At 36.4% G+C, this 115343-nt stretch carries 102 protein-coding genes, 1 tRNA gene and 1 pseudogene (1 of these 104 running past the window's edge); 14 read left to right on the forward strand and 90 right to left on the reverse strand.

Features of this window, described 5'->3' with window-relative positions; translation table 11 throughout:
* Positions 1-198: 198 nt before the first annotated feature.
* The 13 genes from C1724_RS21105 to C1724_RS21170 form a co-directional block, all read right to left on the reverse strand.
* Entirely contained in the window at positions 199-1092 is an 894-nt protein-coding gene (locus tag C1724_RS21105) for an acyl-ACP desaturase (protein ID WP_102348770.1), read from the reverse strand.
* Between the two features lie 1999 nt (positions 1093-3091).
* Positions 3092-4063 (reverse strand): formylglycine-generating enzyme family protein, encoded by a 972-nt coding sequence (locus tag C1724_RS21115; protein WP_102348772.1) that lies wholly within the window; start codon positions 4061-4063, stop codon positions 3092-3094.
* Between the two features lie 274 nt (positions 4064-4337).
* Positions 4338-4541, reverse strand: a complete 204-nt coding sequence (locus C1724_RS21120) for a hypothetical protein (protein WP_102348773.1) — start codon at positions 4539-4541, stop codon at positions 4338-4340.
* A gap of 36 nt (positions 4542-4577) precedes the next feature.
* Positions 4578-5690, reverse strand: a complete 1113-nt coding sequence (locus C1724_RS21125; protein ID WP_102348774.1) for a GerAB/ArcD/ProY family transporter — start codon at positions 5688-5690, stop codon at positions 4578-4580.
* 18 nt (positions 5691-5708) lie between these two features.
* On the reverse strand, positions 5709-6800 hold the full coding sequence (locus tag C1724_RS21130; RefSeq protein ID WP_102348775.1) for a Ger(x)C family spore germination protein: 1092 nt from the start codon (positions 6798-6800) through the stop codon (positions 5709-5711).
* A 27-nt stretch (positions 6801-6827) separates the two neighbouring features.
* Positions 6828-8351, reverse strand: a complete 1524-nt coding sequence (locus C1724_RS21135; protein WP_102348776.1) for a spore germination protein — start codon at positions 8349-8351, stop codon at positions 6828-6830.
* Positions 8352-8816: 465 nt separating this feature from the next.
* On the reverse strand, positions 8817-9122 hold the full coding sequence (locus tag C1724_RS21140; protein ID WP_102348777.1) for a BC1872 family protein: 306 nt from the start codon (positions 9120-9122) through the stop codon (positions 8817-8819).
* 249 nt (positions 9123-9371) lie between these two features.
* Positions 9372-11624 carry a sulfatase-like hydrolase/transferase gene (locus tag C1724_RS21145; protein WP_180994391.1) on the reverse strand — a complete coding sequence of 751 codons (2253 nt, stop codon included), beginning with the start codon at positions 11622-11624 and terminating at the stop codon, positions 9372-9374.
* 269 nt (positions 11625-11893) lie between these two features.
* Positions 11894-13411, reverse strand: a complete 1518-nt coding sequence (locus tag C1724_RS21150; RefSeq protein WP_102348779.1) for a tripartite tricarboxylate transporter permease — start codon at positions 13409-13411, stop codon at positions 11894-11896.
* Positions 13412-13429: 18 nt separating this feature from the next.
* Positions 13430-13903, reverse strand: a complete 474-nt coding sequence (locus tag C1724_RS21155; protein ID WP_102348780.1) for a tripartite tricarboxylate transporter TctB family protein — start codon at positions 13901-13903, stop codon at positions 13430-13432.
* Between the two features lie 137 nt (positions 13904-14040).
* Positions 14041-15057: a Bug family tripartite tricarboxylate transporter substrate binding protein gene (locus tag C1724_RS21160; RefSeq protein WP_180994392.1), complete on the reverse strand. Its 1017-nt coding sequence runs from the start codon at positions 15055-15057 to the stop codon at positions 14041-14043.
* A 32-nt stretch (positions 15058-15089) separates the two neighbouring features.
* Positions 15090-15938, reverse strand: a complete 849-nt coding sequence (locus tag C1724_RS21165) for an MBL fold metallo-hydrolase (protein WP_102348782.1) — start codon at positions 15936-15938, stop codon at positions 15090-15092.
* A gap of 272 nt (positions 15939-16210) precedes the next feature.
* A complete protein-coding gene (locus C1724_RS21170) occupies positions 16211-17383 on the reverse strand; it encodes an ROK family transcriptional regulator (RefSeq protein ID WP_102348783.1) in 1173 nt (390 codons plus the stop codon).
* A 377-nt stretch (positions 17384-17760) separates the two neighbouring features.
* Here C1724_RS21170 and C1724_RS21175 point away from each other — a divergent pair, with 377 nt between their 5' ends.
* Complete coding sequence (locus C1724_RS21175) at positions 17761-18609, forward strand: GGDEF domain-containing protein (RefSeq protein ID WP_102348784.1); 849 nt, start codon at positions 17761-17763, stop codon at positions 18607-18609.
* A 157-nt stretch (positions 18610-18766) separates the two neighbouring features.
* On the opposite strand, the gene C1724_RS21180 is transcribed toward C1724_RS21175, so the two are convergent.
* The 3 genes from C1724_RS21180 to C1724_RS21190 form a co-directional block, all read right to left on the reverse strand.
* Entirely contained in the window at positions 18767-19054 is a 288-nt protein-coding gene (locus C1724_RS21180; RefSeq protein ID WP_102348785.1) for a hypothetical protein, read from the reverse strand.
* Positions 19055-19753: 699 nt separating this feature from the next.
* Complete coding sequence (locus C1724_RS21185; RefSeq protein WP_102348786.1) at positions 19754-19966, reverse strand: DUF1540 domain-containing protein; 213 nt, start codon at positions 19964-19966, stop codon at positions 19754-19756.
* A 154-nt stretch (positions 19967-20120) separates the two neighbouring features.
* Positions 20121-20771, reverse strand: a complete 651-nt coding sequence (locus tag C1724_RS21190) for a hypothetical protein (RefSeq protein ID WP_102348787.1) — start codon at positions 20769-20771, stop codon at positions 20121-20123.
* A gap of 653 nt (positions 20772-21424) precedes the next feature.
* Here C1724_RS21190 and C1724_RS21195 point away from each other — a divergent pair.
* Positions 21425-21862, forward strand: a complete 438-nt coding sequence (locus C1724_RS21195; protein WP_102348788.1) for a cell wall hydrolase — start codon at positions 21425-21427, stop codon at positions 21860-21862.
* 131 nt (positions 21863-21993) lie between these two features.
* On the opposite strand, the gene C1724_RS25805 is transcribed toward C1724_RS21195, so the two are convergent.
* The 17 genes and pseudogenes from C1724_RS25805 to C1724_RS21280 all read right to left on the reverse strand — a co-directional run bounded on the left by C1724_RS25805 (position 21994) and on the right by C1724_RS21280 (position 39688).
* On the reverse strand, positions 21994-22152 hold the full coding sequence (locus C1724_RS25805; RefSeq protein ID WP_180994394.1) for a hypothetical protein: 159 nt from the start codon (positions 22150-22152) through the stop codon (positions 21994-21996).
* Entirely contained in the window at positions 22127-22855 is a 729-nt protein-coding gene (locus C1724_RS21200; RefSeq protein WP_102348789.1) for an MOSC domain-containing protein, read from the reverse strand. The genes C1724_RS25805 and C1724_RS21200 overlap by 26 nt, the downstream gene beginning before the upstream one ends.
* A gap of 459 nt (positions 22856-23314) precedes the next feature.
* A complete protein-coding gene (locus C1724_RS21205) occupies positions 23315-24337 on the reverse strand; it encodes a DUF3231 family protein (protein WP_102348790.1) in 1023 nt (340 codons plus the stop codon).
* A gap of 653 nt (positions 24338-24990) precedes the next feature.
* Complete coding sequence (locus tag C1724_RS26215) at positions 24991-26142, reverse strand: DnaD domain-containing protein (RefSeq protein WP_258000487.1); 1152 nt, start codon at positions 26140-26142, stop codon at positions 24991-24993.
* A gap of 370 nt (positions 26143-26512) precedes the next feature.
* Positions 26513-26593, reverse strand: a tRNA-Leu gene (locus tag C1724_RS21215).
* A 300-nt stretch (positions 26594-26893) separates the two neighbouring features.
* Positions 26894-27694 (reverse strand): hypothetical protein, encoded by an 801-nt coding sequence (locus C1724_RS21220; RefSeq protein ID WP_102348791.1) that lies wholly within the window; start codon positions 27692-27694, stop codon positions 26894-26896.
* Complete coding sequence (locus tag C1724_RS21225) at positions 27687-30140, reverse strand: FtsX-like permease family protein (RefSeq protein ID WP_258000488.1); 2454 nt, start codon at positions 30138-30140, stop codon at positions 27687-27689. Before C1724_RS21225 ends, C1724_RS21220 begins: the two co-directional genes overlap by 8 nt.
* Positions 30141-30144: 4 nt before the next feature.
* On the reverse strand, positions 30145-30861 hold the full coding sequence (locus tag C1724_RS21230; protein ID WP_102348793.1) for an ABC transporter ATP-binding protein: 717 nt from the start codon (positions 30859-30861) through the stop codon (positions 30145-30147).
* Positions 30862-31044: 183 nt separating this feature from the next.
* Positions 31045-32010, reverse strand: a complete 966-nt coding sequence (locus C1724_RS21235; RefSeq protein ID WP_180994395.1) for an alpha/beta fold hydrolase — start codon at positions 32008-32010, stop codon at positions 31045-31047.
* Between the two features lie 263 nt (positions 32011-32273).
* On the reverse strand, positions 32274-32924 hold the full coding sequence (locus C1724_RS21240) for a response regulator transcription factor (RefSeq protein WP_102348795.1): 651 nt from the start codon (positions 32922-32924) through the stop codon (positions 32274-32276).
* On the reverse strand, positions 32924-34366 hold the full coding sequence (locus C1724_RS21245) for a sensor histidine kinase (protein ID WP_102348796.1): 1443 nt from the start codon (positions 34364-34366) through the stop codon (positions 32924-32926). Before C1724_RS21245 ends, C1724_RS21240 begins: the two co-directional genes overlap by 1 nt.
* Positions 34367-34417: 51 nt before the next feature.
* The gene (locus C1724_RS21250) at positions 34418-35896 is read right to left on the reverse strand and encodes a PAS domain-containing sensor histidine kinase (protein ID WP_102348797.1); all 1479 of its coding nucleotides are present in this window, start codon (positions 35894-35896) and stop codon (positions 34418-34420) included.
* Positions 35897-36124: 228 nt separating this feature from the next.
* Entirely contained in the window at positions 36125-37603 is a 1479-nt protein-coding gene (locus C1724_RS21260; RefSeq protein ID WP_258000489.1) for a PAS domain-containing sensor histidine kinase, read from the reverse strand.
* Between the two features lie 538 nt (positions 37604-38141).
* Positions 38142-38348: pseudogene (locus C1724_RS26475) on the reverse strand (EAL domain-containing protein); the annotation flags it as partial.
* Positions 38344-38625: an EAL domain-containing protein gene (locus C1724_RS26480; RefSeq protein WP_102348800.1), complete on the reverse strand. Its 282-nt coding sequence runs from the start codon at positions 38623-38625 to the stop codon at positions 38344-38346. The pseudogene C1724_RS26475 and the gene C1724_RS26480, both read right to left, overlap by 5 nt.
* Positions 38568-38882, reverse strand: coding sequence for a diguanylate cyclase domain-containing protein (locus C1724_RS21275; RefSeq protein ID WP_219723287.1), 315 nt, complete (start codon positions 38880-38882; stop codon positions 38568-38570). Before C1724_RS21275 ends, C1724_RS26480 begins: the two co-directional genes overlap by 58 nt.
* A 131-nt stretch (positions 38883-39013) precedes the next feature.
* Entirely contained in the window at positions 39014-39688 is a 675-nt protein-coding gene (locus C1724_RS21280) for a metal-dependent hydrolase (protein ID WP_102348802.1), read from the reverse strand.
* Between the two features lie 267 nt (positions 39689-39955).
* Between C1724_RS21280 and C1724_RS26220 the strand changes: the two genes are divergently transcribed.
* Together C1724_RS26220 and C1724_RS21290 are read left to right on the forward strand one after the other, a co-directional pair.
* Entirely contained in the window at positions 39956-40102 is a 147-nt protein-coding gene (locus C1724_RS26220; protein WP_258000490.1) for a DUF6518 family protein, read from the forward strand.
* Between the two features lie 350 nt (positions 40103-40452).
* Complete coding sequence (locus C1724_RS21290; RefSeq protein WP_102348803.1) at positions 40453-40785, forward strand: MmcQ/YjbR family DNA-binding protein; 333 nt, start codon at positions 40453-40455, stop codon at positions 40783-40785.
* 108 nt (positions 40786-40893) lie between these two features.
* Here C1724_RS21290 and C1724_RS21295 read toward each other — a convergent pair whose 3' ends face one another.
* The 5 genes from C1724_RS21295 to C1724_RS21310 all read right to left on the reverse strand — a co-directional run bounded on the left by C1724_RS21295 (position 40894) and on the right by C1724_RS21310 (position 45749).
* Positions 40894-41340 carry a CBO0543 family protein gene (locus C1724_RS21295; RefSeq protein WP_102348804.1) on the reverse strand — a complete coding sequence of 149 codons (447 nt, stop codon included), beginning with the start codon at positions 41338-41340 and terminating at the stop codon, positions 40894-40896.
* 183 nt (positions 41341-41523) lie between these two features.
* Positions 41524-42501 (reverse strand): DUF3231 family protein, encoded by a 978-nt coding sequence (locus tag C1724_RS21300; protein WP_180994396.1) that lies wholly within the window; start codon positions 42499-42501, stop codon positions 41524-41526.
* 101 nt (positions 42502-42602) lie between these two features.
* Entirely contained in the window at positions 42603-42761 is a 159-nt protein-coding gene (locus C1724_RS25815) for a hypothetical protein (protein ID WP_180994397.1), read from the reverse strand.
* Positions 42762-43003: 242 nt separating this feature from the next.
* Complete coding sequence (locus tag C1724_RS21305) at positions 43004-45088, reverse strand: HAMP domain-containing sensor histidine kinase (RefSeq protein WP_102348806.1); 2085 nt, start codon at positions 45086-45088, stop codon at positions 43004-43006.
* Positions 45063-45749, reverse strand: coding sequence for a response regulator transcription factor (locus tag C1724_RS21310; RefSeq protein WP_102348807.1), 687 nt, complete (start codon positions 45747-45749; stop codon positions 45063-45065). Before C1724_RS21310 ends, C1724_RS21305 begins: the two co-directional genes overlap by 26 nt.
* Positions 45750-46106: 357 nt before the next feature.
* On the opposite strand from C1724_RS21310, the gene C1724_RS21315 reads away from it, so the two are divergent.
* The gene (locus C1724_RS21315; protein ID WP_102348808.1) at positions 46107-46808 is read left to right on the forward strand and encodes a sporulation protein; all 702 of its coding nucleotides are present in this window, start codon (positions 46107-46109) and stop codon (positions 46806-46808) included.
* A gap of 191 nt (positions 46809-46999) precedes the next feature.
* On the forward strand, positions 47000-48088 hold the full coding sequence (locus C1724_RS21320) for a GerAB/ArcD/ProY family transporter (protein WP_102348809.1): 1089 nt from the start codon (positions 47000-47002) through the stop codon (positions 48086-48088).
* A gap of 78 nt (positions 48089-48166) precedes the next feature.
* On the opposite strand, the gene C1724_RS21325 is transcribed toward C1724_RS21320, so the two are convergent.
* The 13 genes from C1724_RS21325 to tcuA form a co-directional block, all read right to left on the reverse strand.
* Entirely contained in the window at positions 48167-48634 is a 468-nt protein-coding gene (locus C1724_RS21325; RefSeq protein ID WP_142386581.1) for a hypothetical protein, read from the reverse strand.
* Between the two features lie 54 nt (positions 48635-48688).
* On the reverse strand, positions 48689-49003 hold the full coding sequence (locus C1724_RS21330; RefSeq protein WP_102348811.1) for a DUF962 domain-containing protein: 315 nt from the start codon (positions 49001-49003) through the stop codon (positions 48689-48691).
* Between the two features lie 135 nt (positions 49004-49138).
* Positions 49139-49318: a hypothetical protein gene (locus C1724_RS21335; protein ID WP_142386582.1), complete on the reverse strand. Its 180-nt coding sequence runs from the start codon at positions 49316-49318 to the stop codon at positions 49139-49141.
* A gap of 107 nt (positions 49319-49425) precedes the next feature.
* Positions 49426-52587: an efflux RND transporter permease subunit gene (locus C1724_RS21340; RefSeq protein WP_102348813.1), complete on the reverse strand. Its 3162-nt coding sequence runs from the start codon at positions 52585-52587 to the stop codon at positions 49426-49428.
* Between the two features lie 63 nt (positions 52588-52650).
* Positions 52651-54060, reverse strand: coding sequence for an MFS transporter (locus tag C1724_RS21345; RefSeq protein WP_180994398.1), 1410 nt, complete (start codon positions 54058-54060; stop codon positions 52651-52653).
* Positions 54061-54266: 206 nt separating this feature from the next.
* Entirely contained in the window at positions 54267-55409 is a 1143-nt protein-coding gene (locus C1724_RS21350) for an aminopeptidase P family N-terminal domain-containing protein (protein ID WP_102348815.1), read from the reverse strand.
* 70 nt (positions 55410-55479) lie between these two features.
* Entirely contained in the window at positions 55480-56595 is a 1116-nt protein-coding gene (locus tag C1724_RS21355) for a M24 family metallopeptidase (protein WP_102348816.1), read from the reverse strand.
* A gap of 36 nt (positions 56596-56631) precedes the next feature.
* Positions 56632-57906: a 3-isopropylmalate dehydratase large subunit gene (locus C1724_RS21360; RefSeq protein ID WP_102348817.1), complete on the reverse strand. Its 1275-nt coding sequence runs from the start codon at positions 57904-57906 to the stop codon at positions 56632-56634.
* 27 nt (positions 57907-57933) lie between these two features.
* Positions 57934-58434, reverse strand: coding sequence for a LeuD/DmdB family oxidoreductase small subunit (locus C1724_RS21365; RefSeq protein WP_102348818.1), 501 nt, complete (start codon positions 58432-58434; stop codon positions 57934-57936).
* Positions 58435-58549: 115 nt separating this feature from the next.
* Positions 58550-59665, reverse strand: a complete 1116-nt coding sequence (locus tag C1724_RS21370) for a tripartite tricarboxylate transporter substrate-binding protein (RefSeq protein WP_102348819.1) — start codon at positions 59663-59665, stop codon at positions 58550-58552.
* Between the two features lie 49 nt (positions 59666-59714).
* On the reverse strand, positions 59715-61112 hold the full coding sequence (locus C1724_RS21375) for an MmgE/PrpD family protein (RefSeq protein WP_180994399.1): 1398 nt from the start codon (positions 61110-61112) through the stop codon (positions 59715-59717).
* 36 nt (positions 61113-61148) lie between these two features.
* The gene (locus C1724_RS21380; RefSeq protein WP_102348821.1) at positions 61149-63185 is read right to left on the reverse strand and encodes a tripartite tricarboxylate transporter permease; all 2037 of its coding nucleotides are present in this window, start codon (positions 63183-63185) and stop codon (positions 61149-61151) included.
* A gap of 39 nt (positions 63186-63224) precedes the next feature.
* Entirely contained in the window at positions 63225-64691 is a 1467-nt protein-coding gene (gene tcuA / locus C1724_RS21385; protein WP_180994400.1) for an FAD-dependent tricarballylate dehydrogenase TcuA, read from the reverse strand.
* Between the two features lie 190 nt (positions 64692-64881).
* Here tcuA and C1724_RS21390 point away from each other — a divergent pair, with 190 nt between their 5' ends.
* Positions 64882-65757 carry a LysR family transcriptional regulator gene (locus C1724_RS21390; protein WP_102348823.1) on the forward strand — a complete coding sequence of 292 codons (876 nt, stop codon included), beginning with the start codon at positions 64882-64884 and terminating at the stop codon, positions 65755-65757.
* A 140-nt stretch (positions 65758-65897) separates the two neighbouring features.
* Here C1724_RS21390 and C1724_RS21395 read toward each other — a convergent pair whose 3' ends face one another.
* The 8 genes from C1724_RS21395 to C1724_RS25825 form a co-directional block, all read right to left on the reverse strand.
* Entirely contained in the window at positions 65898-67211 is a 1314-nt protein-coding gene (locus C1724_RS21395) for a TRAP transporter large permease (RefSeq protein WP_102348824.1), read from the reverse strand.
* A complete protein-coding gene (locus C1724_RS21400; RefSeq protein ID WP_102348825.1) occupies positions 67211-67726 on the reverse strand; it encodes a TRAP transporter small permease subunit in 516 nt (171 codons plus the stop codon). Before C1724_RS21400 ends, C1724_RS21395 begins: the two co-directional genes overlap by 1 nt.
* Before the next feature lie 122 nt (positions 67727-67848).
* The gene (locus C1724_RS21405; RefSeq protein WP_102348826.1) at positions 67849-68922 is read right to left on the reverse strand and encodes a TRAP transporter substrate-binding protein; all 1074 of its coding nucleotides are present in this window, start codon (positions 68920-68922) and stop codon (positions 67849-67851) included.
* Positions 68923-69143: 221 nt separating this feature from the next.
* Positions 69144-70250 (reverse strand): amidohydrolase family protein, encoded by a 1107-nt coding sequence (locus C1724_RS21410; RefSeq protein WP_102349017.1) that lies wholly within the window; start codon positions 70248-70250, stop codon positions 69144-69146.
* 33 nt (positions 70251-70283) lie between these two features.
* Positions 70284-70637, reverse strand: a complete 354-nt coding sequence (locus C1724_RS21415; RefSeq protein WP_102348827.1) for a Rieske (2Fe-2S) protein — start codon at positions 70635-70637, stop codon at positions 70284-70286.
* On the reverse strand, positions 70634-71728 hold the full coding sequence (locus C1724_RS21420; RefSeq protein WP_374703479.1) for an amidohydrolase family protein: 1095 nt from the start codon (positions 71726-71728) through the stop codon (positions 70634-70636). The genes C1724_RS21415 and C1724_RS21420 overlap by 4 nt, the downstream gene beginning before the upstream one ends.
* Positions 71729-71867: 139 nt before the next feature.
* Positions 71868-72509: a dihydroxyacetone kinase subunit DhaL gene (dhaL, locus tag C1724_RS25820; RefSeq protein ID WP_180994401.1), complete on the reverse strand. Its 642-nt coding sequence runs from the start codon at positions 72507-72509 to the stop codon at positions 71868-71870.
* 12 nt (positions 72510-72521) lie between these two features.
* Positions 72522-73520 (reverse strand): dihydroxyacetone kinase subunit DhaK, encoded by a 999-nt coding sequence (locus C1724_RS25825; protein WP_180994402.1) that lies wholly within the window; start codon positions 73518-73520, stop codon positions 72522-72524.
* A gap of 264 nt (positions 73521-73784) precedes the next feature.
* Between C1724_RS25825 and C1724_RS21430 the strand changes: the two genes are divergently transcribed.
* Both C1724_RS21430 and C1724_RS21435 read left to right on the forward strand, forming a co-directional pair.
* Positions 73785-74711: a LysR family transcriptional regulator gene (locus tag C1724_RS21430; protein ID WP_102348829.1), complete on the forward strand. Its 927-nt coding sequence runs from the start codon at positions 73785-73787 to the stop codon at positions 74709-74711.
* Positions 74712-74888: 177 nt separating this feature from the next.
* The gene (locus C1724_RS21435; RefSeq protein ID WP_102348830.1) at positions 74889-75776 is read left to right on the forward strand and encodes a LysR family transcriptional regulator; all 888 of its coding nucleotides are present in this window, start codon (positions 74889-74891) and stop codon (positions 75774-75776) included.
* Between the two features lie 88 nt (positions 75777-75864).
* On the opposite strand, the gene C1724_RS21440 is transcribed toward C1724_RS21435, so the two are convergent.
* From C1724_RS21440 to C1724_RS21470, 7 genes are all read right to left on the reverse strand, one after another.
* Complete coding sequence (locus tag C1724_RS21440; protein ID WP_102348831.1) at positions 75865-76527, reverse strand: flavin reductase family protein; 663 nt, start codon at positions 76525-76527, stop codon at positions 75865-75867.
* A 38-nt stretch (positions 76528-76565) separates the two neighbouring features.
* A complete protein-coding gene (locus C1724_RS21445) occupies positions 76566-77891 on the reverse strand; it encodes a TRAP transporter large permease (RefSeq protein WP_102348832.1) in 1326 nt (441 codons plus the stop codon).
* On the reverse strand, positions 77882-78379 hold the full coding sequence (locus C1724_RS21450; protein WP_102348833.1) for a TRAP transporter small permease: 498 nt from the start codon (positions 78377-78379) through the stop codon (positions 77882-77884). Before C1724_RS21450 ends, C1724_RS21445 begins: the two co-directional genes overlap by 10 nt.
* Positions 78380-78488: 109 nt before the next feature.
* On the reverse strand, positions 78489-79565 hold the full coding sequence (locus C1724_RS21455) for a TRAP transporter substrate-binding protein (RefSeq protein WP_102348834.1): 1077 nt from the start codon (positions 79563-79565) through the stop codon (positions 78489-78491).
* Positions 79566-79650: 85 nt separating this feature from the next.
* A complete protein-coding gene (locus C1724_RS21460; RefSeq protein WP_102348835.1) occupies positions 79651-80088 on the reverse strand; it encodes an aconitase X swivel domain-containing protein in 438 nt (145 codons plus the stop codon).
* Positions 80088-81365 carry an aconitase X gene (locus tag C1724_RS21465; protein WP_102348836.1) on the reverse strand — a complete coding sequence of 426 codons (1278 nt, stop codon included), beginning with the start codon at positions 81363-81365 and terminating at the stop codon, positions 80088-80090. Before C1724_RS21465 ends, C1724_RS21460 begins: the two co-directional genes overlap by 1 nt.
* 97 nt (positions 81366-81462) lie before the next feature.
* A complete protein-coding gene (locus C1724_RS21470; RefSeq protein ID WP_102348837.1) occupies positions 81463-82794 on the reverse strand; it encodes an FAD-dependent oxidoreductase in 1332 nt (443 codons plus the stop codon).
* Positions 82795-83247: 453 nt separating this feature from the next.
* Here C1724_RS21470 and C1724_RS21475 point away from each other — a divergent pair, with 453 nt between their 5' ends.
* Positions 83248-84459, forward strand: a complete 1212-nt coding sequence (locus tag C1724_RS21475; protein ID WP_102348838.1) for an MFS transporter — start codon at positions 83248-83250, stop codon at positions 84457-84459.
* 385 nt (positions 84460-84844) lie between these two features.
* On the opposite strand, the gene C1724_RS21480 is transcribed toward C1724_RS21475, so the two are convergent.
* The 14 genes from C1724_RS21480 to C1724_RS21545 form a co-directional block, all read right to left on the reverse strand.
* Positions 84845-86242, reverse strand: coding sequence for a sodium/glutamate symporter (locus C1724_RS21480; protein ID WP_102348839.1), 1398 nt, complete (start codon positions 86240-86242; stop codon positions 84845-84847).
* A 179-nt stretch (positions 86243-86421) separates the two neighbouring features.
* Positions 86422-86742 (reverse strand): pyrimidine/purine nucleoside phosphorylase, encoded by a 321-nt coding sequence (gene ppnP / locus C1724_RS21485; protein ID WP_102348840.1) that lies wholly within the window; start codon positions 86740-86742, stop codon positions 86422-86424.
* 112 nt (positions 86743-86854) lie between these two features.
* The gene (locus C1724_RS21490) at positions 86855-87547 is read right to left on the reverse strand and encodes a Crp/Fnr family transcriptional regulator (RefSeq protein WP_102348841.1); all 693 of its coding nucleotides are present in this window, start codon (positions 87545-87547) and stop codon (positions 86855-86857) included.
* A gap of 350 nt (positions 87548-87897) precedes the next feature.
* Complete coding sequence (locus tag C1724_RS21495) at positions 87898-88452, reverse strand: hypothetical protein (RefSeq protein ID WP_102348842.1); 555 nt, start codon at positions 88450-88452, stop codon at positions 87898-87900.
* Positions 88453-88637: 185 nt separating this feature from the next.
* Positions 88638-89735, reverse strand: a complete 1098-nt coding sequence (locus C1724_RS21500) for a GerAB/ArcD/ProY family transporter (RefSeq protein ID WP_180994403.1) — start codon at positions 89733-89735, stop codon at positions 88638-88640.
* Positions 89736-89854: 119 nt separating this feature from the next.
* Complete coding sequence (gene araD / locus C1724_RS21505) at positions 89855-90550, reverse strand: L-ribulose-5-phosphate 4-epimerase (protein WP_102348844.1); 696 nt, start codon at positions 90548-90550, stop codon at positions 89855-89857.
* 52 nt (positions 90551-90602) lie between these two features.
* Positions 90603-92288, reverse strand: a complete 1686-nt coding sequence (locus C1724_RS21510) for a ribulokinase (RefSeq protein WP_102349018.1) — start codon at positions 92286-92288, stop codon at positions 90603-90605.
* 33 nt (positions 92289-92321) lie between these two features.
* Positions 92322-93197, reverse strand: coding sequence for a phosphogluconate dehydrogenase C-terminal domain-containing protein (locus C1724_RS21515; RefSeq protein ID WP_258000491.1), 876 nt, complete (start codon positions 93195-93197; stop codon positions 92322-92324).
* Entirely contained in the window at positions 93197-94006 is an 810-nt protein-coding gene (locus C1724_RS21520) for a sugar phosphate isomerase/epimerase family protein (protein WP_102348846.1), read from the reverse strand. Before C1724_RS21520 ends, C1724_RS21515 begins: the two co-directional genes overlap by 1 nt.
* 234 nt (positions 94007-94240) lie before the next feature.
* On the reverse strand, positions 94241-94924 hold the full coding sequence (locus C1724_RS21525) for a DctP family TRAP transporter solute-binding subunit (protein WP_102348847.1): 684 nt from the start codon (positions 94922-94924) through the stop codon (positions 94241-94243).
* The gene (locus C1724_RS21530) at positions 94893-95300 is read right to left on the reverse strand and encodes a hypothetical protein (protein WP_102348848.1); all 408 of its coding nucleotides are present in this window, start codon (positions 95298-95300) and stop codon (positions 94893-94895) included. The genes C1724_RS21525 and C1724_RS21530 overlap by 32 nt, the downstream gene beginning before the upstream one ends.
* A 97-nt stretch (positions 95301-95397) precedes the next feature.
* The gene (locus C1724_RS21535) at positions 95398-96423 is read right to left on the reverse strand and encodes a LacI family DNA-binding transcriptional regulator (RefSeq protein ID WP_102348849.1); all 1026 of its coding nucleotides are present in this window, start codon (positions 96421-96423) and stop codon (positions 95398-95400) included.
* Between the two features lie 507 nt (positions 96424-96930).
* Positions 96931-98148 carry an amidohydrolase family protein gene (locus C1724_RS21540; protein ID WP_102348850.1) on the reverse strand — a complete coding sequence of 406 codons (1218 nt, stop codon included), beginning with the start codon at positions 98146-98148 and terminating at the stop codon, positions 96931-96933.
* 3 nt (positions 98149-98151) lie between these two features.
* Entirely contained in the window at positions 98152-99246 is a 1095-nt protein-coding gene (locus C1724_RS21545) for a hypothetical protein (protein ID WP_258000492.1), read from the reverse strand.
* A gap of 302 nt (positions 99247-99548) precedes the next feature.
* On the opposite strand from C1724_RS21545, the gene C1724_RS21550 reads away from it, so the two are divergent.
* Positions 99549-100004: a CBS domain-containing protein gene (locus tag C1724_RS21550; RefSeq protein ID WP_102348851.1), complete on the forward strand. Its 456-nt coding sequence runs from the start codon at positions 99549-99551 to the stop codon at positions 100002-100004.
* Positions 100005-100154: 150 nt separating this feature from the next.
* Here the strand turns inward: C1724_RS21550 and C1724_RS21555 are convergent, their stop codons facing one another.
* From C1724_RS21555 to C1724_RS21600, 10 genes are all read right to left on the reverse strand, one after another.
* Complete coding sequence (locus C1724_RS21555) at positions 100155-101498, reverse strand: MmgE/PrpD family protein (protein ID WP_102348852.1); 1344 nt, start codon at positions 101496-101498, stop codon at positions 100155-100157.
* 56 nt (positions 101499-101554) lie between these two features.
* Positions 101555-102712: an aminopeptidase P family N-terminal domain-containing protein gene (locus C1724_RS21560; protein ID WP_102348853.1), complete on the reverse strand. Its 1158-nt coding sequence runs from the start codon at positions 102710-102712 to the stop codon at positions 101555-101557.
* A gap of 18 nt (positions 102713-102730) precedes the next feature.
* A complete protein-coding gene (locus C1724_RS21565) occupies positions 102731-103504 on the reverse strand; it encodes an ABC transporter permease (protein ID WP_102348854.1) in 774 nt (257 codons plus the stop codon).
* Positions 103501-104331, reverse strand: a complete 831-nt coding sequence (locus tag C1724_RS21570) for an ABC transporter permease (protein WP_102348855.1) — start codon at positions 104329-104331, stop codon at positions 103501-103503. Before C1724_RS21570 ends, C1724_RS21565 begins: the two co-directional genes overlap by 4 nt.
* 12 nt (positions 104332-104343) lie before the next feature.
* Positions 104344-105129 (reverse strand): ABC transporter ATP-binding protein, encoded by a 786-nt coding sequence (locus tag C1724_RS21575; RefSeq protein ID WP_102348856.1) that lies wholly within the window; start codon positions 105127-105129, stop codon positions 104344-104346.
* A 109-nt stretch (positions 105130-105238) separates the two neighbouring features.
* Positions 105239-106324, reverse strand: coding sequence for an ABC transporter substrate-binding protein (locus C1724_RS21580; RefSeq protein WP_142386583.1), 1086 nt, complete (start codon positions 106322-106324; stop codon positions 105239-105241).
* Positions 106325-106449: 125 nt separating this feature from the next.
* Positions 106450-107238: a nitroreductase family protein gene (locus tag C1724_RS21585; protein WP_102348858.1), complete on the reverse strand. Its 789-nt coding sequence runs from the start codon at positions 107236-107238 to the stop codon at positions 106450-106452.
* Positions 107239-107347: 109 nt separating this feature from the next.
* Positions 107348-108493 carry a M24 family metallopeptidase gene (locus tag C1724_RS21590; protein WP_102348859.1) on the reverse strand — a complete coding sequence of 382 codons (1146 nt, stop codon included), beginning with the start codon at positions 108491-108493 and terminating at the stop codon, positions 107348-107350.
* Position 108494: 1 nt separating this feature from the next.
* The gene (locus C1724_RS21595) at positions 108495-110255 is read right to left on the reverse strand and encodes a hydantoinase B/oxoprolinase family protein (protein WP_102348860.1); all 1761 of its coding nucleotides are present in this window, start codon (positions 110253-110255) and stop codon (positions 108495-108497) included.
* Between the two features lies 1 nt (position 110256).
* Positions 110257-112308, reverse strand: a complete 2052-nt coding sequence (locus C1724_RS21600) for a hydantoinase/oxoprolinase family protein (RefSeq protein WP_180994404.1) — start codon at positions 112306-112308, stop codon at positions 110257-110259.
* Between the two features lie 207 nt (positions 112309-112515).
* Here C1724_RS21600 and C1724_RS21605 point away from each other — a divergent pair, with 207 nt between their 5' ends.
* From C1724_RS21605 to C1724_RS21615, 3 genes are all read left to right on the forward strand, one after another.
* Positions 112516-113424 (forward strand): LysR family transcriptional regulator, encoded by a 909-nt coding sequence (locus C1724_RS21605; RefSeq protein WP_102348862.1) that lies wholly within the window; start codon positions 112516-112518, stop codon positions 113422-113424.
* 350 nt (positions 113425-113774) lie between these two features.
* A complete protein-coding gene (locus tag C1724_RS21610; protein ID WP_102348863.1) occupies positions 113775-115049 on the forward strand; it encodes a sulfurtransferase TusA family protein in 1275 nt (424 codons plus the stop codon).
* A 99-nt stretch (positions 115050-115148) separates the two neighbouring features.
* Positions 115149-115343, forward strand: partial view of an acyl-CoA dehydrogenase family protein gene (locus tag C1724_RS21615; protein ID WP_180994405.1) — the 5' end (the start) only. Its footprint extends 948 nt past the window's final position; 195 of the gene's 1143 nt are visible here — the first part of the coding sequence; its start codon is at positions 115149-115151; its stop codon lies off the right edge, out of view.

Genomic DNA, 115343 nt, shown 5'->3' on the forward strand with positions numbered 1-115343 from the left:
GGAACAACCAAATCATAAATTTGCATATATGGACTTAAATTCATCATCTCTTGTTTTTGTATCATCCAATCCACCCACTTGAAATTGATACTATAATTATACAAGAAAAAAGGTATAATTCCTCAAATATATGAGAATTATACCTTTTTAAAATTTTAAGGACTTTTTCAGTGCCCTCGAGGTTGTCCGCTGATTTTTTTAAGATTTAACTTTATTGTAACGGTCTCTAATACGTTTCAAACGAGCGTGATAATTTAAAATATCCAATCGTGCTTTTTCAGCTTCAGGAGCGATTGGTCTTAACTTTTCTAGTTCCCAATAATCAACAATGACATCTAGCACTTGATCAAAATACTCTAACGGACCATAGTTAGCCTCTTTAGCAATGATAGACATGCGGTCCTCAAAATCAGGCATAACTGTACCAGGCATTTGAAAGTTCTTAATTACATGGCCTAAATAGTAACAATAATTCGGCTCTAATTGTAAATGAAACTTAATAACATCACGATAAAAGGCATAATGCAATGTTTCGTCTTTTGCTAAACGACGAAGTAAAGTGGATAAATCCTTATCGTGTGCACCTGCTACTTTAGCAACATTATTATAAAACACCATCGTTGCCAATTCCTGCAGAGATGTATACACCATTGTTTCAAAAGGTGTATGGAAGTCCGGACTCCAACCACCCTCAACTGTCATTTTTCTCAGCTGATGTAGTCTCATCGGATCTACATTACGTGTTATTAATAAATAGGTCTCAAGCAAATTTGAATGTTGATCTTCTTCAGCTGTCCATGTGTATACAAAATCTTTTACAATCGATAACGAGCCCTTAAAGGTTTGCTCTAAATGCGAGGTAAACCAAGGAAGGTTAACCTCAGTTAGCAACGCCGTTTCTACAGCAGTAATAACAGCTGGTGGAAGTGTAATTTGACTTTCATCCCAAGGAACACGTCGAAAATCCTCCGCTTTATCCCATGGTAAAAATTCATGATAGCCCCAATCAATCTTGGCAGCACGCTTTTTATGCTCTTCATATATTTCTGTAAGTTTCGGTTCTAGTCTAAAATCCAAATCATTTGTTAGCAAAATACCCCTCCATTAACCATAAAAAATACTTTTAATTTATCCAATACCGATTAGCTTTCGGTCTCAATTATAAAATTCGAGCTAATGGTACTATTTGTGGTTTGAGTTAAATAAACTTTTTTCAACTTATCTTGTATCAAGTATTATGACCTGTTACTAATTTGTAGTATAACATATAAAAGATGTTTAAAGAATTGAAATTTTTTAAACTTATGCTAGAAATAAATGTAACCTATTAATTTGTGCATATCATTGAAAGCTTTAATTTTATATATATTCGAAAGTTTTTAAGTGGGGTTACTGCCTAGCTGAAGATACTCTTTTATTTATAATAATCACCCGTTTTCAGTATTTATAAACTCTAATTGTATTAATTTGGTTTATGTAATTTTACTTACTATTGAGCTGTTTTTGATTAATAGCACTCTATTAACATTTATTCTTTAGAAACATTTTAGCTGAATACGAATATGTCCTTCATCACATTGAAGAAGGGCATTCATTTCCTGAATTTGATCGCCTTTCATCTTCATCGGCCAGATGAAGAGGTTTCCTTGCTTGAATTTGATCGCCTTTCCTCTTCATCGGCTCGATGAAGGGGTTTCCTTGTCTGAATTTGATTCACTTTCCTCTTCATCGGCCAGATGAAGAGGTTTCCTTGCTTGAATTTGATCCACTTTCCTCTTCATTGGCCAGATGAAGAGGTTTTCTTGCCTGAATTTGATTCACTTTCCTCTTCATCGGCCAGATGAAGAGGTTTCCTTGCTTGAATTTGATCGCCTTTCCTCTTCATTGGCCAGATGAAGAGGTTTCCTTGCCTGAATTTGATTCACTTTCCTCTTCATCGGCCCGATGAAGAGGTTTTCTTGCCTGAATTTGATTCACTTTCCTCTTCATTGGCCAGATGAAGAGGTTTCCTTGCCTGAATTTGATTCACTTTCCTCTTCATCGGCTCGATGAAGAGGTTTCCTTACCTGAATTTGATTCACTTTCCTCTTCATCGGCTCGATGAAGGGGTTTCCTTGCCTGAATTTGATTCACTTTCCTCTTCATCGGCTCGATGAAGAGGTTTCCTTGCTTGAATTTGATCGCCTTTCCTCTTCATCGGCCAGATGAAGAGGTTTCCTTGCCTGAATTTGATTCACTTTCCTCTTCATCGGCCAGATGAAGAGGTTTTCTTGCTTGAATTTGATCGCCTTTCCTCTTCATCGGCCAGATGAAGAGGTTTCCTTACCTGAATTTGATTCACTTTCCTCTTCATCGGCCAGATGAAGAGGTTTCCTTGTCTGAATTTGATTCACTTTCCTCTTCATCGGCCCGATGAAGAGGTTTCCTTACCTGAATTTGATCGCCTTTCCTCTTCATCGGCCAGATGAAGAGGTTTCCTTACCTGAATTTGATCGCCTTTCCTCTTCATCGGCCAGATGAAGAGGTTTCTATGCTAGAATCCCAACAACTTTCTTTTCATCAGCATAATGAAAAGCTTTCTATGCTAGAATCCCAACAACTTTCTTTTCATCAGCATAATGAAGAGCTTTCTATGCTAGAATCCCAACAACTTCCCTCTTCATCATGCCCGAAGCAAAGTTCCATCTCCTATACTAGAAAAGAGCACAACAAGCTACTAAACTAGATTCTATAGATAACTCCCCTAGCATTTCCAAATGCAACAATCCCTCGATATCCTTACCTTAGGAGTTAACGGAAAATCAACTCATTAAATTTGAATAAACATTACATATCCACCTAAGTTTTCGCCAAATACTACAAGTACCCAACATCTTTTGACACTTGTTCTTTATGATTTTGAAGAAAAATTGTTTATAAAAAACAAAAATAAACCTATATGTGTTTGGATTAGAAACACACATAGGTTATTTATTAAATTTATAGCCATATCCCGACGGCATAGCGAGCATCCCATCTAAAGGCAGCACACCATACTATTCGGCTCTATATCGTGCAGCATAAATATTAAATAATACATTAACGAATCCTACTAATCCTTCACACATCTAAATCCAATATTACCAGAAGCACTATCTGGTGTATTTTTACTTCTTGCAGCTACTCTATAACGATTACAGTATGATTTATGACAAAGATATGATCCGCCACGCATAACCTTCATAGACCCACCATCAGGTCCACCAGGGTTGTTTCGTGGACCATTGATATGAAAATTTGGGCTAAACCAGTCTGCACACCATTCCCAAACATTTCCCGATACATTATACAATCCGTACCCGTTAGGTTGATATGCTGTGACCGGTGCAGTACCTGCATATCCGTCAAGCGCTGTATTTACTTGTGGAAACTTTCCTTGCCATACATTACAGAGATGCTCGCCGTTTGGAGTTAATTCATCTCCCCATGGAAACTGTTTTTGTACTAATCCGCCGCGGGCCGCGTATTCCCATTCCGCCTCAGTTGGCAGTCTTTTCCCAGCCCAATTGCAGTAGGCTATCGCATCATTCCAAGAAATATGTACAACAGGATGATCCATACGGTCTTCAATATTACTTCCTTTACCTTCTGGTTGAAACCAGTAAGCCTCTTTAACAGGTAACCACCATGGCGTTTGCGGAACACTACCATTAATCAATTCTGCTTTTTGTGAATCAACAAAATGATGGAATACAAAAGACCAACCAAATAGTTCAGATTCAGTTTTATATCCAGTATTTTTTGTAAATTCAAGAAACTGCTGATTTGTAACTGCACATGTATCTATATAAAAAGGATCAATAGTAACCTCTCTAACAGGCCCCTCCCCATCTTCAGGAAATCCGAGCCCATCATCCGTTCCCATTAAGAACGGTCCACCTTCTAGATAAACCATTCCATCATAAGAACTTTTGTTTTTCAAAGGAATGCTTATCGCATCATGTAGTTCTTGTTTTGCTTTTGTTTCTATAATTAAAGGATTAGAATTCCGCCGAGCTGCACAACACGCTTTCTCATTTGTCATTACTAACTTCCCCTCTCCCAACTTTCGTGTTAAAAATCCCCAAGATCAGCTGTCTAAAATAGAATTCGAAAGCGTTTCCTATTCTATCAAACACTTTCTCTGCCATAGCTAATGCTGTTTACTTACTAAAAATTTCGTATTTTAATAATAAAAATTATAACAAATGTAATATCATTTACAAGAATAATAGATTAATAGATCAAGATTAATGCTATTGTAAAAATTTAACAAAAGCAATATGATAGGGACGGCTAAATGCTTGTCCCCTTCATACCTAAACTTTAAATTTTCTTTCTTTATAAGTGTTAATAAGATAAATCGCGATAAAATAAATTGGAAAAAGAATAATACCTATAAAAGATACTAGTAACAAAATGGCTAATTTAGATGCATCCATAATTTCATCATAATTGGAAAAACCATAAAAAATATAAATAACCCAAATTATGATCAATACAATGCCTATTTTATATGCCATATGCAATCACCTCTTCCTCACTTCTGTAAAAACATATCACCCTTTGTCATGACTTCTTATTTTTTTGATCTTATTCCTAACAACAGAAATCAAAAAGAGTAATGGGATATAGCAAAAGAGAAAGATTAGTCCACTATTATTTACAATTTTAGCCAAAATATGTGAAAATTCTATATCGATAAACTGGCTATTCACAAAATGAAAAGCAGTGACTAAACAAATTAATATATATGTTGGTTGTGCCTTAGGGATCGTTAATTTAATCGACCTAATTGCCGACCACAAAAGGATGCAAATCACAGGCATAACCACTAATAGCCATGTAAAAATAAAAATAAACTCAAATCGCTCTAAAAATGGAAACTGAATAATCTTAATCATGGTCAAAGTAGGCCATGTTAAATGTTGCAGCTTTCCTTGCGTAAAAAACACAAATGTAATGATCGTAATAATAGTATATAAAATAGTTGTACATAGTAATGCTAAGTGCCCCCATTTGGATGCCTTTTCTCTATCTTTAATAAATGGAAAAATAACGAGTACAGTTTCAAATCCTAGATAGATAGGTGCGGCTTCTTTTGCAGAGACAAAATAGTCTTTCGCTCCATGTTGAAATAATGGGAAGAGATAGGAAAGATCAACATAATTAAATAAATATAATAGCGAAAGCAGCAAGAAACTAGGAATAACGACACCCCAGAAAGCAATTGCCGTTACAATCCTAAATCCTCCCGCAACAATGTAAAAAATAAGAACAGAAAAGAGCAATGAAAATTCCCAGCTAGCTATTCCATCAAACACCCAAATCTGGAGAATATCGATATAGGTATGTAGCGTGAATAGACTAACTATCGAAAAATAGCATGCTACGATGATATTTAAAATCCCACCAAAAACCTTTCCAAATACATCCCTGTGGAAGGAGAGGATATCTCCAGCGCTTGAATGTTTCAAGATATGTAGCATCATTAAAAACATAACATGCATCATTAAGCCTATTGCTAAGACAGGGAGCCATGCTTCATGGCCTGCTCCCCTAATGATATGTGATTGAAAGGATAAAACAACTACCCCTGTTTGCGCGGAATGCATTAGAAAGAATAAAAAGTAAGGCGATACCATTTTATTTTCTTTCACCATCGAGTTCATATTAATCCACCCTAAAAATTAGCCTTCAAGGCCAGAATGTATGATTTCTAAATTAATGTTTACATGAATGGGTAAGGTAGGATATTGCTCATAAAAGGATTCTTCCTCCCAGTTCCTATCCTTTGAACGCACGATATTTCCAATTCCAAGTGGATCTACTTCACTTTCTTTAAAGGTTGCCAATAAGTCACTAATCTCTTTTTCTAAATTTTTGACAATTATTGTTTTTATCTCATTTATATCTTCCGCCTTCTCAACATCAAATCGATCTGGATACTGAGTTAGGGTCGTTTGTAGTTGTAACCTAAGATTTAATTGTTCCTTTTTCTGATCCCAATACCATTTACTTTTACTTTTGAAGGCCCTAGCAGTTATAATTTCTCTTCGATCTTTGTCATCAAGATCTATTTTATACGTTGCTTGTGTGCGTTCATCTTCAATAAATGATAATAAGATGGTTTGTTCAGGGTTTAAAGTGAGCTCTAATTTGTCATCCTTAAAAATCCCAATCCCTTCCACCTGAACCTGATCTTTTTCGTCTATAGTAACCAAAGGAACATAAGCATCCATTCCTTCTCCATAAAAGTGATTTAAAAATGTATGAAGATTCATTCTAGGCAGCATTTGTCCGACCATATTATGTTCTAACCGTTCCGCTAAGGTAAGTGATTTTTCCTTTTTGAATGTATTCAACGTTTCTCTAGCAGAATGAGTAGATACAGCAATTTGTATATGTGTCCCGATCTGAGGGTTAATAATAAATCGATCTACCATATCTTGAATGCCTGTTTCAGCATAATTCTTCCCAAATAACAAAACTCTAATCTTGGCCAGTTCTACTGGCGTACTAGTATGTTTCGCCATCTTAGGTACAAATAAAGCACCAGTTGGTGCTTGCTCTTCTAAATATTGAATTTGGTCACCGTCTTTGCTCATGGTGTAATCAGGGATTAACACTGTTCCTATTAAGTCACCATTATCTGCTTGATCAAACCCAAAAACATGAACAATACTAATTTTGTCGATGATTCTCGTTCTTGCGCAGCCTAAAAGACCAACGATACATATCAATAGTAAGAATAAAACGTGATACTTTCGCCATTTTCCCATTTTTTATCCAGCCTTTATAGAAAAAAATTATTCAGTATTCAAACCATCATCCGGGTCTTTATTAGGAACCGGAGAATACCTTTTTAAACTTAAAGGTCTTAAATACCAAGGACGCTTATCGTATTTTAAATAATTGGGCCTTACAAAGGAACTAGCAACTCCACCTTTTCGATAAGGATAAAGCGGGAGTAGAAATGGGACTCCCAATGATTTTAGTCGAGCTAAATGGGTAATTAACAGAATTAGTCCTATATAAATACCTAGTCCTCCCCATATTGCTGCGAGTAGGATAAAAGGGTAGCGTAATAACCGTACCGCATTAGACATTTTATAGATGGGTGTTGTAAAGGAAGACAGCGCTGCAAGTGCTACAAAAATTAGCAAAATGTTACTTGTAAGAGCCGCTTCAACAGTTGCCTGTCCAATAACAATTCCCCCAACAATCCCAAGGGTTTGACCAATTTTTGTTGGCAACCTGGATCCCGCTTCTCTCAATAGGTCAATGGTAATTTCTAAAAATAAAACCTCAATTACAGGCGGAAACGGGACATTCGCCCGTGAAAAGATAATAGGACCTAATAAATCCTTCGGCACAACTTCAAAATGAAAGGTTAGTATTGCAACATAAAAGGAAGTAGCAAAAATGGAAAACAACATCCCGAATATCCGAATTAATTTAAAAAACGATGCAATAATGGATGGAAGGTAAAAATCTTCCGGGTTGGAAAAAAAATCCATTAATGTTACTGGTCCGATTAAAGCATAGGAGGATTTATCACTTATCAAAACAACCTGACCTTGCAAAAGTGCTCCGATAGTCCTGTCAATACGTTCTGTTGTTATATATAAAGGAAAAGGTGTTGAAGTATGGTCCGAAATCAATTGTTCAAGATGTGTATTATCGTACGAGACATCGATATCAAGTTCTATAAGTCGCTGTTTTACCGTGTTTACATATTCTGGATAGGTAACCCCATCTATGTATGCGAGCGCTACCTTTGTCTTTGCTCTTGAACCAACCATAATCTCTTCAAAAATGAGATCCGAGGTATTCAGGTGATCTCTTATTAAATGAAGATTAGTGGAAAGATCCTCAATAAAACCCACTTTAGGTCCAATCACACTAAATTCATTTTGTGTATCATTTGTTTCACGTTGACCCAATCTTGGATAACTAATATCAAGGAGTGCGTATTCCTCTATTTTGTCTTTAAAATAAATAACAATAGCTCCATCGTGTAGGGCTTTTTCAACCTCTATGGGATCTTTTATGATTTTAATACTATCTATTGGAACAATATTCTTTAAATCAGAAAGTTCTTTTATTGCAGAGGCCTTTTCCTTTAAATAAGGCAAAATCGACTTTTGAAGAATGTCTGGATCAATCAATGTTTTATAAAAACTGATTAATAACGAATCAGGGCTTTCTAATGGTGAGATGGTCGAAAAATCGCTTGACTTATTTGCCTTTTCAAATACTTCACTTAACGTTTTTTCTACAGTTTCATAACTTCTATTAGATTGTTGTTGTACTCTTTTCTTCCTAAACATTTCCCACCTAACCCTGTACAAAAATTCAAATAGTAAGTGTAGTATTTATCAACAGAATTGGAATTATGTTCAAAAAATTATAGAAATCAAATATAAGTTTTGTTTTGTTTGTAATCATTGCGGATTTATACATTGGTTTAGTGTGTGGAATAACTGATTTACTAGTGAGTTTTTGAACAACAAAAGCAGTCAATGTGGATTCCTGTTGTTATTCTTAAACTTTTTAGAAGATAGTTGTGGAAAAAATCGTAATAAAGGAACTCTCCAAACGAACGGACAATAGGTTCTTATTTAATAGATAACTAACTAATTCGCGGTAATGGTTAACATATAAAGGATTATATGTCCGGAAAACTCCCAGACATTAGATATAACGCATCCTGAGTCCGCTTGTAAATCACTCATAAAAAAAACAAAACCCACAACTCCTTCTTCAGTTGTTGTGGGTTACAGAATTGCTTTATCCTATAGCCATTCATCTGCAATTGAACTATTGTCTGCAATGAGGTAGGCTGCATTCGTAATAGCCTCTTCGAGCGTGTCACCCGTGGCATATACATCATTAAAGCAAACTTCATTTGTTTCTTTTTTCGTACATGTAAAGCCAAGTTTCTCTAATCTCTCAACAATTAGTTTCGCATGATCAAGATTTTGCTCAGGTTGAAATTCAGAAACATATATAAAAATCCCCTTTTCAGGATCATACCATTTATCCCAACTACTTAATTTCCAGCCTAGTATTCTACGTGCTATTATTTCTACCTTATTCAATTGCCTATATCCCCCTATCCTCTAGATTTTTATATTTTATCATTTCAGTCTGTCCGTTTCTATTTAAAATCCTATGAAATAACCCCTATATTATAAATTGTATTTATAGATGGAATTTCACAAAAAAAGCAAATGCCAAAACAGCATTTACTTTTCCTTCATTTATTCAAAGCAGTACCCCCTGCTTTAATCATTAGCCAACCCACTATTTTCAAAAACATTTGCATCGTAGTTTACTAGCACTAAAAATTATTCAGAGAATAATTCTTCTCGAACATGTGCCTCAAGGTCTTCTTCATAGCCACCAAGAGTATACGTTACTTTTTTTACGTTTCCCTCAAACTCAAATGGTGACTCGAATTCCGGACTCATAGAACCACCCTCTAGCTTACCAATACAAAATAAGCTTTTCGAAAAACCAAGGACAGATATATAAGAAAGAGTTCCTTCTCCTATTATTTCACCGTTGACAACTAATTTTCCAAACCCTTGGTCTTCGATGGTTTTAATCAATAAAAATTCAATTGTAATAGGTCCGCTTGGTAGTTCTTTTTCAGATTTAATCGTCATTTGCACAACATTGGACATATTGTAGTGGAAGATTAAATAATTATCCTTTATAAAAAGTGAATAACCACCTGATTTGTCACCATGAGCGACAATGACACCATTTTCTTTTAATGTACGATCAAGTTCAGCTTGAATTTTAAATGACTTATCGCGTAAATCAGGAGCAGTTAAACTATTAAATAAAGCAGATTCCGCATAGTACGTACGGTGTATGGGTCCGTTCTGACTCGGTTTTCTTTCTAATTTTTCAGCTATACTTCGACCATCAAGTGGAAATACATCATATTTCTCTGCTTCTTGCCACCAAAGGCTTACAAGCTCTTTTAACTTTTCAGGATACGTTTCTGCTAAATTGTTAATCTCTGAGAAATCATTTTGAGCATCGTATAACTCCCATACATCTTCATCGAAGGATGTTCCTTTTACATGGCGTGCAACCGCCTTCCAACCATCCATCCAAATCCCGCGATTCCCGACAATCTCATAATGCTGCACTTTCTTTCGAGTAGGAGCATCCGTTTCTTCTAGGGTATACAATAGACTTGTTCCATATATCGGTTTTTGCGGAACTCCCTTATATACTTCAGGGGCTTTCGCATCAATTAACTCTAGTATAGTAGGAACAATATCAGTAATATGGTGATATTGTGTACGAATACCACCTTTATCTTTTATCAATTTGGGATAGCTAATAATTAGCGGACATCTAACACCCCCTGCATGGGTAAATGTTTTATACCATCTAAGAGGTGTATTCCCAGCTTGTGCCCAACCTGCAGGGTAATGACTTTTTGCATTGGGTCCGCCAATTTCCTCAAGTCGAGCTAATTTACTTTCAAACGTTTCTGGTATGGCATTGGTTGTTGGGGTCCAATTGTTTAGCATGCCTTCTCCACCACCCATACCACATGCACCATTATCAGACAAGAAAATAACCAAAGTGTTATCGATCTGTCCTAATTCTTCCAAACATTGAATAAATCTTCCAATATGATAGTCAGTATGTTCTAAAAAACCTGCAAACGCTTCCTGCATTCGGGCAAATAACTGTTTTTCATCTTCTTCTAGCTCCGCCCAAGGTTTAACTCCAGGATTACTAGGAGGTAATACTGCGTTTTGTGGAATAATCCCGAGTTCCTTTTGTCTCAAGAACCATTCCTCTCTCACTTGATCCCAGCCTTTATCAAATTTCCCTTTATATTTTTCGATATATTCCTGTGGCGCTTGATGTGGAGCATGCGGTGCTGCATAGGATAAATAACAGAAAAACGGTTTATCAGGCTCTTCCGATTTTTGCATTTTAATATATTCAATAGCCTTATCCGTTAAATCTTCTGTTAAATGATAGCCTTCTTCAGGGCTCTTAGGCTGAGGAACTCGCTTATTTCCTTCTACTAATTCTGGATAAAATTGATCGGTTGCTCCTCGCATAAATCCGTAGTAATGTTCAAATCCCCGGCCTAATGGCCAGCCATCAAAAGGTCCTGTAAATTTTTGTTCTTTTGCAGGAGCAAGATGCCATTTACCAACAGCAAATGTATTATAGCCTTCCTCCAATAGCATTTCACTAATTAACGCTGTGTCTTTTCGAACTTTTCCACGACCATTCGGAAAACCATTATCTACTTCAGTCACAAAAGAAACACCCGCTGAGTGGGGATTGCGACCAGTTAATAAAGAAGCACGTGATGGGGAACACATGGCTGTAGTGTGAAAATTATTATAACGAAGACCCTCTTCGGCTAATTTATCAATATTCGGTGTGTCAACAGTTGAACCATAACACCCTAGTTGTCCAAAACCTAAATCATCTAACATAATAAGTACTACATTTGGTGCATCTTTTCTTTTATTGTCCTCAACTGGCCACCAAGGTATTGAATCGTCGACAGTCTCAGCAATTACTCCTTGAAATTCACTTTTTTCACTCATTTTATTCATCCTTTCTAGTAATATTTCTCAAATAAGGATTGAAGGTTTAATAGAATGATTGTGCCATCTACAACTAAGCACAAAGCATATTGTTTTAGATCAAAATAATTTATTTTACCTACAAATATTTACCTTAATATTCTGATATTTATAAGTTGAGCCTCACCTACTTTTAACCAATTTAGTCAAAAGTTAGCGCTTTTTCCCAACATTAATAAAGTTAAGAGCTATCAAAGTGATCAATATTATTTTCGTTTATCAAAAAATGACTAAATTACTTTTGAATTTTGCATATCATTAATATCGTTGTTTTTTTTCTTATCCTTCCAAGATTTAAAAATTGGTACTATGAAGGATAACGCAGCAAGTATAAGGAATATGATTGAAATTGGTCTTTCAAAGAATATCATTAAACTTCCTTCTGATAATACTAGTGATTGTCGATATGCCCCCTCAGCCATGGGCCCAAGAATGATTGCAATTAATAAAGGAACGACCGGGTAACCAAATTTCGGTAAAATGTAACCTAATAGACCGAAGATGATTGCCACCCATACAGAATATAAAGAGTTATCAAAGGCATATGAACCTACTAAACAAAATACTAATATAATCGGAAATAAAATAGATGATGGAATTAGCGTTATTTTTTCAAACCAACGTATTGCAAGTTTCGCAACAATAAACATGATAATATTCACAACAATAAACCCGACCATTACGGTATAGACAAGATCACCATGGGTTTCGAATAACTGTGGTCCTGGTTGAAGTCCCTGGATTAATAACGAACTAAGAAGTACGGCAGTTACAACGTCACCTGGGACACCTAATGTCATCATAGGAATAAGCGTTGCCCCGGTTGTACCATTATTACCAGACTCCGAAGCTGCAACTCCATCCAAACTTCCTTGACCAAAACTTTCTTTATCTTTTGATACTCGACGAGCTTCATTATAGCTTATAAACGCAGCAATACTACCGCCTGTTCCAGGTATTGCGCCAATGATACTACCAATTAAACTCGATTTTATGATTGTTTTCCGATATGGTTTTAAACTTTTCCATCCAAACTTTTCTTTTTTTACTTCTGTATTAACTGATATCCTCTTCATCCTTTTTTCAACTTGATTCAATATCTCGGAAATAGCAAAAAGACCGATTAAAGCAGGTAATAAATTGATGCCAGATAGTAGGTAGCTGTTTCCAAAGGTAAACCTTTGACTACCATTTATTGGATCCATCCCAATAGTTGCTACCAGCATGCCAATGGCTGCCATCACAACACCTTTCCTTAATGATTTTCCACTTACACCCGCAATTATTGATAATCCGAAAAATGCAAGTGCAAAATATTCAGGAGGACCAAATCTTAAAGCAAATTCCGCAATTTGTGGCGCTGCAAAAAGCAGAATAATACCACTTATTAATCCACCGGCTACTGAAGCGTACAAAGACATATTTAATGCCTGTGATGCCTTCCCTTTTTTGGCTAAAGCAAAACCGTCAGCTGCTGTTGCCGCAGATGCAGGGGTACCTGGAGTACTCAATAAGACAGCGCCGATCGAACCACCATATGTTCCCGCACAATAAACACCAATCAACATCAGAATTCCTGTCTCAGGTGGAAGACCAAACGTATAGGGCAGCATTAGTGCTACCGCTAAGGTGACACTTAAGCCAGGAAGACCGCCAACCACCATTCCGACTAAAACCCCGATAAGCATGAATATTAGGTTTTGCCATGCTAAAGCTTGTGTTAAACCAAATAATAATTCATTCCCCATAGGTACCTCCTTAAAATTTTATAAAAATAAACCTTCTGGAAGATAGATTTTTATTACGAAGCGATTTAGACTGTATAAAATAACTGTGAACACAAGCGATACAAAAATAATATTCGACTTCTTTTTGCTACCTATAAGAACCATTAAAGTGACCATTAAGAAAAATGTTGAGATGATAAAGCCTAGTGACTCTAATAATAACGCCCATAATCCTAAGGATAGTACTATTAAAACAACACTCTTAAAATTCCTCTTATTCTTGAACTCACCACTTTTAACATTGCTAACTTGAGTACGATTTTTAATAAATTCGGAGATAACTATGCTTCCGCTACAAATTGTAATCAAAATGGCTAAAACATATGGAAAAAAGCGCGGCCCCGCATTTGTATCGGTAACTTCACTTATTTGAAATGGTATAATTAATAAAATAAGCATTCCAAAAATAGTCATAAGAACATGCGGAAGAGTGCGTTTTAACAATAAAGACATTATTTATACCCCCTTTATCGAAATACCGCCGGATAAGGATTTTTCCTTATCCGACAGTTACTAGCCATTAAATTTATGTTAGAAAATGTGTTGAACATTTGATTTGAAAGGTTTTATCATCCTTATAATCACTTAATCTATTTCCCCATACCAGCCGCTTCAATTACCTTGCCAACAAGCTCATATTCCTTATTTAATAGCTCCACTATTTTATAAGGTCCTTCATAATCAGGCTCTACTCCTAATTTTTCAAAAGCCGTGATGAGCTCTTCATCCTGTAATGCATTTTTAAATCCTTGATCTAATGTATCTCGAATTTCTACCGGTAAATCTTTAGGACCTATGAAAAGGAACATAACAGACATATTCAAATCGTAACCCTTTTCTTTGGCAGTCGGAACATTAGGTGCCTCTTCAAACTTTTTCTCACCAAAATTTAATAAAACTCTTAATTCTCCACTTTCAACATAAGGAATAATATCAGAATCTGTAGCTATCATCGCATCAACATGTCCACCTAATAAGGCTGTTCTAGTTGGTGCATTCCCTTTAAAAGGAACAGCTTTAATATCAAAATTCTCTTCCATCTTTAATGCTTCCATCGCAATTTCTGGTGTACTACCTGCACCTGGATTTCCATATGAATATTTCCCTGAGTTTTCCTTAACATCAGTTAACCATTCATCAAAAGTTTGCCAAGGTGCGTCTGCTCTAACAGCTAGTAAGAAATCACTTTGAATAGCACGTGAAATGGGCGTACTATCATTATATTCATAAGAGGTTTGACCATAGTGCGGCTGTATGGTTAAAGGACCCGTTGGTACAAATCCGATCGTATATCCATCAGGCTTAGAATTAATAACCTCAGTGGTTCCTACAACAGCAGCTGCTCCCGGTTTATTTACAGACACAATGTCTACTTCTTTAGGTAAATGTTTTCCCAAAACATCTGCAACAGTACGTGCCACTGTATCTGTCACTCCTCCTGCTTCAAAAGGAACTATAATATTGATAGGTTTCTTTGGATAATCTAGTTTTGGGGCTGCATTGTCACCAGCACTTGCTGGCTCCTGAGAATTACCACATCCTGCTGCGGTAATAAGTAGTAATAACGAAAATAAAACCACTGAAAAGCGTTTAAAAGTTAATTGCATATACATCCTCCTAGAAATATATTTTGACTTCACTAAATTTTCAGTCTTTTCTTTACAGGGATTACCTGTAAATCCTCTGGGACAATAACTGAACCACTATACACTTCAGAAACTTCTTGATAAGCTAATTCCAAATCAATCTTTGGCAGAAAATGTGTTAAAACTAATTGCTTAGCCCCAGCTTTAAAAGCGATTTCTCCAGCTTGAGCTGGGGTACAATGTTCTTTCTGCAAGTTATCCCACATTTTTTGTCGTTCTGGTGATAATGGCGGCTTGTAAGCTGCATTCTTTGCAAGAGCAGCATCATGGATTAAAATATCCGCATCCCTTGATAATTCTATGATTCTTTCATTTGGCGCTGTATCTCCTGAAAATACGACAACTGTCTCTTCTATTTCAAAACGATACGCAAATGTAGGAACGTTATGAATCATTTGGTCTGCTGTGACTTTTACAGGTAAATCAGTTGGGACTTCACCTGCTTCCTCCACTTCAATAATATTGACATCTAAAAGTCCTTCTGGCGATCTTCCTAAAGAAGTGCGGTATACGATATCTTCCTCAAACAAATTCATGATCGTTTCGTGGAAATTTTTTGTACCTTTAGGTCCTACTACTGTAAGCTTGCTACGCCCTGCCGTCCAGCCGCCAAGTAAAAATTGTAAATATCCCATAACATGGTCTGAATGAAGATGTGTGAACCAAAGATGTTCAACTGTTTCAGGAGGTATCCCCACCTTCATTAGTTGTCGTGTAGTTCCTTCACCGCAATCAACCAAAATAGGCAATGCATCAATTAATAATACTTGTGCAGATCCCCCGCGCTCAATATCTGGTCGAGGACTTCCCGTACCAAGCATAATTATCTTCACATCACTCATTATACACACACCCTTTTATGTATTCGCTTTCATTTTGTTTTTGATTAAACTTTTAACTTTTTTGGTTAAAAGTAATCGAATAATTATAATTGGCAATACTAGAGTTAATCTCAAAGGTTTTTGAAAGTAAATAGCACCTCCTGAATTCAAATTCTCCCCTTTTTTCCTATCTGAGATTTATAATATCACACTTTTAACTTTTTTGGTTAGAAGTTTTCAAAAAAATTTTGAATTTTTTTAATTTTATTTAAATTGATTCGATCTTTATACAATTAAAAATATGAGTCGTACACGATTGATCCCGCTCCCAAATCGGGTGCCTCCTCCTTCAAAGTTCCTTGGCTAAAAGAAACAGATCTCTCTTGGTTTAAATTGGCATTAATTGCATTTTTTACGGTTTCGTAATAGTTTGGATAATTATAAACAAGCGGACCACTAATAAAAACAACTTCCGAACCTAATAAATTGACCATATTTGCAATTCCAATTCCGAGATCCTCTGCGGATTCAAGAATAATCTTTGATGTTATTACAAAGTGATTTGTTAATAATTTTATTACTTCCTGGGTTGAAAGTTCTTTCCAATTAATGTCGTTAAACAAATCGGTATTTTCTTTTAACGAATGAATAACCGAAAATATAGATGTGTACGTATTTAAGCAACCTCTTTTTCCACAAGAACATGGTCTGCCCTCTTTATCGATGACCATATGGCCAAATCCGCCAGTTTCACCGATTTTTGAGTTTACCTCACCATTTGTAATGACACCACAACCTAATCCCCAGCTATTGATAATATAGAGTAAATTTTTATCTGTAAGTGAAACATGTTTAAATTCCCCTACTAATGCAGTGTTTGCAGCATTCTCTAGAATGATTCTTACAGGAAACGCTTCCTCTAGCATTCTAACAATTTCCACATTTACCCAACCTGAAGAGAAAAATGCATCCGGATTAAGAATAATACCTTGATCTTTATTTAACGGGCCAATTGTACTAATACCAATTCCTAAAAGCTGGTCAAAATGGATTCGGTATTTTTCAATAAATCTTTTAATAATCTGAATTACCAAGCTAATTACAATCTCTGGCGTATGATTTGGAGTCATATTAAAAGACTCATCTTCTACTTTATTAAGCAGCAAATCATATAATACGACTTTTGTTTGCGCTCGAATAATATGTACAGCAAAAATATAACCGGCATCTGGCACAATACTATATAGCACAGGCCGTCTACCCCCCTCTGACTCACCTAGGCCACTTTCCTTGATAAATCCCCTCTTTTGTAACTCTATAATGATTCGAGCTAAGGGTGTTTGTTTTATTTTAAGTTTCTCCAATAATTGAGACTTTGAAATCGGGCCAAAATTCCTGACATATTGAAAGACTTCTTTTTGAATTTGATTTTTTTTTGAATTATCTAGGAAAAAGTTCTTTATCATCAGATCACACCTATAATGTAATAGATATACTTAGGTAGGTCCTAAAACCTACCACATTTTTAAGTTACTATATTTTATCATACTATTCTTAGTTAACACTACTCGAAAAACGTATATTTAAGTAGCTAAAGATTGTAACTACCCATTTACAGCCGCTTAGCGTATTAAATGATACTATTATATTATCAGTTGCGTAGTAAATCCATTTTATGGTTTCTAATATTTATAACATTTCTATATTAAAAAGTGGTATCTCACAGACATGTTTTTGTGTATACTTTAGCTAAGAAAATAACAATTAATTTATACAAAAAACAACCTACCCAGATCAGTTTATTGCATGACTGCTATTCTGATGAAAGGAGAACTAGAAGGAATTGAAACAAAAAAGCATTTACTGGTCTGTTCTTATTCTATTCACTGCTTTCCCTATTCTACTAGATGCAGTTTGGATTGAGGAAATGGGCATAACTCACCAATTTATTTGGAGCCTATTTCTAATCCCAAGTATACTAATTATGAATTTATATCCTAATTGGAAAGTAATCATTGGATCTGCCATATTCTATACCGCATTAAAATTTGCAACAGAATTTTCTCATGACCTACATATTGATGTAGCTAGTATGACGCCCCTTATTTTAAGTTCGCTCGTTAATTGGTCCATTCATTTAACGATCGGTTACTTCATTAATAAATCTTATAAACTTTTATTACAGGTAGAAGAACTAACCATAACAGATTCATTAACTGGAATTTATAACCGCAGATATTTTGATTTATTTTTAGAAAAAGCAGTTCAAATAAATCAAAGGTCAAAATCGCCCTTAATCATTATGGCATTGGATATCGACCATTTTAAAAAACTGAATGACACTTACGGGCATCTTTGTGGGGATGAAGCACTTAAGCATATCGCTACTATAATCAAAAGAAATGTAAGAGGATCAGACGCATATGTTCGATTTGGTGGTGAGGAATTCGCTATCATTTTACCGAATACTACGGTTGAAGAAGGTAAAATCATTGCTGAACGAATTCGAAAAATAATTGAAAATACAACATTCAGCTATAATAAAAAGGACATTGTAATTACTATAAGTATCGGAATCGCTGTATACAACGGCGAAAAGATTGAGAAGTTTATAGATATGGCTGACAAAGCCCTCTACAAAGCCAAAGCTAACGGCCGAAATCAGGTAGCAGTTTACGATGTACATCTATAAAAATTTATAGTTGTGCTGTTGAAATTTGTCGCGAAGGAATTAAGATGGCCCCTGATACTTATGAAGGCGTACACCCTCCATTAGCCTTTCTAGTTAAGGTTATTACTTCAAAAAATACAAATTAAGAGCTTGAAATCCAAGCTCTTAATTAACTTTCCTACTTGTATCTTCCTCTGTTTCTCACAAATTCAAGAACAAAAAAATTACTCCATGTAACTACTGGGATTGCCAAAATCAAAACATATATATCTGAATGTGCAAAGCCAAACAATCTGGATTCATCGTCTAGGTAATAATACAACAATGTTGCTAGAATTAAGATGAATACATTTACTCCTAATGCCCAAATCAAACTTATCCATTTATTACCTTTCTTCTTAAATGTCCAAACGGACGTATAGGTAGATACTAAAAAAGAAAACAGCACTATAAGATAATTATTCAAAGACTTGATCTCCTAAATTACGAAAAATGAGGATTCATCTAATTATATTCAAAATTTTTAAATAGTTCAAAGCATTATCTTTAGTTTTTTACCGGTCATTTTCCCCTATTTGAAGGGTTAAAACGTGAAAAAAATTAATGCATTTCTGTACTAATGTATGGTACTTTATTAAACTACCTAGAATGGTATACTTTTGCGGACATTTGGTGCGCTATTCCATAGTTTATTGGCGATTTCCCAAGTTTACCGGACATCTGGTTCGTTATTCATCCTAAAAACCACTATATGACAATAAAATCTAATCAATAAGGGATTATTTGTCCGCTAAGCCTTGGGAATACCCCATTTTTAATAATATAACGCATTGTATGTCCGCTATCGAAAGAGTTAATTTACAAATTGCTCCCTAAGTAACGTTACAAAGGGGTTTAAAGAGCCTACTACCTAGTCTGTTTTACTTTTGCGGACATCTGGTTCGTTATTCAGCCTAAAAACCACTATATGACTTGAAAATCCGAGAAATAAGGGATTATTTGTCCACAAAACCTTGGGAATACCCCATTTTTAATAATATAACGCATTGTATGTCCGCTATCAAAACTCATATGAATTAAAAAAAACACTAAGCAATATGTAACAGCAGCTAAAGTAACCCACCCACCGTATATCAGAAATTAACACGGTGGGTTAGAAAATAACTTATTTCTTTTTTGGTTTAAACGTTTTACAGCATGTTTCTGCTGATTGCGATGCTTCGTCTATATGATTTTTTTCACCTAATTCGGAAGACATTTCAGTATCATATCTTGCATGATTATCTAGTTCAACCATTATTTTTTCAGCTGTACACACATTGCCTTCGCCATAAAATGAACAGTTTGAAATAGCACAAGAAACTTCTACTTTTGGCATTACTTCAACCTCCCTAATGTTAGATGCTTTTGAATTACTATTTTTTGCAGTTAGGATCTTTTTAATTAGATCAAAATGCTGGAGTAGTTTCCTTTGATATACAAAAAAAACGATTTCTACTTTTGAAGAAATCGTTCATAAATAGCCATTTGTATTAAAATTCTTTACTCCATTCTTCCGGCTCTAATATTTCACCATTTTCAGCAATATAAGCTACAATTAGCGTACCATGCTTAACAATGTCTTTATTCTGAAGGTATGTGATAAATGCATTAAAATTTTCATCATCTATGTCACTTTTTTTACGTGGAAAAGTCATTCGTATAATTGGGTTAATATCATATTCTTTATAGCTTTCAGAATTGTGAGAATCAATTTGGAGCCTTTTGCCTATTTTATCTTCAATATATACATAACAATCACTAGCGTCTTTAAAATGTTGGTTTATATACGGCCGCAATTGACCTAGCAGCTCATCTTCCCATTTATTGGCAATATACGTGTCCACTAATTCCCCAGTTTCACTCTCGGAATCGTGAAAAACATAAAACTCAATGCCATTTTGTCGATCTCGTGCTTTTGCTGCATATTCAAATTCAAAGTTGCCCATATTATCAAATAAAGTATCATAAACCTCAAAATGCTCGTTAAAATTTTCACTTATATACTGCTCTGCTTCAGTTTTTATCATCATTTCTTTATCAGGATCGGGTTTCATACTAAATATAAAGGTCACAACAAGAATGGTTAGTCCCAATATAATAGCCCCTAAAATACCAAGGATAATCTTTATAGCTTTTACCAAATGAACACCCCCAAACTAAAGCTTAATTAAAAAGCTTGTTGTAAAATAAGCTTACAAAATAACTAGCACCTATAACAAGAATTATGCATTTAATTGAAGGTTATTATTTACTTTCTATACTTAATCGTTTTATTGTTTCCCATTCAACAATTTTTTCACTTTCTTCGCCGTTAGGGCTTAAGTTTATTTATCTTCTTCTATATCTCGCATTAAAATTTTTCTTGCCCCAGCGATATCTTTTTCTTTTATTACATCCATCACTAATCTAATATCCATTTCATTTGTTTCTTGATAAAAGTAGCCCCTTTGTTTAGTTATCTCTCCCGGTTAATGGATAACCAACTCAGATTTTGTTTGATATCTTTAAAATCAAGCCAATGAGATTTTGCTCGATTTACCCTACACATTATTAATTCACCTTTCGTTTCAGCACGCATAAGTCTTCCCAAATAATTTTATATTCCCCTTGTTGTTTGAATAACAGAATAAGGGACTACCTCCTAAAATGTTTTATCATATCTAAATATTTTTACTTCGGTATATTTAACAAAATATTTTTATGTTGTTAAAGTGGCTGTAGCCAATCAGAAAAAATTACGAAAGGTTAACAATTTCAAAGGTTTTTTCATACAATTATTTTAGAGGTGATGGTCGTGACAAGGGTAAAATATACCAACAAGGATATTGATTTAATTGCAAGGATGATAAGGGCAGAAGCCGAGGGTGAAGGAAGACTAGGGATGCTTATGGTTGGGAATGTTATTGTAAATCGAGCAGTAGTGGATTGTTTAGATTTTAGGGATGTAAGGACCATACGGGATGTAATTTTTCAAGTTCAAGGTGGAAACTATTCTTTTGAAGCAGTACAAAAAGGTAGTTTATTTTATAGCCCAGCAAGAGAGGTAGAGAGAGAATTAGCACGTAGAGTTGTAAAATCTTGGAGACAACATCCTTCTAAGTATGCTCTTTGGTACTTTAATCCTTATGCTCCATGTCCTCCTACATGGTACAGCCAACCATTTGCGGGACAATATAAACAACATTGTTATTATGAACCACAGGCTAATACATGCGATAGTGCTTATAGATAATAACAAATACCCACATCCCAAAAAGTTAGGGTTTTAATTATAGCTGTTTGGCTGGTATGAGTTCGGTATTGAACTCATACAAGCCAATTTTACATTTACTGAGTAGTTTAATAACAATCCCACTTAATGAATTAAATACCTTTATGCTGCTCACGTTTTCTTTCATGAGTTATCATTGCAAACCAAAGTATAGTATCCGGCGAGCTATGCCCTAATAATTCTTGAATTGCTACGAGTTCAGCTCCATATTCTTTTTTTTTAAACTCAATCAAGAAGACAAATTTCATCACCTACATGAATGTCCCCTGTTTTTAACACAGAAGCGTAAACGCCAAAATTACTGTTTCTTTCTTTTATCACCGTTTTATGTAGACTTGGATCCCGTTCGGCGCTATCAGGATTAACAGTAATAATCATACACCTTTTACAATGTCCTACAAATTTCATCTCTACTTTAGTGCCTATTTTAATACGTCGCCCAATCCATTCTTCTTCAATAAAAGGTTTCTTATTCTTTAATGAAATTAATAAATTAGGACGAAACCGTCTCGAATCAACTTCGTCTTTCCCCCATAGTTCTTGCAATTTTTCTAATGAAGCATCTGTTGCTAGTAGAACATGTTCTACTGCAATTGGTCCAATGGGTACGTGTGTAGGAGTATATTCCCTAGTAGCAATTTTTCGATTCGATTTGTTTTCCATTTCTTTAATTAATTCTTGATCATTCCAAACAAAAACCTTCCTCTCAGGCGTGGTTACTTCAACTTTAGGATATTGATCCATTGATTCTTCTCCCACAAATCTTGCTTGATACCGAACCATTTCTTGGAATTGCGTTATGGTTAAGAAATCCCCTTCTTTTGTTTCATCTAAATAAGCATGGCTACGGTCACCATATAAACCATATTCCATTATTTTGGATTTTTGTACACTTTCTCCACGAAAAGATTTCACCGGATGCCGAACAATTTCTTTAATATGACCGATTAACATTTCAAACACTCCAATATGAACTTTCTCCAACTATGAGTTTAACAAAGCGCATTCTTTAAGTCATTTAATGTGCTTGTTGTACAATATCAGTCGAACGACAAACATATCTATTGAATTAAATACTTATTATGCTGTTCACGTTTCTGTTCATAAGTAATTTTGGCTTATCATAGTGTGGTATCTGATGAACTGTGACCAGTTCTCATGTAATTTTACAACTAACGATTTAATGGTTTATAGTATATTTTTGCATTGTTATAAGCAGCTCAACTATGCTCTTTTTCTCTATTCCTTGTAAAACTAACCACCCAAGAGTTGAAAGAGCGACAGCTTTGTTCTGCTATCGACTCATTTAATTAATACGAAACCCTTCACAATATATTAAGAAAGCTGATACATCAATCCTAATGGAAATGAAAAAAGTCCTTTTGCTTATTTACAGAAGGACTTTAAATATATTTATAATTGTTTCTTTTTCCTTACTAGTTCATCTCTATCCGATGCCATTGGAGGCTGTTCTAACCAGCCATTTTTTATCATAATATTAGCTCCATCTTCAGCATACAATTGAATTTCCAAGGACAGCCTGTTATACATTGCACTAATATCACCTCTAGGACTTTGACTGACAGCTGTTCCGTAATACCCTATGCTCAAAGCAATCAAACCAGATGTGTAGAACATCATAAGTTTATCAGAAAATGTATACGTTGTACTATTAGTTATTTCCGAATCCCACCCCATAGGTGCAGGGAGTTTACTTTCCTCTAACTTACCTCTAAATAATTTAATATGTTTATTCCCAATTTCTAAACCTTTTAAAAAGAATTGTTTTACATCCTTATTTTGTGCAACCTGACTAAATCCAGTGAGTGTCGCAACTCCTAAAGCGTTTCTTTGGAGATTGGAAAATAAATTGTCTACTTCTGCAGCAGTTAATGGTCTTTTCTCACCAAATACATCCAACATAAACCATTGCTTTTTCACAAATTCAACCTTCTCTAAATTAGGCAAGCTGGGAGACCTGATAAATAATCCTTTTGACAATAATAAATCCGTTGAATTTTTATATAATTGCATTGTTTCGGCAAGGCAATCCAGATAATAGTCTTTAATGTCATTTCTTACAGATGCTGTTACACTGCCAGCATATGCTGTGAGTCCAATCTTAGACATTTGATTAATAAAATTCAGTACAAAGCTGTCAGAAAAAAGTCTAGGAGCCGATAAGTCTACATCCTCTTTTATACTAAAACCATATGGAACTACATTTTTTTCCTCTGTTAAAATAGCTGTAATTTTTTTGATATGCGACTTGGATAACTCTAAAGCAAATTGAATGATTGGCTTAATTTCTTCATCCTCAACTTTTTCTAAAAAAAACGAAAGAATACATATGCTAGAGCTATCATTTAAGTATTGAATCCAAAGTTGAGCAAGTTCACCAGCTGTGAGCCTAATTTGGTTTCCCATTTCCTCCATAAGTAACCTCCAAAAAAGTTATACTAAAAATAACATCCCCATAAATTACCTATAGTATGTATAGGTTACTTTAACACCCACCCCTGCATAATATCAGCCCAACAATCGCTAAAGTTTATACTACTTCTTCACTTATCGATTACTTCCCCTTTATAAAATACCCTGCTATTGCTGGAAAACTCTTAAATTCCTTCCTCATTTCCTGAAACGAAATCACAGCTTTCCTCTAACAATCTCAAATTCTAGCGGATATTCGTGACATTTCATTGGAAGGTGCTGAAATGATGGATATAGATATGGGTGGCCTCATCCTGACTTCTGGCATAGATGAAGACAGAAGCTTTCTCGTCCATCTTCATGGAGTAGATGTTTACCCTATGAGTACCTAATACATCCTTTTCCACCATTTCCACGACTTTATGATAATCAACTTGATGTAGGTCGATTTGGGAGATATCGTCATCTAATGAATATTCTTACCCTTTAATAAATGAATGAAATGAAATGAAAACAATCGTCTTACCAGCCCGCTTGAGCTCCACCATTCTTATCATTAATTCTTTATGCCATGTATTTTCAAACTGCTCTGCTTGAATTACCGTATCCTTCAGTCAATAATCGGCAGCTCCCCAAGAACACTTTTTCCACCATACTCATTCTTTTTCACCTGCCGTTAGGTCAAGTTCAAAGCACCTTGGAATCGCTCTACCTCCAGTAACCGATTCGTTAGAATGCCGGTTTTTAACAACAGGCTTTTGCTTTTCTTCATACGAATTCACTTCATCTACGGTAAGTAGTGATTCATTTTCCCAGTTTTTCAGAATACCGACAATATAGTTCAGCCTTCGTTTGTTATTAGCACAGGCGATATTCATGGCCTTTAAGATCATTTCTTTCGGTTGTAAAAAACTAGAATCATCCAACCAAGATAACAGTTGCTGTTTCGCATTGACGTTACTATAACCAAAACCATTACCATCCCAAAACTCGATAATGTCTTTCACATCCTCTGTTTTTTGATTGCATTGTAATGGATTCACTATATCTGGATAGTTCTCTATATTTTGATAGAACGCTTCTTGTTGTTGTTGTTTTTCTTTTTTATTTTCTTTTTGTTTTTCTTTTTGCCCACGTATCGTATCAGGACAAAGCAACGTATCGTCAGAATGTTCACAAGGGGTTACAATANTGTTCTCTATATTTTGATAGAACGCTTCTTGTTGTTGTTGTTTTTCTTTTTTATTTTCTTTTTGTTTTTCTTTTTGCCCACGTATCGTATCAGGACAAAGCAACGTATCGTCAGAATGTTCACAAGGGGTTACAATAGGATCTTTTTCATCCTGAACTTGGCAATCCGTATCAAAGATCATTCCTTTATGATTACAAAAAGATTCATATAAACTTTTAATCTCTTGTTTATGTATAAACTCCGAAACATATTGAATAAGCGTGATATCCTCGACATCTTTCAATTCAGAAAAAATACAATCCATAACCGGTTTCCCGCCTTTATGAAGGTTCTCTTTCCCCCAATTTTTAATCGCGAGTTCTCGGGTTTCAGGATTGTAACGGATCAACATATGGTGTTCCTCGAATCGCACCATTAATGAATGAACACTCTCAATCGAATAGCCCAAATCAAATGCCATTTGTTTTTTCGTAATTCGATAGATTCCACTTTGAGTCGTATGCGGATTTGTAAGCAAATAAAGATAAAAATATTTATCCTCCGGCGTCATTTCTTCTAAAACCATCGGACTTTTCCAAAAATCAGTATGCACTATTCTATACTTTGCCACCCTCATCACAGCCCTTTCTTTATATAAAGTTTTTCTCATATTATAGATAGCGATCTTTGCAGAAAAAGGGGGGATGTTTTTTCATAAAATTTGAATATTTTATGAACATAAAAAGAAATTGAAAAAGCAAATCATTGTATTCTTTTGTTTTAGAAATTGTATAAAAAGTATATAACCACTATTAAAGAGTGAATGCTCATTTGGAAACAATGCTAATGGTCTAGGAAATGTTCAATATTGAAATAACTCTGAAAGAAGTGATCACTCTGGCTAAAATTAATATTGACTACAATAAACGAAAAACACCCACAAATATTGATATATCAACATTTCCGAGTGTTTACAGTTTCTAAATTCAACTCAAATTAATCAAAAGTACCGGTGGTCAGGGTCGAACCGACACTCCAGAAGGAACTCGATTTTGAGTCGTGCGCGTCTGCCAATTCCGCCACGCCGGAGAAATGACAACCAACACTCCATCCAATCCCAAATATTTAAAGATATATTGTGAATTAGACTTTAATACTATTATTATTTGAAGCAATTTATAGGAATAATATTTAGGAATTTTTTTTCAAATTTGTAAATAATGACTATATCATAAGCACTCCTTCCTACTTCGTTCTTACAGTAAATTGGATTCTACAAAAATGATCCCCTTCTGATAGTTGACATCAAATTGAGGGGGAAGTGTCAGACCCCCGGTAAACTAACGCTTTACTCTACTGAGGGTCTGGCACCTATAACAAATACCATTTTAAGGAACTTTTACAACAAAAGGGATCGTAAACACTTTACCCTCCTTTTGGAATTGTCCCCATATCTTATAAACTCCACTTTCCGGAAATGTAGTCTCAAATGACGCTTCGGGTCCGCTTCCTTGGTTTTCCAGTGCGTGAACATGTAAATACTTTTCACCATCTTCTGAAAAGATCACAACATGCCCAATTGATCCTAGATAAGGTTCGAGGTCAAAGATTGGCTGATTTGTCTTTTCATCACTTAGAGTAAACGTTAAGGTTAGTTCTTTCCCTGCTACGAGAGTTGGTTCAACTGTTAAAGATACCTTTTTACCATCCACTGCTTTTTCTAGATTGGTATCTACGGCAACATTTGTTGGCTGCGGAATGTCCCCGCCAACCTTTAGCCATTCCATCTTACTCATAGAACTGCCATCGGTCGGTTTAAAGTCGGCTACCATTCGATATTCTCCACCAGCAGGAAAATCATTATGAATTTCAAACTCACCTTCGCCTTTGTATTCAGGATGGACATGGTTAAAATACGACAGATCCTTGCTTACGATGATTAAGTGAAGTAATTTTTCATGATTGACATCAAAGCCTTTAATAGGTTCATCTTGATTTTTGATAACAAGACGAATGAGCGTTCCTTCTTCAGAAGCCTGATTGTCATCAAGCTCCCATTCGACCGTAACATCTTCGGTTATAATCCGGTCACTCACCTCGATGTTTTTCTCATCTTCCCAGGAAGGATTCGCACTACAGGCTGTAAGCAGCATGGTCAACAATCCTACTAATGCTATAAGCTTATTCATATCGCAACGCCCCGTTCAATTTTGTTTTTGCCGCTCTTCTTGATGGTGTGAAGCTTGCGATTAAGCTGAGCAAAATTCCAAACAAGAATATAATGGACAGAATCAGCGGTGAAACTCCAAATTCAAATGTTAACGAATTAACCTCTACAAAACCTGAGGTTAGATAGATTAAGAGAATCCCAAAAAGAATTCCAATGGTGGTTGCAGAAAGACCGATCCCAAAGCCTTCTAGTACTATCATTTTAATAATCTGACTTCGTGTAACCCCTACTGCACGCATCATCGCGATTTCCCGGACCCTTTCCAAAATGTTAATCATCAAGGTATTCGTAATTCCAATACCAGAAACGATAATGCCTAGAATAACAAGAACATTCACGATGCTAAAAGCTCCTGTAATCGTACTTCCGACCATCGACGCCCAATCCTCAGGGCCCCACATTTCTTCAATTCTCTCACCGAATTGGTCATAAATGTTCTCTCTTAATTGCAGAGGGCTCGTTTGTTCATCCTTAATCACCAACGCATTTCGCTCAAATTTAACTCCAAAATTCTTTCTAAAATGGTCCTCATGCATAAACGCGCTATAGCCGCTGTTTTTCATGGTGTATACCACATCTGCTACCTTAAAGGATTTCTCTCCCTCCAACGTTTCTAAGCTAATGCTATCCCCAATTTTCCCGCCCCACGCTTTAAATGAGGTTTCATCGAGGATGATTTCATCACTTTTTAGGTTCTTAATTAATTCACTATGTGAACCGCTTGAAACGGTAAACAACTGGAAGCTGTCAATCCATTCTGCCCCTACTCCAAAGATAGGGAGCAACCGTTTTTCACCATCCATGTTCCAGATGATTCCTTGCAAAGAATAGGTCGTTGCATCTGCGACACCTTCTATATTCTTAATAGTATCTAAATCCTCTTTTTCAATATGGTGAAACATAATATCTAGATTCCCACCGTAGTTCTTGTGAATCGCACTTTCGTACGATTGCAGCAATGCTGAATTTAATGAGCTCATTAATACGATCATAGCTATGCCAAGACAAAGAATGACCGATGTAATGGAAGTACGACTGATATTCCGATTTAAATTTCGAATCGCCAGTTCTCCTGAAAATTTGAAAACAAGACCATAAAACCCTTTTAAGAGCAGACTAAATAGTTTGAACAGATATGGAAACAGTAAGACGATTCCAATCATAAGCGGCAGAACTAACAGCAAATGCTTGATAAAGAAACTTGAAAAGATCAGCAATACTCCAACAATCCCCAACCACTTATTAGTGCCCTGTGATTCGGCTTTGTTCTCCTTCAACACTTCAATTACGCTAACCTTCCCTACCTGCTGAATTGGGTACCATGCTGCAAGAATAGGAACGAGTAAGCCAGCGACTGCTGATACCAGCAAGCCGGTTGCCAGTACCATCGAACTGCTGCTTTCTACGCCATATACCATGAAGATGAGTTGTTTCAAGCCATGCCCTAGAGCATAACCGGCTATCAGACCTGCTACCGTTCCAATGATGGCAACAAGAGTAACTTCAGTGAGAACCATAGCTTGTAATTGTCTAGGGGTATAGCCAATTGTCTTCAATACCGCAAATTCATTTCTTCTTTCTTTGACACTCACATATAAGGAGTTTAGGATGATAAAGGCACTTAGTGCGATGCCTAGGAATCCTGCAATATAAAGTGCTAAGAAGAAAGTATTAAGATCTTTAAACTCTGTATCAAAATTTACGACAATCGGCTGCAGAAAGAGCTCTGTATGACTTTTAACCAGGTGAGCTAGTTCATGCTCAACATCATCGAGTTGATTTGGATTATCTGCTTTAACCTGTATCATTTGAATGTTTCCATGTTGATCAAACCAGTCCTGTACGACCGGCAAAGGTAGAGCCACTGCCCAATGATGATATTTAGCCATATTCCAGCTGGACGGACCCATTAACTCTTTGGTATACCTGACAATCGCGGTAACCTCAATTTCTTTAACTCCACGGTCGGTATCAAAGCTAATGTTTTCGCCGAGATCAGCCCCCCAAACCTTTGCGGTTCGATCAGTGATCACCGCACCATTAGCTTTTAAATTGCCTTCAATCACCTTAAAATCTGTAACAGATGTACCAAGCTCGCTGTAGCCCGTGATAACCACTCGTTTTTGAATAGCGGAAATCCCCTTTTCCTTTGTCACGAATCCTGCATTTTCTTTTAACATAGCGACAGTTGAGTAATTCTTACTTTGAGATATCTGCTTATGAACATCTTCGGAAAAATAAGCATCTGTACTTGCAATCGTAAAGTCTGCCTTAGCAACTGCTTCCTTTAGATAAATAGGAAATGCTTTTTCTGCTGTATCCACCGCTGCCATTACGCCAAAGGTGGAGGCAACTCCAATCATGATAGCCATAATCGTCAGAAACGTCCGCATCTTTCGCCGCATTAAATTACGCCATGCGATTTTCCACTGTTTCATGTCGAGTTCCTCCTTTGTGGTTGTCTTCTACAATGAATCCATCTCTTACCTGGATGATTCGGTCTGCCACTTCCGCAGCCTGCCTGTCATGAGTCACCATCACAACTGTTATTTGTTCTTCCTTACATAGCTTTGATAGAAGTCTCAATATGTCTTCGCCATTTCTTTGATCGAGATTACCAGTCGGTTCATCTGCTAATAGTAAGCCCGGTTTCATCGCAAGCGCCCTGGCAATCGCAACCCGCTGCTGCTGTCCCCCGCTTAACTGGGAGGGAAATGCTAATTCTTTCCCTTGAAGGTTTACATCTGAAAGCAACTGCTTCACAACGGATTTTATTTTTGCTTTTGGAGCATGATTGGCATGAAGTGAAAGCCCAATATTTTCCTCCACCGTCATCATCGGCAGCAGTTGGTAATTCTGAAAAACAAAACCAATCTTTGTACGACGGAATAAAGTACGTTCTTTTTCATCTAATGTATTGATTTCAACTCCATCCACTACGATATGTCCAGATGTTGGCAGATCAAGTCCTCCTAAGAGCTGGAGTAAAGTACTCTTTCCAGATCCACTGGGCCCCATGATCGCAACAAATTCTCCTTTACGAACGTGTAGATGATTATCCTTTAATGCATGGAAATCACCTGACTCTAAAGAATACACTTTTGAAACATTTGAAACTGTAATCATATAATTTTACCTCCAATTAGAAATTGTTTTATTTTCATAGTTCATCTCTATGTTTTCATTGTAGTGAAGACCGGACCCTATCAAACCGCAGTCTTTCTGGAGGTCTAACGCACAGTTTTTGAGGTATTACCGCAGACTGATGGAGAACCCCCGCTAGATTTACGTACACTGAAAACTGAATGTCTACTGTTTTATCAAACTCAATATTTCATTTGCAATTAAATCCGGTTGATATTGATGGACTGAATGATTGGCGTCTTCCAGAACGATATGCTTCCCCGACGGAGACCAAGTAGATAATGCTTTCTGACTTTCAAGCCAGTCTGCTTTGATCTCACCAAAGCTGTCTGCTGTTAGCACGGTTAGCGGTGCATTTACACTTTTTTGTTCTAACACTTTTGCCGTATTGTTTTGGATCTGTCGCATCTCATCGGTTACGTTTTTATTTCCAATCAGACTTAGGTTCGACCTCCTATCGATTTCTTGCAATTGAGCCGGAACAAACTCTAGATTGTTACGTGTTCCATTTAAAAGCTCGTCGTTAATAGCTAGCAGCATTCTTAATACACCGGATGTACGGAGAAAGTGTGTGACTTGCGAAAACCATGTAGCTGGTTTTTGCTTGGCATAAAATTCTGGATTACCAGCATCTAGTAAAACGATTCCTGCCACTTCCTCCGGATATTTTTGTGCGTATCTCAGTGTCTCTAGGGATGCTAAGGAATGGCCTACCAAAATATAGGGCGCTTCTAGACCCGACTTTTGAAGCAAGACCCGAGTTTCCTCTACAATATTGTCAATCTCTCGTTTTCGATCCGTCATTTCACTATAACCATATCCGAATCGATCAACGACTGCATACTTTGTGTCTTTTTCAAGCTTTTCATAGAGCGGATAGAAATCTACATATGGATTGGCAGTACCCCATCCAGAAAGAAACACAACGGTCGAGTCCCCTTCTCCTCCTTTGTAAATATGCATGTTATTTCCGTATACCTCATGCAGCTCTCCAACTGCTGTGTTCGTCTTCTTCTCCCTTGAGACACTGATCCCCTGATAGGTAAAACCTATTGCAAAAAAGAGTAGCAGGAATCCAAAAGCAACCTTCATAAATGTTCTTGTTTTCTTCCACTTCTTTTTTTCCTTCATAATGTGATGTCCTCTCCCTTCCAATGGATATTTCACAGGAGGCAATACCCTGTCGCTCATCTCATTGGCTTATTGTTTTCTATATCCTCATTCTACTAAGGGACAACCCTTACAAAACCGCAACACATTAGTAAACCACCGCATAGTTTTTCGAGGAACACCGCAATCTGATGTGGTGGCACGACAGGATTTTGCGGGATCAGGACAGACACGAAGAAAAGCACAAAAAAAACTACCAGGAACTCCTGATAGTTTTTTAGTAATTATTTTAATTCTTCCTCTGGAATTAACCCCAGTTTCTTGGCTTTTGCAATGGTATCGACTCTTGTACGTACACCAAACTTTTGGTAAAGTGCGGTTAAATTATATTCTAAGGATCTCTGACTCATCGCCAATGTGGACGCAATTTCTCTTGTGCTTTTCCCTTTCGAAAGCTCTGAAAGAATTTGTTCTTCGTTGGAGGTTAACACTACTTTTTCATTTGAATTCGAACGATCCGAGACGATCCCTGGCCGTCGCAATTCTCTTACTAATGAGAGCGGAAGGATGACTTGCTTCCTTAGTGCACTCCGAATCCCGGCAACTAATTCATCCCTTGATGATGTTTTTGACAGAAACCCAGAAACACCAGCTTCCACCAGCATATTAAAATGAGGCTTGATATCAAAGCCTGTGTAAATTAACACCGTTAAATCAGTATTAAAGCTAAGTGCTTGTTTAGCTAACTCTAGTCCATTTAGGTGCGGCATGTATAAATCAAATAGTAGCACATCATAATGTTTGAGCTTGATTAAATTCATCGCATTTAATGAACTATTCTCAACCGTAATTTCAAAATCAGGTTCTTGCTCTAATAACATTTTCGTTCCTTCGATGATCGACAAATGATCGTCTACAATTAAAATATTAACCATTAGATTACACTCCTTTCAAGATGGATAGGCAGTTCCAATTCAGCTAATAACCCATTTCCCTCGATAGGGGTAAGCGTGATTTTCCCTCCAAGACTTTGCGCTCGTTGGTTAACACTTGCTAATCTTATATTGGTGGAATCAGAACTCCCTACCCCATTATCAAACCATACTCCATCATCATGATAGACCAGCTTTAATACCTCATGCTCCTCAAAGAGATCAAATTCTACTACGCTAGCTTTCGCGTATTCTTCTGCATGGTGAAGGAATTCCTGAACAATACGGTACATTCCAATCATTTGTTCCTCGCTTAACAAAAGTCTAGAGAGGTCCTCGGACGTAAAATGGATTCTATAAGTCGATGTCAGTTGGACATACTCGAACAAATTTTCTAACGAGGTTTCAAGCCCCAGTTCTCTTAAAAAAGGTGGACGTAAATGATTGCAGGTCACGCGAATTTCATGAATGATATCTAGCAAACCTTGTTCAATTTTGATTAGCTTGGATTTTGCTTCTTTTTCAATTTCATATTGTTTTAATAGAGATTCGAGTCTGCGATATAAGTCAATTTGATCCTGTAGAACCGTATCATGTAAATCACTAGATAATGTCATTCGCTGCTGTTCCTGTAGGTTAAACATCATGCGTAACACCCATTGCGGTGTTTCTTTCCTAGTTGAGGCTGTACTTAATTGCTCCATTAAATTTTCAATCATGTTTAAGCTTTCAAACACCATGGCAGAATAATGGACCAATGTTTCCAGCCAAGTTAATTCCATTGACTCACAAACAGCATTCGCTTCAAGTGATAGGATATAAGGGCACTGCTTTCGATCTCCCAGTTTGATAAAAATGCTGTTTGAGACCCTTATCATTTTGCCGTCGCATAGATTGATTTCACCTCTAGGAATAGATGTAAGGATCCTAGGGTTGGAGTATGGGAGAATGGTAACTAACTCTTTCATCATCCTATCTTCAAGATCGGTCAGTTTCATAACCGCAGTAAGATCATTGGAAAAGTTTTTTAAACTATTTTGTAAGACTTCATGGCGATTTTTATGATATTCAAGATCCAATTCCATTCGCTTTCGTTCTGTAATATCTCTTGCCGAGACAACCTGGAGATAATGTTCTGTACTAGGTAGCGGTGTTGTCCTACATTCGAAATACCGTATTTCACCACTTTTTTGAACCATGCGATATTCTATTGAATTATTTTTTCCAGAATCCATTAACTGTTTATGTCTATGTTCCATAAATTTTCTATCTTCGGGATGTACGATGATAAATACGTCAACATCTTTTAATTCCTCAGGGCTATATCCTGTTATTTCATATACACTAGGAGTCGCGTAGATAATATGACGATTTTGATCAACAATTAAGAGCATATCACTCGTGTGATTCAAAATGGTTTCGTAAAATTGTTGGTCGTAATTCATGAAAACACCGCCTATTTTTGGTCTTTCTACTATAGTTTAGCTTAATGATGTCTATCTTGAACCGAAATAATCTTGCGTGTGAGCGCCTTTTTTGTGTGGGTAGGGGTGTATGGTTGCTATACCGTTTAGAGGTAGGGTCACAGTGGCGCAGAAGCCTCGACTAGGTTTTGATGTCATTTCAACCTCGCCTCCAAGACTTTGTGCTCTCTGGCTGACGCTTGCTAATCTCATATTAGCTGGATCGCTAACAATCGCGACACCATCATCCTTATAGACCATTTTCAAACCCTCATTTTTATAATGAAAATCAATGGTAACAACAGTAGCTTTTGAAACCTCTTCGGCATAATGGAGTAATTCCTGAACGATTCGATACATTCCAATGGTTTCTTCCTCACTTAAAGAAAGTGCATTGAGGCCCTCTGATGTAAAATTAATTTTATAGGTGGAAGTCAGTTGGATATGCTCAAACAAATTTTCCAATGACCTCTCAAGTCCCAACTCTCTTAAAAGAGGAGGGCGTAGGTTATTACAAGTCATTCGTATTTCATGAATGATATCGAGCAGCCCCTGTTCAATCTTAATAAGCTTTGATTTCGCTTCCTTTTCAATTTCATTTCGTTGTAGTACAGATTCAAGTCTTCGATATAAGTCAATTTGATTTTGTAATACGGTATCATGCAGGTCACTTGATAACGTCAATCTCTGTTGCTCCTGTATATGAAACATCATCCGCAGCAGCCATTGTGGTGTTTCTTTTCTATGTGTCTCTGTCTCTACTTGATGCATAAGATTCTCTATCATATTTAGATTTTCAAAAAGCGTCATGGCATAATAAACGAGAGTTTCCAGCCATATGGTCTCCATTGATTCACGAACAGCACATGCTTGCAGTGAAAGGATATAGGGATGCTCCCTTCGCTCCCCTATTTTTATGAAAAGCTTACCTGAACCTCTCACTATATTCCCATCAACTAAGTCTCTTGCTTCAGTTGGAAAAGCAGTAAGAATAATAGGATTTGAACCTGGAAGAATAGCCTCTATCTCTTTAATCAGCCGATCTTCAAGGTCAGGTAGTTTCATTACCGAAGTAAGGTCATTCGAAAAATTCTTCAAGCTATTTTGTAAGACTTCATGACGATTCTTATGGTATTCAAGCTCTATCTGCATCCGCTTGCGTTCCGTAATATCGCGCATCGACACAACTTGAAGGTAATTCTCTGTATCTGGAAGCGGTGTTGTTTTACACTCGCAATACATGATTTCCCCATTATTTTTAATGGTTCGATACTCTGAGGAACTTTTTTGTTGGGATGTAAGCAGGTTTCGATGCCTCTTGAGCATGTATTCCTTATCCTCGGGATGAAGAAAGAAAAAGGTATCTCTATTTTTCCATTCTTCAGGTCCATAACCCGAGATCTCATATGCATTGGGGGTAATGTATACAACATGACGATTACGATCACAAATCATAAGTACATCACTTGTAAACTTAAGGATGGTTTCAAAAAATTGTTCTTTGTCTTTCATAAAACACCACCAACCCTTCTCTTTCTAATCTTAGTTTAACTGAAAATGGTAAGCCACGAACCGAAAAAATCTTGCGTGATCGGTGATTTTTAACAAAAAAGGTAAAAGATACGCTCCTAAAAAATAGGGGCCCATGAAAGCTTTTTAGCGATTCCTTCAATAAATTTTTCAAGAAAAAAATAAACCCCTTTCGAAGGCTTATCGTTCAACTATCATATGTGTCGGACTTTAGAGAGTAGTCGGTATTGCCACCCTAACCCGCAACCCTTTTCCAGGCTCAGATTCGAATTCAATCTTACCGCCGAGGCTTTTTACCCGTTCTCTCATACCTGTAAGTCCTATACTTTTGAAGGTTGGGGTCAATTTTTCAGTTTCGAAACCTTTGCCATCATCCTTATAATGCAAATGAAACATGTTTCCAAATCTATTTATATGAAAGTGTAGATTGCTAGCTTGTGAGTGTTTCACTGCATTGTTAAGTAGTTCCTGGACAATGCGATAAATCCCGATTGTTTCTTCTTCATTTAAAACAAGACTTTCTGTATGTTCCGTTGCAAATTTTATTGTAAAGGATGACGTTACTTCCGTATATTCAACTAAATCTTTTAACGACTTTAAAAGACCCATTTCCCTTAACATGGGTGGTCGGAGCTCATTGCAAGTCATTCGAATTTGGTGTATGGAATCCAATATCCCTCGTTCAATTCCTTTAAGTTGATGGGTTACTTCTCCCTCAAAATGATGTTCTTGTAAAATAACATCAAGATTTTGATAAAGCTGCAGTTGTTCTTGTAACACGATGTCATGTAAATCACTTGATAATTCCATTCTTTGCTTCTCAGACAAATTAAACAATAATCTTAACATCCATTGTGGTTTCTCATTTTTTTGAAGGACATTTTCCAACTGATCCATTAAATTTTCAATGACATTTAGACTTTCAAACACCATCACCGTATAGAAAATGAACGTCTCAAACCAGATGGAATCCATTGATTCATTAAGTGATGATTTCTTAATGGAGAGAATGTGAGCTCTTTCCTTACGTTCGCCTATTAAAATATGTAACAAATCGTGATCATACTGGGGCTTCCCAACTATTAATGCTGGCATACAAGCAGGTAATCCATTAGGACAATACCCTTCAAACCTTTTCGTATCATGATGATAGATGACGATGGATGGTTCAGCGTCTGGGATGACAGTATTTAATTCTTGGATCAGCCTGTTATTTAAATCAGAAACCTTCAAGACCATGGATAAATCTTGTGAGTAATATTTTAATTGATTTTGTAAGAATTGATATCGATTCTTCCGCTTTTCAAGCTCAGATTCTATCGATTTTCGTAAGGTAATGTCCCTTATGGAGACCACCACAAGTTCGTCCGAATCATTTGGAATAGGCATGACTCTTGATTCAAGGTATTTTAGTTCACCACTCTTATGAAACACTCGATATTCATCTACCCGCGGCTCCTTATAAGCAACAACTTCTCGGTGCGAAGTGATGAGTCTATTGCGGTCTTCAGAAAAAACCGGTGTAAATGCATTTTGTCCTACGAATTCTTCCGGACGATAGCCTAAGATCATTTCTAACGATGGTGTGACAAACTGTACGATTTGGCTTTTGTCGACAATCACAAGGATATCTTGTGTATGTTGCATAATCGTTTCGAACTCCCAGTTCATATGGCTCTTATTTTCCAAGTATTCATCACCCGCTCAATTTTTTTCCTATATGTTCCATCTTACAAGATAAATGGAAAAGTGGATAGATGATTTTTTCAGCCTTTTTCACTTATACTATATCTTATTAATCACTCTTCCACACTAATCCCTCAGGAATCTTTTATGCAATTCCATCTTGATTGGTTAAATTTATAACCTTTATTCTTAATCCCTAGTAGAATATCTATGCTATCATCACCCTAATAGTTTCAGTAATTTAATTTTTCCAAAGTATTATCGACAAGTGCCAGGCACTTGTCAATAAAAAAACACAAATAAATGTATCACCGAACGAACATAAAAGTATGCCACTATTCTTTAACAATAACTCATGATTTTACCAACTTAAATCAGAAGTTTTGGTATTTCTTCAGGTGGAGTTGGAGGGGGAAAATAGTAAACTTGTCCTTTAGAACAATTAAGATCTTTAAGTGAAAGAACCTGTTCCTTGCTTCAATGCCTTCTGCAATAACACTAAAGGACAAATGTTGGGCCATATCAATGATTGTTTTTACAATCACACCTGATCCGACTGCATCTCAGTATTAAAGGAACGGTCAATTTTCAGACAATCAATCGGGAAATGCCTTAAATGGGATAGTGATGAATACCCTGTTCCGAAATTATCAATAGATATTCTTATCTCGAGAGCTTTTAATTTGTTTAAAATTATAATAGCGAATTCAGGGTCATGCATGAAACTTTCAGTTATTTCTAAATCAAGATATTGTGTTTGTAGCTTTGTCTTTTATTCTTGTCACCATTACAATTAATTCTTCACTCAATAAATAAGGAGATATATTCACACCTACTCTAATGGGTGAAATTCCATCTTCCTGCCATTTTTTATTTTGTATACATGCCGTTTCAAGGACCCACTCACTTATTGTTGGATCAATTAACCCTATTTCCTCTGCTAAAGAAATAAATTTGGAAGGTGGAATTACCTCTCTAACGCCATTGTTTTTTTCATTTCTTCGTACGTACCAGAGGAATAATATTGAACATTGTGATTACTGCTATTTTTCGCTACATACATTGCATTATCTGCTTTTTGCACAAGCATTTCTAAATCCTTACCATCATTTGGATACAAGCTGATTCCTATACTTGTACTTAAATAAATAGCTTCATTTCCGTGATGAAATGGATTTTTAAATAATTGACCTATTTTAGTGGTGAGTTTTTCCAATTCTTCAAGTAAATATTGTTTATAAACGATGACAAATTCGTCACCTTCAAATTTACTATCTTTCACTATTTATTTCCTCCAGGTTAATCAAATTCTAACCAAAAAAGACTGTAAAGAAATCCTGTCTGATAGATTAATAACTTAACCATTCAACTATTGTAAAAGTTCATTAGATGTAAATCGTCCTCAGCAACCAATTAAATCAAAAACCGCAACCTAAAGACTCGATCAGATAATGGTTTAAAGAATTTAATCCCCCGCTTGGTTAGCATATCCCCTATAATATGAGAAAGATAGGAAACACATGAGATTAGGGTAATTCCTTGAATTTCTGTATTTACTTCTAATAAATACGACATCCATCCCCAATAGATTACTGCCCACAGCGTATGGGTAGGTCCTCGATGGGCAAACCAGCCCGCCACCCCAATGTACAAAGCGAACAAGACTAACCACCATAGATGATGGGTTGCCCCGTAATAGATAAGCGGCAAACCAAACAAACTCATGAGGATATTCTTGACGGTTTCTTGTGCCCGAAGGGAAATTCCTGCCAAAACCGCTCCAATAACCAATACAAAGATCTTATTCTGCGAAGTAAACCAGCGTTCATTCAATATTGAGAAACTATCCCAAAAGAATGCCAGTAAGGATAAAACCATGAACATTAACCCGACTATCAAACCGAATTTTTTGATTTTCTTTGCTGTTTTTGTGACGCGTTTATTTAATAAATTATTGCCGTCTAAATCTGGAGCCAATGATGCGATACCAGAAATAATCACAATAGCTGGGATCGTTTCCGGTGAACGGCCAATCGCAGCTATGGCCCCTATTCCTAGTCCTACAGCTAGGTGGGTACGTCCTTTCAAGTGAATTCCCCCTTTTTTATCTTCTACTATTCTATTCGAAAGGGGCGTCACTTTTAGGGAACAACTCATGTTAGAAACATACAGCCCTTTAATTTAGTAATAGTAAACTTCGACAAGTGCCAGACACTTGTCAAGATTTTGAAGGTAACCTTTTATGCTAAAATTCAAATAAAAGTTATTTAACTGGAGTTTAATTTTTTAACACAGCGATAACATCAACAAATGAAATTATAAAATAAAAGAAAAACAAACTAACTGGAGGAAAAGATGAATTTTTTGCATCGGCTTTTGTTATCAGTCATAATTGGGATTTTGGTAGGAATACTTACAGTGTTGGGTCAAGGTATTCTTCCTGGTAGTTGGAATTCTCTTGCTAATTCCGGAACTGTTTGGCTTATCCCAGCATTTTTTTAGGGGCTTTAGGTTCAACAAAAATAAAAGCAGTAAGCTATAGCATAATTAGTCTTTTGTGAATGGTTACGGGATACTATGGATATGCATTGCTGATACAGAATAATCCGGGTTCAATATACTTTATAGTACTGTAGACAGGAGCATCATTCATAGATGGTCTTATTTTTGGAATTGCAGGACATCTATGGAAACGTGATCTGTATTTAAACATAAGTTTGGCTGCTTTCAGTTACTTTTCTAAAAAAGCAAAGTAATACTCAAGTGTTTATGGATCAACTAGTTTTCTTAAAATATACTAAGAGGTTACTAAGAGTTAATTTAAAGTCGAAAATATTTAGGGGATATAAACAATGAACAATAGAGAGGAAGTTATCAATTACTGCTTACGATTGGGAAACGCTTATACAGATAAACCATTTCGTGATAAGAATTGGACAGTATTACGACACATAGATAACAAAAAAATTTTTTCATGGATATTTGAAAAGGATGATCGAATTTGGGTCAATGTAAAAGATGAACCTGATTCACTAGACCTAATGCGTCAAATTTATCCTTCAGTGGTTCCAGCATTTCATCTTAATAAAGACCATTGGAATTCTATAATTCTTGACGGTACTATTCCAAAAGAAGAAATACACGATATGATTAGGAAAAGTTATATATTAACAAAAAGAAAGTGAAAGGCGGGTGAATTTTAAGCATGGTTAACCACCATGCGTTTTTGTATGTGATTACTATTCTTATTTAAGGTGATATTTCGCATCTGATTTCCTACTTTATTTATAAAATCAATCCTTTAAGTATCTAAACAAAGACAAGTGTAATAAATGCATCCATAAAAGAACAGGATATACTAGGGCTGAATACAAAAATGTCCACTCATTATGGTAAAAGTATCCACCTTTAATTGCAGTCCATTCATAAAACAAGCTAAACACTACCCAGAACAATATATAGATTATTCTTTTAAATAATGATTTTCCTTCTGGATAAAAGTTAAGAAAAAGTATACCAGATGCCGGAAATAACCCAACAATTGGTAGGAAACCTATTAATTGTAGCCCTTTTTCAAAATATCCATATAAATCATACTTTAAATCAAGAGAAATATCTGAGATTAATCCTAATGTAAATGAAAAGAAAGCAGTGGCATATATTTCTTGCTTCTTTATGTATTTAGGGACCAAAAAAGCTATTACATTAAATGCAACTACTGAGATCAATAAATAAAACATAGACTTCTCCTATTTTTAACATGTGATACTTCATTATTTGTAAATGACGATAATAAATTAAGTGGCTACTCAACTTTCTTACATTGCTGCTTAGTATTAAAAGCGATCATATTCAGCAGCAGTCGGCAAATCCTAACAAAGAGCGTTCTATTGTTTACATTTGTATAGTTATCTAAATGGGATTTAGTTTCTACCTTTCGCCAATGGTAATTGATCTAAAAATTTGTATTTTATCATTAGGTTAGCTGTATCTTCTCCATATTTTATCGTTTGCCACATTAAACGCATAAAGTGACCTCCGATATCTTTTCTTGTCGTACCAGACAAGGATGCCCCGTACCGAGCCGCTGCTTGGGATGTTAATGCTGCATGCTTGTAAAGCATCACTCGTTCTGAAAAAGGTGAGTCAGTGGTATCGAAAACCTCAGTTTCCCATGTAGGTAGCTTTGGTAACCCATTTTTCGACAGAACTTTCTGTAATACTTCAAGCTGTTTATCAAAAATATCAACCCCACGTAAATAATGATCCTTTAATTCCTTAGAATTAGTAACCTGTGCTGACCCTCTGATAAACTCTTTATGAATTTCCGTTGCATTATAGTTATAAACTATTTGGCCTATTTCAAGTGCATTTAAAGGTCTTGTATCAGATAATAAGCCAGACAAAAAGAGTTTTGTATCAACCTTTTCGATCTTGTCTGGAGTGGGAATGTGAATCTCAGGATGATGTAACCCCTTGTTTACCATTAGGTTGACACATTGGTTCAGTAATTCCGCGGAATTTTCAAGGCACATCTTATAGAAAGCACGAATATCCTCATGTGTTGAAGTGTTCAATGATAAAGAATAAACTGTTAGGGCAGCCTGGGCTAACCCATATTTCAGAAGAATAACATAGTTATCACTAAAAAGTGGTTTAGCATTTATATTTACATCATTTACATCAAATGGTTGAGGGAGAGCTTGGGATGCTTCTAGTAGAAACTTTTTTGATTGTTCTGCCTCTTTGAATGCAATTTCTTCCGTATACTTAAGCATACTGTTAACACCTTGATCTTGTGTATTTGCAATAAAATGGCGAGAAACCCACACTCCCATAGTATTGGTGACATATGATTCCCAGAGATTTGATATTTCAGCTGGAGTTAATGTTTTTTTCATAAATGATAAAAATCCTCCCGAAGTTTTATGTATTATTATTATTCCCATTAATTAGTAGAGAATGTAGTGGATAAATATAAAAATACGTGTTCACTAACGAGTTACTTCTTTAATAATTTTCTAATCCATTCATCCCCCAAGATTAATAAAATTGCACAAATTATTAAGAACCACCAACCAAATCCTTTCCAATATGTTGTTGCTAAAAACGTCATAATAAAATACCATCCTAACTTTACAAACCAATATAATAGTCTCAATATGACACCTACCTACTGTCAATTTAATTAAGGATTTTCCCCAACCTTTTTTCAAAATTTACTGAAACATAATATATGTTTTAGTAGTTTTTTAATGTAAAAAGACAAGCTTTGCTAGCTTGTCTTTAATAAATTTTTCATTTACTTTTACCTTTAACACTCATTTTAATTCGTAACCTTCATGAACAGAAAAGAGATAGGTCATCCGTCGCTATCCTACTCCAATCCTTTGCCTACTTCTATCACTCATTACTAGATTTATACTTTGGTAAGTAAATACTAGCCTTAAATAAATCTCCATCAACGTGGATGTTAAATTTTCCCTTTTGGATTTCAATTAAGTTTTTCGCGATGGATAATCCTAACCCACTGCCTTGGCTAGTTCTAGATTCCTCGCCTCTTTTAAAACGCTCCATTAATTCGTCTGCTGAAATATTCAATTCAGTTGCTGACATGTTTTTGAAGGTAAGAAGGATTTCGTTGCCTAAATCCTCGATATCTATATATACCCTGGACCCTTTGAGAGCATATTTAAATATATTTGATAATAAGTTCTCGATCGACCTCCACAATAATTTCCCATCTGCTGTGATATAGACCTTTTCCTTAGGGTGGTTCATCCTAAAATCTAAAGCCATGGCTTCAATTTTGTCATTCACTTCCCCTAATCCTTGGGTAATTAAAGACAGGATATCAATTTTCTCAAATTGAACTGGAATATTTCCACTGGAAGCCTTTGCCGCTTCAAATAAATCATCTGTTAATAGTTTGAGCCTTTTTGATTTTTGATCTAATACTTCAATATATTGTTCTACCTTTGATGAGTCCTTTTCGTTTTTCAACAAATCAACATACGTAATTATAGAAGTTAAAGGCGTTCGTATATCATGTGATACATTGGTAATGAGCTCCGTTTTTAACCGCTCACTTTTAAGTTCACTATCCACTGCTTTTTTCAAACCATCTTTAATGCTGTTAATATTATCTGCAAGTTTTGCAAACTCTCCTTTCCCATTCACTTCGATTCGATGATGAAGATTTCCATCCTTTATGATCTCTACTCCTTCTTGTAGTACTTTAAAGGTCTTAATCTTTTTATAAGCAAACCATGCCGCTATACCAATGGTAATTGGGAACATGAAAAACGTTAATGCAATCAAAATCGGGTAACCAATTACGATTAGCACCGTCTTTACACCGACACTTCCACTTCTATAAACATCTCTTACAAATTTAATCAACTTGTAAATCAGACTAAAAATTAATGTATGTTTGATAAGTGTTTTATTTTTAACATGTCTTACGAGTGACAGCACCAATACCAAACCTACAATAGCAATCGGAACTGTTATTGGTAAGAAGAATATATCAATATTGTCCGATAGCTCATCTACTAAGATGACCCAAATCGAAATAAGAACTATACATAGCACTAATTTTATATCATTGTATAGCTTATCTACTGCTTGTAAGTGCAGCTCTTGATCCTTAAAAAACCTTCTTCCTGTTATAAATACTATATAGAAAAATGAAAGAATAAATCCAGCCAAAAATCCCGCTAATTTATATAAGTTTTTTGTAGCAATAGCTTTGGTTTCTTGCCATTCTTTTATTTTAGAATCCAAGAATTCGTCCGTAAAAGCAATATAAACTATTGTAGTTTCTGGATCTAATCTTTCTAAGTTTTGTTTGATCATATATAAATAGTCATTTTCTTTCATTTCTTTTGGAAAGATCTCTTGCTTATAATTCTCAACAATCATATAGGAAGGGTATGTTTCAAACTGCTTTTTTTCTGTTAAAGTAGTGTTTGCAAACACATTTGTACCATCACTTGCGTAAAATAAAGGTGCTTTATACTCTTCTAGATTTTGTATGAGCGCATGATATTCTTTTAAATCATCCTTAATCATTTCATCCTTTGCCGCAGAGATTTCATCAGCATATTCTTGTCTAAACGTTTCAAAATTCTTCTCCTTACTTAACTCAGGATTATAACTACCAGAACGGTATTGATAATCTGAAAATAAGTTCTCCTCTACTCTTCTCCATTCATCTTCATCAATGGTTCCACCGCTTAATATATGTTCCTCACTCTTATATTCCTCTAAAAGGATTGTGAGGTTACCAATGAGGTTGTCACTTTCATAGACAAATGACCTGCTTTGTAAATAATGATCTTCGACTACGCTATTAAAATCTCCGTCATTTTTAACTACCACTTCTACAAATGCTTTCAGAGCTCCTGTTAAACAAATAATTGCTATAATAAATACGATGATTTTCGTTATAATGAACGGACTATAGTTTTTCAACTTTATATCCAACTCCCCACACCACCTTCAAATATTTTGGTTCTTTCGGATTTATTTCGATTTTCTCTCTAATTTTTCTTATATGAACGGATACCGTATTTTCCGGACTATGGGCCGTTTCATTCCATACCTTTTCATAAATCTCTTCAATCGAAAAGACTTTTCCGGCGTTTGCAGTCAATAGCTTTAATATTTTATATTGTACCGGTGTAAGATGGACTTCTTCCTCATCGACTGTGATCGTTTTACTTTCATCATCAATCATAAGTCCACCTGTACGATATACATCATTCCTAGTTTCAAGACCTCCCAGTGCTGTATATCTTCTCAACTGTGACTTAACTCTTGCTATCAGTTCTAAGGGATTAAATGGCTTGGTAATATAATCATCGGCCCCGAAATTTAAGCCTAATATTTTATCTGAATCCTCTGATTTTGCAGAAAGGAGGATCAAGGGTATATTATTTTCTTCTCTAATCTTCATCGTAGCTCTGATTCCATCCATCTTAGGCATCATGATATCCATGATAATAAGATGGATATCATGACCTCTGATTACATCAATAGCTTCGATTCCATCAAAAGCTTTGAAAATTTCGTAGCCTTCATTTTCTAAATAGATTCCGATAGCGTCAACAATTGCTTTATCATCATCACAAACTAATATGTTCATGAAAGTGCCTCCTAAATTTGTTTTTCAACATCGACAACACCTCTTTATTATTCCTACAAAGAGAATGATATCAACAAAATCTTAATAAATACTTTATGTAATTCTTAAGATTTTCTTAGTGTTTTAAAAGAATTTCTCATATATAGTGACTAATTCTTGTCATTCTTTAACGCTGAAGATTAATCCTACTAGTCCCTTTCTCAAAGAAGTTATCTCTATAATTGGCGCGTTCCCTTCACCCAATTTTGGTTTAGTTTTTGAGAAATCCATTATCTTTTAACAAATATGAGCATAAAATGGTGTGTAGCAAATTATGTCGTTACTTCATAAAAATATTTTTAAAAGGAGCGAGTGTAAATGTTTGAGAAAGTGTTATCAAGTTTTGGAATTGGGTCAGCAAAAGTTAAGACGGTACTTTTAAATACAAATATAGAACGCGGCATGAATGTGGAAGGAGAAGTACACATAACTGGTGGAAAAGCAGAACAAAAAATATCAGAGATATACATCCATATAGATTCAGAGTTTCATAATGGAGATGATGATTATACCGACTTTAAAGATGTGATCGAACCACTATTAGAAATAAAAATTACAAATCCTTTGGTTATAAACCCGCATGATAAGAGAATAATCCCGTTTTCATTTGAAATGCCTTTTTATATGCCAATAACGTTTGGAATTCAAGAAGTAACCATAAAAACAGAGGTAAACATCAATCATTCTCTTCATGATTTAGTTGAGGATCATAGCGTTGTTGTAAAGGATCCGTTGCTTGAAGAAATTTTTAGCATTTTAGAAGAGAAAGGCTATTCACATACTTTTAAAAGTGGTCAATGTAGACATAGAAAGCCAGATCATCATAATCCCACCCACTGTCTACAAACCTTTACATTAACAAATAGTAAGGGTGTTAGTATTCATTTTGTTGGTAATGCAAAAGACATTGATTTATATATAACAGAAGGAAAACAGGTAACGCATTTTCCGATTTTAAGAGAAGTAGATTTACCCCAAATATTGATAGAATTTGGTAAAAGGTTGCCAAGCATACTCTAAAACCCTGACATTCTCCGAAGTGGTAGAAAAAAATAGTTTTTTTCTACCACGATTTTACATTAAAGGTTCTTCCGTAAGTTAGATGATGTAATTATAATATTATTTAAATCAAGAGTATAAGGGTATTTATCAATTGAAATAATAGAATTTATTAGTGTTATATTTTTGGGAGTAAGAAAGATGTTGATACAATGGAGAACTCAAAGATTTCCTCTTTTCAATTAATCACCTTAATTTATATCTTTATTTTAGGTACGACTATCATGTTTCCAGTAGGGGGAGATGCGAAACAAGCAGCTTGGCTTTCAATTCTACTTGGTATGATTAGCGGTATACCTCTACTTTTTATCTATGTATATTTAAACAAACAATACCCTAACTTAGTTCTAACTGAATACTGTAAACAAATCCTTGGAAAATATCTCGGATCATTTATAGGTATTTTTTATATCCTATTTTTTTTGTATGGTGCAGCGCGAGATGTTAGAGACGCAATGGAACTTATTCCTTTGTTTTTAGATGGGACTCCAATCTGGGCTATTGGAATCATGCTCCTGCTACCCATCCTTTATGCATTATTTTTAGGTATAGAAGTTATTGGAAGAACGAGCGAAATTTTCTTTCCTTATGTCGTATTAACTGGTTTACTAATCATTATTTTTATATTTTTTTCTGACATTGCAAAGTTTGAGAATTTGCAGCCAGTTTTAGAACCAGGTTGGGAAACAATTATTATAACGACTCGAAATGAAACGTGGATGGCTCCTTTTGGTGAAATGATTTGTTTTACAATGATTTTTGCTTATCTATATAAACCAAAATCAGTATTAAAAGTTGGCGTGGTTGGGGTTGTTTCAGGTGGATTATTTCTGGTATTTATACATATGCTGATCATCTCTGTTATAGGGGCAGAAGCACGAAATACATCAATAGCGCCTTTATTAGATATGGTCCAAAAAATCAATATCGGTAACTTTATTCAAAGGCTGGACGCTCTTTTTATGATTTGGTTAATTGTTAACGATTTTTTCAAGATTTTAGTTTTTATGTATGCTGCTGTAATTGGCGGCGCAACTATATTTAAAGTGTCGAAATCTCTACTAATTATCCCATTTGGTCTAATCGTTTTACTTACTTCAATCTTCTTTGCCGGAAGCTATACAGCACATATGGCTCAAAGTGATTTCGTACTAAAAAATATTTATCCGATCTTTTCAGTTTATATACCATTATTATTATGTATTGTCTATTTCGTCCGTCAAAAATTAAATAGAAGGTAATAAAAAAATGTTTGTTCTACCTCCGCCTGGTCAATCCTAGAACAAGGGCGGAGGATGCCTGAATTAAACACTGATTCATTATCTTAGATTAATTTCTTCCCATATATTACCATGCTCAATAACCAAGTTTACATCTTCATCCCAAAATGTTTCATTATCATCAAAATGAGAAAACTCCTTTATTATTTTGTAGTCACCATTACTATCCTTTTGTACTTTAAATCTAGAATGTAGTTCTCCTTCAGGACGCTTCTCCAAATATTTTAGTGTCTCACCATTCACTTTAATTGAAACAGTTATTTCTTCGTCCAAAATTTTATTTTTCGGTTTGATTTCCAATGTATGAGTTGATTGATATATTTTTTCTAAATTGTAATAGTCACCTGATATAGTATCAATAACTTCCCAATTTTCACTTGAACCTTTTTGAATTAAGGAGAATTGAATTTGTTTTTGTTCATTTAGATTTATACCCTCCCCTGAACAGCCTGCTGTTATTGTGAACAACAACGATAATGAAATGATAAATACTAAAATTCTATTCAAATCATTTTCACTCTCACTCTCTTTAACCTCATAGTAGTCTATCATATTCCTAATTTAACTTATTTTAGGTAATATCTTTTTTCTAGTAATTAGTTCAAAGTTTCTCAAGAAAAACCATAAAAACCCCGCATAAAAGCCAAGCACAGGCTGTTTAAACGATGCAGGCTTATTCTTTTCAAAGTAAAAGTGACCAAACCACGAAAAAGCATAATGTAACAAAGCAAGATAAATAGTTACATAAATATTAATAATCAAGAAAATCCATGCTATAAAAGCAAACATAAAAGCAAAATAATGAAGTACTTGATTCCATTTATTTTGGTGTGCTTTTTGATATCGAATTAAATCATTTCTTAATCTTTCATTCATTGTTTCACCTCAATTTCTCTTTTCCTAACACCTATCAAAGGGTATTTGACTATCACAATAACATCATCATATAAATAATTTTAACATGAAATTCCAATAAACCAGGGAATACAAAAATAAAGATCGTAACAAATTCTATTTACTCAACTTAAACAAATTTCCTAAAAACCCTATTAAACCAGTAACTGAAAATGCTATGGGAATGATTAAGGAATTAACAGGAGCTGGAACTTCAACCACTAAACGATAAATCCCCAAAAAACAAACCATGAGACTACCTATAAGTCCAATAATCGATTTTGTTTTTTTGTCCATACAACACACCTCCGAATCAAGTTTCCATAAAAATAACATTAAATACAAGGATGACCCCCTTGCATTTAATGTTACCTTTAATGCATATCCATTTGAAACACTTGCTATTACTTCTTCTCTTTTTCAATTTCGTGGATCAGCTCTAGCAATTCTTCTTTTGTTAAATCCTTAAGCTGCTCTGTTTTATCCACGTTATTCGTTACCGTTTGTTTTTTTACCTTATTTAATTTTCTTGTTTCCTTATCAAAAAAGCTATATACAACCGGAATCACAAGTAAGGTTAAGAAGGTACTGCTGAATAATCCCCCGATAACTGTAATACCCATTGGTTGCTGCATCTCTGTTCCTTCGCCAATCCCAAGTGCGATCGGAACCAAACCAAGCATAGTCGTTAAAGATGTCATTAAGATGGGGCGAGTACGGACTTTAACAGATTCAACAATTGCATCATGTGCTGAGCTCCCACTTTGTTTTCTTTGTAAAATATACTCAACAAGCACAATCGCATTATTGACAACAATCCCCGCAAGCACAAGCAATCCGATAATGGCAGTTACTCCCAAAGGCGTGTTGGTAACAAATAATGCTATTGATACACCGATAACAATTAGTGGCACAGATACCATAATAACGATTGGGTATTTTAGAGATTCAAATTGACCTGCCATCACAAGATAAACGAAGATCACAGCTAGCAAAATAGCCATTGACAAATCATCAATTGCGGATTCCATTAATTCTGTATCGCCTGTGAAGGATAACTGGGTTTCTGCAGGTAAATTTAAATCATCAATTTCTTCTCTAATTTTTGCAGTAACATCGCCTAAGTTTTCATCCGGTCTATATTTTAACGTAAATTCAACTGCATCCTCTTGATCAATTCGATTAATGGTGGATGGTCCTTCACCACGGCTGAAACTTACAACGGTTTCAAGTGGGATAAAGGTTCCATCTCCTTTTCGTATAAGAAGTTTGCGTAATTGCTCTGTATTTTTTATAAACTCCTGATCATACTCTACATTAACCGTATATACTTGATTGTTTTCTGTTGTGATGACGGCTGCGTCCATTCCACGCGTTACTTGATTGACAAGGGTAGCAACTTGGGCCGGCATCAAGCCATGTTCAAATGCTTTTTCGGAATTAACATTAATTTGGACTTCTTCATCTGTTTCTGTTAAACTGCTTTTCACTTCAGATAGCGCCTCTAAATTTCCAATGGCTTTACTAATGTCTGTAACCGATTGTTCAAGTCGTTCTTTATTCGAATCGCGGACGGTAAACGTGAGTGTGTTTGGTTGGGAACCTGTCGATGACTGTTGATTAAATGTTATCTCTTCGGCATCAGCTAAAAGCTGCCGTACATCTCGTTCGATTTCATCAACAAATTCAGCTGTTGTTAGATCACGTTGACTTTCCTCGACCATTTTAACCAATACTTGAGCCTGATTGGCTTTGCTGCTCCCTCCAAAGGAAACACTTTGCTGTGTACCTACAAAAGCGAGATAGTTAGCCACTTCGTTTTTTCCGTCAAAATATGTTTCAACCTCTTGAATCAGTTTATCCGTGTCTTCGAGTGTAACCCCTTCAGGTAAAGTTATGTCAATTGTAAAATAACCTTCATCTGTAACGGGTAAAAATTGCGTACCAACTGTCGCGACACCAAATAGACCGATTCCGAGTAATAATACTGTAATGATAATGACCATTGCACGGTGATGCAACGCCCAGCGAACACCACGTTCTAATCCACTGTTCTTCTTTACATGACTTCTCTCTCTACCTTTTTGCAGCTTCGGTGAGGTTATAAAAATACTAGCAAACATCGGAACTACAGTCAGTGCAACTAATAAGGATGCAAATAAGCTAAAGGCGATCGTTAATGAAAACTCCTTAAACAAGTTCCCGATAATCCCACTTGTAAAAACAATCGGAACGAAAACAGCTACAGTTGTTAAGGTTGAAGCGGTAATCGCCCCTCCTACCTCTACTGCTCCATCAAATGCAGCTTGTTTCTTGTCTTTCCCCATCTCGAGATGACGGCTAATATTTTCAATCACAACAATTGAATTATCTACAAGCATACCGATTCCTAGGGCTAAGCCACCTAACGTCATAATATTAAGACTAAAATCCGCAAAGTACATAAGCACAAACGTGAAAATAACGGAAAACGGTATCGAGATCCCCACAATAAGCGGACTTCTTACATTTCTTAAAAAAATGAACAAGATAAGCATAGCTAGAAAGCCGCCAAGCACTAAAGCATCTCGCATCGAATTAATCGCCAATTTTACATAATCGCCTTGGTCATTAATAATGGTTGCCTCGATCATTTCGTATTCAGCATCATCTAGCAGCTCATTCAGTCGTTCTTGAAATCCATTTGAAACGGACACTGTATTTGCATCAGATTGCTGTAATATACTAAGCATGACAGCAGGCTCTTGATTGACCCTTGTATAAGCTTTATTTTCTTCTTCTATTAATTCAACAACCCCAACATCCGCTAACGTTACTTTTTCACCAGTAGCATGGTCTACGGTTACGAAAATGTTTTTTAATTCATCAATCGAGGTCAGGATACTAAGAACTCTTGTTGTTAACTGCTTATCTGCCGATTTAATCGGTTCGCCTGGCAGTGAAATATGGTTAGCCCGAATGATGTCTACAATATCACTTTGTGTTAAACCATATTTATGTAACGCTGCTTGGTCTAGCTCTATATTAATTTCTTCAAGCACAAGACCAGTTGTGTCAATATTTGCCACACCATCGACTTGACCTAGCTTTTGTTCAAGGCTTTTTACTTTTTCTTGAAAATCTTGATGGTCTTTTCCACCAGCAAGCGATAATTGAATGATCGGCATTTGAGCTGGATCAAATTTTAATAAACTAGGATTAGAGGCGTCATCTGGAAGGTCCACTTGATTGATGCGACTTAGGATATCACTTTCGACATCATCAAGGGTTACACTCCAACTAAATTCTAAAAGAGTTAAACTTGAGCCTTCTTGTGATGTAGACGACATCGCCTTTAAACCTGGCAGTGTGGCTAATTGATTTTCAATTGGCTTTGTGACTTTTTCCAGTACTTCCTGCGGGTTAGCACCTGGATACGAAGATACAACCGCACCAATTGGCGGATTAATATCAGGCATTAATTTTAAAGGGATATTTATAACCGAAACAATACCTAAAATAATGATTAAAATCATTGAAACTAAAGTTAATATAGGTCTCTTAATTGAAACACCGCTAAGTTTCATCCTAAGGGCTAGCGCTCCTTTTCCATCATTATGTACCTTTAGTATGTGGAAGGAGCAATACCCTTATGCTGTCATGTTAATTTTCTTCTTTTTAGGACGCCAATATAATGCAGATGTTAATAACGAAACGAAAGCAGTTCCCCAAAAGATACTTTGAATTAAAAATAAAAGCGCACTATAAGATTCCTCAGCTAAGGCCATTCCCTCAACTGGCAGAACGGTTCCTAAGACCCCAACAGAAATCGAAACAGCAATTAATCTGCCAAACGTATTAAGAATTGAACGTGTTGCCGCCACTACACCGCGGTGTTCAGGTGTCGCAATATTCATAATAGCCTTTGTATTTGGTGCTTGGAATACCCCTGAACCTAGACCAATCACCGCTAATGCAAATAAAATATAAAAAATACTGCTCTCTATTTGTACAAGTCCTAATAAGAAGGAGCCAATCGTTACTAAAAATATGCCGATAATCGATAACAGTTTAGAGCCGAAACGGTCAGCCAGTTTACCGCTAATGGGTCCAGAGATAGCTAGTAATAGCGGCATTGGAATCAGTAGTAAGGATGCCGTAAACGGATGCATTCCTTTTAAACTTTGAAGAAAAATGACCATAACAAACATAATTGCCGATTGCGCAAAGCTATTCGTAAACGTTGCGATGTTTGCGATCGAATAAATTCTATTTTTAAATAAATCTGTTTGGATGATTGGGTCTTCCGCTTTATTTTCTACCAAAATAAAGACTATCAAGCAAACGAAAGATAATAGCAGTAAAGACATAATCGAAAGAGCACCCCAGTTACTCGGCAGTGCATATGTTAGTGTAAACAAAATTGAAATAAGGAAAAGCAGTAGCACAAATGTGCCACGGAAATCAATTTTTTTATAATTAAAGGATGATGGCTGCTGTGGAAAGTTAAAGAATACAGACACTAAAATAAACAAGAATATCGGAACATTAAACCAAAAAATGAAATGCCAACTAAATAGCAATAAAAATCCACCAATAATCGGCCCGCATACAGCTCCTATAGCTAAGGACATTGCCACTATCCCTAGGTTTTTGCCAAGATTATTATCATCAGCAAAAATATCCGTTACGATAGGTATCGTATTCGAGAGAATAATCGCTCCTCCTATACCTTGAATGATCCGTGCAACAATTAACCACTCCACACTATTCATAAAGCCTGCAAACAAAGCTGAAGCCATAAAAAATGTAAGCCCGGTCATATACGTTTTTTTTCTTCCTAGCTGATCCGAAAGTTTTCCGGCAAATAGCAGAAACAATGTCGTGGAAATCATAAAACTCGTAATAATCCAACTTGCCGTCTCTAATGATGTGTGAAGTTCATTTACCATGGTCGGAATCGCAATATTTAGCGAACCATTATTTAATGTGACAACTCCCGCACCTAAGCACGTTGTAAATAAAACAAATTTCTTGTTTTTATAACTATCGTTAGCCAATTTTATTCACCACTTTTTTCATACTGATATAATTTATGCTGTAATTCCTAGCTTTAGAGTATCAAGGTAAATATAAGTAAGAACTTGAACCTTGAAGACCACTAGCTTGTGATGGCATGTTTATTTGAGGTATTTTGAGGAATGAAACCGTCTATAAAGGAGAGAGGGTGTCAGAAATTAAGGACACCCATTTGGAAGTTGCTTAACTAAATCGAGGACCATAGTATCACGCTACCATCCTCTTCCACAAGTACAAGTGCTGATAAGATCACATTTTCATCATTTTGATTCGTAAGACCAGCATGTATAGAATAAATAGACCCTGTTTTTACTTTCTCCACAGCAGAGGAAGTTTGAATGACAGGTGTTTCACTAATTGACAGCCCGATTGCATGACCATAACCTCCTTGCACAAGCGGATGCAAGGAATAAGGAGCGATCTTCTGATCTGCACCACGCACTATATCTGCAATTGGAACATCTTTTTGTAGCGACGTTTTAAGGTAAAATAATAATTCGGTCGCTTTTTGATAGATGTATGGATTTTCATTTGCGATTGTTACAAATCCTTCCGCCCAGTATCCAAGAAATTCAACCGCCATATAAGCAATCGCTGTATGTGTATGCACCTTCCCAACTAATTCCTCAAAAGGTCGTAATGTTTTCCCTTCATCCAAGCTAAATAATAATCTTACATCTTGTGCACCTTTTAAGCGAGCGACTCTTTCCGCTTCGGTAACGGCTGCTATAATATCACCGCTGTTTCGATAAACGATTTTAAGCTCTTCAACTGCTAAACGGAGAATTTCACTCGCGGCCTCCATCGTACTTACTTCACGCGGCCGTTTCTGTTCAAGAATTTGTCTAAAAAATTCGTCCATATCTTTGAATTCATTCGTTTGGCAGGCATCCACTATATCTTGGTATAAAGATGCTCGCATTATATCTTTATTACATATACCGATTGCAGCATTAGCCTTACCTACTGTTATATTTTCTAAAAATGATGAGATTTCAGCTTTTAATTTTTTAGTTGAGCGAATATCCTCAAGCCATGTGAGTGCTTGGACAGCTGGAATATCACGTGTTCCCGCTACTCCAGCTAATAAGCAAGGCTGCCCTTTAGCTGGAATCAAAATTAACGCATGACTATGTTTAGGAATATAATTTGTTAGATAACATAATTCAGAATAATCTCGTACGCTGCCATAGACAATTAATACATCTAACTCGTGACGTACCATCATTTTTTGAACATTTTCAAGTCTTTCTGCAAACTCTTCAACTGGTAGGTAAGTAGAGTCTAATTGTGTATACCCATGTAAAACGACTGGATGCATGGTTCTCATTCTTTAGGCCTCCTTTAATAGATTGTGATCTATTGAACGTAATCTCTCAATTTTTTACTAATCTAGTATCTTATATTTCTAAAATTTCTAGTGAAGGCACCCAGTTACTATATGATTTTGCTCCATCTGGGGTAATAACAACCGATTCACCACATAGGAGATATCCCGTCTCAGGGATGTATTGATTAGGATGGATAACAAAAAACATCCCTTCTTCTAAGACAGTATGATTATCAAGAGAAACATCACCTGGTAAGATTGAACTTAAACCTAAGCCATGCCCCCGAACTCTCATATATGGAGGGTGGCAATACTTGCCATACCCAGCCTTTTCAATGGGTTCATTCATTACCTGAACTAAAGTCGACATCTTTTCACCAGGAACCGCTGCTTTAATACCACGGTCTAAGGCTTCAGTTAATAAACTATACTTTTCCTTTAATAGATTAATTTGTTCCTTGTTCGAACTGCCTAAAACAACAGAACGGCATACTTGAGAAAATTGTCCTTTTACACTCGGTGAAATTTCCGCTAGAATAATATCTCCTGGTTCTAGTGCATGATTACTAGGTGTCCGCACTGAACGATTATGATTAGAAGCGCTCATTAGCAGGAAGTTATCATCAGCACCTAGTGATCTCATATAATAATCAATTTCACCTGCTAGCTCATATTCCGTAACACCAGGTCTAGCTACTTCTAATAATCGTTCATAACCACGTTCAGCGATCCATGTAGCTTTTTCTGCAAGCTGAAGCTCTGTTGTCGTTTTTGTTGCACATATATTTATAATAGTTTGATCAACTTGCTTGATATCATTACCAATGACCTCATGAAATCTTCGGTAAGATTTTAAGCTTAAGCTGTGTAAGCCAACAAAGCCTGTTTTCTCAAGTGAAATTTCTTTATTCTTAACGCCCTCAAGAAACGTACCCATTAAATCATTGGTACCAATGACTTCTCTCTCTCCGGCTCTATTTGCATCCCATTCCGGTGTTATGATAAGTTTTGATGTCCCGTCAGAGTACAACAAGTACATACACTCGCTTAGGGGCTTAAAGCCGCTTAGCATGAAAACAAAATTAGGTTCTAAAAATGTATGAATTCCATCAAAATAAGCAACTAAACAATCAATCTGTAAATCATCCATCTTGGCTAACACATGTTTCAAACGTTGAGATTCCAAAGACTCCACTCCTTGTTAACACAAATAATAAACTTCTTAGATTTTTACTTCATTTAATATATCCTGTGGATTCGTAATAACACCAGTTACTGCAGTAGCAGCGGCAACAGCAGGACTTGCTAGATAGATTTCAGAGTCATAGCTCCCCATACGGCCACGGAAATTACGGTTCGCAGTCGACAGTGTTACCTCTCCTGGTGCCATTGCACCGCCATCACCCGCACATGATCCGCAGCCTGGATTTGTAAACAATGCCCCAGCCTCTAGAAATGTAGTATAAATACCTTCCTTTATTATTCGGTCTAATGTTTTTTTAGAAGCTGGAGTCACGATTAATCTAACACCCTTTTTTACTTTACGCCCTTTTAGATAACGGGCTGCCACTACAAAATCATCAAATTTAGCATTGGCACATGATCCAATAAACACTTGATTAACCGGTGTTCCAGCAATTTCGTCAATTGTTTTAACATTATCAACTGTATGTGGACAAGAAACATATGGTACTAGCGTCGGACCATCAATCTCAATTACTCGTATATAATTAGCATCTGGGTCAGGATGTATTTCATCATAATCAGCAGGTGTTAAACCGCTTTGAGCGAGAAAGCTGCGAACCACATCGTCTGGTGGAACATAGCTGCATTTCGCCCCTAGTTCCATCGCAAGATTACAAAGTGTCATTCTCTCTGAAACAGAAAGACTTTCAACATATGAACCATGAAATTCAATCGAACAATAAGTCGCTCCATCTGCAGTTAAATCACCAATTAATTTCAACATAATATCTTTGGCACTAACTCCCTCTGCAAGAGGACCATTGATGACAACTTTTATCGTTTCAGGAACCTTCATCCATAACTCACCAGTTACCCATGTAGCTGTAATCTCACTAAACCCTACTCCCGTACCAAAAGCACCAAGTGCACCGTAAATCGTAGAATGTGAATCTGTTCCAATTATCACATCGCCTGGACGAATATTGCCTTCTTCCATTAACACAATATGTGCAATACCAGCATCCACATCATAGAACTTTTTAATGCCTTCTCTTTCAGCAAATTCTCTACAAAGCTGCTGATGCTTTGCTTGTTTCTCCGTTTTAGCAGGCGATATATGATCCAACACGATTGCAATCCGATCTCGATCATAAATTCGTTTATGTTGGAGTTTTTCGTATGTTTCTATACAGCGCCAGCTTGCAATATGGCTCATATATAAATTTGGAAATACGTTTAAAATTTGGCCTGCCCTCGCTTCTTCAACACCACTTGCACGCGCTAATGCTTTCTCAGCAAATGTTTTTCCCACGTAAATGCCTCCTTAAATACTTGAAATCTATGAGTTGCTAATAGCGTTTTTTTCTAAACTTTTAATAAGACCACCATCATCAATTATTTTTTGCAAACTAGCAGGATAAGGTTCAAATTTATATACTTGATCATTGACCTTTATTTCTCCTAAGCTAAAATTAATACTAATTTCATCACCATCTTTAATAATTGCCGCTGCCTCAGGACATTCGACTGCTCGAAGACCGGTGTTAATTGAGTTACGGAAAAATACTCGAGAAAAGGATTTTGCGACAACTGCCTTTATACCAGCACCTATTAAACAAGTTGCAGCTTGTTCTCTTGCGCTGCCACAACCAAAATTTTTTCCAGCTACGACTACTTCAGATGCTTTTAATTGAGTTTGCACCTCTTTGCCTAATGGCTCAAAGGCATGCTGTGCAAGTTCTACAGGATCTATACTAACTAGATAACGCCCAGGTATGATTACATCAGTATCCACACTATCTCCGAAACAAATGCAGCGACCATTCACTACTTCATTCATAAACATTTCACTCCCATGTTCATAGCATTGTTTATTTTTAAAGAAAAGGGCAGATAGCGGATTCTTTCTGAAACCTATATTTCTACTCTAACTACCTGCCTTATTTAATAAAGTCTTACCCAGTAATTATTTTTTGTACTTCTGCGATTACATTTTCAGGTGTTTCTGTGTAGCCTTTAATCATTTCAGCTAATTCTTCACCGTTTTTAGGATATAAAAGGATAGATTGTGCTTTATTTTCTTCTAAGAATTCAGGATCTTTCATCATTTCCATGTATGCAGTTCTTAAGATATTAACAATTTCAGGATCTGTATTTGGCGGTGCTACCATTGGTACACCTAATCCTGGTGCTGCCGTTAAGTTTAAAATTTGCACTTGTTCTTCAGACAGGAAATCTTCTATTTTAGGTACATTCGGACCAACATCAACGGAACCAGAAGTTGCTAAAATTTTCAATTTACCAGATTCTAAATCAGCTTCAGTTATTGCAGCATGCGCGATTACTGCTCCTTGTACTTCTCCTCGTTCCATCGCTAGTAAAACTCCGCCTGCACCATCATAACCCGTAACAGGCTTTACAGCTGGAGCAAGTTCTTTATTTAATAAATACGGGATTACATAAGGTGCACCTGTTTTTGTCCATGAACCGAATAAAACCGAATCTTTAGGTGCCGCTTTTAAATCATCAATAGATTCAAGACCAGATTTTCCTGATACAACTAGAACCATATCACCTGAACCAGAATTTCCAATCCATTCAAATTCATTTAAATCATAATTTACAGATTCCTGATTTAATACATCAGAGCTCACCCAGTTTGCACGTCCAGGCAATGCAATCGTTAGACCATCTGGTTTTGTATCATTGAACATGACATTTGCTGCTGAAATACCGCCGCCGCCCGGTAAATTTTTAACGATAATTTTAGGATTTCCCGGTAAATATTTCGGTAGATGTTTAGCAACGATTCGACCTTCCGTATCTGTACCACCACCAGGAGCATAACCGATGATCATTGTAATCGTTTCACCCTCATAAGTGAATCCAGCCGTTTCTTTACTACCTTCCTCATTGCTAGTACCACTTTCACTTTCTGTATTAGCTGATTCTTGATTAGAAGAATTTTCTGAAGAAGTGGCGTTTTCAGTTCCCCCACATGCGGCCATCATAACTAGAAAAGTTAACGCTAGTAAAAAAAACATACCCCTTTTTACTAAATTTGCTGACATTATACATACCTCCTATTGTTTTGTATTCGTCTACCAGTGTTTCTTAACATCATTCAACTTCTTGTTCCTCTGCTCTTAACAAATTCGTTAACTGCAGAAGTGATTCTAATTTATCAACACTTAATAAAGTGGATAACAGGGTTTCAACTTGCTGAACTGGTAAAGCTGTTGAAGAAAGCTCACGAAACTTTTTTTGTAATTCAAACGACGTCATCGGATTTTCCGGACAACCTTTTGGGAATAATTCTTTTCCCTCGAAAACAGTGCCATCTTTTAATACAAGTCGGACAGTTGCGGAGGAACCAAAAGGAATATCTTCTTTACCATAGACATGTACACGATTGCACCAATTTAAAACCTCTTGATCTTTTCTTCGCTTTTCCGTATATTGGTACACATTCGTTTCTCTAGATAACAAAGCAATCGCTATGCTATAAGGCAAACTCATTTGTGCATCTAGAAAACTATCAACCTCTTTTTTTCCAAGCTGCATCGCAGCATGTGTGCTCGTGATGATTTCGATATGCTGTAAGTCTTCCTTTGAAAGATTATTAGTTTCTAGCAGCTGTAAAAATGCATCTAAAGAGGCATGGATACCACGACAGCAAGCATGTGGTTTAAAACCGGTTGTCATAATTCTGAAGTCTTCACCTAACCCTTTAGTCAAAACACTCAAATCAATCTTTTCGTCTGCTCCGCCAGTATATGTGCTACAAAACCCACCCCATTCGGCTTCAAAAATATATTTCGGACCTTTAAAGCCTTTACGTGCAAGGTAAGCCGCTATAATAGCATTTTCAGCCGCTTTTCCAGGATGAAATCTTTTCGTCATGGCACCATCTTCAATAAATGCCCATAACCCGCCTGTGTATGAACCTGCAATTCCAATAGCTGAGGCAATTTCTTCTTCATTTAATCCTAAAAGATAAGCAACAGCTCCAGCAGCACCTAATGTGCAGCACGTCCCCGTTGAGTGCCAGCCTTGTTTCGTATGAAATCTATAGCCACCGACACTTTCAGTTGCTCGTTCTGCGATTTCATAGCCAATTACGATTGCAGTTAATAAATCTTTTCCATTCGCTCCATGTTCAAGTGCTGCACTTAAGGCTGCAGGAACGATCACAGCCCCTGGATGACCACTGTTTTTACCAAAGTCATCCAGCTCTCGTGCATGAGCAGCTGTCCCATTTGCCAATGCACTTAATGGAACAGTCGTTTTCTCCTTTGTTCCCCAAACAATCGCATTTCCATTTCCTGAGAAGTCTTTTAAAGACTCTCGGACGATACTTGCTTCGATAGTGGTTGATCCAAAAATAATCGCACCCATCGTATCAATTAGGGCATAACGTGCCTTCTCAATTACATCTGATGGTAGGTCCTCGTAATTAAGATTTCTAATGAATGATGCTAGAGTTTCTGAACAGGTTTGTTTTAAAGCTTTCTCCAATAGTACGTCCTCCAATCCCCATTTTATTTAACTGGCTTAAAACATACTTAAAAGTAAGCCTGTATTCCAATAGATCCCGGCTAGATGCGCAAAGCCAACAATGATCAGCGTCAAGCACACTGTTAAAGCTAATGATCTCAAAATACTAACTTTACCTACCGATAGCATATAAACAAAAGCAAAGAGTGGTAAGGAAATGGCTAAACCTAAAAGATAAACTAGTATTACTAAGCCGATAATCCATGCAAAAATAATGGATGAACGACGGAGCGTTTCACCGCGTCCTCCTATATCATCAGGAGGAAGATCAAAATGCATCCCTACTTGATGTTTTTTACTATTCTTTAGCTCATTTATCAGTTGTATAACTAAGACTACAAGTACAAAAATACCTATCACTAAAGGAAAACGTGCTGCTAGTGCTGGCCAGCTTAAAGCCGGGATAAGAGCACTTACAAGAATGATCAATAGCAGAACTGTAAAAGCCGAACCACTCTCAATAAAGAGTTTAAATTTATTTCTCTTATTTTCAGATTCTACTTTTTCAACACTAGGTGCGACTTCATTATTACTAGTTGCGCCTGTATTAGGTTTTAACTTGCTTGACTTCAATGCTTTATAAGAGAAATATAATCCTGCAATAATGACGACCCATAGCACTAAAACAATTGGTCGATATACCCATGACATTCCAAAAACACTTAAGCTTACACTAAGATTTGCTTCCACCGAGCGACTTAGCACAATTCCCACCAATAACGGCGCTCTTGGCCAACCATATTGCTTGAAAGCGTATCCAAAGATACTCAAAATAATTAACATATATAAGTCATAAATACTGTTTTTATTATAGTAAGACGCTAAAAATAGAAACGGTACAAGCAATCCAAATAAATAATAATAAGGGATTCTAGTAACCTTTACAAATAAACCACTACCAGCAAAACAAATGAGGGCACCGATAATATTTGCTATCGCCAACCCCCAGATCAAAAAGTAAACAAGTGATAAACTACTTGGATTCGTAATGAGTCCTGATCCCGCCTGTACGCCATGTGCGAACATTACAATAAGTAGGAAAGCCATCGACACACTACCTGGAATACCAAAAGCAAGTGTCGGTATCATACTTCCGCCATATACAGCGTTATTTGCGCCATCAACACCAATTACACCACGAACGTCGCCTTTTCCAAATTTACTTTTGTCCTTCGCTGTTTGAACAGTCAATCCATATGCTAACCAATCGACAACAGCACTACCAATACCAGGTATTGCTCCGATTAATGTACCAAGCCCAGATGAACGTAAGAACACACCAGGGTTTTTAATAACATCTTTCGCACCTTGCAATTGCCCACGATATAAACTGCCTTTTATTGGTACTTCTGATACGGTCGTTCGTCTAACTGCTAAACTAATTAACTCTGGAACTGCAAAAATCCCAATACCAACTAAAGTAAGCGATATTCCTTCTAAGAAGTATGAATTGCTGAATGTCCATCTGGCAAAGCCTAAATTAGGGTCGGTACCTAAAGCACCAAGGAGGAGACCGAAGCCTCCAACTGCTAAGCCTTTAAGTGGTGAGCTCCCCGATAGAACCGCAATCATACTTACTCCCCAAAGGGACATAACTAAAAATTCTGAAGCGCCGAACATTAGTGCGAACGGCCGCATAACAGGTATCATTAACGATAAGATGACTGCCCCGAAAATTCCGCCTAATACTGAAGCGGTAAAAGAGGCTCCCAAAGCACGACCTGCTTCGCCTTTACGTGTCATTGCATAACCATCAATTATCGTTGCTTGTGAACTTGCACTTCCTGGTATACCAAGCAATATCGCAGGTATGGCATCACTTGTACAACCGACAGCGATGAAACCAATTAATAACGCAAACGCCATCATCGGATCCATTGCAAACGTAAATGGGATAAGCACACTAAGCATACTTACTGAGCCGATACCAGGAATAACAGCAATAAATAGCCCACTAATGACACCAATGATAAGCCAACCCATTGCGCTCCAACTTAATAGATCGGAAATTCCTTGAAGAGCTGCTTCAATCATTATTTACCTCCTATCTTTTGGTGCTAGTCTTTAAGAATGTTAAACTGTACTTACACTTTTAGCTGCATTCTTTCCAGCTAAGCGTCCAAAAACAGCATTTCTTGTTTGTCCTGTACAAGATGGATAGTTATTATAGAATAGGCCTAAAATATCTCCAGATGCATATAAGCCTTCAATCGGATTACCTGTTGTATTCACAACCTGTGCGTCTGAATTAATTTTCAAACCTCCAAAAGTAAATGTGATGCCGCCGGTAACAGGATACGCCACATATGGTGCTTCGATAATTGGCACAGCCCAGTTGGATTTTTGTGGAGTTAGATTCGACGTCTTTTTACCATCTTTGTGCGGCCATTCAAATTTTGTATCGTTGTCTACACTTTGGTTAAATTCGTTAACAGTATGCTCTAACACCTTTGGTTCAAGACCTAATTTCACTGCCAACTCATTAATGGTGTCTGCTTTAACTGGTGTAAAGCTTTGATAGATTTCACGCAGCAGTGGAACAGTTTGTTGATCAAATATTTGGTAAGCAATACCATCACTTTGGGCGATAATTTCCCATCCCGTTTTTGCATACGTATACGTACTTTCTGCCTCTCCTTCGTCAAAGAATCGGACCCCTTGAGAGTTCACTGTAATACCCATAGGATAACTATAATGGTTATAATCATCACTACATTCAACATCTGCTGCGGTTAAGCTAATGGGTGAGGCATGCGCTCCTTGCCATTGACCTGAAGGCATTGCACCTAAGTTGATTGCCATTTCTAAAACTTCACCGGTATTGTGGCGGCTGCCGCGAACTTTCATCAAGTCAGCATTTTTCCCTAAATACTTTGCTCTTTTTTCAGCGCTTGCCTGAAACCCTCCAGAGCACAAGATGACAGCGTTTGCAGAGATTTCATATTCCTTTTCCGGTCCTAATACGCGTACTCCCTCTACTTTTCGTTGATTCCCTAATAAAGCTGTTACAGGTGAGTTATAGCGCACTTCAATTCCTAAATTTTGGGCAATCCTATTCCAACGTCTTAATTGATTAATGCCGCCACCTTCTGACCGGATGTTGTGACCTGGTCCGAAATAACTAATACCGTCAATCACCACTAGCGTCATTGGCTCCCACTTATGTCCTAATTCTAGTAACCAATGCACTGCATCATTTGACTCTGAAACAAGTGTCTTTGCAATTTCTTCGTCCATTCTCCCGCCAGTTACTCGTTTTAAATCAGCTAAATAGGCTTCAGCAGTGTATGCAGGATGATGTTGTCGTTCAAATTCTTCTTTCGTAAATTGAGGAAGGAATTCTCTTATTTCCTGTGCACCTTCATGCACAAATCTAAAACCAGCAACCGTATAACGCGGATTACCACCAGCTTGATCTTCTGGTGCCTTTTCAAGCATGATAACTTTCTCCGCTCCATTCATCTTTGCAGATACTGCTGCCGCATATGCTGCCGTACCTCCACCAACGATCAGTACATCGCATTTTTCTACATTATTCATTTCCATCATCCTTTCTACTAAAGCTTGTCTAAAATAGACCCTACTTAGTAATCTCTTCAATTTTTTGTATTTTTGAGAGATTAGTTATTTGATAATTTAAAATTAACAGAATATACTGATTAGTACAATCTCTATTATTTATACTAATAATCAGTTTCAGTTATAATTAAATCGGATTCGGGGTGACTAGATGGAAATCCATCAACTTGAATATGTACTTGCTTTAGAAAAACACATGCATTTTTCAAAGGCTGCAAATGAAATCGCGGTTTCACAAGCAAATTTATCACAGCAAATTAAAAAGCTGGAAAACGAATTAGGCATCACACTTTTTACTCGCAATAACCGGTCTATTAAAATTACAAAAGCTGGTGAGGAATTTATTCAATATGCAAAAAAAATAGTTTTCGAGATTAAAAAAGCACAAGTTGCGATGCTAGAACATACAAATCTTAGTAAAGGAAGCGTAAAAATCGGAGCTAATAAATCGATCATCTACCTTGGAATCGCTTCTATTATTGCAAAGTTCCAAAAGCTCTATCCCGGTTTAGCCATTGAAATATACGAGGCAAATAGTCCCGAACTAGTAAAGAAACTACATAATTCGGAAATAGATGTAGCCTTTATAACCGTATCTGATTCATTACAGGAGGATTATGAATTTTCCCCATTATTAGAAGAACGATTAGGTTTGCTCACTTCTATCACACATCATCTAGCGACTAAGGATGTTGTAAATATCGGGGAATTATCCGAAGAAAGTTTTTTAGTCATCAAATCTAGTAATAATCATAACTCTCTTATTCAACTTTGCCAAAGCTATGGTTATGAGCCTAAAATTATTTTAGCAGGAACACAAATTGAGACATTGAAAGGATTAATTGAGGAAGACATCGGCATTTCCTTATTTTCTTCTAATATCGCTAAAAAATTATTGAGTTCGAAGACATCTTTTATTAACCTTGAACCACATCTAAAAACGATGTATGGTCTAGCAACCCCTAAACATGCCAGTATCTCTACAAAAGCTTTTAGAGATTTTGTACTTAGTAATGGATTGGGGTGAGTTTCTAAGTTATTACAAATACCTTATTAACACCCTACTTGCTTACTATATAAAAATAAGGATACTAATAGCCGCATGCTTAGTATCCCTATTTCTTATCATTAATTTTTCCAGTTTTACCTACGATGCAATTATTTTACTTATTCCATAACAGCATTAGGCAACCACGTAACTATTTCTGGGAAGATCATTACAAGGGCGATAAGCAGAGCATATAACACACAAAACGGAATAACCGATTTATAGAGATCTCCCATTTTAATATCAGGAGCAACTCCCTTAAGTACAAAGAGACTTATTCCAAAAGGTGGTGTTAAATATGCCATACAGCCATTGATAATAAACAATACCCCAAACCATAATAGATCAAATCCTAAATCACTTACAAGCGGTAGGAAGATTGGCGCCGTCATAAGAAGAATGGCAGTTGGATCAATGAACATTCCAAGAATAAAGAAAATGATTTGAATCACTATTAATATAATCCAACGATTTACATCGATTTCTAAAATCGCTTCAGCTATCCAACTCCCAACCCCTGTAGCTGTCACAATTCTTGCATATCCAACTGCAGCAATTAACAGCCAAAAAATCATACCATTTAACTTTACTGACATAGCCAGCATTTTTTTAATATTATCTAATGTCAGTTTCCGTTTAACCCCTGCACAAATTAACGAGCCAATTACACCAACAGCCGCTGCTTCTGTAGGGGTTGCTAATCCACTAAAAATGGATGCCAGTACTGCAATAATTACAAATACAGGAAGTATTACACCTTTTAATGACTCCATTTTTTCCTTCCAAGTAAAACGTTCCTCTACTGATAGAGAAGGACCCATATGGGGATTCATATAGCTTATGATGATTGCATAGCCTACAAAAATAATTGCAGCAAGTACACCAGGTATAACTCCAGCAAAGAAAAGTTTACCAGCAGAAACGTTACTCTCCATTGCATAAATAATCATAACAATACTCGGAGGAATTAGAATTCCAAGCGCACCACCCGCCATGATTACACCAGCTATTAACTTTTCATCGTAGCCGCGTTTTAGCATTGAAGGTCGTGCTGTTAAGCCTAATGTAGCTGTTGCAACAGTGGCAATCCCTACCATTGCACCGAACATTGCAGCAATTATGGTAGTCCCAGCAGCTAATCCACCTTTAATACCGCCAAACCAGCGATAAATCGCTTCATACATATCGTCAGCTAAATCACTATATCGTAATATCCCTGCCATTAAAATATACATCGGTAGTGCTGTCAATGTAAATTCCGTAACTTTACCAAATGATCCTAAGACGAACCCAACGATACTTGCTTCACCACTCCAAAAAAAGAAACCTAGTATAAGGGAAACTCCGCCCATTGCAAACGCAACTGGAATCCCAAGGAGGAGAAAAACTACTAGTGATCCAAAGATAAGCAATGTTAATAATCCTGGTTCCATTATTTAATCTCCTCCCATAAACGTTTACCTGTACAAACATGATAAATATCTTTTACTAAATTTATTAAGCCTTGTAGCCCTAATAATAGTCCACCGATCGGTAATATAACCCACTTGATCCACAATGGAATATTTAGTCCTGTACTAGCTACCGAACCTGCTGCCAGCAACTGTAATACACGGTCACCGCCATACCAAAAAAATGTCCAAGCGATCATCAAAATTAATATACCAGAAATAATTTCAACTATGCTTTTTACCTTTTCAGGATAACGCTCATAGAAAATATCGACTCGGATATGTTCATTATGCAATAACGCATAGCCACCTGTTATAAAAGCTGCAATTCCTGATAACCACGTTGATAGATCAAAAGCATATAATGTAGGTGAATTAAAAAAATATCGAGAAATAATATCATAAAATACTACTAAACTCAAAAGTACTAATAATACCCCCGCTATAATTCCCATCGTATTGTTAATGGCATTAATGGCACGGACAATTTTTTTCATGTAATTCCTCCTTCCAGCAGGAAAAATGGTAGGTTTAACTTTAAAAATTTCTACTAATAATAACAGAGGATATAGATTCAGGGGATTATGAATAATCCCCTCGAACCTCAAAACTTTTAATTTTATCTACCTGCTTTTGTTAATTCCTCTTCTAATATTTCAACCATACGCGCGTTATCATCGCTCATGCTAGCAAATTTTTCCCAAGCGACTTTTCCACTTTCTTCTAACTTCTTAATTTCTTCGTCAGGTAATGTGATTACTTCTACACCGAAACTTTCTGCCATGCTGTCATTATTTTCATTAAAGATTTTTGCACCTTCAATTGCTTTATCTTCCATTTCTCTTGCCACTTCTGTCATCATAGTCTGAAGATCTTCCGGGAGACTATTCCATGCCTGCTGACTTGCAAGTGAAATCATAAATGTTGATGCATATACTGGTGGTCTAATCATATAAGGTGCAACTTCATGATAATTAAATGTTTCAATATTATGGTATGGTGTACCTTGAGCATTTATTGTTCCTCTTTGCAACGCTTCATAGGCTTCTACAACACTAACATTTGCAGGTGCTGCTCCCATTTCTTCATACCAAGTATTCCAAAGCGCTCCACCAGAGCGGATAATTAAACCATTGAAATCTTCAAACTTACGAATTGGCTTATTACTAACAAAACCATACTCACCAGTTGGCATCCACATCATAATTTTCGCGCCATAGTTTTCGAAATTCTTTTCTAAAAGATCACCAATCTCTGTATCACGGAAAATTTGAAAAGCAAATTCATCTGTATGTGCCCAGAACGGTAAAGTTGAGAAAGCTGCTGCCGGCACAATATCCGAATAAAATCCTGGAGATGTAAATCCAAAATCAACAGTACCAGCTGCTAACGCATCAAGTAATTCATTTTGTGGTACTAGTGAATTACTATATGATTTTTCAAAAGTAATTCGACCTTCTGACCGTTTTTCAACCTCTGTAACAAATTCTTCAATTCCATAATAAGAGCCTTCGTAATCCCATTTAGCAGGTGGGAAAACTGATGTATACGTGAAGTTGAATGTTTGATCCTTCGGTGCAGAATCTGGTGTATCTGATGAACTGGTAGAACTTGAACCCGATGAACAGGCAGTTAAGAAGAAAAACACTAACATCATGATACTTGGTAGTAATACCTTAAATTTTCTTTTCATATTCTCCTCCAGTAGTTTTATTAATAGATTTATTTTAGTAAAACGTTTTCAAAATCTACTAATTTATTTTTTTGTTATAGTTGCCTAAATTATTTTTCTTGAAATAATTTTCTGATAACTAAATAGTTGGTAATAAATAAAATACTAAATTTCACACCATATTACAATAATTTTCCAACGTTTAGTAAAATAATAAATACTTATGACCTACTATCAATTTTTTATACTAGGTTTTTAATAGCTGGCTTTTCAGTTAATCCATATAGCTTGATAGCATTCTTCGCTAGAATCTTCTCCTTCATTTCTTTTGGAAATGCTGCTAATGCCATTTTCGGGTTATCATTATCTGCATGAGGATAATCTGATGAAAACATTACAATATCCTCTCCACCAATCATCTTAAAAATTTCAACAAGATCTTGTGGATCATTTGGCTCTTCAATCGGCTGTGTTGTTAATAGAATATGATCTTTAATATATTCCGATGGAAGTCTCTTTAACCATGGGGTTGTATCCCGTAATGCTTTATAATTCTTATCCATTCTCCACATTAGATGCGGTAACCATGAAATCCCGCCTTCAATTGCAACAACCTTCAGTTTCGGAAACTTTTCAAATACACCTTCACACACGAGGCTGTTCACTTGCCCCATGAAATTAAGTGGCAGAATATTTTCCCATTCCATAAAGCGTGTTGGATAGCCGGATGGTGTCGGCGGTGTTGTTGTTCCTAAGCCTTCACAACCAGGATGAATTGCCACTGGCAGCCCATTCCTTTCAGCCGCCTCATAAATTGGATGGTAATGACGTTGCCCAAGTGGCAGTCTCGTTGCACTTGACATAATAACCTGAATCATATCCGGATGGCTGGCCATTCTATCAATTTCTTTGGCAGCTGCTAGTGGATCTGAAAAATTAACATGAATAGATCCCTTATAGCGTGGGCTTACTTTCAGCCAATATTCAACTGTCCAATCATTCAGCGCAGATGCTAGCGCATTTGCATAATCCGGATCATAACATAGGGAAAGCCCGTTCATTACCGGTGTACCTGTTAAAATGCCGTAATCAATATTAAAAGCATCCATATGATGTTTCAACACAAAATGAGGGTCACTCGCAGGCTTTACTCCAGGTGCAGGAGCGGCATCTTTGCGATATAAACCAACGGGTGTATATGATTTAGCACCCTCAACCGCATCAACCCCAACCTCTAACCATTGTTGATGCCATACTTTAGGTAGGAATGGCAGAAGATCTTTTGGATCTCTAAGAGCGTTATGCAAATCGCAATCTATTAATTTTGGAGCTTCAGTCAACTCTATCATCTCCTTATATTTAGTCACTCTATAAAACTACTGCTATTTTAGTAATAAATAAAGATTATCTCCGTCTTGCTCAACAGGATAGCTTCTAAGCTTTACACCCGTATCTACAAGGTGCTCACCTGTTTTTAAATCAAATTCCCATCCGTGCCAAGGACATCTTAAAATTTCATAATCACGACCATATTCATATTCATAAACGTCAGAAGTCAAACGTGTTCCACAAACAACCCCTTCACAGGCCGGTGCTGCTGCATGCGGGCAAAAATTACGATAAGCATAAAATTGTCCTTGTACATAATAGACCCCTACTTCCATTCCTTTCACTTCTACTATTTTCGGACCATTTTCTTTAATTTCCGAAACTTTAGCCACCTCATATTTATTCATCGTACGCCTCCTCCGATCTTGGCTTTTTCGGTTAACCCATAAAGTTTACTTGCATTTTTCGCTGCTATTTTTTCTCTCATCTCTCTTGGAAATGGAAGTAGTGCCATTTTAGGATTATCATTATCCCAATGTGCATAGTCAGAAGAAAACATAACTATATCTTCGCCGCCACACATCTTAAATATTTTAATTAGATATTCTGGATTAGGTGGCTCTTCAATAGGTTGAGTTGTTAGATAAACATGCTCTTTGATATATTCTGAAGGAAACTTTTTTAACCAAGGTGCTGTATCACGGTATGCTTTATAGTTTTTGTCCATTCTCCACATAAGATGCGGTAGCCAGGAAATCCCACCTTCAATGGCAACAAATTTAAAATTAGGGAATTTTTCAAACACACCTTCACACACTAAGCTATTTACATGGCCCATAAAGTTCAAAGGCAAGATATTTTCCCACTCCATAAAACGGGTTGGATATCCAGCTGGAGTTGGCGGATACGTAACACCTAAACCTTCCGCACCAGGATGTACGGCAACAGGTAAGCCATGACGTTCAGCCGCTTCATAAATTGGATGATAATGCCGTTGACCAAAAGGAATTTTAGCAGCACTACACATAATCACTTGAACCATATCAGGGTGGCTTGCCATTCTTTCAATTTCTTTCACGGCAGCTGCTGGATCTGAGAAGTTCACATGAATAGAACCTTTAAATCTTGGGTCCACACTTAACCATTTTTCAACCATCCAATCGTTTAACGCCGATGCTAATGCGTTCCCGTAATCAGGATCAATCAATAGAGAAACAGCATTCATATAAGGAGTTCCAGTTAATATTGCGTAATCAATACCATTAGGCTCAATATGATGTTGAATCATATATTCAGGATCACTAGCCGGATATTTCCCATTAGGAGGGTAAGCGTCTCTGCGAATTAACCCTACAGGACTAAAAGGTTTTCCTCCCAATTCAAAACCAGTTTCGCGGAATTGCTGATGAAAAACTTTCGGTAAAAATGGTATTAAATCTTCTCGATCGTTTAAAGCGTTATGGACATCACAATCAATTAATTTTGGTGCTTCGCTCACTTTATTCATCTCCCTGTCTTCCTAAAAATGGATAATATTTATAGAGTATCTTCAATAAGAGTAAACATCGTAAAACTTAGTTTTACTATATAGCTGTATCCTTTTGAACTACTCTATAAAATGATCGATTTACACGATTCTAGCTAGCGTTTTCCAACCACTCTCTCATTGAACGAAATATAATCCAAACAGATGTTGCACCAGCATCTTGATAGCCAATGGACCGCTCTCCAAGTGTTTTAGATCTTCCAAATTTCGAGATATAATTTTTAGTATTTTCAACGCCATCTTTTGCTCGTTCTTCTGCAGCTCTTAATCCATCTAGCAAGCTAGTAGAATTGTTTGACGCCTCCATTAGCGCCACGACTGCTGGTTCTAGCGCATCTATCATCGTTTTATCACCTAGACTTGCCTTCCCACGATCTTTAACCGCTTGCAAGGAGTTTTGCATGATAGAAGCTAGGCGAACTAAAGTTAATTCTTCTATTGTAGACTCATTCTTTACGCCACCTATGAACATTGTTCCAAATATAACGCCGGATGCGCCGCCCATTGTAGTAATCATTGACATGCCTATTGTTTTGAAAATTTCATTAATCGTGGACCATTCTTTTTCATTTAAATTCTTTGAAGCTGTTGAAAATCCTAATGCCATACCAGTTCCATGATCACCATCACCAATTGCACTATCGAGCTCTGTAAGAAGTGGTTTACTTTCAATTATTCTTTCACCTACATAGATGAACATTTCTTTTGTATGTTGGGCCGTTAATGAATTCATGAAAATCAACTCCTATCTACTAATTCTTGTATAAAATGGTGAATGCGCTGGAGCATTAAAATATTGTTTCAGCTCGTCGTCAAGCTTTAATAAAGTAATTGAAATTCCTCCCATTTCCTGCGTTGTACAGAAATTTCCGATTTGCGTATCATACGTCTTAATATTTTGTTCTGCTAATATATGTGAAATTCTTCGATTCACAATCATTAATTCCATCGGGGTCGTTGAACCTAATCCATTAACCAATACACATACTTCGGCACCTTCTGTAAATGGTAAATCCTCGATAATATAGTCCATCATTTTATCTGTTAATTCATCTGCAGTTAACATCTTTGTGCGCTGTACACCTGGTTCACCATGTATCCCCATGCCAAATTCCATTTCATCCTCACCAAGTGTAAAGGTTGGTAGACCTGTATTAGGAAGGGTACCAGGTGTTAAGGCTATCCCTACTGTCCGAATAGAATCGCTAGCTTTTTGTGCAATACGTGCAACCTCATCTAAAGAAAGCCCCGCTTGAGCAGCTGCTCCTGCAATTTTATATACAAATACTGCTCCTGCAATACCTCTTCTATCTTCTTTTCGATCCTTCGGAGCAGATACTACATCATCCATAATATTTACAGTTTTTGTTGTAATGCCTTCCATGTCTGCTAATTCAGCACCCATTTCAAAATTCATTACATCACCGGCGTAGTTAATGGTGAGGTATAAAACACCTTTACCTGAATCAACAGCCTTTGTAACAGCTTGAACATTATTTGGAGTTGGTGCAGCAAACACGTTTCCAACTGCGACTCCGTCTGCTAAACCTTCGCCAACATATCCAAGAAATAATGGCTCATGTCCGCTACCGCCGCCAATTACAATCCCAACTTTATCTTTCTTGTTTTTTAGGGCAATTCCATTAACGCCTTCAACTTTTATGTAATCGTTTCCAAAAGCTTCAATAAAGCCTTCAATCATTTCTTCTACCACGTGATCAGGATTATTAATAATTTTTTTCATACTACACCTCTATCCTTTCATATATTAGTGATTTAGTTCATTGGTTAGCGTTTTGTTCATAATTTTTAGAATGTTTAAATTATTATCTGTCTTTATCTTATATCAACCATGTATATAGTGTAAAATTACTATTTTTAATGTTTACTTAAGTAAAAGTAATATATAGCTTTTACTTTTCTTAATTTAAATTTATACTATAAGTAAACGTTTCCATTTATAACAACTATTTCCCTAGTTCTTATATTTTGTAAAAGGAGCTTGAACATGAATATCGAGCAATTTGAATATATTGTTGAAGTAGCAAAAACAAATTCTGTATCTATTGCATCTGAGAATCTACATGTCTCACAATCTGCCATTAGCCAGTCCATTACAAAATTAGAGTCTGAGTTAGGGGTTAAAATTTTTAATCGTTCTCGCCTCGGTACATACCCTACTGAGGAAGGTGAAAAGGTTATCCAAAAAGCATATGAAGTATTACTTAAGGTTCAGGAATTAGAAGAGGAAACAAAAACTCAAAAAGCTAAGCTTACAGGTGATTTGAAAGTATCTATCATTCCAAATATGATGATGCTCATGTTTAATACATTGTTTGCCTTTAAAAAGGACCATCCACATGTAAACATAGAAATTATTGAAAAAGGATCTGGGGAAGTATTAGAAGACATCAAACAAAATAAAATAGACATTGGCCTTCTTACCACAACTGAAAAATTCTTAAAAGAAAATGATCAATTTAATTTTGAAAAATTAATAACGGGAACTACTAAAATTTTTGTAGGCAAAGATCATCCTTTAGCTAAACGAAAGACTGTTAAACCAGAGGAATTACTAAGTTATTCGCTGGTGCTATTTAAAAGTAAACATGTTAAACAAGTTGTTGATAATATCTCAGCGCAATATGGGCCTGCGAATATTTTGTTTACGACTGACAGCAATGATGTTATAAAGAAAGCAACAATTGATTGTCTTGGTATAGGAATCGGGACAAATCATACGATTAAATTTGACCCCCATGTTATAAACGGGGACATTGTTTTACTAGATCTTATTAATTTTAATCAATTAGAAGACATTTACTTTGGTTGGATTCGAAACAAAGGACAAGTATTGGGCCCCGCTGCAAAAGAGTTTATTACTCAATTAAAAAAACAAATTAAATTACAAATGGATGAAAAAAATGTGAGTTAATTACACAATTGATTAACTCGCATTGAACTTGAATGCAGTACCTCCCTTACGCTAAACTAAACTCTCGAGTATCTATTTTCGGAATATTTGTTCAATTTGTTTTTTTGTGATACTATATAAAAAATTCTCTTTTAATCTTTTAGACTTCACAATATTATTTCCATAAGGAGGTACCAAATGGAAATTCACCAACTAGAATATTTTTTAGCAATAGAAAAGTATCGAAGCTTTTCGGCTGCCTCACAAGAAATATGTGTATCACAGTCTACCCTTTCACAACAGGTTAAAAAGCTGGAAGAAGAACTTGGAGTTAAACTATTCATCCGTAATTCACGTACAGTTAATTTATCCGCAGCAGGAAAGGATTTCTTGATTCATGCTAAAAGAATACTATCTGAAGTCCACTATTCAAAGGAAACCATGCAGAAATTCACCAATTTTAATAAAGGCAAAATAACGATTGGTACGATTCCATTAATGTCTTATTTAGGCTTAAATAAGCTAATTGCCAATTTTGCCAAAAGCTATCCTGGGTTTGAAGTCGAAATACATAGTGGAAGTACGAATAAATTATTAGAAGGATTAAGAAAAAAAGACATCAATGCGGCATTTATTAGTACACCTTATCCAATCGAGTTCGATATTCAGTTTTTTCCGATCGTAAGTGAACAAGTCGTTTTATTAACTTCAGCAAATCATCGGTTAGCACAATATAATAAAGTGGATTTTGCAGATTTGTCGGAAGAAACATTTTTAATAAATAACTCAACTTCGGCATTTACAAAAATATTAATAAATGAATGTATGAGTCTTGGCTATAAGCCAGCCATGATTAATTGTGGAAATTATGAAATGATTAAAACATTTGTTGAAGAAGGCCTTGGGATTACGTTGATGGGCTATAGTGTTGCTAAAAATATAAGTAATAGCAAGACTAAAATAGTATCACTTGAACAATCATTAGAAAGACAAGTTGGTCTTGCCTTGACCAAACATAATAGACTTCCAATAACAACAAGTATGTTCCGTGATTTTACGTTAAATGAAGCACAAAAATTAATTTAAGATTGGTAGATTGTATGATGAAACTAGTCCATGTGTGCATTAACATGGACTAGTTTTCACCCTATATATTTAGTAGTAGCTTCACACTTTACTTTTTAGTTTTCGAACCCGGTTTTCCCTCTAATCCTGAACCCATATTGCTTAATGGTGGTCTCATTTCAAACACCGATTCTATACTCGTGTAATCATAATAACCTACTCTAGCCAACGGACGGATTTTTACAATATCAAGTTTGCCGTCAGGGCCAATTACATTATCCGCAATATGAATCATGACTACTTTCCCAACAATTAAATCGATTGCTCCAATACCATTGCCAGGAATTCTCACAGTCTGGTTGTAGACACACTCAAACTGAATTGGTGACTCTGCTACACGATAAGGTTTTACTCGAAGAGATGGTGCTTTTGTTAAGTTAGCAACCTCAAACTCATCCACATCAGGCGGGTAAGTGCCTGATGTAAGATTTACAGCTCCTCTCAAATCGTAAGTGGCCATATTATAAACAAACTCACCTGTTTGCTCAATGTTGTTTGTCGTATCCTTCCGAATCCCCCCTTCTGCTTGATTAATAGAGATCATTACATAAGCAGGATCAAAACTAAGATTTTGAAATTGACTATAGGGTGCTAGATTCGGAACGCCATCTTTGCTGATAGTTGATATCCATCCAATTGGCCTTGGCACAACGCAAGATTTAAATGGGGTCCAGGGTAAGCCGTGATCATTATGTTCTGGATCATAATACATAGAAAGCCATGCACCTCTTATCTAGAAAACTATTTTGCTTACAATTTTATATCCATAATCACTCTCGGTAACCATAGCGATAATTCAGGAACAAACGTTACTAATAATAGTACAGGAATGGCCGCGAATACTAAAAACGGCAATAATGGTTTCATCATATCTTTTAAAGACACACCGCTAACCTTAGATGTAATAAATAGATTCATTGCCATTGGTGGGGTAACCGTACCTACCCCGATTGCGACAAAAATAATAACTCCAAGCTGAATGATGTTTATTCCCAGCGCTTCGGCAGTAGGTATTAACAATGGTGCAACTACAAAGATCAATACACCTGCATCAAGGAAAAAACCGGCAACAACTAGAAGAATATCAATTAATAAAAGCACTACATACTTGTTGCTAGAAACACTATTTAAGCCTTCGGCAATCATTTGCGGAACTCCATTAATAACGAGAATATTTGTGAAAATAACAACCATCGGCAGAATGATCATGATCGATCCAAGTGTTCCGCCTGTATGTGTAAATGCCGATAAAAAATTACCTCGTTTAATTCCTTTAAATATAAAAACACCAGCTATAAGGGCGTAAGCGCATGCCACTGCACCAGCTTCTGTTGGAGTGAAAACGCCTCCATAAATGCCACCGAAAATAATCGCAGGCATGATAAACGCTGGAATCGCTGCTACAAAGGTAGAACTTACGCCTTGGAAATAAGTAACATTTGTTGTTGGCGCTACGTCTTCAGCGATAATTTGTTTATTAGGTTTATACCATTTTTTATAGGTAAGTCGGTTAATGATAATATACAAAACACCCCAAATAATACCTGGAATTACTGTTGCTAAAAATAGGGCTGCTACTGATGCATTGGCAATTACACCGAATAGGATTGCGTTCATATTTGGTGGTATCATATATCCCAATGGACCCGATGCACCTAAAAGCGCTGCAGTATATCTTTTATCCCAACCTAGTCTCTCTAATTTTGGCACTAAAATTGTACTAAGCGCTGCTACTGTAGCTGTTCCAGATCCACTTAAAGCACCAAAAAACATTGAGCTCACAGGTATAATGGCACCCATACCGCCCTTTACCTTTTTTAATAATGCATTAGCAAAGTCAATCAGTTTTTCAGCAATTCCACTGACTTCCATTAAGGTACCTGCAATCATAAATAATGGAATGGCTAATAGTGCGTATTTATCAAGAGCAAAAAAAGCTTCAGGTGCGACAGATCCCATACTTTCTCCGCCAACAATCATATAAAACAATGAACCAGAAAGGAAGCAAAGGGCAATAGGCATTCCTAAGAACATAAATGCTAAAACAATACCTACTGAAATGAGAACTAATTCCATTTTTTCATCTCCTTTACTTCAGAACAGAAATTTTTAATAAAATAAATGGTCATCAAAATACTGCTTATGAGCATGACCGCAGATAACCACCATAAAGGAAACTTTAACCCTGCTGTTGTATCCCCTGTTTGGATGCCGAAAATGACATAATCTAAACATAAATAAGTAAAAATACCAATGACAATGATTGAAATGATTCTAATAAATAAACGAAGTATGGTTTGAGCTTTTTCATTTTTTATGATCATGTCTATTAAATCTAATTTAATTTGATCATCTTGTCTGCTAATCATCGCAGCAGATAACCACACAGAAAATATCATAATAAAAACGGGTAATTCACTCAGTCCACCGATTGAAGAATTAAAGACATAACGTAGCAGTACTTGTACAAAAACGATAATAGTTAGAACGATCATTAGCATACCTACGGTCCAATTTACGATATTGCTAATTCCTTTATCTAAATTAATAAAGAAATTTCTCATACTCAACCTCCATCCATATACAGCGCTTTAAGTCTAACAATATTTATTAGGCTCATATAGTAAAATGAAGTGAGAAGCATCCACTTCTCACTTTCTATTTTTCATTTATCTATTTTGAAGACTCAACCGCTTCAATAACAGCGTTATATACCTCTTCGCCAATTGCCTCACTGAACTTACTGTCTAAGCTACGTGCATAGTCAGACCACTTTTGACGTTCTTCTGGTGTAAGGCGATGGACTTCAACGCCATTTTCTTCTAACTTGTCTAGAGCTGACTTATCATCTTCTTTTTGTAACTCACCTTGATATTTCATAGCCTCTACTGCCGCTTCTTGAACTGCCTTTTGTAAGTCTGCTGGTAGTTCATCCCAAAGTTTCTTCGGTACAATGACATTTGCACCTGATGTCCATTGCCAATCAATATCTGTATAATATTTTGTTACCTCATCCATTTTTCTTTGAATTAAAGACGTGGCTTGAAACTCTAAACCATCGATTGTATTCGTTTCTAAAGCTGTGTACACTTCACTAAATGGTAGTGGAGCAGCATTACTTACACCTTCCCAGAAAATAGAAACGATCGGATCTTGATATGTTCTTACTTTAAGGTCGTTTAAATCTTCTGGTGTTACAACAGGATGTTTACTATTTGCAAACCCACGAAACGCACTTGGTCCTACTGCTAAAAGTTTCAAATCATGTTCTGCAATCCATTGCTCGGATAACTTGAAGATTGCTCCATTTGGATCGCTTGCGATTTTTTCAACTTGCTCATAATCACTAAATAAATAAGGAATACTCCACGCACCAAATCTTTCATCTACACTAGACATCGGCTGTCCATAAAAGACGTCTAAATCACCTCTTCTTACCTTCTGGAATAACTCTAGCGCATCTCCTAAAACCCCGTTATAGTGTGCTTTAATAATAACTTGGCCATTTGTTTTTTCCTTAACAAGCTCAACAAACTTTTGTTGACCAAGACCTAAGCTATAACCGAAAGTATCACTAGAAGTGGGTTCACTATAAATACTTGCCATATCCCATTCGTAAACCTTTCCACTAGCTCCTTCTCCCTCTGAAGTTCCTTCATTACTTGTCGCTTCATCTGATCCGCAAGCAGCCATTACTAGAAAAACAAGTGACAATAGACCAATTAAACTAAGTTTCTTTAATTTATTCATATTAACCTCCTCATAATGGAAAAAATACCTGAAATCTATTAATTTTCAGTTACCTTTCAATAGTTTTTTTCACACTTCCACGTTTTTACTGCTTTATCTTTTTTGTTATTTCCACTACTCCGTTATCTGCATCTACTTTTACCCAATCACCCGTTTCAATAATATCGAGTGGGTCTTGGTCAAAATCAGTAAGAGATGGTACTCGAGTTACAACTGCCCCTAATGCAGCTTTAGTAGTCATGACATTAAATAACATCGCTTTTGGAGCTGCACCTGCAATTCTCGAAGTATGGAAACAGATTGACCATCCTGACGAACCTTTTGCACCTGGAAAAACTAGTACTTTGTCCTTAAAGCTTTGTCCTTGGAGCTCATGATTCACTTCAACAATAGTCCCTGATTTCGGATGGACACCGCCCCAGCCGGAAATCGTATCCTTCGTTACAAGTGCTTCTCCTTCCGTACATCCGCCGACAACTTTTCTGCCATGAATTACTATTTTTTTCGTTTCCACATGTTCCATTATAGTTCACCTCTCCACTTTCCAGTAATTGCAGCATCGATACAATCTTCAAGTGAACCGAACCATGTTTCGACACCCATTATAGCTGGCAGGTAATGCGCTTGTTTAGCAGAATCTGTGGCTACAACCTTTGTTCCTTCAGGCATCATTTGACCAATGGCTGGACATGTATCACTAATTACTTTACCACCGGCAGCCTCAATGATTCTCGTATAACCGTTACGATCAGCAACTTCTCTTAATGCACGAGGTGTAAACACCCAAAGATCTGTATTACTATTAATCTTTTTACCATCTAGTAATCTAGCAATATTCCATACTTGATCAATCGAAGCATGCGGGCATCCGAACATGATAAAGTCTACTTCCGTACTTTTCGCTGATGCATTTAATCTCTCATAAGCTTTTCTGCGCTCTTCTTTACCATATGTAAGCTTTAATTTTGGTGTATTTTTCCCAAACGCTTCTTGAACAGTACGCGCCTCAGCCGTAATACTAGGAATATGGTACATTTCAACACCGCCAGAGCTTGCAGCAGCAGCCCCAAAATGTTTCAGCATATTTCGGTCTGGTACCTTCATAATACGATCAATAACCGGGACCCTTTCGCCTACCATATCCCCAATGGCGTAGCCTAGCAGTCCCCAATCCATCATAGTTTCAACATCTAATTCTACTTCGATCAAATCCGTACCCAATCGATTTTCATCAATATGAAAGCCCCAATACGGAATTTTTCCCGTTAACATTGCTGCCCCCGTACTTTCACGGCCTTCAACATTTGTTCTAGCACCTAAAACAGAGTTTATATAAATAACAGCTGAGGATTCCATCCACGCACAAATTTCACCTTTTACTGGCACATTCCCCACTTGATAGGGTGTACAGGTACTTAAAAGATTAACACCTAAACCTGAGACATATTCCTCATATTCAGCATTGGCTTCTAGCAGCGCTTGTGATGCACCTAGAGTTTTACCATTTGTCGGATCTACCGATTGAATCAATTGATAGGAATTTGCTTTCACCTTTGGTATCGGGACAATTTCATCGCTATCTAAGGTAAACTGGGAAAAAACCGCATCCTGACCAAGCTTCATTGCGTAATCTCTCATAAAAGGATTCGTTGAGGTTAACGCCCCACATACGTTATTTGTATCCACGAGCTTTTCTGCTCCTAAAGCTTCACCATAACGAACAAGTAAATCCATTGCTTTTTGGACTGCTCGACCTTCCTTTCCATCAAGCATTGCTTTTTCTTCATCAGTAAGTATCAATTCATATCCCTCCATTTTTAAAATGTGTTCAAAAATCTAGAGATACTAGTTTAGAACTCTATCATTTTTGAACACATAAATTAATAGTCAATTAGACTTAATTGCCAACTTTTACATTTTTCCCGTTTCTACTTGTATCTTTTCCCGTTAAATTATCTTGTAATCTTTCTTGGAGTGTTTCAATATTTATATCATGAACACTGCCTGTTCCTGCAAGATCTAAGGCATGTGCCGCAGCCATTCCCATTGCGATGCAAGGTCCCATAACACGAACACTTGATAATGCAGCTAAATCTCCATCAATACATCTTCCAACTGCTAATAAATTATTAACATCCGGTGGCGTTAAACTGCCAAGCGGTACATAATGAACATGATCTTCACCATACGGCTCCCATACATAGCCTTCCTTGCGATCATGAAGTTCAAGCGGCCAAGCAGTGCGGGCAATAGCATCTTCAAATTTTGTACCGTTGCGAACTTCATCAATTGTTAAATGGTGCTTACCAACAATCCATCTTGTTTGGCGAATACCTAATTGGCCATAGCTACGTATCGTTGCATTTTTAAAGCAGTCTGGATACTCCGTTTTTAAATATTCAAATACTTTATCTGCTTGTGCTTTACCATCTAGAGCATTTTTAGAATTTGCAATGGGTTCTAATGGCGTTTCAACATGTGTCATGTTAACTAATGCTACTCCTCTACCTGGAAAAGCAAAAGCAAACCCATCCTCACGAATCAATCCATACTCGCCTGCTTTTTCCTTCAAACGGTCTGCTACTTCATAGCGATCTGGAATATGGTCTAAATCAACATTTTCAAGAACAAGCATCTGTGTTCCATAAACACTTCCTTCTGCAGTTTCCTGACAAGGTAGTCCTGCTTGCCATGCAACTGCCGCATCGCCAGTCGCATCAATGAAAGAATTTGCTTTTACTCTTACATCACCAAAGCGAGTGGCAAGTTCAATCGATGAAATTCGTCGGTCTTCTTTATGTACATCTCTTAAAATAGCTCCTAGGATCACTTTAACGCCTGATTCTCTGACAGCGTTTTCAATACATCTTGAAAGTGCAATTTCATCATACATTACAACATTGTTAACGCCATACCGATAATTCAAAGCACCTTTTGCGCCTAATTCATCCAAAATATCATCCGCAAACCCACGCGTAAATTGATAAGGTTCCTTATTGTTCGAGAATAAACCGCAGAAAATTCCAATAATGGAGTTTACTGCCTGACCGCCTAATGTTGGTAATCCATCTATAAGCGTTACTGACCTACCAAGGCGCGCAGCTTCAATCGCTGCTGAAACTCCAGCAATCCCTGCTCCAACCACACATATTTCTGTTTCCACTTCTTGAACATTTTGATCGACATTTCTTTGCACAACTTTTGTTGCTGTTTTAAATACATTTTCCACTTTATGGTCACTCCTTTTACTAATAAAGTAATTTCTTAGCTTAATAAGTATTTCAAAATATCTTTAGTTATTGGATCATACTAGTGAAACTGAGAGTTCATTTCCCTTTGAAGTATTGAAAAACCACATCCTCTCCTCTTCACTTCTTTAAATTACCTTTTATTTATGAAGTTCTTGGTGTCTTAATATTAATAGAATTTTCTGATATTGACAATTTGAAATAATAATAGGAACTATTATTAATTAAGATAGATAAAATTCATTTCCATTTAATTTACCCTCTAATAGTAAGTACCATTTATAAGAATGAGTGTTTTATTTATGAGATGATAGTTGTGGAAAGATAGCTACGTTCACTTCCTCATATCACATTTGATAATTTTGACAATTTTGAAAAATAATCCTAAACTATAAATAAAAATAGTAAGATTTTGCAAGTTACAGGGGGTATTTATGACAGACAGATTATGGACAAGAGATTTTCTCTGTGTCTGCGCAACCAACTTTTTTATGATTTTTAACTATTATTTTTTACTTGTTACACTTCCTATTTATCTCATCCAAGATCTTCAAGGGCCTAAGTCACAAGCAGGGTTAATTGTTACGGTGTTTTTTATTGCTGCCATTGTAATACGCCCTTTTACAGGACAATGGATTGAATCACTTGGGATCAAGAAAGTGTTTATAAGTGCCCTTATCATTTATTTGGGATCGACATTGCTTTACTTTTTTGCTACTTCTATGATCAGTTTGCTTATTTTACGTGTTTTCCATGGTATCGGATTTGGAATGATCACTACTGCAACTGGTACAATCGTTGCAAACATTGTTCCTGAGAATAGAAAAGGTGAAGGCATGGGGTATTATGGATTAATGATTAATATCTCGATGGCTATTGGTCCTTTTTTAGGTTTGACAGCGATGTATAACTGGGGAATCACAACGATGTTTACGATAAGTGCAGCAAGTGTTGTGATCGGGACGATAACAGGGTTAATGATTTCCTTACCTACTAAAGAAAATATGGGAAATGCCACTGAGGTTCCAAAGAAAAAAGGTATTGATCTGAAAGTGATATTTGAAGTTGCTGCACTTCCTATTTCATTTGTTGGCTTATTCTTTTCAATAGTTTACGCATCGATCGTTTCGTTCGTTTCCGTTTATGCCGATGATATCCAATTGTCAGATGTAGCAAGCTATTTCTTTATTGTTTATGCAATTGTTCTTATTCTTTCGAGACCATTTACAGGGAGATGGTTTGATAAATTTGGGGCAAATGTAATTATGTATCCATCGATTGTATGCTTAGCTCTTGGAATGCTATTTTTAAGTCAAGCAAACACCGCCTTTTTATTTCTCTTATCAGCAGCGTTTATTGGAATTGGCTGGGGCACTATTTTTCCTAGTTCGCAAACGATTGCCATCCAAATGGCGCCGCCTGAAAGAAGGAGTGTTGCAACAGCTACCTTTTTATTTACGTTAGATACTGGAATTGGAATTGGTTCGTTACTAGTGGGATTTGTCGGAGCAAGCATAGGTTATAGTGCTTTGTATTTTTACAGTTCTATCTTTGTATTGTTAGGACTCATTGTTTATTATGTTCTTCACGGTAAAGTTAGCAGAAACCGAGTTACAAATCAGCATGTACTAGATATACAAAAATAATAGACTTATCTTCATTACGCCTGTTCTCTTGCTCCTTCATTTGTATAAGCAGTGAGTTCAGGCTTATCCCTTCTTCCCCTCTTTTATATCCTCCAATAACGAAATAATCTTGTCATTTTGATCTATTAGCCTATCATTTTGTTTCCTTAATTTTGCAAAATCGAAGACAAAGACCAATAATATTATTGTCATAAAAACAAGCATGATATCACCTCTTCTAGAATTATAGAAAACTATGTATATACGCACATATACAGTTATAAATATTGATTATACAAAAAAATACTAGGTGAAATCAAATCAGACCATGTTATCTTACAACCAAAAAAGTAAACTCCCCCCTAAGGTCATGTTAGGAGGGATTGATGATGTATTGTTATCCTCTTTACATCGATGTTTGCTTATTTTTTCGGCCATAAACTAAAATTCCAAATACAATCGTGCCTATTACGATGATCGTTGTAAAAATTAAAATCGTTATCGGACCGAACTGGTAAATCAGCGGAATCGAAGCAGCTGTAAAAAGTCCACCGCCTGCAAATGGTTCAAATAATATTTGTTTATAACCAAAACTTTCTAAGGCTGGCGTTTTATTTTCGGGATCTGTAACACGCATCAATAGCAAACCAGTTGCTGTTACCCCGGTTGATTGACCAAAGTCGCCAATTCCGCGTTCAAACCAATAGTTTGGAAGCATCCTTGGAGACAAATATAAAAATGCAAACATCGTCCACGCTATGCCTCCTAAAGAAAGAATTAGAAATGGCATGAAATTATCCCCAATAACAGTTAGTGATAACGTTGCTAACGCACTCACAATCAAAATATCCAAGGCAAACCCTTGAATTCGATTGATGAGTCCCCTATCCAACGTATTATAGCGGTCAAATTTGTCTAACGCGAGTTCCACAATTATTCCACCAATCATCGCCATAGGAAAGAGCGGTACATATCGTAATAGATATACACCTGTAGCAGCTCCCCATAGGACCTCTTCGATCATAATCAAAACTTGCAATATGCCGTAACCTATTAGAACAGCAATTGCAATATAACCTAAATGTAACGAAAGCGGTTCAATCGATTCTGCTCTTGTACTTAAAACTCCGGCTGATTCCCGATTTTCTAATTCATTGAGCCCTTTTTTCTCTAGTTCGTCTCTGTCCGCAATTTTAATATTATTAACTAGCTTATTTTTCCTGATTCCCCAGTTGATAAGTGCAATGCCAATCACAACTCCACTAATTACCCCAACTGTGGCCAAGCCAATTGCTAAATCCGCACCCTCAGCAAAGCCAACTTCTTCAAACGTATCTCTAAGACCGGATGCTGTTCCATGTCCGCCTACAAAAGCTACTTCAATTAAAGCACCTGCTAAAGGATTAACCCCAAAAAAAGGAGTGAGAACCAAGATGGTCAGTAACAAGCCGACAACATATTGCCCAAAGGAAATCATATATCCTGTCACCACCTGCGGTCCGGCCAGTTTCCAAATTGTCTTTAAATTAGGTATCTTTTCTCCTATAAATAATGAAGCAAAAACAATATTAATCATAAGACTGGGTAGAGTTCTCCAAGTGTCTAATGTGGCAGTTGGGAATAGATCGATCCCTGTCAGTTTCCCCAAAATTTCAGGTCCAATAAATAAAGCCAATAGACCGGCGATTAAAGAGCTAGGTAAAAATAAGTCCTGTAATAATGGTGTTTTAACGCGCACCCATTTACCGATTACTAATAATAGTCCTAACAATAATAAACTAAACCCTACGTCATTTGCTGTCATGATGCACCACCTTTTACACTATTGTTTATGTCCAACCTTAACGTAACTGCCCTTTAAGTTTTCGCATAAACTCCATTTTTTACCCTTTTTTAACAAAAAAATTTATGAATCTAAAACCCAAAAAATAAAAAGCACCTATTCAAGTGCACTTGCACTTGAATAGGTGCTTTTTTTAAACATCAATCTTCCTTAATATATGAACAACAATAGTCAACAACTGAATGAATCTTCAATTGAAATTTTGAATTAGCAGGTACATAGAAAACGCCCGCTCCATTAATAACATTCCAGTTTTCTTCACCCTGTAATTTATACTCTAAATGACCATCTATGATTTCCATTTCCTCTTTTAAATCTGTTCCAAATTCATATTCTCCTGGTAACATAATACCTAATGTCTTTTTAGTTCCATCTTCAAATAAAACCACACGACTTGTTACTTTTCCTTCAAAATATGTATTAGCCTTCTTAATGATACATACATTATTAAATTGTTCCATAGTTATGTTACTCTTCCTCTCATATAGTGTATATATAATGTAACATAAAATATTATATGTTTAAATAGAGTTATAGACTCGATACAAATTTTTTTAAATAATAAGAAGACCTTTATAAACTACAAACCTCAACCGAACAGTTTTCACAAGAAATCTCTTCCCTCATGTAATTAAGATCATGAACGATAATTTTATCGTGATTTTTGGAGAGAATTCCATCATCGCGAAGATCGCTTAACAGCCGGTTTACGGTTTCACGTGATGTTCCGCAAAAAAGAGCTAGTTCTTGATCGGTTAATGGTAGATTAATTGCAATATCACCATTGTCTTTTGTTACCCCGTACTTATTAGTCATTCGGATAATCGTTGAAAAAAGAGCACCTTTTTTTCCATATAGCACTAAGTCGCGGAATTTCGTTTGTGTTTTCCGAAGGTGATTACTCATCCATTTCATATATTCAAATGCCACTACATTGTTATGCTTTAATTGCTCTTCTAAAAATTCTTTCTTAACGATCGTGACCTCTGCAGATTCAATCACTCTCGCATTTAATAAGTGATTAGTCTCGTTTGTATAAAGGGTTAGTTCGTTAACGATATCACCTGCAGAGCAAATACTGATTGTTAATTCTTTTCCATCAGCAGAAATTTTACTAATCCGGATGAGACCAGATTTAACAATATACATCTCTGTAACAGGCATACCTTCTTGAAATAAGAACGCACCTTTTTCTAATTTCATCGAGTTAATTGAAGAATGTAACAGTTCTTTTAATTCGAACGAAAAATTGTCTTTCAGATTCATACCATCTACCTACTTTCCCGCAATTTATTATTGTCTCTCTGTAATAAATCTATGTTATGACACTGGTTGTCTATTTTTTCTAACACTCTGCGTGTTCATATTTTTCAATTGCTTGAATTACTGTATTTTTATTTTGCAGGAAAATGGAAAAAATTATAATCCCCTTCTATTCTCATAAATCATTAGTTCTTTAGGAATTAACTCCTATAGTAATATGTAATTAGTACAAACTCTCTAAAACTTATTAATAAACCTCTCTTGATGATCAATGTATAGATCCTCGCTTGCATAAAAAATACCTTTGGCACGACAAACACTAGACGCACCAAGGGTAACAACTATAGGGATACTCAAATCACTCGCTCACTTACTAACTTCCGTTTAATTTTCCTAGTAATGGATAAATTAATCATACTAATTAAAAGAATAATCACGAAACTATTGCGATAAAATGCCTCAACAGTTAAATAATAAAGCCCGCCAAAAATAAAGCCAATTACTAAAAGAGTAAGATACATATTTGCTTGATATTTTAAAAGAGTATGTCCATTTTTATAGAGTAAAAAAGCCGCTAGCAAGGACGCAACAGTTAAGGCTACCAACAGTCCAAAGCCTCCACTTACAATATAGACAAAAAGATTGTATAAAATGTGGGTATTACCGAGAAATCGTGCTAATAAATCATAGATTACATAAATCATTATTGGGACGATAACAAAATAAGTAATCCGTTTGGACCGCTTGTTATCTGTATAAGCTAACGTTTCATGATAAAGAATATGAAGTCCCTCAATTTTATTTCCTCGATATTTTTTAATCACAAATACGGCTAATTGCGAAACACATAGTGCTAAGGTAAATAATACAGCCGCAACAAGTTTATCCTCATAGAAAATCTCTGTCATATCGCGTTATCCCTCCTAATTCTTTCATCGTACCCGATATAGGCAGTTAACAAACTAGCAGTTGCCTTCTATTAATCATAGACTCAACTGCAATAAATTTAAATAAAATGTTCCATATAAAAGAACAGTAAATAGAATTTTATATATTTTTATCAATAAAGGCATTACTAATCGTGTTAGAAACGCTATGTCTTTACTTTCTCCCGTATTTTTGCAACTACTAATAAAGCAATCGGTAGAAACAAACCAAACGTTAAAGTAAACGGAACCCAAATTGTTGAATTCCATTCCGAAGCGTATACTGTATCCGGATATATATCATAGGAAAGCGCAACTAACAGGATTGCTGACGGAAAAACAATGGGGCGATAATTTTTCATTCCAAAAATTTGCGCAGTCCCTAAAACAAAAGCATAAAAGTATATGAGTACCTTAAAATAGGTCGTTATAAACCATATTGCAGCAATTAACGCTTCTATTCTCTGTATAAAATTTCCGATATTAATCTTTTTTGCTAAATCATAACTAGGGTACATACCACGCGCTGTATATTCTGCTCCTAAAACTGTTATACATAAAAATGTAATAATAGCCATAAATATTCCTGAAATAAAGAAAGATACATAAAATGGCTTTTTGATACTTGTGATTAAATTTACACTTGGTAAGATCATGCTAAAAACAATACAAGGTAAATAACCAATACTGGCAAATGATAAAGCACCATGGATAATTGGTTTCACACCTGTTTCATATATGGGTTGTATATTTGTCATTTCAATCTGTGGCAATATCGCTATAACCAATAGCGCAAATAATAGCATTACCCAAGGAACTAAGATTTCTGCTGATCGTCCAATGGTTTCAATACCTATACGAACTGCCATGATAACCGGAAGTACAAACAATAAATTAGCCATTTCTATCGGTGTTCCAGGAAGTACATGGGTCACAACAAAATCACCTTGATAAAACAATGCTGTTGCTGCTCCAACAAAGGAAAAAAGAACAAACATTAGCGCTACAAATATGCCCACCCATTTTCCTAATATTATGATGCAATATTCAACAAACGTCTTATTAGGAAACATCTTGGCCAGTTTTTGATAAAAGAATATAAGTAGAAGTCCCATGCCAATGCTCACTAAACAAGCAAGCCAAGCATCTTGTTTTGCTATGGTAGCTAATCCGGAGGGTATCAAAAGAATAGATGTGCCTATAGAAAATAACAATATGATAATTCCAAGCTGCAGCAAAGTAATTTTTTCTGGAGTTTGATTCATAAACGATCCCCACATGCTTTTTTATGTCTTATCTTATTAATTATCTCCTATTATTTTCCATTAATACTAAAAGCGTTCCTACTAGTTGTATAGGAACGCTTTTTGTATTAATTCATTGTTTATTTAGCTGCTTGCCCGTAGTATGCCTTAACACCATGTTTCCTAAGAAAATGTTTGTCAAGGATTGTATTCGAAATGGAAGGCTTATCCGAATTTAACTTCTTTGTATGGTATGCCATTTTAGCTACCTCTTCCAAAACTACTGCATTATGAACAGCATTGTTAGCATCTTTACCCCAACAAAATGGGGCATGATTATTTACTAAAACACCTGGCATATGCAATACTTCAACATCTCTCAATGTCTCGATAATTACATTTCCAGTTTCTAATTCATAGTTACCTTCAATTTCTTCTGTAGTCATTTCCCTTGTACATGGGATTTCACCATAAAAATAATCAGCATGTGTCGTGCCCAAAGCTGGAATGGGCAAACCCGCTTGTGACCATATGGTAGCCCACGTCGAATGTGTATGAACGATCCCACCGATTGAAGGAAAAGCCCGATATAAAGCAAGATGTGTTGCTGTATCAGAAGAAGGGTTTAAATCTCCTTCTACTTTATTTCCATACAAATCTAGTACAACCAGATCGCTTACTTGCAATTCTTCGTACGGCACACCACTTGGCTTAATGACCACCAAACCTTGGTCACGATCTATGCCACTTACATTTCCCCACGTAAAGGTTACTAAATTATATTTAGGAAGCTTTAGATTTGCTTCCAGCACAGATTGTTTTAATTCTTGTAGCATTCAGAACAACTCCTACTAACTAATGGCTGTCTTAATCTTAAAAATATAGAATTTAGTTAGCTATTAAGATCTTCATTTTGCGTTCTTCTTTAATAGCTTTCATGCGTTTCATAACATCATTTTCCCCACGTCCAAAATAATCATGTAGCTTACTATATTCGACATAGATTTGATTATAGACCTCAACATTTTCTGGAATTGGACGGTATATTTCTTCTTTAATATGCGCCATTTTCTCAGCAGCTTCTAAAATAGTATCGTATCCACCATTTGCGGCACCAGCTGCAACCGCACCAAACATAGCCGCACCTAATGCAGGTGTCTGTGTCGATTTGGCAATTTTTATCTCACGGTTTGTAATATCTGCATAAATTTGCATTAACAATTTATTTCGCTGTGGTAATCCACCGCATGCATAGAGCTCATTAACACCTATTCCATTTTCCTCAAATGCATCAATTATTTTGCGTGTACCGAAAGCCGTAGCTTCCAGCAATGCACGGTAAATTTCCTCAGGTTTAGTTAACAATGTAAGGCCCAAAATCATACCGGTTAGGTTTGTATCAACGAGTACAGAACGATTTCCATTCCACCAGTCTAAAGCTAATAATCCAGTTTCTCCAGGACAATAAGCAGATGCTTTTTCTTCAAGCCATTCATGCACACTTAGACCTTTTATCTTGGCCACGTCATTCACATACGAAGGCACCGCTTCATCAACGAACCATCCAAAAATGTCCCCAACCGCTGATTGGCCAGCTTCATACCCATAATATCCAGGAATAATTCCGTCTTCGACAACACCACAAATGCCCTCAACATATTCTTCTTTTTCTCCTAGCAGCATATGACAAATAGAAGTTCCCATCGCCATAACCATTTTCCCAGGTGTTACAACACCCGCAGCAGGAACAGCTGCGTGCGCGTCAACATTCCCAACTGCAACCGCTATTCCAGGTTTAAGCCCTAGCATCTCTGCCATTTCTAGCGTCAATTCACCTGCTTTGGTACCAAGCAAAACCACGTCACCGCGCAACTTTGTTTCGATAATATTTTCCATCCTTGGATCCAAAGCATTGAAAAAAGCTTTAGAGGGGTACCCTTCTTTTTTATGCCAAGTGGCTTTATATCCCGCTGTACAACTGTTTCGAAGTACATGACCTGTCATTTTTGCAATAACCCAATCTGTTGCTTCTAGGAACAAATCTGTTGCTTCGTAAAGATCAGGTGCTTCGTCTAAAATTTGCCAAACCTTTGGTATCATCCACTCTGACGATAGTTTGCCGCCATACCTTTTTAAAAAAGGTTCATTGGCCGCGATTTCATTAAATCGATTTGCATGTTCTTGGGCTGCATGATGTTTCCACTTTTTCACCCAACTATGAGGATTTTTTGCCCACTTCTCAGTTAAACAAAGTGGCGTAAGATTCTTATCAACCGGTAACATTGTACATGCTGTAAAATCAATCCCAATTCCGATAATATCATTAAGGTTTACACCAGATTGTTGGATCACGTTTGGAACAGATTGTCGCAATACCTCCAGATAATCTTCGGGATGTTGCAGCGCCCAATCCATCCCAAGTTCTTCCCCAGTATTAGGAAGTTTCTCATCGATCACTCCGTGTGGATAAGGAGTTACATGTGTAGCAATTTCTTCTCCATTTGAAATATCTACTAACACAGCTCTACCAGACTGTGTACCATAATCTATGCCAATTGCATATTTACTCATGATGCTCCTCCCTTCTAAGGCATTCTTTGTCAAACTCTATTTATTAAGTGTCGTTTCCTCCAAATGAAGCATCTTCTTGATCACTTCATCTAATGACTCTTTTGTAAATACATCTTTCCAATTTTCTTTAAAGATCTTTTCATATCCATAATCGATCGCAATCTTAGCTGCATCCGAAAAAGGATTAACATTATTAAACGCAATTGCTAGTGGAATTTGAATATGACCTAACATAAATGAACGTGCTGCATCGGCTGGGATTCCCATTTTAATTACTTGATCTGTCGCTTCTTTCATAATACATGCTGCAGATGCTGCAACTACTTCAGCAGCTGCCGGCTCAAGAAGCGCCATATGCTCAACCGTAATTCGATAGCACTCCACAACTGGAGCAAACATATCGATACAAATTTGTCTTGCAATCTCAAAATTCTCTTCTCGTCCTTGTTGAAGGGCAATCACGATATCTTGTTTTGCAGCTATTCCACCAAACATATCCTTTCTTGCTTCATCGGAATCTTGCTCTCCAAATAATTGAGGATGACAAGGATGTGTTACAACGAACGTACAATCATTACGCAAACTAACTTGATTAGCATATGCAGCGGCTGGATCAAGTAAAATTAAAGTCGCGTCTGGTTTCATTTGAGGAACTATTTCAGCTGATATTCTACCAATTAACGCATCAGGTACTGCTAAGATAATAAAATCGGCACTAGGATAGGCCTCTTCGCCAGCTGTTGTGCTAAGACCACGTTCTTTAAGACGTGCAATTCCTGACTCAGCTTTTTCAACAAATGATAAATTATATGTTCCTTTTACTAGATTATCAGTAATTCGGCAGCCCATTTTTCCACCGGCACCAACGATTGTTACATTTATAGTTGAATGATCACGATTTACATTAGTCACTATACTCTCTCCTTCAAATAGGCAATACTCTTGTTTGCCCATTCATTTTCTTTTTCAATTGTTTTAGAAACAGACTCTTCATACGGGGTCCATAATTCAAGGATTACATTCGGATTTTTACCATACTTAGAAAGCTCATTCATTACCATGTCTATATCCAATTGACCTTCACCAGCAGGGCAGCCCACAATAGAAAAACCCATCTGGGATTGAACTCTATCAACCTTAAAATCTTTAAAATGAAGATTTATTGTATAGGGTGCTAGTTTCTTAACTACAAATTCTGGAGCTTCTAATGCTCCAAAAGAATTTACTGTATCTAAGCAAATACCGATATAAGGACTATCCACAGCTTCAAGTAAATCTATTAACTCATCCACTGTATGACGATCATGATTTTCAATAGCAAGGGCTATTCCGGCTTTTTCATAAGACGGAATGACCTGTTGAATTAATTCAATCGCTTCAGTTAGTTCAGGTGTTCCTTTAGATGTATGAATAATGGTTCTTACAAATTTAGAGCCAAGAACTTGCGCAATTTCTAAATAACGTAGCAACTGCTCTACTTCTATCCCTCTTGTTCCAACTTCTAATTCAATTCCTAATGCATCAGCTGATTGTTTAAAGTTTTCTAGTTCTTCCCCTGTCATTAGATGCAAAGGGAGATTATCAGCAATTTGCAAAACCTCAAGTTTTTGTCCTTTTGTTTTTTTCAGTAAATCATGAGCTGATAACCGTCCTTCTGGAACTGGAAAACCGGGTACTTCAACACCCCATGTATACGTATATGAACTTAATCCAAGTTTCATATTAATTTTCACTCCAAATCTAGCATCCAATTTATCTATTAAAATCTATAAAAAGTATTACCTATACAAATAATCAATTCAGAAATTCCTATATTTGAATACATGTAAAAATTAGTAGTATAATAAAAAATAGGAAGTAGCACGCCAATAATTATCTCGTAATATTGGAAATTAAAGATCACTAAATACAGAGGAGAGATGGCTCTCTCACCTTCCCTCTCTCCTCACAAAACATTAATATTGATTACCGATTTCTAAAATTTGATCAATTAACTCTTTTCCAAAAACATCTTGATATTGTTCATAAACTGGTAGTGTTGCTTCCTGGAATGCAGAACGATCAACTTCATAAACATCCATTCCAGCTTCTTTCAGAAGTTCAACTTGCTCGTTTGATTGCTGTGTGATAAGTTCTCTTTCTAATTGTGTTACTTCTTTAGCTGCATCTTTAATAATTTGTTGTTGCTCAGGTGTTAACTTATCCATCACAGGTTTACTCATTGCAAATACATATGGTGAATAAAAATGACCTGTTAATGCATAATAATCTTGAACTTCGTGTAATAAGTTAGTCCAAACAATCGGAACCGGATTTTCTTGTCCGTCAACTACACCTTGTTGTAAGCTTGTATAAACTTCTCCCCATGCCATAGGAGTAGGTGATGCGCCCATCGCTTTAAATGCAGCCATATGAACTTCATTTTCCATTGTTCTTATTTTCATGCCATCTAAATCTTCTGGCTTTTCAACCTTTTTCTCAGAAGTTGTTAAATGTCTCCATCCGTTTTCCATGAAAGATAACCCTACAATTTCTTGAGACTCTAATTGTTTTAAGAGGTTCTGACCAATTTCACCATCAAGTACCTCATACGCGTGCTCTGACGACTTAAATAAAAACGGTAAATTCACAACTCCCATTTGAGGTAAAAAATCCGATAACAGGGGCTGTATCTACAATCGTTAACTCCACAGTACCAATTTGAAGTCCTTCTACCATTGCTCTTTCTTCGCCTAACTGTCTGTTTCCAAATACTTGAACCTCAATTGCACCTTCTGTTTTTTCTTCAACAATTTCTTTAAATTTTAATGATGCAGTTTGTAATGGATGTGATTCCTGTGCACCATGACCTAGTTTAAGAACAACTTTCTCTGCTGTTGTCGTTTCAGCAGGTTCATTTGCTGGTGGTTCTTCCGTTGTTGTGCCTGATTGGTTATTACCGCCACAGCCCACTAGAAATAATGACATTGCTAATATAAGGGTAATAGTTAATAATAAATTCTTTCTAATATTCATTGGAACTCCTCACCTTCTCTATTATGATAGTTATAAAATTTCCCCAAAATCCAAACAGCCTACTCGTATACAACCACCTCCTTTAAGTATTCAAACATTACCCCTTTTCTCCAACAGTGGACTCTCTCTCCTGAAACTTCATTTTGATCACCAAATCCGTAGCACTTGAGGAGCTCATTCCATTTAATTTATTGGTTATTTGTTTATGAAGAATTTCTACTGCATGTTGAGCTAATTCAGCTGTTGGATGAATATTAGCCGTTATTTTCGGTTGAATGATAAAATCAAACTCAGAATCCTCAAATCCCTCAAACGACGCAAGTGCAACATCTTGCGGTATTTTTAATTTGAGATCTGCCAATGCTCTCATAACTCCAAGTGCTGTCATATGGTTTGCAGCAAATATAGCTGTCGGCCTATCATCCATACTGATTAATTCTTTGGCCATTGCATAGCCACTTCTAATTGTAAATTCCCCTTCTTTTATATATTCAGAAGGTAATTCAATCTGATTTTCGATTAAAGCTTGTTGCACGCCTTCCCATCTTTTTTTCCCAGTTGACAGAAATAGTGAACCATTTATAATCCCAATTTTCCGGTGTCCCAGTTCAATAAGATGATTCATGACTCTTCTACTGCCTTGGACATTATCAACTTCAACATTACTTACATTCAAACCCTCATATGTTCTACCAGCCAAAACGCACGGTACATTTTCAACAATCTTTTTGAAATGTTTAAAGGTTTTCCCAACAGGTGTAACGATAATTCCATCCACCCTTCGTTCTAGAAGTACCCTTAAACTATCTTCTTCCATTTGTGTATCCTCCTGCGTATGACAAAGTAAGACGTTATAACCTAATTCCCTTGCCACTTTTTCAACCCCAATACTGAAACCCGAGAAAAAAGGGCTATCTATGTGAGGTATTAGCAGTCCGATAATATTGCTTTGTTTTGTTACCAAACTCCTAGCAATCCCGCTTGGCTGATAATCGAGTTCTTCAATAGCTTGGAGTACCTTTTTTTTCGTCTCCTCACTTACATATCCATTATTTCTTATAACTCTAGAGACAGTTGTCACTGAAACTCCAGACTTTTGTGCTATATCTTTAATTGAGGCCATATTTTACTCCTTTTTCAAAAACAGATGTCCTACTATAGAGCATTAGTATTTGAAATTAGTTTAATTCAAAAATAAGAAATTAGTTCATATATTATGTGGTAACGTTACCACAACAATCAAGCTCATTCTCCTCAAACTCCAGAAATGTGGTAACGTTACCACATAGATAGCGGAAGAATCACGAAAGCGATTTTTAGTTGTGGTAACGCTACCACACAAGGTAAAAAAACACTTTCTATTTACAATTTATTTATCAAGAATATTAATATATAAATCTCCGGATGATATGAAACTATTTTTATGGTATCGTTACCACACTTTGTTATTTTTGTGGTAACGTTTTCATACTTTGATTGTAAAACACAAAGTTAGGTTCGTCAATATAATATTTTTAAAACTTTTTAAAATAATGGTCGACCATTTTACTGTAAACGAGAAGCCCTATTCTAAGGACTTCTCGCCACTTAAACAACTTAAGTCCATTCGTTTATTCAGCGTTAATTTTTACTAGTTCCGCTCAATTACTTTCTTCCCCTTATAAAAAACCTTTTTAATTTTAGTAATCTCCGTTATCTCTAACCCTGGAACACCCTCTGTTACTAGGAAGTTTGCTTCTAAACCTGGTAGTATCCTTCCAAACCGATGCTCTTTTCCTAATAAATTAGCAGGGTTGCTTGTTAATAAAGCAAGAATTACATTTTCATCATAGCCTTTTTCTTTTAAAAGCTGCATAGCCGGATGTGCGATTACCATTAAAACATCAGGCCCTTTTAACGCTTGATCCTCAAACGGCAGCCATGTTGCGCCTTGATATGGCGGTAAAAATGAGTCGGTGGATATCGATACAGAAATATTGTTTGCGACTAATTCAACAATTTCTTCAGGTGAATTGGGCAGTAAATGAGTACCGCCCATAGGTGTTGCAACAATAGGTACTTGTTTATTTGCTGCTCTCCTTATTAAATCAGTTGTAATTCCATGGGCGTGGTGGAGAACATCGAATCCCGCTTCCAAAGCCATGTCAATTCCTTGTTCCCCCGCTACATGACAGCCTATTTGTTTCCCTAATCCATGATAGATTTCAACAATCTTTTTTAACTCATCTACTGTATAAATTAATTCCCCCGCTCTCGGAACATCCTCTTTTTTAAAATTGGCAGGTGTGGCATTAATAAAAATATTTTCCCCTGGATAGTCACTTTCTTGAGCAATTTTCTGTACTAGATCGGTATTCGTTAATTCATGTTTTGCAACAATTTTTGATTGTGTAATGGAGGTAAAGTGTGCCAATTGTTCCAATCCAATTGAGATGCTCGTCGTTGCAAAGGAAATGTCAATTGGTAAATTCTTAACAACAGTACGATAGTCTTTAACTGAAAAACTACACAACGGATGGCCGCAAATTTGTTCGCCAAGCGCCGTAATACCTGATGAAAGCGCATCGAAAATAATGCCTTTTCCTGCCCAAAAATGCGTATTTGGTGTGACCGGATAAAGTGATGTTGGTGCGAACTCTAGAAGATGTGTGTGACAATCAATTAAGGAAGGGGTTATGACAAAATCAGAGCAATCCAAAACACGAATCGTTGGAAATTGTTTCTGCAGCTTTTTCCATTCTCCAATAGCCACTATTTTTTCATTTTCAATAACCATTCCGCCATGATGAATAGTTCCGAGACTGCTAACTGTCACAATTTTTTTCGCTTTAATCATGAATTTCATCATTCATCACACCAAGAAAGGAGTTAAGAAATATCCTAAAACACAGGCTGTAATAACACGAAGTACCATTCCAATAATGGCAGTCTCTAGTGCTTCCCGTTCATTAAGAGTAGATGTCTCAGCCCATGTTACAGGAACCTGACCAAAGATAACTGATAGTGGCAATCCTGAATTCGCTAGCACAAAGGAGCCTACCACTAGCCTTGGATCGATTGTACTCGCTAAATCGGCAAGCTGTGCAACAGCGAGAGTAGGTGCTGCTAGTATCGATACAATTCCTGTAGCTGGTTCAATACTTAAAACTGTAAGAACCGAAGATAAGCTTGCTTCAATTAAACTCCAAACCCCGATAAATTTGAGTGCTCCAATAAAGAAAAACACGGCAGCAACAGCTGGAATGATCGTTAAAAATAGAAGTTCTGCTCCTTCTTTTGCAGATGAAAAGATAGTTTGCGATATTCGGGTACTTGGGGTAAAGCGCGGCAGTTGTTCCAACTCAACTTTGTTCGTATCGCGGTAAATGGTTTTGGATAACAGAATAGGCACGACAACGATAGGCGCAAAAATAGCTAAAATGATTAATGGAAATGCATTTATATTAAAAGCTGTTAAAGCAATAATACCAAGTACAAAGGTTGCGAACGATTGTGGAGATTGAATCATTGTAGCAACAGCTATTTTCTGTTCTGCCTTTGTAGCATTCGCTTTAACTAATATTGGGCCCGCTATTTTTCCAGCAGCATTAATATCACCTAGAATGTTATAAACACTAGGTACAATAACAGATGGGTTTATTTTAAACCACTTCATAACAGGCACAAAAATCCGAATTAAACCATCTGTAAATCCTAACCGTTCCAAAATCCTTCCAACGATCACACTAACTATAATCGCAATACCAATTTCACTTATTAGAAAAATATCAACTACAACTGGCTTTACTTCCTTAATGATCGTATCAAAAAATGTTGACAAGGAATTAGGCGCAAAAAGTAAAAGAATTAAAGATATAAAAACTAACAAAATCCCAAACACTTCAAATGCATGCCATTTAGACCTAACAGCCTTGTCCTGCGCAATTGGTACTTTTTCTTTATCCATATAAAACGCCTCCAGCATTTTATATTAGTGTATGGAGGATAAATAAATATGTGTTTGTCTATGAAACAATGATCTACTATTAGGGGTGAGTTTTTTTCCTGCAATTGTTTATATAACAATTATAGTGTTAATCCTAATTTTGAAATTCAAAAAAGAAGAACTTAGTTGACGGAGTATTTTTAATCTTTGCTCAACAGTAGCCTTTTCAAAATTAAAATAACAGCAAAATCTTTCACAAAGGTTATTTTTCGAACTAAAAATGATGTAAAATGAGTTGTATATACTATTTTGGGAGGCACACTATGAAAGCGCATGAAATCATGAAAACCGATGTCATTAAAGTAAAAGAGGAAGCTAGCATTCAAGTCGTAATTGAAATATTCCTTGACTATGGAATAAGCGGTCTTCCAGTAGTTAATGACAGAAACGAAATCGTTGCTTATATTAGTGACGGGGATATCATGCGATTTATTGGGAAAAGCAAGGATATTTTCATCGATACATTTTTTTATACGAACTTAATCAAAGCAGATGAAAATGAGTTTGAGCATCGAGTAAAAAGAGTCATTTCTTTAAACGTAATGGAAGTGGCAAAAAAAACAGTACATAAAGTGCAATGGAATGAAAGCATTGATAATATTGCAGCCCTTTTAGGTAATAAACATATTAAAAAATTACCGGTCGAACGAAACGGGGTACTTGTAGGCATTATTAGCCGTGGGGATGTTATAAGGCATACTTTTAAATCATTGCTTTAATAAATAATAGTGCCCAATAAATAAAGTTAACAAAAAACTATTATCAGTCATATATTCAGTATCATAAAAGCCTCTCTTCCTATATTGTGAAAGAGAGGCTTTTCTACAACCTGACAGCTATTTTTTTAAAACTATCTTTACTGTATTAATTTATTTCAAAAGAATCTTTACCTGTTTTGTTACATCGATAACGGCTTGTTTATCAGTAAGGCCACTTTCGATTAGTTTAATAAATTCTTGTATTTCATCATTTTTCAAAATAGGCTGCAAAAGTTTTAAACTTTTTTGCATAATATCTTTTTTATTAAGTTTTTTAGTAGAATCGCCATGAGAATTGTCAACTACCTCGATGACAGTGCCCTTTGTTGTTTCAACCTCTACTATTGTCATCCATTGCTCAGGATAGTGCTTTGATAAGGTTTCATCACCATATATTTTAACTCTATTCATAAAAGAATGGACTATATCATTCTTTATTAATTCTGTCCGTGAAATGTCGAATAAATGCTCTGGATAATAGACCGACATAGCTAATTGATATGGAGCACTTGTCAAAGATGAAACTCTATCACTGGCACCATGATCTATCATTTTGACAAATTCATTAGGAACTTTAATATTTATACTTTTTATCTCTTCAGGTAAAATGCCTTGTTCAAGAATTTTTGAAAGGCCATATATGGATGGAATCACTTGTTTCGCAGAACAATATGGTTTCATACTCATCCTTTGCATAACGTTTTCTTCGCCTAATAAATTAGTAAAATAAGAAAGCTCCGCTTTAAGACCATATGTTTTTTCCAACCAACTATTCTCCAGCATTTCAGGATCACCTTGAAAGCCTTTTGATGCAATTATAGCTGCTAATACTCCAGACCGAACAGCAGTACCAAGAGTTAACCAACGGAAAGTGTGTTGTGACGACCTACTCACACCACCTGTGGACATCGTTAATGATAATGCGAGGGCATGTACTGTTTTGTCATCTGGCAAACCCAGGAGACGTGAGGTGGTAGCAGCTGCGCCAAAAGCTGCTGTGAAATATGTAGGCCATATCCCTTTACTTAATATTCTTGCTCCATCTATCACTTGACCCAATCTTGTCATCATATCATACCCAATGATGATCGAATCCATGATTGTTTCATAGGATAGATTTTTCTGAGTTGGTGTTAAAGAAAGTACAGTTGGAATAATGACTGAACCTGGGGTCGTACATGATGCAATATGAATATCATCAACCTCTGTTAAACGTGTTAAAGAAACGTTAATCATTATTTCATCTAATACACTTTGTTTATCCACATGATTAGTTGATAGTATACCGTTTTCTTCATCTTGAAAAACTGACAAAATATGTTCCCCTTCTGTAGTATACCTGCCACAAACAAGAGCTACTATAGTATCCACAAAGTGATTTAACGCTTCTTCTCTCTCTAACTTGGAATGCTTATGAGTGCTAATATAGGAGGAAACTTGCTTCAAAACTGACATTCAATCACCTCGTTTCAATAAAAGCAATTTTTCGTTTATAAGATGTTAGCTCGAAACTAGTTTTTAAGCGATGACCAAAGGATTTCATTTCCATTTTTATTGATTGAGATAATAGAAGATAATAGGCAATGCTCCTCTTTCCCATTTGTCAAACAAGCATGTAAAGAATAAATATCTCCTTCTTGAATGACATCGTTTCCATAGTTTTCATGTAAAAGTGGTTTTTCTTTTAATGATAGTCCGATATTATATCCATAGCCTCCTAAAGAAACAGGATGTAGTTCATATGGAGCGATAGATTTAGTTGAATCCTTTATTATACTACTGATTGATGCCCCACTTACTAAAGACTTTTTCAAATTATTTAATAAAGTTATAGTTTGATCATAAATTTCGTTTGGTTGTTGAATCAATGTTACCATTCCTTCAACCCAATATCCTAAGTAGTCTATCGCTATATAGGCAATCATCGGATCATTTCTAACCTCACTAATTGTTTCTAAAGGCTGTAATGTTTTTCCATAGTCCAAGCTAAATAAAATTCTTACATCCTGCGCTCCATAGTTTCTAGCTACTTGCTCAGCTTCAACCATGGCAGTGACAACACTACCTTCCCTACGATGGACCTCCTTCATCGCCACAACAGAATGTTGCAGCAAACTGACAGCCTCGTTTATTACAGCTTTTTCTCTAGGTCGTTTTTGTCTTAATGTGGAATCTAAATGACTATCAATCTCTTCAAAGTTAACAAATTCACCTGCGCTTATTATGTCCTTATACACCTTATTAGTCATCAATTCATTACCACAAATACCTACTGTTGGTTTGGAGTTTTCTTGTGCATCGCTAGTAGCAATTTGTTCAAGGAATTCCCTAATTTCATTTTCCAAATTTTTGACTGCCCTTATATCCTCGATCCAGGTTAAAGTTTGAACATAAGGAATATCACGTATACCAGCTAGCTTAGCTAATAAACGAGGTTCGCCAATAGCTGGGATCAATAAAATTGCATAACTATGCTTAGGGATATAATTGGAAAAATAACAAACCTTTGCATAGTTTCTAACATCTGAATAAATAATAGCTCCTTTAAGATTTTTTTCTTGAAGATCATTTTGAATCTTCTGTAAACGGATTGTGAATTCATCTAATGGGAGCAGCTCTTTATCCCATGTTGAACATCCATGTAAAACGACTGGGTGCATGGTTTCCATATAATAATACCCTCCAATTTATTTTTGCCATTTTAATAAACGCGCTTCAACAATACGTAGCAACTGTGTAAGTATTAAACCAAAAACAACAACTACTATTAATGCTACGAAAAGGTTAGCTGTTTGCAGCTGTGCACCATAATAACTGATTCTAAAACCTAGTCCGGCATTCGAACAAAACATCTCTCCAACAACAACCCCGATTAATGCTCTCTCAACTCCAATTCTCCATCCTGTAATGATCATTGGCATTGCTGAAGGTAAAGCTACCTTCGTTAAAATTTGGAAATCGTTTGCTCCAAAAGAACGAGCAGCCCGTACTAAGATAGGATTCATACCTTTTACGCCGGAAAATGTATTTACTGTAATTGGAATAACAGCAAATAAAAACCCTAGAACAACGACAGTATTGAAACCTAAGCCAAACCAAATGATCAATAAAGGATAAAAAGCAATTAATGGCGTTGAGTAAAGAAACCATATAAACGGGTCAACCGCATATTCCACACGCTTAAACCAGCCCATAACTAAACCCAATACTAAACCGATAAGGGCGGCTCCAACAAAAGCAACTCCAAATTCAATGATCGTTACTTTCACATCGCCCCAAAGTTCTCCTTTAGCTGTAAGCTCCATACCAGCTGTAATAATTTGTGCTGGACTACTTAATAGAAGTGGATTAAACAGTTCTAAAATCGATGCAATTTGCCAAAGTAATAAAACAAATACTAAACCTGTAATACCCAATACTAATTGTTCACTTTTATGGTACATGAGTTTCAACGTGTTCATCGTCCTTGTTCCTCCTGTCTCCAAGGGGTTAGCTTATGTTCTAAGTATTGAAAAATACTTGTGCCCACAAAACCTAAACCCGCTACAATGATAATTAGGAAAAATAATTGATCTGTGCGCATCGCATTACCAGCTGCCTGGATGAGGTTACCTAATCCCGCCATGGAAACATACATTTCTCCGATAACAAATCCTAAAATACCACGCCCCCAACCTAAGCGGATCCCCGTCATCATTGCAGGTAAAGCTCCAGGCAATAATATCTTAGTAAACAATTGACTATTGGATGCCCCAAACGATCGTCCAGCACGTAGTAAAAGAGGATCGACTTGCCTAATCCCAGTAATGGTATTAATTAAAACAGGGAAAACTGCTCCAATAAAAACAATGAAAATTTTACTACCAATACCTACCCCAAACCATAGTACAAACAATGGTACTAACGCTACACGCGGTGTGGCATATAGGGCCATAACTAACGGGTCAAATAGTCCTCCAATAATACGATTCCAGCCCATTAAAATACCGATAATGAGACCCACAACAACCGCTAGCGCAAATCCTATAAATAACTCAGCCATTGAAATATAGAAATGTTCAAAAAATCCGCCACTTGTAATCATGGTATAACCAGTGGTGATAATACTAGTTGGTTTACTAATATATTTTGGATCAATGATTTGTAGTGTGCTAATTAGCTCCCATAGAATGAGAAAGATGAATACGGATGTAATGCCCCAACGTTGGCGTTGTGTAGTCCAGCTCATAATCCCCTGAAACATTGAGTTTTTAGGTCCAGAGTTTAATTCTATTGTTTTAACTTTCATATTCGACACCTCCTATTTCCAACCTGCTGCAGAAGTAACCTCATCCTCAAGAAGTTGCCATAAATGTCTGCGTAATCTTCCAAATTCCGCTGTCTCTTTTACCTCCAAGCCTCTAGGTCGAGGAATATTAACATCAATAATTTCCTTCACTCTTCCTGGACGTGCACTCATTACGACAATTTTGTCAGCCAAATAAATTGCCTCGTCAATTCCATGAGTCACAAAAAATACTGTTTTTCGATTCTCTTCCCATATTTTCAAAAGTTCGGATTGCATAATCTCGCGGGTCTGAGCATCAAGTGCACCAAAAGGCTCATCCATTAACAAAATATCAGGATTTACAGCTAGCGCTCGGGCAATACCAACTCGTTGGCGCATACCTCCTGATAACTGGTGCGGATAGCTTTGGGCAAAACTTTTTAATCCTACAAGCTTTAAAAAACGATCAGATATCTCTCGCAAAGTATTTTTCTTTTCACCTTGTAATTCCATCCCAAACCATGTGTTACTTTCATTTGTTCGCCAAGGCATCAGCGCAAACTCTTGGAAAACGAGTGCACGATCTTTTCCAGGTCCAGTTACCGGCTTACCATCTACTAAAATTTCTCCCTTATCCTGCTTTAAAAGTCCATCTATAGAAAGTAATAATGTGCTTTTCCCACAACCACTGGGCCCTACGATTGTTACAAATTCCCCACGTTCAACATCAACACTTACACCTGATAAAGCGACAAAATCCTTACCTGAGCTTGTATTTTTATAAACGATATCCACATCCCGTATACTTACATGAGCCATATTTTAACCTCCTATTAAAAAATATAATCATTCAAAGATCCCTACTATATAAAAGCTTGATATAAAGACAGCAAGCTCTATATCAAGCTTTGTTAACATTTCTACTTCCTTATTGATTTACCCATTCATCTTGTGAATCAATAAACGTTGTATCTAACCATTTGCTATCTTCCCAAGGGCTATCTACATCACCAGCTTCAACAGAGATTTCCCAGAATAGATCTAATCCTTCTTTTTCTACTCCACCTTTTTTATCAAAGCCAAGAGAAACATCCTCAACAGCAAGCTTTGCATACTTTTCTTCAAATTGTAATTTTTCCATTAGCACTTTTGCAGCACCATCCGGATTCTGTTCAATATACTCGTTAGCGCTTACAATCCCACGTAGAAAGGCTTTAATTGTTTCAGGGTTATTTTGAATAAACTCTTCTTTTCCATAAATAACATGGTTAGGCCATGTTGCACTTATATCTTCACGTTCACTTAATAGAAGATTCATGCCTTGATCAGCAGCCATAAATTTAAATGGAGTTGCTAGAATAGAAACATCCATTTGACCGGACTCCATAGCTGCAATACGTGCAGAGGAACCACCAGCCTGAAGTATTTGTACATCTTTATCTGGGTCTAGTCCTGCGTTTTTAACTGCATATCTTGTTAATTGGTCTGTTAAAGAACCATACGATGTTATACCAAAGATTTTCCCTTTTGCATCTTCCATAGATGATATCGATGGACTATACCATTCGAAATCTGATTGATTAAATCCACCCCAAAAAGCCTTAAATGGTTGATTTGAATTGATTGATTTTACTAATCCTGTTAGTGATGCTGCATTTATATCAACCGAATTACCTGCTAATGCCTGAACTACACCTGCATCACCTTTAAATGCATATACCTCTACTTCTAAACCTTCATCCTGGAAAAATCCCTCACTGCTAGCTACATAGATAGGTAAGAAAGTTGCTGTATCTAAGGGTAAACCTAGTTTGATGCTAGTTTTTTCTAACTGCTTTTCCCCTTCAGAATCTGCAGGACTCGACTCACTTTGTTGGCTAGTCTCCGTTGGTTTCGATTCATTATCAACCGATGTACTGTTATTTCCACAAGCTACTAGTGCTGCTAATAATACAAGTAAAACAATGCTTAACCACATATTCTTACCCTTTAACTTACTCCTATAATTTTCCACTTAGAGCACCTACCTTTTTAATAGTTAAAAAGAATAAAATATTACAACTAGCAAGGATGCAGGCTTAGAACATTTACAAATTTGTGTTATATTTGCATTACCCTGCTAGTTTCAATATTCTGATATTATTTATTTTTACCTTCACCATAGGACGTTCTATACTTTTCGATCGTTTTACCGCGAAGTCCTGCAAGATAATCTAAAATTTGTTCATTGCTCATGTATTTATTGTGATCATAACTATCATAATGAACCATATCTTCAAGATCACGTCTTACTCCTCGTTTTGGCTCAACTGCTGGATACCCAATCGGAATAATCAAGTAAATCGTATAAATGTCAGGGATATTTAAGATTCGCTTATACATATCCTGAATATGGACTGTAATCCATTGTGTACCTAAACCAAGTGATGCTGCAGTTAAATGCATAATTTGACAACAATTAGCTAATCCATCCGTCAGATGTGTTTGATCACGTCCAAAGGTATGTCCTGCCATTACAGTCCCCCATTGACGACGTCCGTCACCAATAACGACAATGATCTCTGGTGCCTCATGCCACTGGCTACGACTTTTAATATGTGCGAGTTGTTCATAAGGATCCGGGCTATAATCGGCTAAGTGGAAAGATGGATGTCTTAACTCAGGAATCCGTTGCTGCTCCATCCAATAGGCATAATCAATATTCACCTCTTTATACGCATCACAAATCGCCTTTTTCTTTTCAGGATCACGCACAATGATAAATTCCCATGGTTGAGAATTTGCTCCAGACATTGCCCATCTACCGGCTTCGACAACTTTTTCCGTAAGTCCCTGTGGAATTGGATCTGACTTCAAACGTCGAATACTACTTCTATTTTTTATTAAATCTAATAAAAATTCATAATCCTTATATTCCTTTACTGTCATACAAACACACTCCTTGTTTATTAAGGCTTTGTTAAACGCGGATGTTAACAATCAACATTAAGATTTAACACAGCCATTATTAAAGTAATTTCTAATGTTTTTCATCAAATTAACAACGAATAGAATCTAAGTTTGAAAGCCTTCTAGTCAGTGGTTCAGCACCCTTTGAAGTTATTAATACAGGTTCCCCGCATAATAAATACCCCGTTTCTGGAATGTACTGATTAGGATGGATAACAAAAAACATTCCTTCTTTTAATATAGTCTCATTGGTTATTGATACATCTCCTGGTAATAACGAGCTGAGACCTAAACTATGACCACGAACCCTCATATAAGGTGGCACACAATATTCTCCATAACCTGCGTCGATAATTGGTTCATTTATGGCTCTTACAACATCGGACATCTTATTACCAGGTTTAGCTACTTCAATCCCTTTTTTCATCGCATGAACTAGTAGATTGTACTTTTCGGTTAAGAGTTCAAGATTATTGTCGCCCAGAACCACACTTCGGCATATCTGGCTAAATTGTCCTTTAAAACTAGGTGAGATTTCAGCTAGGATAATATCTCCTTTTTCTAATCGACGTCGACCAGGCGGTCTAACGGCTTGATTGTGCTGGGATGCACTCATTAATAAAAAGTTATCATCAGCACCTAGAGATTTCATATAGCTAACGAGTTCTCCTGCTAATTGGTAATCATACATTCCTGGTTTTGCGATTTCTAAAACTTTTTCATAGCCACGTTCTGCTATCCAAGTAGCTTTTCTTGCATTTTCAATTTCCTCATCACTTTTTGTATCTGTTAAACTCTTGAAATCATCTGTTACTTCATTTATTTCATTAGAGAAATATGCAGAAATCCTTGAATAACTTTCAGGATTGATGCTGTCGATCCCAATGAAACCAGTAGTCGTAAATAATGCATTTTCTGTTGTTAAGAGATCTATAAATGTAGAAACTAGATGATCCGTTCCAACCACATTTGTTGTTTTGGAGGTTTCTTTAGCCCTTTCTACATCCCATGATGGTGAAACGATTAATGTTGATTCACCTTTTGCACTGACTATTAACATACATTCGCCGATGGACTTAAAACCACTCAATAAAAAAACTTGATTAGGCTCTAAGAATGAGTGCAAACCATTAAAATATACAAATAAATAGTCTAGTTGTTTCTCTTTCATTTTATTTATATAGTCATTCATTCGTGGCAAAAGCATTGAATCTATGACTTTTCTATCGATCATTTTACTCCATTCCTTTTTTCATATTTTGACGAAGATTTTCGGTTGCTTTTTCATCTACAGATAGATCAGTTGGATTCAATACAACACCGTAATCTGTTCTCGCTTTTTCCAGAGAAATATAGCCTTCTTTCACATCTAGTTGAACCTTTTCAACCTCTCTTTCTAGTGGAGACCCCCAGCCACCGCCCCCAGGAGTACGAACAATAACTTCTGTATCTTTAGGAACCGTATAGCGATAGACGTCCACACTATTCCAAGTGTCTTCATTAGGCAGTTTTAATAAATAATCAGAGTTTGCGCCTTCCTTTCCACCCCAAAGCCCCCATGGTGGACATTGGCGTCTTCGGCCTTGTGTCAGATTCCATTGAACTTCAACCAAATTTCTTACACGAACATCTAACCCAAGCCCGCCACGATTCTTACCAGCTCCACCTGAATCTGTTCTTAATACTCTTTCTTCTATTAAAACAGGAGCTTTTATTTCAATACTTTCGATCGGCGCATTCCGTACATCACCTTGACAAACAGAAACTGAAGCTGATTCACCATCTTCATGGGGTCTTCCTCCCCATCCGCCTCCTTCAATACTTTGTAATACAAACCTTTTATTCGTTCGAGGATCTTGACCGAAACATACAATCGTTCCTCCTAGATAGCCCATATGTGCCGCCGGGATCTTATCTGGTAATGCAGGTGCTAAAGCTTTTAATACGGTATCAATAACAGTAGGTAAAATAATACTCCATTTTGCCATCGGAGCAGGATATTTTGCCATCATGACATTTCCTTCTGGAATGACAACCTCTAATGCTCTAAATGATCCTTCATTTACTGGATCGAGTGGCGTGGTTATCGCCTTGAAGGCTACTACTGCCCCCGCCAATGATCTTGAATTTATGGCTCCCTTTCGTTGAGCCGAACATCCGGAAAAATCAATTGTCATATTATCATCACGTACTACCACCCGTGCGTGAATTCGTACTGGATCATTTGTTGTATAGCCATCATCATCAATCCATGATTCAGCCTCATATTCACCATTAGGAATTTGGGAAATTATTTTTCTGCATTTTTCTTCGGTTTTTGAAAAAATCGTTTCAATATAATATTGAACTTTCTCTGATCCATATTTTGTAAATAATTCTTCTATTCGTCGTTCTGCCAAAGCGCATGAAGCAATTTGTGCTCTCATATCTCCTAGGGATGATTCTGGATATCGGATATTATCCTTGATAATTTGTAATAGTGTTTGATTATATTTGCCTGCTTCAATTATCTTCAATTGATCAAGCTGTAAACCTTCCATCCACGGGTCCGTTATTTTTACGCCACCGCCAAATCCAGTGCTCAAGCCACCCACATCCATCCAATGAGCACGAACCATTGCAAAACAGAATAGTTCATCTTTATCAAAAATTGGTGTATAGATGACAATATTATTTAAGTGCTGACCAGCAACACCTTGGTGATTTGTGATTAATACATCACCTTTTTCAAAGCCATGTTCCCCGTACTTTTTCATGGCATCCTCAATAATAACGCCTAAATCAGCAACAAAATGTGATACGCCACCTAAGTTTTGTGAAATTAAGCGTCCTTTTTTATCTATTAAGGCACAGCAATAATCACGAACTTCATATACCATCATGTTATAAGATGCCCGCTGTAGATCTGCTGACATTTCATTTGATATAGCTGGCAGCGCATTTCTTATAACTTCCAATGTAACGGGATCTATAGTTTGTTCATAAACTTTACTCATTTTAAATACCTCCTATGCTAATAATTAGCTCTCCTGTTCCGCTAACCTCACATACATCTTGATCATAAATAACTGTTGTAGACGCGTATTCTTGAACTAATGCTGGTCCAGAAAAACGGAAACCAGCAGGTAAAGTATCACGGTAATAAACCGGACAATTCACTGGCGTTGTCATGTCATCAAAATAAACCGGACGATATTTTGGTTGTGGCTCTTGGACGCCTGTTTGTATTTCAGAAAACTTAGGTTTATTTCGTTTTCCTGTAACAGTTAAGCGGATATTAACAATTTCAACTTTTTCATCTGGTGCCTTATGCCCGAATCTTTTATCATGAATTTCATCAAACGAAGAACGAATGGTTTGAATGTCCGCTTGTTTAATGTCTGTCTCACTGACTGGTACAGCAAGGGTAAACTCTTGACCAACATAGCGAATATCTAAGAATGCTTGGAATTCCACTTCTTTTGTTGTAATTGATTCACTAGCTATAAGATCTTTAGCCTCTTGAATCATTTCATTATGGATTTGTAATAAATCTTCAAAGTTAACATTCTCTAATTCACTATAATGTGTTCGTACAAAATCATGTTTTTGATCCGTTAAAAGCATACCGATTGCGGAAAAATGGGCTGGGTAGCGTGGTATGATTACTTTCGGAATATGTAATTCTTTTGCAATGGCCACTGCACTTAAAGGACCAGCACCACCTGATGCCACTAATACGAAATCTCGCGGATCATTCCCTCTTTCTACTGAAACTTCACGAACTGCTAATGACATATTGGCAATAGCAATTTGAAAAATAGCATGTGCTGCACGTAAAGTGTCTAGGTCTAGAGGATCAGCAATTTTGGCTTTTAACCCTTTTTCTGCTGACTCTTTGTCAAGCGGCATGTCTCCACCTAGGAAATCCTCAGCACCTATGCGCCCTAAAACAACATTTGCATCTGTAAAGGTAGGCTCTGTTCCACCTTTGCCATAACTAATTGGAGCTGGATCAGATCCTGCACTTTGCGGCCCTACCTTCAAAGCTCCTACTTCATCAAGCCATGCAATACTACCACCGCCAGTTCCAACCTCAACGACATCTACAACCGGGATCATAACAGGCTGGCCACTTGCATACCCACCGATATAATACATTTCAGACATGATCGGCTGACTCTCCTGAATAAGACTTGCCTTCGCGGTTGTACCTCCCATGTCGAAAGCGATTACATTATTAAAACCGAGCGCTCTACCTACTTCAGCTGAAGCGATTATGCCTCCAACCGGGCCAGATTCCATCATATTTACAGGCTTGGCAGCAGCTGTTGTTGGTGACATAATCCCGCCATTTGATTGCATAATAGATAGATTTCCATTAAATCCAAATGTTCCTATTTTGTCTTCTAATCTATTAATATAATTGCTTACTTTAGGTCCTACATATGAGTTAAGAACGGTTGTTGATGTTCTTTCATATTCTCTATACTCTCGTAGGATTTCATGTGATAAAGATACATAGCACTCTGGTAATTGTTGTCTAATAATTTCTCCCACAATCTTTTCATGCTCTGGATTGGCATATGCATGAATAAAACAAACCGCCACTGACTCAATTTTTTGATTTCGGAGTTCATTGCAAAGTTCTTCAATTTCTTTTAGATCTAATGGTTCAAGCTCTGACCCATCCGCTAGCATTCTCCCTTTTACTTCATACGTTAATTCTCTTGAAACAAGCGGTTTCGGTCTATGAAAGAATAAATTATATGCCTCAGGACGATTTCCCCTACCTAAGCGATAAACATCCCTTGTCCCCCTTGTAGTAATTAGCGCTGTACGAGCACCCGTTTGTTCGATAACAGTATTAATCGCAATCGTTGTTCCATGTACAACGTTATCTGTCTTTTTAAGACTAACCCCGCTTTTTTGTGTACAATTTATAATTCCTTCTACTAAATCGTTATACGTTGTAGGTCTCTTTGCATGATATAACTCCCCAGAGTCTTGGTCGAATGCAATCAGATCTGTAAATGTTCCACCTATATCTACCCCTAAATAAATACTCATATAAATTCCTCCTAATTTCGATATAAAAAAGGTCACTTTGATAGTTACTAGAATAAATAATTCTGCATTCATTTGTTTTTATACTTTTTAGAATATTACGATATTTAAAAATATTTTATCTTAGGTATAATAGTATTAACAATATGTTTTATAGCTATATACCTATAAGCTATAGGCTATGGGTTATATGAGAGGAGAAAGTAAGACATGTTCGAATCAACTATTCATAGGCTTAGGATTTTTCAAACAGTTGTCGAGTCTGGTAGTTTCAGCGCTGCCTCAAGGAGACTGAATATTACACAACCATCCATTAGTGCACATATTCAGGCACTTGAACAGGAGTTAGGAAAATCACTCTTTATCCGAACACCAGGAAAGAAATCAAAACTTACTGAGACAGGAGAAATTTTGTATACATATGCTATCGATGTTATTTCGAAAACGGAACAGTTCATTAATAATATTCAAAAACTAAACAGTAAAGAAAAATCAGTATCCGTAGCAGCACAGCGTAATATTGCAAATCATTTATTGCCTAACCATCTAGCTTCCTTTTCTAGAACACATCCAGATTTCGAAATCATTATGTACAGTCAGACACAAGATACCGTGATCAACCATGTCCTAGAAGGGAAAGCGGATCTTGGATTAATCATGACTCTTGGATCCGTTGAAGGATTATATTCTGAAATATTAATTTATGAGGATTTAGAATTTGTTGTTGGGCCATCTCATGAATTAGCTACACAAGACAACATTGATCCTAAAATGCTTGAACAATATTCTTTTGTAGGAGCACTGAAAGCATCAAATCATGCTAGAATGATTGATTTAGCACTGCAGAAGATAGGGATCAATAACTATAGGATGGATTTACAAGTTCAAGATTCAAAATCGATGATTGAAATTGTTAAAAAAGGGGTTGGCATTGCAACTGTTCCTACTTTTGGTGTAGAACGAGAACTCGAAACAGGTGAGCTCATTAGTCTACCACTTAGCTGTGAAAAAACAGCTATTGAAATTCGTCTAATTTATAATCCTAGAATAAAAATGTCTGACGAAGCGAGACTATTTATGGTTTATTTGCGAGGGAAAATTAGTCATTCTATATATTAAATTTTTTAAAAAGCTGCTCTTTACTATACAAAGAGAAGCTTTTTTATTTTCATCAATAATAAGTAAGACCATAGATTGCTGCATTCCCCGCAAATATGTCATCACTTTTTTTATTTTAGCCCCTTAAATAAATCGTTTATAAAGCGGTAATTTTCAAATTTCTATTACTTAAATGAAAGTATATTGATTTATAGGTATAAAAAGCTACTTTAAATAATAGTATTTAAAGTTACTAAAATAGAAAAATAAAATTCTCAAAATCTTTTTGTAGAATTCAAAATATTTTTAGGTTAATATATAAGAAAATGTAATACTTTATATTATATTTTTTTATATAAGGGGGCGTATTAATGGATCATACCACCCATTTACTGGGTATTACACCAACTCAAGAGTTAGACTTAGGTGATATTCCGGTCGGCACTGAATTTTTTTTGTTATTAAAAAATGCATTAGATCGTTTAGCAAATGGCGAAGTGCTTGAGGTTAAGAGCATCTTTCCGCATGCAAAAGATGATTTAATCGGCTGGTGTCGCATCCGTGGCAATTCTTTTCTAAATGCCATGGACGCAGGTGACCATTATCGGTACTTGATTAGAAAAGGAAATAAAAATGAATTAGATCAACCTGATTGGGGTATTAAAATCCCAACTCGAAAAGGTTCATACTTAGATATTCGTGATTGGTTTGAAGGTAGAATTGGAAACTTGCTTGATGAAGCACCTTCCTACATTGGATTTGTGCCACGAGGAGCTGTCCAAGAACCCGGCGTTCCTGATTTTGGTTTTACCTTAAATCGAAAAGACGAGGTTTGGGCTGATAATTTACTAGATTTATATGAGCAAGCAAAGGAAAGTCAATGGAATGCCACAACTGATATCCAATGGGATCAACTTCCAGAGCTTCCTGAAGAATTAGAGTGGGCGGTATGCCAAATCATGACTTTTTTAGCGGAAAATGAATATTCAGCATTGTATATCCCCGCAAAGTCAATGGCAAAAATTAACCCCCACTATATTGAAGTCATGATGTATTTATCAACGCTTGTTAATGATGAAGCTAGACATATCGAAGCCTTCATGAAGCGTGCTGTTGCTAACGGAGGTGGGCTCCAATATTCATCAAGTTTGACTGAACGATCTTTACATAGCTTATTCATTCAAGAAGATTATTTTAAATCGTCGTTTTTACTTCATGTGCTTGGTGAGGGTACTTTCTTAGATTTATTAAATTATATTGAAGAATACGCACCGGACCCTGTCACAAAAAAGATTGTTAATTTAGCCAAAATTGATGAAGGTCGGCATGTATCATATGGTATAGGACATGTACGTCATATCTTAAAAAACAACCCACATATGGTGAAATTTTTAATAGAAGCGGCAGAAGAACGCAACCAATACCTAGAAGGTGCTGGTACGCAAGAAAATACTCATTTAATGGAAGCATTGGCCATTCTAGGCGGTGGCGGGCGATCTCCTAAGCAATTAAAAAAAGGGTTTGAATGTGTAAAAAAACTTAAGGATGTTATGTATGAGCATCGTATTCAAAGAATGCTGCAAATTGGCATTGACCTAGAAAGCGCTCAAAAAATTTCGACATCACATACACCTAATTTTATGTAAGTGTCCATTGTGATGCGTCCTTATATTATAGGGATAATTTTACTAGAATGGCATGGAAAGCAACCACTTTATTGGTTTCATTTACAAAGGAGAGATAAAATGACTGTTCAATTAAATCAATCACCACTAGAACTTGTAAAACAAGTAGCAATTGATGTAATCGCACCACTTGCTGCAACGATTGACGAGGAAAATAGATTTCCTAAAGAAGCTTTTGCAGCATTTAGAAAAAATGGGTTACTTGGATTGTTGGTACCAAAAGAATATGGTGGCTTTGGCGGTAATCTTCATGAC

It is taken from the genome of Bacillus sp. Marseille-P3661, from assembly GCF_900240995.1.
GTDB lineage: Bacteria > Bacillota > Bacilli > Bacillales > Bacillaceae_J > OESV01.

Coding starts and splice junctions, on each gene's coding strand:
- C1724_RS21115 (WP_102348772.1), bottom strand. CDS start 4,063: ATGACAAATGAGAAAGCGTGTTGTGCAGCTCGGCGGAATTCTAATCCT.
- C1724_RS21120 (WP_102348773.1), bottom strand. CDS start 4,541: ATGGCATATAAAATAGGCATTGTATTGATCATAATTTGGGTTATTTAT.
- C1724_RS21125 (WP_102348774.1), bottom strand. CDS start 5,690: ATGAACTCGATGGTGAAAGAAAATAAAATGGTATCGCCTTACTTTTTA.
- C1724_RS21130 (WP_102348775.1), bottom strand. CDS start 6,800: ATGGGAAAATGGCGAAAGTATCACGTTTTATTCTTACTATTGATATGT.
- C1724_RS21135 (WP_102348776.1), bottom strand. CDS start 8,351: ATGTTTAGGAAGAAAAGAGTACAACAACAATCTAATAGAAGTTATGAA.
- C1724_RS21145 (WP_180994391.1), bottom strand. CDS start 11,624: ATGAGTGAAAAAAGTGAATTTCAAGGAGTAATTGCTGAGACTGTCGAC.
- C1724_RS21150 (WP_102348779.1), bottom strand. CDS start 13,411: ATGGGGAATGAATTATTATTTGGTTTAACACAAGCTTTAGCATGGCAA.
- C1724_RS21155 (WP_102348780.1), bottom strand. CDS start 13,903: ATGTCTTTATTGTTAAAACGCACTCTTCCGCATGTTCTTATGACTATT.
- C1724_RS21160 (WP_180994392.1), bottom strand. CDS start 15,057: ATGCAATTAACTTTTAAACGCTTTTCAGTGGTTTTATTTTCGTTATTA.
- C1724_RS21165 (WP_102348782.1), bottom strand. CDS start 15,938: ATGAGTGATGTGAAGATAATTATGCTTGGTACGGGAAGTCCTCGACCA.
- C1724_RS21170 (WP_102348783.1), bottom strand. CDS start 17,383: ATGATAAAGAACTTTTTCCTAGATAATTCAAAAAAAAATCAAATTCAA.
- C1724_RS21185 (WP_102348786.1), bottom strand. CDS start 19,966: ATGCCAAAAGTAGAAGTTTCTTGTGCTATTTCAAACTGTTCATTTTAT.
- C1724_RS21200 (WP_102348789.1), bottom strand. CDS start 22,855: ATGTTAATCGGTCATATTAAAGAAATTGTTCGGCATCCGGTGAAATCT.
- C1724_RS21205 (WP_102348790.1), bottom strand. CDS start 24,337: ATGGAGGAAATGGGAAACCAAATTAGGCTCACAGCTGGTGAACTTGCT.
- C1724_RS21220 (WP_102348791.1), bottom strand. CDS start 27,694: ATGAATAAGCTTATAGCATTAGTAGGATTGTTGACCATGCTGCTTACA.
- C1724_RS21225 (WP_258000488.1), bottom strand. CDS start 30,140: ATGCGGCGAAAGATGCGGACGTTTCTGACGATTATGGCTATCATGATT.
- C1724_RS21230 (WP_102348793.1), bottom strand. CDS start 30,861: ATGATTACAGTTTCAAATGTTTCAAAAGTGTATTCTTTAGAGTCAGGT.
- C1724_RS21235 (WP_180994395.1), bottom strand. CDS start 32,010: ATGAAGGAAAAAAAGAAGTGGAAGAAAACAAGAACATTTATGAAGGTT.
- C1724_RS21240 (WP_102348795.1), bottom strand. CDS start 32,924: ATGGTTAATATTTTAATTGTAGACGATCATTTGTCGATCATCGAAGGA.
- C1724_RS21245 (WP_102348796.1), bottom strand. CDS start 34,366: ATGAATTACGACCAACAATTTTACGAAACCATTTTGAATCACACGAGT.
- C1724_RS21250 (WP_102348797.1), bottom strand. CDS start 35,896: ATGAAAGACAAAGAACAATTTTTTGAAACCATCCTTAAGTTTACAAGT.
- C1724_RS26220 (WP_258000490.1), top strand. CDS start 39,956: ATGAATTTTTTGCATCGGCTTTTGTTATCAGTCATAATTGGGATTTTG.
- C1724_RS21290 (WP_102348803.1), top strand. CDS start 40,453: ATGAACAATAGAGAGGAAGTTATCAATTACTGCTTACGATTGGGAAAC.
- C1724_RS21295 (WP_102348804.1), bottom strand. CDS start 41,340: ATGTTTTATTTATTGATCTCAGTAGTTGCATTTAATGTAATAGCTTTT.
- C1724_RS21300 (WP_180994396.1), bottom strand. CDS start 42,501: ATGAAAAAAACATTAACTCCAGCTGAAATATCAAATCTCTGGGAATCA.
- C1724_RS21310 (WP_102348807.1), bottom strand. CDS start 45,749: ATGAACATATTAGTTTGTGATGATGATAAAGCAATTGTTGACGCTATC.
- C1724_RS21315 (WP_102348808.1), top strand. CDS start 46,107: ATGTTTGAGAAAGTGTTATCAAGTTTTGGAATTGGGTCAGCAAAAGTT.
- C1724_RS21320 (WP_102348809.1), top strand. CDS start 47,000: ATGGAGAACTCAAAGATTTCCTCTTTTCAATTAATCACCTTAATTTAT.
- C1724_RS21330 (WP_102348811.1), bottom strand. CDS start 49,003: ATGAATGAAAGATTAAGAAATGATTTAATTCGATATCAAAAAGCACAC.
- C1724_RS21335 (WP_142386582.1), bottom strand. CDS start 49,318: ATGGACAAAAAAACAAAATCGATTATTGGACTTATAGGTAGTCTCATG.
- C1724_RS21340 (WP_102348813.1), bottom strand. CDS start 52,587: ATGAAACTTAGCGGTGTTTCAATTAAGAGACCTATATTAACTTTAGTT.
- C1724_RS21350 (WP_102348815.1), bottom strand. CDS start 55,409: ATGAGAACCATGCATCCAGTCGTTTTACATGGGTATACACAATTAGAC.
- C1724_RS21365 (WP_102348818.1), bottom strand. CDS start 58,434: ATGAATGAAGTAGTGAATGGTCGCTGCATTTGTTTCGGAGATAGTGTG.
- C1724_RS21370 (WP_102348819.1), bottom strand. CDS start 59,665: ATGTCAGCAAATTTAGTAAAAAGGGGTATGTTTTTTTTACTAGCGTTA.
- C1724_RS21380 (WP_102348821.1), bottom strand. CDS start 63,185: ATGATTGAAGCAGCTCTTCAAGGAATTTCCGATCTATTAAGTTGGAGC.
- tcuA (WP_180994400.1), bottom strand. CDS start 64,691: ATGAATAATGTAGAAAAATGCGATGTACTGATCGTTGGTGGAGGTACG.
- C1724_RS21390 (WP_102348823.1), top strand. CDS start 64,882: ATGGAAATCCATCAACTTGAATATGTACTTGCTTTAGAAAAACACATG.
- C1724_RS21395 (WP_102348824.1), bottom strand. CDS start 67,211: ATGGAACCAGGATTATTAACATTGCTTATCTTTGGATCACTAGTAGTT.
- C1724_RS21400 (WP_102348825.1), bottom strand. CDS start 67,726: ATGAAAAAAATTGTCCGTGCCATTAATGCCATTAACAATACGATGGGA.
- C1724_RS21405 (WP_102348826.1), bottom strand. CDS start 68,922: ATGAAAAGAAAATTTAAGGTATTACTACCAAGTATCATGATGTTAGTG.
- C1724_RS21410 (WP_102349017.1), bottom strand. CDS start 70,250: ATGATAGAGTTGACTGAAGCTCCAAAATTAATAGATTGCGATTTGCAT.
- C1724_RS21415 (WP_102348827.1), bottom strand. CDS start 70,637: ATGAATAAATATGAGGTGGCTAAAGTTTCGGAAATTAAAGAAAATGGT.
- dhaL (WP_180994401.1), bottom strand. CDS start 72,509: ATGAATTCATTAACGGCCCAACATACAAAAGAAATGTTCATCTATGTA.
- C1724_RS25825 (WP_180994402.1), bottom strand. CDS start 73,520: ATGAAAAAAATTATTAATAATCCTGATCACGTGGTAGAAGAAATGATT.
- C1724_RS21430 (WP_102348829.1), top strand. CDS start 73,785: ATGAATATCGAGCAATTTGAATATATTGTTGAAGTAGCAAAAACAAAT.
- C1724_RS21435 (WP_102348830.1), top strand. CDS start 74,889: ATGGAAATTCACCAACTAGAATATTTTTTAGCAATAGAAAAGTATCGA.
- C1724_RS21440 (WP_102348831.1), bottom strand. CDS start 76,527: ATGTATTATGATCCAGAACATAATGATCACGGCTTACCCTGGACCCCA.
- C1724_RS21445 (WP_102348832.1), bottom strand. CDS start 77,891: ATGGAATTAGTTCTCATTTCAGTAGGTATTGTTTTAGCATTTATGTTC.
- C1724_RS21450 (WP_102348833.1), bottom strand. CDS start 78,379: ATGAGAAATTTCTTTATTAATTTAGATAAAGGAATTAGCAATATCGTA.
- C1724_RS21455 (WP_102348834.1), bottom strand. CDS start 79,565: ATGAATAAATTAAAGAAACTTAGTTTAATTGGTCTATTGTCACTTGTT.
- C1724_RS21460 (WP_102348835.1), bottom strand. CDS start 80,088: ATGGAACATGTGGAAACGAAAAAAATAGTAATTCATGGCAGAAAAGTT.
- C1724_RS21475 (WP_102348838.1), top strand. CDS start 83,248: ATGACAGACAGATTATGGACAAGAGATTTTCTCTGTGTCTGCGCAACC.
- C1724_RS21480 (WP_102348839.1), bottom strand. CDS start 86,242: ATGACAGCAAATGACGTAGGGTTTAGTTTATTATTGTTAGGACTATTA.
- ppnP (WP_102348840.1), bottom strand. CDS start 86,742: ATGGAACAATTTAATAATGTATGTATCATTAAGAAGGCTAATACATAT.
- C1724_RS21490 (WP_102348841.1), bottom strand. CDS start 87,547: ATGAATCTGAAAGACAATTTTTCGTTCGAATTAAAAGAACTGTTACAT.
- C1724_RS21495 (WP_102348842.1), bottom strand. CDS start 88,452: ATGACAGAGATTTTCTATGAGGATAAACTTGTTGCGGCTGTATTATTT.
- C1724_RS21500 (WP_180994403.1), bottom strand. CDS start 89,735: ATGAATCAAACTCCAGAAAAAATTACTTTGCTGCAGCTTGGAATTATC.
- araD (WP_102348844.1), bottom strand. CDS start 90,550: ATGCTACAAGAATTAAAACAATCTGTGCTGGAAGCAAATCTAAAGCTT.
- C1724_RS21520 (WP_102348846.1), bottom strand. CDS start 94,006: ATGAAACTTGGATTAAGTTCATATACGTATACATGGGGTGTTGAAGTA.
- C1724_RS21525 (WP_102348847.1), bottom strand. CDS start 94,924: ATGGGAGTTGTGAATTTACCGTTTTTATTTAAGTCGTCAGAGCACGCG.
- C1724_RS21530 (WP_102348848.1), bottom strand. CDS start 95,300: ATGAATATTAGAAAGAATTTATTATTAACTATTACCCTTATATTAGCA.
- C1724_RS21535 (WP_102348849.1), bottom strand. CDS start 96,423: ATGGCCTCAATTAAAGATATAGCACAAAAGTCTGGAGTTTCAGTGACA.
- C1724_RS21540 (WP_102348850.1), bottom strand. CDS start 98,148: ATGATGAAATTCATGATTAAAGCGAAAAAAATTGTGACAGTTAGCAGT.
- C1724_RS21545 (WP_258000492.1), bottom strand. CDS start 99,246: ATGGATAAAGAAAAAGTACCAATTGCGCAGGACAAGGCTGTTAGGTCT.
- C1724_RS21550 (WP_102348851.1), top strand. CDS start 99,549: ATGAAAGCGCATGAAATCATGAAAACCGATGTCATTAAAGTAAAAGAG.
- C1724_RS21555 (WP_102348852.1), bottom strand. CDS start 101,498: ATGTCAGTTTTGAAGCAAGTTTCCTCCTATATTAGCACTCATAAGCAT.
- C1724_RS21560 (WP_102348853.1), bottom strand. CDS start 102,712: ATGGAAACCATGCACCCAGTCGTTTTACATGGATGTTCAACATGGGAT.
- C1724_RS21565 (WP_102348854.1), bottom strand. CDS start 103,504: ATGAACACGTTGAAACTCATGTACCATAAAAGTGAACAATTAGTATTG.
- C1724_RS21570 (WP_102348855.1), bottom strand. CDS start 104,331: ATGAAAGTTAAAACAATAGAATTAAACTCTGGACCTAAAAACTCAATG.
- C1724_RS21575 (WP_102348856.1), bottom strand. CDS start 105,129: ATGGCTCATGTAAGTATACGGGATGTGGATATCGTTTATAAAAATACA.
- C1724_RS21585 (WP_102348858.1), bottom strand. CDS start 107,238: ATGACAGTAAAGGAATATAAGGATTATGAATTTTTATTAGATTTAATA.
- C1724_RS21590 (WP_102348859.1), bottom strand. CDS start 108,493: ATGATCGATAGAAAAGTCATAGATTCAATGCTTTTGCCACGAATGAAT.
- C1724_RS21595 (WP_102348860.1), bottom strand. CDS start 110,255: ATGAGTAAAGTTTATGAACAAACTATAGATCCCGTTACATTGGAAGTT.
- C1724_RS21600 (WP_180994404.1), bottom strand. CDS start 112,308: ATGAGTATTTATTTAGGGGTAGATATAGGTGGAACATTTACAGATCTG.
- C1724_RS21605 (WP_102348862.1), top strand. CDS start 112,516: ATGTTCGAATCAACTATTCATAGGCTTAGGATTTTTCAAACAGTTGTC.
- C1724_RS21610 (WP_102348863.1), top strand. CDS start 113,775: ATGGATCATACCACCCATTTACTGGGTATTACACCAACTCAAGAGTTA.